The 115,343-nt window shown below is 57.7% G+C and carries 91 protein-coding genes and 3 pseudogenes (2 of these 94 cut by a window edge); 36 read left to right on the plus strand and 58 right to left on the minus strand.

The window, feature by feature from the left end:
- From JL015_RS21070 to JL015_RS21085, 4 genes are all read right to left on the minus strand, one after another.
- A protein-coding gene (locus JL015_RS21070; RefSeq protein WP_201019800.1) for a DHA2 family efflux MFS transporter permease subunit crosses the window boundary here: on the minus strand, positions 1 to 276 show its 5' end (the start). Its footprint begins 1,254 nt before the window's first position; only the first 276 of its 1,530 coding nucleotides appear in the window; it begins with the start codon at positions 274 to 276; its stop codon lies beyond the left edge, outside the window.
- 63 nt (positions 277 to 339) lie between these two features.
- The gene (locus tag JL015_RS21075) at positions 340 to 1,545 is read right to left on the minus strand and encodes an HlyD family secretion protein (protein ID WP_201019801.1); all 1,206 of its coding nucleotides are present in this window, start codon (positions 1,543 to 1,545) and stop codon (positions 340 to 342) included.
- A gap of 61 nt (positions 1,546 to 1,606) precedes the next feature.
- A complete protein-coding gene (locus tag JL015_RS21080; protein ID WP_374063454.1) occupies positions 1,607 to 2,056 on the minus strand; it encodes a MarR family winged helix-turn-helix transcriptional regulator in 450 nt (149 codons plus the stop codon).
- A 188-nt stretch (positions 2,057 to 2,244) separates the two neighbouring features.
- Positions 2,245 to 2,856, minus strand: a complete 612-nt coding sequence (locus JL015_RS21085; protein WP_122320629.1) for a tRNA-(ms[2]io[6]A)-hydroxylase — start codon at positions 2,854 to 2,856, stop codon at positions 2,245 to 2,247.
- 150 nt (positions 2,857 to 3,006) lie between these two features.
- Here JL015_RS21085 and JL015_RS21090 point away from each other — a divergent pair, with 150 nt between their 5' ends.
- Entirely contained in the window at positions 3,007 to 3,867 is an 861-nt protein-coding gene (locus JL015_RS21090) for a universal stress protein (protein ID WP_201019803.1), read from the plus strand.
- Between the two features lie 200 nt (positions 3,868 to 4,067).
- On the opposite strand, the gene JL015_RS21095 is transcribed toward JL015_RS21090, so the two are convergent.
- Positions 4,068 to 4,538 carry a DUF1289 domain-containing protein gene (locus tag JL015_RS21095; RefSeq protein ID WP_201004362.1) on the minus strand — a complete coding sequence of 157 codons (471 nt, stop codon included), beginning with the start codon at positions 4,536 to 4,538 and terminating at the stop codon, positions 4,068 to 4,070.
- A 399-nt stretch (positions 4,539 to 4,937) separates the two neighbouring features.
- Here JL015_RS21095 and acnB point away from each other — a divergent pair, with 399 nt between their 5' ends.
- From acnB to JL015_RS21110, 3 genes are all read left to right on the plus strand, one after another.
- Positions 4,938 to 7,538, plus strand: coding sequence for a bifunctional aconitate hydratase 2/2-methylisocitrate dehydratase (gene acnB, locus JL015_RS21100; protein ID WP_201004364.1), 2,601 nt, complete (start codon positions 4,938 to 4,940; stop codon positions 7,536 to 7,538).
- A gap of 151 nt (positions 7,539 to 7,689) precedes the next feature.
- On the plus strand, positions 7,690 to 8,568 hold the full coding sequence (locus JL015_RS21105) for an alpha/beta hydrolase family protein (RefSeq protein WP_201019804.1): 879 nt from the start codon (positions 7,690 to 7,692) through the stop codon (positions 8,566 to 8,568).
- Positions 8,558 to 8,980 carry a MarR family winged helix-turn-helix transcriptional regulator gene (locus tag JL015_RS21110; RefSeq protein ID WP_201019805.1) on the plus strand — a complete coding sequence of 141 codons (423 nt, stop codon included), beginning with the start codon at positions 8,558 to 8,560 and terminating at the stop codon, positions 8,978 to 8,980. Before JL015_RS21105 ends, JL015_RS21110 begins: the two co-directional genes overlap by 11 nt.
- 9 nt (positions 8,981 to 8,989) lie before the next feature.
- Here JL015_RS21110 and JL015_RS21115 read toward each other — a convergent pair whose 3' ends face one another.
- Positions 8,990 to 9,916: a LysR family transcriptional regulator gene (locus tag JL015_RS21115; RefSeq protein WP_201019806.1), complete on the minus strand. Its 927-nt coding sequence runs from the start codon at positions 9,914 to 9,916 to the stop codon at positions 8,990 to 8,992.
- A 144-nt stretch (positions 9,917 to 10,060) separates the two neighbouring features.
- Here JL015_RS21115 and JL015_RS21120 point away from each other — a divergent pair, with 144 nt between their 5' ends.
- Positions 10,061 to 10,465 carry a RidA family protein gene (locus JL015_RS21120; protein WP_201019807.1) on the plus strand — a complete coding sequence of 135 codons (405 nt, stop codon included), beginning with the start codon at positions 10,061 to 10,063 and terminating at the stop codon, positions 10,463 to 10,465.
- A 48-nt stretch (positions 10,466 to 10,513) separates the two neighbouring features.
- Here JL015_RS21120 and JL015_RS21125 read toward each other — a convergent pair whose 3' ends face one another.
- The 3 genes from JL015_RS21125 to JL015_RS21135 all read right to left on the minus strand — a co-directional run bounded on the left by JL015_RS21125 (position 10,514) and on the right by JL015_RS21135 (position 11,777).
- Positions 10,514 to 10,954: a YqaA family protein gene (locus tag JL015_RS21125; RefSeq protein WP_201019808.1), complete on the minus strand. Its 441-nt coding sequence runs from the start codon at positions 10,952 to 10,954 to the stop codon at positions 10,514 to 10,516.
- Positions 10,955 to 11,047: 93 nt separating this feature from the next.
- Positions 11,048 to 11,386, minus strand: coding sequence for a low molecular weight protein tyrosine phosphatase family protein (locus tag JL015_RS21130; protein WP_201019886.1), 339 nt, complete (start codon positions 11,384 to 11,386; stop codon positions 11,048 to 11,050).
- Between the two features lie 49 nt (positions 11,387 to 11,435).
- The gene (locus tag JL015_RS21135; protein ID WP_201019809.1) at positions 11,436 to 11,777 is read right to left on the minus strand and encodes a hypothetical protein; all 342 of its coding nucleotides are present in this window, start codon (positions 11,775 to 11,777) and stop codon (positions 11,436 to 11,438) included.
- Positions 11,778 to 11,993: 216 nt separating this feature from the next.
- On the opposite strand from JL015_RS21135, the gene JL015_RS21140 reads away from it, so the two are divergent.
- Positions 11,994 to 12,158, plus strand: coding sequence for a hypothetical protein (locus JL015_RS21140; protein WP_201019890.1), 165 nt, complete (start codon positions 11,994 to 11,996; stop codon positions 12,156 to 12,158).
- A gap of 6 nt (positions 12,159 to 12,164) precedes the next feature.
- Here the strand turns inward: JL015_RS21140 and JL015_RS21145 are convergent, their stop codons facing one another.
- Genes JL015_RS21145 through JL015_RS21160 form a run of 4 tightly spaced genes read right to left on the minus strand, consistent with a single transcriptional unit; the run spans position 12,165 to position 17,407 of the window.
- Positions 12,165 to 13,919 carry an ABC transporter ATP-binding protein gene (locus JL015_RS21145; RefSeq protein ID WP_201019810.1) on the minus strand — a complete coding sequence of 585 codons (1,755 nt, stop codon included), beginning with the start codon at positions 13,917 to 13,919 and terminating at the stop codon, positions 12,165 to 12,167.
- Entirely contained in the window at positions 13,916 to 15,064 is a 1,149-nt protein-coding gene (locus JL015_RS21150; protein ID WP_201019811.1) for a beta-galactosidase, read from the minus strand. The genes JL015_RS21145 and JL015_RS21150 overlap by 4 nt, the downstream gene beginning before the upstream one ends.
- Positions 15,051 to 16,250: a UDP-galactopyranose mutase gene (glf, locus tag JL015_RS21155; protein WP_201019812.1), complete on the minus strand. Its 1,200-nt coding sequence runs from the start codon at positions 16,248 to 16,250 to the stop codon at positions 15,051 to 15,053. Before glf ends, JL015_RS21150 begins: the two co-directional genes overlap by 14 nt.
- Positions 16,238 to 17,407 (minus strand): glycosyltransferase family 1 protein, encoded by a 1,170-nt coding sequence (locus JL015_RS21160; protein ID WP_201019813.1) that lies wholly within the window; start codon positions 17,405 to 17,407, stop codon positions 16,238 to 16,240. The genes glf and JL015_RS21160 overlap by 13 nt, the downstream gene beginning before the upstream one ends.
- A gap of 257 nt (positions 17,408 to 17,664) precedes the next feature.
- Between JL015_RS21160 and galE the strand changes: the two genes are divergently transcribed.
- Positions 17,665 to 18,768 (plus strand): UDP-glucose 4-epimerase GalE, encoded by a 1,104-nt coding sequence (gene galE, locus JL015_RS21165; protein WP_201019814.1) that lies wholly within the window; start codon positions 17,665 to 17,667, stop codon positions 18,766 to 18,768.
- A gap of 144 nt (positions 18,769 to 18,912) precedes the next feature.
- Here the strand turns inward: galE and JL015_RS21170 are convergent, their stop codons facing one another.
- A complete protein-coding gene (locus JL015_RS21170) occupies positions 18,913 to 23,769 on the minus strand; it encodes an NAD-glutamate dehydrogenase (RefSeq protein ID WP_201019815.1) in 4,857 nt (1,618 codons plus the stop codon).
- A 454-nt stretch (positions 23,770 to 24,223) separates the two neighbouring features.
- Between JL015_RS21170 and JL015_RS21175 the strand changes: the two genes are divergently transcribed.
- Positions 24,224 to 24,580 carry a hypothetical protein gene (locus tag JL015_RS21175; RefSeq protein ID WP_201019816.1) on the plus strand — a complete coding sequence of 119 codons (357 nt, stop codon included), beginning with the start codon at positions 24,224 to 24,226 and terminating at the stop codon, positions 24,578 to 24,580.
- On the opposite strand, the gene JL015_RS21180 is transcribed toward JL015_RS21175, so the two are convergent.
- Both JL015_RS21180 and JL015_RS21185 read right to left on the minus strand, forming a co-directional pair.
- Positions 24,573 to 29,141 (minus strand): Tc toxin subunit A-related protein, encoded by a 4,569-nt coding sequence (locus JL015_RS21180; protein ID WP_201019817.1) that lies wholly within the window; start codon positions 29,139 to 29,141, stop codon positions 24,573 to 24,575. The two genes, JL015_RS21175 and JL015_RS21180, sit on opposite strands and share 8 nt — an antisense overlap.
- A gap of 20 nt (positions 29,142 to 29,161) precedes the next feature.
- Complete coding sequence (locus JL015_RS21185) at positions 29,162 to 34,267, minus strand: Tc toxin subunit A (RefSeq protein WP_201019818.1); 5,106 nt, start codon at positions 34,265 to 34,267, stop codon at positions 29,162 to 29,164.
- 58 nt (positions 34,268 to 34,325) lie between these two features.
- Between JL015_RS21185 and JL015_RS21190 the strand changes: the two genes are divergently transcribed.
- From JL015_RS21190 to JL015_RS21230, 9 genes are all read left to right on the plus strand, one after another.
- Positions 34,326 to 35,072: an amidohydrolase family protein gene (locus tag JL015_RS21190; protein ID WP_201019819.1), complete on the plus strand. Its 747-nt coding sequence runs from the start codon at positions 34,326 to 34,328 to the stop codon at positions 35,070 to 35,072.
- 349 nt (positions 35,073 to 35,421) lie between these two features.
- On the plus strand, positions 35,422 to 36,381 hold the full coding sequence (locus JL015_RS21195; RefSeq protein ID WP_025259182.1) for an AAA family ATPase: 960 nt from the start codon (positions 35,422 to 35,424) through the stop codon (positions 36,379 to 36,381).
- A 4-nt stretch (positions 36,382 to 36,385) separates the two neighbouring features.
- Positions 36,386 to 37,330 carry a DUF58 domain-containing protein gene (locus JL015_RS21200; protein WP_201004397.1) on the plus strand — a complete coding sequence of 315 codons (945 nt, stop codon included), beginning with the start codon at positions 36,386 to 36,388 and terminating at the stop codon, positions 37,328 to 37,330.
- Entirely contained in the window at positions 37,327 to 37,821 is a 495-nt protein-coding gene (locus JL015_RS21205) for a DUF4381 domain-containing protein (protein ID WP_201004399.1), read from the plus strand. The genes JL015_RS21200 and JL015_RS21205 overlap by 4 nt, the downstream gene beginning before the upstream one ends.
- Positions 37,814 to 38,872, plus strand: a complete 1,059-nt coding sequence (locus tag JL015_RS21210; protein WP_201019820.1) for a vWA domain-containing protein — start codon at positions 37,814 to 37,816, stop codon at positions 38,870 to 38,872. Before JL015_RS21205 ends, JL015_RS21210 begins: the two co-directional genes overlap by 8 nt.
- On the plus strand, positions 38,869 to 40,584 hold the full coding sequence (locus JL015_RS21215; protein WP_201019821.1) for a VWA domain-containing protein: 1,716 nt from the start codon (positions 38,869 to 38,871) through the stop codon (positions 40,582 to 40,584). The genes JL015_RS21210 and JL015_RS21215 overlap by 4 nt, the downstream gene beginning before the upstream one ends.
- The gene (locus JL015_RS21220; RefSeq protein WP_201019822.1) at positions 40,581 to 42,230 is read left to right on the plus strand and encodes a BatD family protein; all 1,650 of its coding nucleotides are present in this window, start codon (positions 40,581 to 40,583) and stop codon (positions 42,228 to 42,230) included. The genes JL015_RS21215 and JL015_RS21220 overlap by 4 nt, the downstream gene beginning before the upstream one ends.
- Positions 42,231 to 42,296: 66 nt before the next feature.
- Positions 42,297 to 43,541, plus strand: coding sequence for an exonuclease SbcCD subunit D C-terminal domain-containing protein (locus JL015_RS21225; RefSeq protein WP_201019823.1), 1,245 nt, complete (start codon positions 42,297 to 42,299; stop codon positions 43,539 to 43,541).
- Positions 43,538 to 47,182, plus strand: a complete 3,645-nt coding sequence (locus JL015_RS21230; protein ID WP_201019824.1) for an AAA family ATPase — start codon at positions 43,538 to 43,540, stop codon at positions 47,180 to 47,182. The genes JL015_RS21225 and JL015_RS21230 overlap by 4 nt, the downstream gene beginning before the upstream one ends.
- Before the next feature lie 90 nt (positions 47,183 to 47,272).
- On the opposite strand, the gene JL015_RS27970 is transcribed toward JL015_RS21230, so the two are convergent.
- The 9 genes and pseudogenes from JL015_RS27970 to JL015_RS28170 form a co-directional block, all read right to left on the minus strand.
- Entirely contained in the window at positions 47,273 to 56,524 is a 9,252-nt protein-coding gene (locus tag JL015_RS27970; RefSeq protein WP_307726271.1) for a calcium-binding protein, read from the minus strand.
- Positions 56,521 to 57,246 (minus strand): hypothetical protein, encoded by a 726-nt coding sequence (locus JL015_RS21280; RefSeq protein WP_201019825.1) that lies wholly within the window; start codon positions 57,244 to 57,246, stop codon positions 56,521 to 56,523. The genes JL015_RS27970 and JL015_RS21280 overlap by 4 nt, the downstream gene beginning before the upstream one ends.
- A 128-nt stretch (positions 57,247 to 57,374) precedes the next feature.
- Entirely contained in the window at positions 57,375 to 57,692 is a 318-nt protein-coding gene (locus JL015_RS21285) for a hypothetical protein (protein ID WP_201019826.1), read from the minus strand.
- 140 nt (positions 57,693 to 57,832) lie between these two features.
- Positions 57,833 to 58,015: a hypothetical protein gene (locus JL015_RS21290; protein WP_201019827.1), complete on the minus strand. Its 183-nt coding sequence runs from the start codon at positions 58,013 to 58,015 to the stop codon at positions 57,833 to 57,835.
- A 184-nt stretch (positions 58,016 to 58,199) separates the two neighbouring features.
- A complete protein-coding gene (locus tag JL015_RS21295) occupies positions 58,200 to 59,372 on the minus strand; it encodes a lactonase family protein (RefSeq protein WP_201019828.1) in 1,173 nt (390 codons plus the stop codon).
- A gap of 93 nt (positions 59,373 to 59,465) precedes the next feature.
- Positions 59,466 to 59,750, minus strand: coding sequence for a DUF5629 family protein (locus JL015_RS21300; protein WP_201019829.1), 285 nt, complete (start codon positions 59,748 to 59,750; stop codon positions 59,466 to 59,468).
- 140 nt (positions 59,751 to 59,890) lie between these two features.
- A complete protein-coding gene (locus JL015_RS21305; protein ID WP_201019830.1) occupies positions 59,891 to 60,256 on the minus strand; it encodes a hypothetical protein in 366 nt (121 codons plus the stop codon).
- A 313-nt stretch (positions 60,257 to 60,569) separates the two neighbouring features.
- On the minus strand, positions 60,570 to 61,433 hold the full coding sequence (locus JL015_RS28165) for a methyl-accepting chemotaxis protein (protein ID WP_374063456.1): 864 nt from the start codon (positions 61,431 to 61,433) through the stop codon (positions 60,570 to 60,572).
- Positions 61,428 to 62,246, minus strand: a pseudogene (locus tag JL015_RS28170) (HAMP domain-containing protein); the annotation flags it as partial. The gene JL015_RS28165 and the pseudogene JL015_RS28170, both read right to left, overlap by 6 nt.
- A gap of 215 nt (positions 62,247 to 62,461) precedes the next feature.
- Between JL015_RS28170 and JL015_RS21315 the strand changes: the two are divergent.
- The gene (locus JL015_RS21315; protein ID WP_201004423.1) at positions 62,462 to 62,830 is read left to right on the plus strand and encodes a PH domain-containing protein; all 369 of its coding nucleotides are present in this window, start codon (positions 62,462 to 62,464) and stop codon (positions 62,828 to 62,830) included.
- Between the two features lie 72 nt (positions 62,831 to 62,902).
- Here the strand turns inward: JL015_RS21315 and JL015_RS21320 are convergent, their stop codons facing one another.
- Entirely contained in the window at positions 62,903 to 63,361 is a 459-nt protein-coding gene (locus JL015_RS21320; protein WP_201019832.1) for an SRPBCC family protein, read from the minus strand.
- Positions 63,362 to 63,388: 27 nt separating this feature from the next.
- On the minus strand, positions 63,389 to 63,958 hold the full coding sequence (locus JL015_RS21325; RefSeq protein WP_201019833.1) for a TetR/AcrR family transcriptional regulator: 570 nt from the start codon (positions 63,956 to 63,958) through the stop codon (positions 63,389 to 63,391).
- Positions 63,959 to 64,026: 68 nt separating this feature from the next.
- On the opposite strand from JL015_RS21325, the gene JL015_RS21330 reads away from it, so the two are divergent.
- From JL015_RS21330 to JL015_RS21340, 3 genes are all read left to right on the plus strand, one after another.
- Positions 64,027 to 64,905 (plus strand): MBL fold metallo-hydrolase, encoded by an 879-nt coding sequence (locus JL015_RS21330; RefSeq protein ID WP_201019834.1) that lies wholly within the window; start codon positions 64,027 to 64,029, stop codon positions 64,903 to 64,905.
- Between the two features lie 33 nt (positions 64,906 to 64,938).
- Positions 64,939 to 65,940, plus strand: coding sequence for an alpha/beta hydrolase (locus JL015_RS21335; protein ID WP_201019835.1), 1,002 nt, complete (start codon positions 64,939 to 64,941; stop codon positions 65,938 to 65,940).
- A 191-nt stretch (positions 65,941 to 66,131) separates the two neighbouring features.
- The gene (locus tag JL015_RS21340) at positions 66,132 to 66,725 is read left to right on the plus strand and encodes a hypothetical protein (protein WP_201019836.1); all 594 of its coding nucleotides are present in this window, start codon (positions 66,132 to 66,134) and stop codon (positions 66,723 to 66,725) included.
- A 326-nt stretch (positions 66,726 to 67,051) separates the two neighbouring features.
- Here the strand turns inward: JL015_RS21340 and JL015_RS21345 are convergent, their stop codons facing one another.
- The 3 genes from JL015_RS21345 to JL015_RS21355 form a co-directional block, all read right to left on the minus strand.
- Positions 67,052 to 67,585 (minus strand): BRO-N domain-containing protein, encoded by a 534-nt coding sequence (locus JL015_RS21345; RefSeq protein WP_201019837.1) that lies wholly within the window; start codon positions 67,583 to 67,585, stop codon positions 67,052 to 67,054.
- 540 nt (positions 67,586 to 68,125) lie between these two features.
- Entirely contained in the window at positions 68,126 to 70,321 is a 2,196-nt protein-coding gene (locus JL015_RS21350; protein WP_201019838.1) for an OsmC domain/YcaO domain-containing protein, read from the minus strand.
- A 155-nt stretch (positions 70,322 to 70,476) separates the two neighbouring features.
- Positions 70,477 to 71,415, minus strand: a complete 939-nt coding sequence (locus JL015_RS21355; RefSeq protein WP_201019839.1) for an AraC family transcriptional regulator — start codon at positions 71,413 to 71,415, stop codon at positions 70,477 to 70,479.
- Between the two features lie 144 nt (positions 71,416 to 71,559).
- On the opposite strand from JL015_RS21355, the gene JL015_RS21360 reads away from it, so the two are divergent.
- On the plus strand, positions 71,560 to 72,645 hold the full coding sequence (locus JL015_RS21360) for an aldo/keto reductase (protein WP_201019840.1): 1,086 nt from the start codon (positions 71,560 to 71,562) through the stop codon (positions 72,643 to 72,645).
- 79 nt (positions 72,646 to 72,724) lie between these two features.
- Positions 72,725 to 73,240, plus strand: coding sequence for a nuclear transport factor 2 family protein (locus JL015_RS21365; RefSeq protein WP_201019841.1), 516 nt, complete (start codon positions 72,725 to 72,727; stop codon positions 73,238 to 73,240).
- On the opposite strand, the gene JL015_RS21370 is transcribed toward JL015_RS21365, so the two are convergent.
- Positions 73,220 to 74,590 (minus strand): GntT/GntP/DsdX family permease, encoded by a 1,371-nt coding sequence (locus tag JL015_RS21370; RefSeq protein WP_201019842.1) that lies wholly within the window; start codon positions 74,588 to 74,590, stop codon positions 73,220 to 73,222. The two genes, JL015_RS21365 and JL015_RS21370, sit on opposite strands and share 21 nt — an antisense overlap.
- A gap of 425 nt (positions 74,591 to 75,015) precedes the next feature.
- On the opposite strand from JL015_RS21370, the gene JL015_RS21375 reads away from it, so the two are divergent.
- Positions 75,016 to 75,303, plus strand: coding sequence for a hypothetical protein (locus JL015_RS21375; protein WP_201019843.1), 288 nt, complete (start codon positions 75,016 to 75,018; stop codon positions 75,301 to 75,303).
- A 24-nt stretch (positions 75,304 to 75,327) separates the two neighbouring features.
- Entirely contained in the window at positions 75,328 to 75,915 is a 588-nt protein-coding gene (locus JL015_RS21380; RefSeq protein ID WP_201019844.1) for a hypothetical protein, read from the plus strand.
- 592 nt (positions 75,916 to 76,507) lie between these two features.
- Here the strand turns inward: JL015_RS21380 and JL015_RS27775 are convergent.
- The 3 genes and pseudogenes from JL015_RS27775 to JL015_RS21395 form a co-directional block, all read right to left on the minus strand.
- Positions 76,508 to 76,831 (minus strand): annotated as a pseudogene (locus tag JL015_RS27775) (addiction module antidote protein); the annotation flags it as partial.
- A 2-nt stretch (positions 76,832 to 76,833) separates the two neighbouring features.
- Complete coding sequence (locus JL015_RS21390; RefSeq protein ID WP_236250248.1) at positions 76,834 to 77,154, minus strand: type II toxin-antitoxin system RelE/ParE family toxin; 321 nt, start codon at positions 77,152 to 77,154, stop codon at positions 76,834 to 76,836.
- 186 nt (positions 77,155 to 77,340) lie between these two features.
- Positions 77,341 to 77,787: pseudogene (locus JL015_RS21395) on the minus strand (transposase); the annotation flags it as partial.
- Positions 77,788 to 78,017: 230 nt separating this feature from the next.
- Here JL015_RS21395 and JL015_RS21400 point away from each other — a divergent pair.
- Positions 78,018 to 78,659, plus strand: a complete 642-nt coding sequence (locus JL015_RS21400) for a hypothetical protein (RefSeq protein ID WP_236250249.1) — start codon at positions 78,018 to 78,020, stop codon at positions 78,657 to 78,659.
- The gene (locus JL015_RS21405) at positions 78,656 to 79,135 is read left to right on the plus strand and encodes a surface-adhesin E family protein (RefSeq protein ID WP_201019847.1); all 480 of its coding nucleotides are present in this window, start codon (positions 78,656 to 78,658) and stop codon (positions 79,133 to 79,135) included. The genes JL015_RS21400 and JL015_RS21405 overlap by 4 nt, the downstream gene beginning before the upstream one ends.
- A gap of 493 nt (positions 79,136 to 79,628) precedes the next feature.
- Here JL015_RS21405 and JL015_RS21410 read toward each other — a convergent pair whose 3' ends face one another.
- The 3 genes from JL015_RS21410 to JL015_RS21420 form a co-directional block, all read right to left on the minus strand.
- Positions 79,629 to 80,042 (minus strand): hypothetical protein, encoded by a 414-nt coding sequence (locus JL015_RS21410; protein WP_201019848.1) that lies wholly within the window; start codon positions 80,040 to 80,042, stop codon positions 79,629 to 79,631.
- Between the two features lie 182 nt (positions 80,043 to 80,224).
- Positions 80,225 to 80,719, minus strand: coding sequence for a demethoxyubiquinone hydroxylase family protein (locus JL015_RS21415; RefSeq protein WP_201004578.1), 495 nt, complete (start codon positions 80,717 to 80,719; stop codon positions 80,225 to 80,227).
- A 335-nt stretch (positions 80,720 to 81,054) separates the two neighbouring features.
- Positions 81,055 to 82,299, minus strand: coding sequence for a Bcr/CflA family multidrug efflux MFS transporter (locus JL015_RS21420; protein WP_201019849.1), 1,245 nt, complete (start codon positions 82,297 to 82,299; stop codon positions 81,055 to 81,057).
- Positions 82,300 to 82,577: 278 nt separating this feature from the next.
- Here JL015_RS21420 and JL015_RS21425 point away from each other — a divergent pair, with 278 nt between their 5' ends.
- The 5 genes from JL015_RS21425 to JL015_RS21445 are packed head-to-tail and all read left to right on the plus strand — an operon-like array spanning position 82,578 to position 87,314.
- A complete protein-coding gene (locus JL015_RS21425) occupies positions 82,578 to 83,567 on the plus strand; it encodes an aldo/keto reductase (RefSeq protein WP_201019850.1) in 990 nt (329 codons plus the stop codon).
- An 11-nt stretch (positions 83,568 to 83,578) separates the two neighbouring features.
- Entirely contained in the window at positions 83,579 to 84,163 is a 585-nt protein-coding gene (locus JL015_RS21430) for a flavodoxin (protein ID WP_201019851.1), read from the plus strand.
- A 31-nt stretch (positions 84,164 to 84,194) separates the two neighbouring features.
- Positions 84,195 to 85,277 (plus strand): alpha/beta hydrolase, encoded by a 1,083-nt coding sequence (locus tag JL015_RS21435; RefSeq protein ID WP_201019852.1) that lies wholly within the window; start codon positions 84,195 to 84,197, stop codon positions 85,275 to 85,277.
- 33 nt (positions 85,278 to 85,310) lie between these two features.
- A complete protein-coding gene (locus JL015_RS21440; RefSeq protein WP_201019853.1) occupies positions 85,311 to 86,366 on the plus strand; it encodes an alpha/beta hydrolase in 1,056 nt (351 codons plus the stop codon).
- Between the two features lie 54 nt (positions 86,367 to 86,420).
- Positions 86,421 to 87,314, plus strand: coding sequence for a LysR family transcriptional regulator (locus tag JL015_RS21445; protein ID WP_201019854.1), 894 nt, complete (start codon positions 86,421 to 86,423; stop codon positions 87,312 to 87,314).
- On the opposite strand, the gene JL015_RS21450 is transcribed toward JL015_RS21445, so the two are convergent.
- Both JL015_RS21450 and JL015_RS21455 read right to left on the minus strand, forming a co-directional pair.
- Complete coding sequence (locus tag JL015_RS21450; RefSeq protein ID WP_236250250.1) at positions 87,305 to 88,009, minus strand: tRNA (adenine(22)-N(1))-methyltransferase; 705 nt, start codon at positions 88,007 to 88,009, stop codon at positions 87,305 to 87,307. The two genes, JL015_RS21445 and JL015_RS21450, sit on opposite strands and share 10 nt — an antisense overlap.
- Before the next feature lie 291 nt (positions 88,010 to 88,300).
- Positions 88,301 to 89,050, minus strand: coding sequence for an SDR family oxidoreductase (locus JL015_RS21455; RefSeq protein ID WP_201019855.1), 750 nt, complete (start codon positions 89,048 to 89,050; stop codon positions 88,301 to 88,303).
- A gap of 109 nt (positions 89,051 to 89,159) precedes the next feature.
- Here JL015_RS21455 and JL015_RS21460 point away from each other — a divergent pair, with 109 nt between their 5' ends.
- On the plus strand, positions 89,160 to 89,531 hold the full coding sequence (locus tag JL015_RS21460; protein WP_201004475.1) for a winged helix-turn-helix transcriptional regulator: 372 nt from the start codon (positions 89,160 to 89,162) through the stop codon (positions 89,529 to 89,531).
- A gap of 64 nt (positions 89,532 to 89,595) precedes the next feature.
- Here JL015_RS21460 and JL015_RS21465 read toward each other — a convergent pair whose 3' ends face one another.
- The 4 genes from JL015_RS21465 to xylA form a co-directional block, all read right to left on the minus strand.
- Entirely contained in the window at positions 89,596 to 90,732 is a 1,137-nt protein-coding gene (locus JL015_RS21465) for a sugar ABC transporter permease (RefSeq protein ID WP_025259129.1), read from the minus strand.
- Positions 90,733 to 92,289, minus strand: a complete 1,557-nt coding sequence (gene xylG / locus JL015_RS21470) for a D-xylose ABC transporter ATP-binding protein (protein ID WP_201019856.1) — start codon at positions 92,287 to 92,289, stop codon at positions 90,733 to 90,735. It abuts the gene before it with no gap.
- A 65-nt stretch (positions 92,290 to 92,354) separates the two neighbouring features.
- Positions 92,355 to 93,356, minus strand: coding sequence for a D-xylose ABC transporter substrate-binding protein (gene xylF, locus JL015_RS21475; RefSeq protein WP_201004481.1), 1,002 nt, complete (start codon positions 93,354 to 93,356; stop codon positions 92,355 to 92,357).
- A 127-nt stretch (positions 93,357 to 93,483) separates the two neighbouring features.
- Positions 93,484 to 94,800, minus strand: coding sequence for a xylose isomerase (gene xylA, locus JL015_RS21480; protein WP_201019857.1), 1,317 nt, complete (start codon positions 94,798 to 94,800; stop codon positions 93,484 to 93,486).
- Between the two features lie 170 nt (positions 94,801 to 94,970).
- Between xylA and JL015_RS21485 the strand changes: the two genes are divergently transcribed.
- Entirely contained in the window at positions 94,971 to 96,149 is a 1,179-nt protein-coding gene (locus tag JL015_RS21485) for a XylR family transcriptional regulator (protein WP_201019858.1), read from the plus strand.
- A gap of 578 nt (positions 96,150 to 96,727) precedes the next feature.
- On the opposite strand, the gene JL015_RS21490 is transcribed toward JL015_RS21485, so the two are convergent.
- The 12 genes from JL015_RS21490 to JL015_RS21545 form a co-directional block, all read right to left on the minus strand.
- Positions 96,728 to 97,942 (minus strand): PIN-like domain-containing protein, encoded by a 1,215-nt coding sequence (locus JL015_RS21490; protein WP_201019859.1) that lies wholly within the window; start codon positions 97,940 to 97,942, stop codon positions 96,728 to 96,730.
- Positions 97,943 to 98,409: 467 nt separating this feature from the next.
- Entirely contained in the window at positions 98,410 to 99,060 is a 651-nt protein-coding gene (locus JL015_RS21495; RefSeq protein ID WP_201019860.1) for a hypothetical protein, read from the minus strand.
- Entirely contained in the window at positions 99,057 to 99,983 is a 927-nt protein-coding gene (locus JL015_RS21500; RefSeq protein ID WP_201019861.1) for a hypothetical protein, read from the minus strand. Before JL015_RS21500 ends, JL015_RS21495 begins: the two co-directional genes overlap by 4 nt.
- A 76-nt stretch (positions 99,984 to 100,059) precedes the next feature.
- Entirely contained in the window at positions 100,060 to 100,578 is a 519-nt protein-coding gene (locus JL015_RS21505; protein ID WP_201019862.1) for a hypothetical protein, read from the minus strand.
- A gap of 141 nt (positions 100,579 to 100,719) precedes the next feature.
- Complete coding sequence (locus JL015_RS21510; protein ID WP_201019863.1) at positions 100,720 to 100,935, minus strand: DUF6124 family protein; 216 nt, start codon at positions 100,933 to 100,935, stop codon at positions 100,720 to 100,722.
- A gap of 455 nt (positions 100,936 to 101,390) precedes the next feature.
- Positions 101,391 to 103,625, minus strand: a complete 2,235-nt coding sequence (locus JL015_RS21515) for an ATP-binding protein (RefSeq protein ID WP_201019864.1) — start codon at positions 103,623 to 103,625, stop codon at positions 101,391 to 101,393.
- Positions 103,622 to 104,236, minus strand: a complete 615-nt coding sequence (locus JL015_RS21520; protein ID WP_200994267.1) for a biliverdin-producing heme oxygenase — start codon at positions 104,234 to 104,236, stop codon at positions 103,622 to 103,624. The genes JL015_RS21515 and JL015_RS21520 overlap by 4 nt, the downstream gene beginning before the upstream one ends.
- 390 nt (positions 104,237 to 104,626) lie before the next feature.
- Entirely contained in the window at positions 104,627 to 106,660 is a 2,034-nt protein-coding gene (locus JL015_RS21525; protein WP_201019865.1) for an LTA synthase family protein, read from the minus strand.
- Between the two features lie 127 nt (positions 106,661 to 106,787).
- Positions 106,788 to 107,378 (minus strand): hypothetical protein, encoded by a 591-nt coding sequence (locus JL015_RS21530; protein WP_201019866.1) that lies wholly within the window; start codon positions 107,376 to 107,378, stop codon positions 106,788 to 106,790.
- Positions 107,375 to 108,676, minus strand: coding sequence for a sialidase family protein (locus JL015_RS21535; RefSeq protein ID WP_201019867.1), 1,302 nt, complete (start codon positions 108,674 to 108,676; stop codon positions 107,375 to 107,377). Before JL015_RS21535 ends, JL015_RS21530 begins: the two co-directional genes overlap by 4 nt.
- Before the next feature lie 39 nt (positions 108,677 to 108,715).
- The gene (locus tag JL015_RS21540; protein ID WP_201019868.1) at positions 108,716 to 109,261 is read right to left on the minus strand and encodes a cytochrome b/b6 domain-containing protein; all 546 of its coding nucleotides are present in this window, start codon (positions 109,259 to 109,261) and stop codon (positions 108,716 to 108,718) included.
- Positions 109,261 to 109,527, minus strand: a complete 267-nt coding sequence (locus tag JL015_RS21545; protein WP_025259114.1) for a PepSY domain-containing protein — start codon at positions 109,525 to 109,527, stop codon at positions 109,261 to 109,263. The genes JL015_RS21540 and JL015_RS21545 overlap by 1 nt, the downstream gene beginning before the upstream one ends.
- A 169-nt stretch (positions 109,528 to 109,696) precedes the next feature.
- Here JL015_RS21545 and JL015_RS21550 point away from each other — a divergent pair, with 169 nt between their 5' ends.
- Both JL015_RS21550 and JL015_RS21555 read left to right on the plus strand, forming a co-directional pair.
- Complete coding sequence (locus JL015_RS21550; protein WP_201019869.1) at positions 109,697 to 110,359, plus strand: response regulator; 663 nt, start codon at positions 109,697 to 109,699, stop codon at positions 110,357 to 110,359.
- Positions 110,356 to 111,732 (plus strand): ATP-binding protein, encoded by a 1,377-nt coding sequence (locus JL015_RS21555; RefSeq protein WP_201019870.1) that lies wholly within the window; start codon positions 110,356 to 110,358, stop codon positions 111,730 to 111,732. Before JL015_RS21550 ends, JL015_RS21555 begins: the two co-directional genes overlap by 4 nt.
- A gap of 75 nt (positions 111,733 to 111,807) precedes the next feature.
- Here the strand turns inward: JL015_RS21555 and JL015_RS21560 are convergent, their stop codons facing one another.
- From JL015_RS21560 to amaB, 3 genes are all read right to left on the minus strand, one after another.
- Positions 111,808 to 113,202, minus strand: coding sequence for an amino acid permease (locus JL015_RS21560; RefSeq protein WP_201019871.1), 1,395 nt, complete (start codon positions 113,200 to 113,202; stop codon positions 111,808 to 111,810).
- Positions 113,203 to 113,480: 278 nt separating this feature from the next.
- Positions 113,481 to 114,767 carry an L-pipecolate oxidase gene (amaA, locus tag JL015_RS21565; protein WP_201019872.1) on the minus strand — a complete coding sequence of 429 codons (1,287 nt, stop codon included), beginning with the start codon at positions 114,765 to 114,767 and terminating at the stop codon, positions 113,481 to 113,483.
- Positions 114,768 to 114,826: 59 nt separating this feature from the next.
- On the minus strand, positions 114,827 to 115,343 hold the 3' portion of the coding sequence (gene amaB / locus JL015_RS21570) for an L-piperidine-6-carboxylate dehydrogenase (RefSeq protein ID WP_307726272.1). The gene runs 974 nt beyond the window's last position; only the last 517 of its 1,491 coding nucleotides appear in the window; the start codon falls outside the window, past its right edge — the gene reads right to left on this strand; the stop codon is at positions 114,827 to 114,829.

The raw sequence follows: 115,343 nt of genomic DNA on the forward strand, positions 1-115,343 counted from the left end.
CACGAACAGCAGGGTTGCCCACAGGAACAGCTTGACCTCACCGAAACGGCGGCTGAGCCAGCCAGTCAGTGGCAAGGCAATCGCGTTGCTCACCGCAAACGAAGTGATGACCCAGGTCCCCTGCTCCGAACTCACGCCCAGATTTCCGGAAATGGTCGGCAAGGCGACGTTGGCAATAGTGGTATCGAGGACCTGCATGAAGGTCGCCAGCGACAGGCCGATGGTACACATCAGCAGGCTGGGCGGCGTAAATGAGGCCGGGGCGTTGTTGCTCATCGCAAATCCTTGGAAACTGAGACGGAGCCCCGACCCGAAGGACGGGGCTTGCGGATTGGCGGATCAGCGCTGGGCAGTCGCTTTGCTACTGGCTGCACTGTTGTCATGGATCAGACGCGCAATCATCGCGTCGGCATCAGCCAGTTGTTCGGCGTAGATATTGGTGCTGAAGCTCGCCTTCTTCGGCGGCTGCTGGGCCAGTACCGGGCCACTCTGGTCATGCAGATTGACATCGACCGTGGTCGACAGGCCGATCCGCAGCGGGTTGTTCGCCAGCTCATCGGGGTTGATGTGAATCCGCACCGGCACGCGCTGAACGATCTTGATCCAGTTACCGGTCGCGTTCTGAGCCGGCAACAGAGCGAAGGCACTCCCGGTCCCGGCACCCAGGCTGTCGATGGTGCCGCTGTATTTCACATGGCTGCCGTACAGGTCCGAGGTGATCTCCACCGGCTGGCCAATGCGCATATTGCCCAGTTGCGTCTCTTTGAAATTCGCGTCGATCCACAGCTGATCCAGCGGAATCACCGCCATGGTTGCAGTGCCCGGCTGAATCCGCTGGCCCAGTTGCACGGTACGTTTGGCCACATAACCGGTCACCGGCGACACAACCGTAGTACGGGCATCGGCCAGATACGCCTGACGCAATTGCGCAGCGGCAGCTTTTACGTCCGGGTGAGAAGAAACCACCGTGTCGTCCACCAGCGCAACGCTACTGGCCAGTTGTTGCTGGATATTGTTCAAGGAGCTCTGCGCGCTGGTCAGGTCATCCTTGGCGTGGGACAGCTCTTCCTGGGAAATCGCCCCGCTTACGGCCAGGCTACGGCGACGGTTGTAGTTGTCCTGAGCCTTCTGCACTTCGGCACGTTGCGCGGCCAGTTGCGCCTTCATGCCATCGACATTGCTGTAGAGCCCGCGCACCTGGCGCACGGCCTTGGCCAGATTGGCTTCAGCACTTTGCAGGCTGACTTCGGCATCGCTGGGGTCGAATTTGATCAGGACCTGGCCTTCGCGAACCAGATCACCGTCATCGGCGCCGATGCTGATGACCGTACCGGTGGTCAGCGGCGTGATTTCGACGACGTTGCCATTCACATAGGCGTCATCGGTACTTTCGCTCCAGCGGCCATAAAACTCATGCCAGGCCCAGACAGCCGCACCGCCAAGGATGACGATCAGGGCGAGCACCAGCAGCATGAATTTGCGCTTGCCCGGATTCGTGTCTTGCGGCGAGCTGGCAGATGGTTTTTCAGTAGCGGCAGTAGCCATGACGATTACCTGTAGTCGGTGAAGCAGTAATTGCGGGATATCGAGGTTTTACCGGGGCCGTTCATTTCGCCCCTGTGGACTTGAAGCTCAGGCGCGTGAGGGTGATGTGGTCGTCGGCGGCCACCAGCACCTTGGTCAGAATTCTTTGCAGGGTTTCGACTTCTTCCTTGTCCAGAACGGCAAATGTGTCGTTCATCGCGTCAGCACCGATCTGCGGCAGCAGGTCCGAAAGTTTCTGCCCCTGCTCGGTCAAGGCCACATGCACCTGGCGTCGGTCGGCTGCCGAACGGGTGCGCACGATCAACTCCTTTTGCTCCAGACGATCAAGCATGCGCGTCATGGAACCGCTGTCGAGGGACAGGTGCCGACACAATTCGACAGGGGTATCGAGGGCGAACTGGGAAATGATGATCAGCACCTTGAACTGCGAAAAGGTGACGTCATAAGGCAGCAAATACTTGTCCAGCATGCGGTCCTTGAGAGCATTGGTGCGACCGACCAACAGACCCATCAGGCTGGAATCAAAATTCTCGGACGTGAAATATTTCAAGGATTCACCATAAAAGCTGCTTAGGCAGCAATGTGGCGATATTACTGCCTAGACAGCTAATGTCAAAACATTTGTTAGCTGGCTAACAATATCTTCATAAAAAAACGACCGCTGGCAAGGCGGTCGTTTTTTATGAAGCCAGTGATAACTCAGGCCGCGGCAGGCACACCGCTATGGAAGCGGAATTCCTCATCGGGACTTTCGATCAATTCACGCTCGGCATGGCGAATCTCTTCGATCTTGGCGTCAACATCGGCTTTATCGCCATAGGTATAGGCCAGCTTCAAGTAGTCCTGAAAATGCCGGGCCTCGGACTTCAACAGACCGCCGTAGAACTTGGCAAGCTCTTCGTCCAGATGCGGCACCAGCGCAGCGAAACGCTCGCAGGAGCGGGCTTCGACGATGGCCCCCACAATCAGGGCGTCGGTCAGCCGGTAGGGATTATGGTTGCGCACCAGCTTGCGCAATGCCCCCGCATAACGCGCCGAACTGACGTTGGCCATCGGGATTTCGCGCTTGCGGATAATGCTCAGCACCTGCTCGAAATGCCGCAGCTCTTCACGGGCCAGCCGCGACATCTTGCTCAGCAGGTCGAACTTGTCGTTGTACTGGAACATGAACTGAAACGCCGCCCCGGCCGCCTTTTTCTCGTTGTTCGCATGATCGATCAACAGAATGTCCAGATTGCGCAAAGCGGCCTGAACCCAACTGTCGGGCGTGCGGCAAAGCAGGAAGGCTTCGATTTCAGGGATCGGGTACATAAGCTCACAGATAGCGGGTTTGCAAGGCCGCGCATTATACGAGGGGCGTGCGTCTGCGGCGATAGAAATGCAGTGATCCAGATCAAGCGACGACCCGATGCGCTGCAACTATAGTTGTGGAACACAATTTGCCTTGTGGAGGTTAACCCCATGCAGTCTATTCGCAGCATCCTGGTGGTCATCGATCCCAACCACGCCGATAGCCTGGCCCTAAAGCGCGCGAAACTGATTGCCGGGGTCACTCAGGCTCATCTGCACCTGCTGATCTGTGACAAGGATCATCCCCATACGCAACAACTCAACGAGCTGAAAAGAAACCTTCAGGAAGAAGGCTTCACCGCCAGCGCGGAACAGCACTGGGAAGAGTCCACCCACAAGACCATCTGCAAGGTGCAGCAAACCGAGGGCTGCGGCCTGGTCATAAAGCAGCACCTGCCGGACAACCCGCTGAAAAAGGCCCTGCTCACTCCCGACGACTGGAAACTGCTGCGCTACTGCCCAAGCCCGGTGTTGATGGTCAAGACGTCACGGCCCTGGACAGGCGGCGTGATTCTCGCGGCTGTGGATGTCGGCAATGCGGATGGAGAACACAAGACGCTGCATTACAGCATCGTCGATCACGGCTATGACATTGCAGCACTGGCCAAGGGGCACTTGCACGTCATAACCGCCCATCCGTCGCCCATGCTGTCGGCTGCCGACCCGATCTACCAGCTCAAGGAAAGCATCGAAACCCGCTATCGAGAGCAATGCCAGGCGTTCCAGACGGAATTCGATATCGACGACACCCACCTGCATATCGCAGAAGGTCCGGCTGATGTGCTGATTCCCTTTACGGCCAACCAGCTCGACGCAGTGGTCACCATCATCGGCACCGTGGCGCGTACCGGTCTTTCAGGCGCACTGATCGGCAACACCGCCGAAGTGGTACTCGACTCGCTGGAAAGTGATGTGCTGGTTCTCAAGACCGAGGAAATCATCCGGCATCTGGAGGAGATGTTTGATGCGTAGCGAATGAACGCCTACAAACTGATGCCGATCAGTCAAGGCATACATGTCACCTGTGGGAGGGGCCTTGGCCGCGACGACCTGCTGACAGGCAACACATTTTCAGCGCCTGAAACCGGGCTGTCGCGGTCAAGGCCCCTCTCACGGATTTTGATTTCAGCCACCCGACTTTTGAAATCAGCCTCTCAAGGTCGGCATTACTCCTACAAACCGAGCGCATCCTTAAGGAAACCCGGCGCGATATATCGCTGGTAATGGGCTTCGGACAGCAGGAAAAACTCACGGTCGATGGCATCACGCAACTCAGGCAGCGCCCAGTCGCGGAACTCCGGCAGCAGCACGAAGCCATAGGCCTCGACCTGATTGATGACCCGCGCACCGCGAGCGATCAATTGATAGGCCCAGCAATATTCGGACTGATGCGCCACAAAGCGGATCTTGCGCTGGACGAGCTGCATGCGCAGCTTCTCGACATCGAAAATTTCGAGCTTGGCCGCCATCACCTGAACCAGCAATTGCTCCAGGCGCAGCCAGACCGCTCTTTTCTCGTCTTCGTTATAGCCGTTCCAGTGGACCACTTCATGATGGAAACGCTTGCAGCCACGGCACACCAGGTCCCCGTAAACAGTGGAGCAAAGGCCGACACAAGGCGTTTTGATGATTTGATCAGGCATGGCTGGCAGGACAAGGGCAGGCGAAACGAGAAGGCATGTTAGCCCTTTGTCTAACAAGGGTCACCCCCGAAGATGTAGGGTCTAACTTACCTTTAACGAAGTTTTGCCGTAGAATCATCGGGCCTTAGATGGCGCCAATGTCCGTTAGAAGCTGTTTTCAAAGCGTCACGAGCACAGTCAAGTTAATCCCGCAGTCCGGTGTCGGCAGGCCGTTCCCTCATCACGAATGGCCATGTCGACCTACACTCCCCCCGTCCTGCAGGCGTAAAACTTTGAAAACAGCTTCGTAAGGAATTGCCGATACCCTGCCAACAAGGCTCGAAAGCCTTGCGTGGGTGCGGACAATTTCTGGATGAGCGTCCCGGACACCCATTTGGGACCACTGATGAGGGTAATACTGTGCTTGAAGCCTACCGCAAACACATCGAAGAGCGTGCCGCCCAGGGTATCGTGCCCCAGCCGCTTAACGCCGAACAAACCGCAGCCCTTATTGAGTTGCTGAAGAATCCCCCCGCTGGCGAAGAAGACTTTCTTGTCGATCTGATCACCAATCGCATTCCACCGGGCGTGGACGAAGCGGCCTACGTCAAGGCCGGCTTCCTGTCTGCTCTGGCCAAGGGCGAAGCCACTTCCCCGCTGATCGACAAAAAACGCGCTACCGAACTGTTGGGCACCATGCAAGGTGGCTACAACATCGTTACTCTGGTTGCCCTGCTCGACGATGCAGAGCTGGCACCGGTCGCTGCCGAACAGCTCAAGCACACGCTGCTGATGTTCGACGCCTTCCACGACGTTGCTGAAAAAGCCAAGAGCGGCAATGCGCACGCTCAGGCAGTCCTGCAATCCTGGGCTGACGGCGAGTGGTTCAAGAAGCGCCCTGTACTGGCTGACAAGATCAGCCTGCGCGTCTTCAAGGTCACCGGCGAAACCAACACCGACGACCTGTCCCCGGCACCTGATGCCTGGTCCCGTCCGGATATCCCGCTGCACGCCCTGGCCATGCTGAAAATGGCCCGTGAAGGCATCGTTCCTGACGTGCAAGGCTCCATCGGTCCGATGAAGCAGATCGAAGAAATGCGCGGCCAGGGTTTCCCTATCGCCTACGTCGGTGACGTGGTCGGTACCGGTTCCTCGCGTAAATCGGCAACCAACTCGGTTCTGTGGTTCTTCGGCGACGACGTTCCTTATGTCCCGAACAAGCGTGCCGGTGGTTTCTGCTTCGGCAGCAAGATCGCCCCGATCTTCTACAACACCATGGAAGATGCTGGCGCACTGCCAATCGAATTCGACGTTTCCAACATGCACATGGGCGACGTGATCGACCTGTACCCGCATGAAGGCAAAGTCACCAAGCACAACAGCGACGAAGTCCTGACCACCTTCGAGATGAAGACTCCGGTCCTGCTCGACGAAGTGCGTGCCGGTGGCCGTATTCCCCTGATCATCGGTCGTGGTCTGACCGGCAAGGCACGCGCCGAGCTGGGTCTGCCACCATCGGATCTGTTCAAGACTCCGGATCAGCCGGCTGCCAGCACCAAGGGTTTCACCCTGGCGCAGAAAATGGTCGGCAAGGCATGCGGCGTGGAAGGTATCCGTCCGGGCACCTACTGCGAACCGAAGATGACTACCGTCGGTTCCCAGGACACCACTGGCCCGATGACCCGCGACGAGCTGAAAGACCTGGCTTGCCTGGGCTTCTCCACCGATCTGGTCATGCAGTCCTTCTGCCACACCGCAGCTTATCCAAAGCCGATCGACGTCAAGACTCACCACACGCTGCCTGATTTCATCATGACCCGTGGCGGTGTTTCCCTGCGTCCAGGCGACGGCATCATCCATAGCTGGCTGAACCGCATGCTGCTGCCGGACACCGTCGGCACCGGTGGCGACTCCCACACCCGCTTCCCGATCGGTATCTCCTTCCCGGCCGGTTCCGGTCTGGTTGCCTTCGCCGCAGCCACCGGCGTCATGCCGCTGGACATGCCTGAGTCGATCCTGGTCCGCTTCAAGGGCAAGCTGCAACCTGGCATCACCCTGCGCGACCTGGTTCACGCCATTCCTTACTACGCGATCCAGGCTGGCCTGCTGACCGTAGAGAAGAAAGGCAAGAAGAACGCCTTCTCTGGCCGTATCCTGGAAATCGAAGGTCTGGAAAACCTCAGCATCGAACAGGCTTTCGAGCTGTCCGACGCTTCGGCCGAACGTTCGGCTGCCGGTTGCACCATCAAGCTGGCAAAAGAGCCGATCATCGAGTACCTGAACTCCAACATCACCCTGCTGCGCTGGATGATCGAGCAAGGCTACGGTGATCCACGCACTCTGGAACGCCGCGCCAAGGCGATGGAAGCCTGGATTGCCGACCCGCAACTGCTGGAAGCCGACAAGGACGCCGAATACGCCGAAATCATCGAAATCGACCTGGCCGACGTCAAGGAGCCTGTGCTCTGCGCGCCGAACGACCCGGACGACGCACGCCTGCTGTCTTCGGTACAGGGCGAGAAGATCGACGAAGTGTTCATCGGTTCCTGCATGACCAACATCGGCCACTTCCGCGCTGCGGGCAAGTTGCTGGATCAGGTCAAAGGCCAGTTGCCGACTCGCCTGTGGCTGTCGCCTCCGACCAAGATGGACGCTCACCAGTTGACCGAAGAAGGCTACTACGGCATCTACGGCAAGGCTGGCGCGCGCATGGAAATGCCAGGCTGCTCGCTGTGCATGGGTAACCAGGCTCGCGTTGAACCGAACTCCACCGTGGTTTCGACTTCGACCCGTAACTTCCCGAACCGTCTGGGTGACGGCGCAAACGTCTACCTGGCTTCGGCCGAGCTGGCGTCAGTCGCTTCGATCCTGGGTCGCCTGCCGACCGTCGAGGAGTACATGAGCTACGCGAACCAGATCGACACCATGGCAGCGGACGTATACCGCTACCTGAGCTTCGATCAGATCGCCGAGTTCCGCGAAGCCGCTGCGAACGCCAATATCCCGGTCGTTCAAGCGTAAGCACGAAACACAGCGTTAAAAGAACCCCATCCTTGTGATGGGGTTTTTTATTGGCTGTGCGTTTTTCCAAACTCTCCAATCGTCGTGGAAAATGCTTGCCGCTATTTATTTCGTATGTTAAATAATTTACTTCACATGCGAAATAACTCCCATGCGAACGACAACCCATTCGATCACCTGCACCAATGGTCACAGCGTCGAGGTCACGACCCATACCGGCGCAGGACCTGTGAAAGCAGTGGTTCAGATAAACCCGGCGACGGGCGTCACCGAGCGCATGTACTTGCCGTTCGCCCAGTATCTGGTCGCCAATGGCTTTACCGTCATCACCTACAACTATCGGGGTGTCAGCAGGAAAGGTCCTCATCCGAAAACCGTTCAGGCGGGTTTTGTTTCGTGGGCTGACAACGATGTCGAAGCCGTCACCCACTGGGTGTCCGGGCAGTACAAGGGGGTTGCTCACCTTGCGATAGGCCATAGCTTCGGCGGGCATGCCATCGGGTTATGCGAGAGCAGCAACAAGCTCAGCGCGGCAGTGACTCTATGCGCCCATGCGGGCTGTCTGCGATTCATAAGTCCCTGGCAGGAACGCTTGAAAGTGGCGATTCTGCTCAAAGTCCTTGGCCCGCTCAGCGCCAAATTCCTGGGCTATTTTCCGGGGCGCAGGCTGGGAATTGGTGAAGACCTGCCAGCCGATGTCATGCGCGAGTGGTCACGCTGGACAAGCCTTCGCCAGTACTTTTTTGACGACCCAACAGTCAATGCCACTGCCCGTTTTGCCAGGCCCACACTGCCGGTGCTGGCCATAGGCGTCGATGACGATCCATGGGCACCCGCCGAAGCCATCGACCTGATGACAGAGCATCTGACCGGCTGTGCTGTAGAGCGACGTCAGTTTGCTCCGGCGGACAGTCACGGTTCGACCATCGGGCACCTGGGCTTTTTCCGCCAACAACATGCCGACACCCTATGGCCCGTAGTGGCAAGATGGCTGGAAGCTCAGTTACCGGGTAATCCAAATGGCGCATGACCGTCGCTACGTCTATTTATTGAATGCTGCTCAAAAAAGCCTGTCCCGATACATCGAGCGGCATATCTCGAATCGCGCCGGCATCAGCGCCACTCAGGCTGGCGCACTCTTTGTACTCAATGGGCAGGATGGCGCCCTCAGCGGCGAAGTCGCGCTGGCGCTGGATATCGCGCCTTCCGCCATGACCGGGCTGGCCGACCGGATGGTCAGGTCAGGGCTGATCGAGCGCCGCGTCGATGAACATGACAAGCGCAGCTTTCGTTTGTGGCTGACGGATGCAGGCCGGACAGCGACCTTGCAGGCCACATCGGAACTGGCACCGCTGAATGAAAAACTGACCCAGGCATTCAGCGATGAGGAAATGGAGGTTGTTTCCAGATGGCTCGCAGCCGTCAGGGATCGCAGCCAGTGACGGCCTGATTCAGACTCCGCGCCGGTCAATGACCGGCGCATGTTGCGTCATCAGTTCAGCAACCCAATCGATAAATACCCGAAGCTTGAGGCTGATATGCCGGTTGGGCGGAAATGCCACGTACATCGGCATCGAATCCATGCGCCAATCCTTGAACAGCGGCACCAGATCACCCCGCTCCAGATGGTTTTTGGCCATGTAATCCGGCACCCACAGAACACCCATACCAGCCAGGCCTGCGGCGAGGTAGGCATTGCCATCGTCCACCGCCAGCACGTAACGCCCGTGGACGTGAAGGCTTTCACCCTCGCGGTGCATGGCATAAGGCAAGGCCTTGCCGGTACGCGCCCACAGGAAACCGACGATGCGGTGGTGGGAATCTTCCAGCTCTCGCGGATGCGCAGGTGTGCCGACCCTTTCCAGGTAACTCGGTGCCGCATACACCCCAAGCCTGAGATCACCCACACGCCGGGCCATCAGGGACTGGTCAGTCAACTCGCCACCGCGAACCACGCAATCCACATTCTCGCCGATCACATCCACGATACGGTCGCTGACGCCCATATCGATCTGGATATCCGGGTATCGCGCATGAAACTCAGGCAGGGCTGGCATCAGAATCGTGCTGGCAAACGGGCTGGGCACATCCACCCGCAGCCGCCCTCTGGGCAAGGCCGAAGCGCTGGACAGGCTGGTCTCGGCATCGTCCAGGTCAGCCAGCAGCCTGACAACGCGCTCGTAATAAGCCGCGCCATCAGCCGTGACATTGACCTTGCGCGTCGTTCGGTTGAGCAACTTGATCCGCAAGCGGGCCTCCAGTTGCTGCACCAGTTGCGTCACAGTGGTCTTGCTCATGTGCAGGGTTTCGGCTGCTTTGGTAAAACTCCCCGCCTCTACCACCCGCGCAAAAGCCTGCATCGCATCGAAACGGTCCATTTCTACTCCGGATAACGGCTGGATTGTTTGGATTTTACAAACAGTGCTGGCTACAGTTGCTCGTTTATCGCCCGGATACAAGCTCTTAGAGTTCTCCCATCGTTAATGACGGGTCGCCTTGACCTGCCTCGATGGAGATCAACCATGACAAAGCGTGATGCAGTTTTCCCCGCCGGACGCCTCGAACTTTACGAGCGCAATCGCTATTCGCCCGCGATCCGTTCCAATGGCTTTCTGTTCGTTTCCGGTCAGGTCGGCAGCAAGGAGGATGGCTCGCCAGAGCAGGATCTGGTGATACAGGTCAGGACAGCCTTCAGCAATCTGAATGCCATCCTTAAGGAGGCGGGTTGCACCTTCGATGACGTAGTCGATGTCACCGTCTTCATGGTCGACCCCGAATCGAAGTTCGAGAAAATCTGGACGGTGTTCCCTGAGTTCTGGGGCCAGGCACCGTACCCGACACTGACGGCAGTGGGCGTCACCTGGCTTTATGGCTTTGATTTCGAGATCAAGGTGATTGCCAGGATTCCAGATGCTGTTGAGGGTTGAGCCGCCATGATGATCTGGCTCGCCATGCAGATCATCAGTTCTGGCCCTTTAGGCCATCCACCCGAGAGTAATCGCTGTCAGCACCAGATAACGCAGCCCTTTGGCAAGCGTGACGATAAGCAGAAAACTCCAGAACGGCTCGCGCATGACGCCCGCGATCATGGTGATGGGGTCGCCGATGATCGGCACCCAACTGAACAACAGCGCCCAGCGTCCGTAGCGCTTGTAAGTGTGCTGGGCCTTGTCCAGATGGCGCTCGCTGACCGGAAACCAGCGCCGATGCCGAAAGCGCTCGATAGAGCGGCCCAGATACCAGTTCACGGCTGAGCCCAGAACATTGCCTGACGTGGCAACCAGCAAGAGCAGAATCGTCGTATAGCGCTCCGAAAGCAGCATGCCGACCAGCACGGCTTCGGATTGCAGCGGTAACAGCGTGGCAGCGCCAAACGCCACGGCAAAAAGCCCCAGATAACTTGTCAGCTCGAACATCGAGTCATACCTTCATGCCGCCGCTCTCATCAAAAAACGCAACATCATGAATTAAATGGGGTTTATGTGGAATGCTGGCGCTTCTTATCTCGGCTAACCTGGATTAACGGCAGGTAGATATGGCTCGACACGTGTCCGCAGTATCGTGATCAGATCCGGGCTCATGTATTCAAAATCGTCAGGAATATCCAGGCATACGATGCGTTTGTCAGCCAATACCTTGCGGAATCGGGCTGCCAGTTTTCTGCGGTGCGCAGGCTCCATGACAAACACTACATCAGCCCATTCCAGAGACTCGGTATCCATTGGGATATCAGCATCCCTGCCAACACCCGCCGACGCGGTTTCCACGCCCGGCCACTGTGCAAATACATGCTCGGCGGTCGGGCTGCGCAGTCGGTTTTTACCGCAGATAAAAAGCACATTCAAAATGATCGGCTCCAACGAGCAACTGGAAATCGCTCAATATACTACCGGCTACTTACAAACACTCCTGCGCCGCCCGCTCGAATCGGGAGGTGACGAGCGTCGATGCCAATAGTTGGCGCTCATACAAAAACACTTTTCCGCCTGCCGGAGCCTTGTAGGCCTCAATAACGTTGTCAGCCGCGACCGGGCTGGAGACGACAATCCTGTAGTGCCGCTGAGATTGCGACAACACCGGGTTCAATGAATGTTCTTGCAGTTTGGGCATTACACACTGCACGTATTCATCGGGAGCCTTACTGGTTTGCAAGACAAGCGTCGGTTGATTCGGTGCAGAAGCGCAGCCATTCAACAACGCAAAAACGACGGCAATGGCCGGAACAGTCAAAAGGCGCATGTGAAGATCCTGAAATAAAAAAACGGCTCATCGAGCCGTATGTCCAATGCGCGCATTTTCCATATTTATTACAGGGAATAAAATCTCTGGTTTCTGATAGTCACTATCAGCGACACCGATGAAGTCGGCCCCGTCCGTCCGCCCCGCTTCAATCCTACTGAACATTCCTCCCGGCACCTTCCTCAACTCAGGTAGAACCCAACCCGAGGTGAACCGATGAACACGTCCCTGCCCAACACCCCAAGCACGCCAGATCAATCCGGAACCGAAGGCGATCTGGACAACGACCCCACTCAGAACGAGCCAGAGGAGCCGAGCGAGGAGAAGATCGATCATGCCATCGAGGAAACCTTCCCAGCCAGCGATCCGATTTCACCTTGAGCCCCATCAATCCTGGCGGCCCATTTCCTGAGCCTGCCAGAATGTCTGGAACAGTCCGCCCGCGCTACGCAGCCGCCCGGGCGGGCCGTCTTCGACGATGCAGCCTTGTTGCATCACCAGCACCCTGTCAAACGCACTGAGGGTGGTGAGCCGATGGGCGATGGCCAGTACCGTTCGACCGCGCATCAGGCTGCCGAGCGCCGACTGGATGATGGCTTCGGAGCTTGAATCCAGAGCAGCAGTGGCTTCGTCGAGCAACAGGATCGGAGCGTTCTTGAGGAAGGCCCGTGCAATGCCCAGGCGCTGGCGCTGACCACCGGAAAGCATCACGCCCCGCTCGCCCACCAGGGTTTCATAGCCTTGGAGCAACTGGTCGATGAACTCGTGACAATAAGCACTGCGAGCGGCGGCGATCACTTCCTCGCGGGAGGCCTCGGGTCGGCCGTAGGCAATGTTTTCGTAGATGCTGCGGTTGAACAGGGTTGGCTCCTGAGGCACTACGGCTATCTGTCGGCGCAGGCTGTCCTGGCTGATCTGCCGAAGGTCGCGGCCATCGATGCGAATGCTCCCCGTACTGACGTCATCCAGGCGTTGCAACAGCCCCAGCAGAGTGGTCTTGCCTGCGCCGGACGGGCCGACGATGCCAACCCGCTGCCCGGGCTCGATGCGCAGGCTCAATCCACACAGCACCTTGCGAGCACCGGGATAGGCGTACCCGACATCCTGCAACTCGATGGTGCCGGATGGCACAGCCCAGTCCAGCTCGGAGTCGCTGAGGTCATAGGGTTTGGCGATCACTGCCAATGTGTCGCCGACAGCGCCCAGATGCTGGCTGGTCTCGACCAGGGCCAGCGCCAGATCGCGTGAGCCATGCAGGATACGAAACGTCAGAGCACTGACCATCACCACATCGCCAATGCTCACTGCACCGCGAGTCCAGAGCAGAATGGACCAGGCGAGCATGGTTCCCGCCATGCTCGCCAGACACAGGTCATGCAGTACCCGGGCCTTTTCCACGTACATCCAGCTGCGACTCTGAGCCCGCGCCTCCGTGCGGATTTTCGCATCCAGACGCAGGCGCTCCCGCTCCCGCGCCGTGAAGGCCTTGATCGTCCAGACATTGTTGACCAGATCCACAAGCTCACCGCCCACACTGGCAGCCTGCGCCGCATAAAGCTGATGACGACTGCGCCCGCGAATACCGAAGAAGGTAATGATCGCCGCCACCAGCACCACGAAAGCCACCAGTGCCAGAGCCATCTGGATACGCACCATGGCCAGCAGCACCACAGCCCCTAGAAAGTCGACGCAGGGCGGAATGATTTTCCACAACAGCGCACTGTAGATCTGCCCCGCCGCCGCGCCGGTAGCCGAAATGCGGCTGCCCAGGGCTCCGGCGTAGTGCTCGGCAAAGTAGCGCATCGGGTGTCCGGTCAGATGGCTGAACAGGTCCACCCGCATGTCCGCGCAACTGGCAACCACCGTGCGACAGCCCAGCCAGCCGCCCAGACGCCAGAACAGATTTTCGATAGCAATCAGAAAAATGAACAACCCGAAGGCGAACCAGACCCCGGAACGATTTCCCTCTTCTCCCATACTGTCGACCAGCAGCTTCATGCCGTACTGCACGACCACCGCACAACTGGCGGCGGCAATCACCAGCGTGACCATACCGCCATAAGCCCATGGCCGACGCCTGGCGTAGCCCCACAGAAAGCGTCCGGGATTGGGGTTGGGCGGCACACTTTGCGCGATGTTCATGCTGGCGGCCTCTTGGCAATACGCACTTGGGCCTCGGCCAGCCGCAACGCAAACCGGGCCAGAGCAGCACGGGTCGGAGGGTCTTCGGGACGAAATCCACTGGCATCGGCATAGCCAAGCAGACCGCTGTCGCAGTGACGGTCGTCATCCCAGCCGGGATAGTCGAGAACCGGGTACAGGCACAGGCCGCGCAAGTCGACACCTTTGCTCAGCGCAAGAATTGCCTGCTCGCCGACGTAATCCAGCCACGATTCACGCCCGATACCTTCGGTCCCGGTTTCACTGATCACCAGCGGGCGACCATAGCGGACATGGACTTCCATCAGCATGCCAGCCAATGGCCGAAAGTGCGGATCACCAGGACGGATCGTCGGTCCATCGAGGTACCACTGGTTATGTGGATAGAAGTTCACACCGAGGATATCCAGAAAATCCTCCTGACCGCCCAGGCCCGGCCAGCTTCGGCCGCTGATCAGGTCCCAGCTTTCGTACTGAGCCATGCGGTAGACCTCGGCCGCTTCGATATCAGCCGACCGCTGACGCATGGCGCGCACATGAATCAGCGGGTCGGCATGGATGAAACGCGCCCGTGAATCGACCTCGCGAATGGCTGTCATGGCTGCAATGCTGGCGCGCACCAACTGGTGTTTGAGTTCGGTGCCGCGCCGATGCCCCAGCGGATAGAAATAGCCCACCTCGCCACCGCCCCATGCCCAGAAAGACGGCTCGTTGATCGGACAATAAAACGGCACGGCATCGCTGGACTCGCTCACCCGCCTGGCGACTGCCTGGGCCATCCGGGCAAAACGTTCGACGAAGACCGGTCGCCAGATATCCAGATCGTCTGGATATCCGTAGTGCCCCAGATCCCAGATCACCTGGGTGCCAGCCCTCGTGGCGGCCAGCAACAGCGGATCCAGACTGCTGAAGTCATAATGGCCGGGGCGCGGCTCGATCAGGTGCCAACGCACCCCGTCGCGCACAGTGCGCATTCCGTGCCCGGCAAGGCTGCTGTAATCCTGCTCGGCCCAGCGGTCATGCCCGGTTGAGGCGATCAGGTCCAGACGTCGCCCGTCGCCTCTACGGCTGCTGGTGCATTCAAAACCTCCCATGAGAAAACTGGCGAATGGCTCAAGCCCACTCATGGGACGCGCCCTCGGCAGTTGCGCCGCGGGTCTGGGCAATACGTTGGTAAAGCGCCAACGCCTGCCCCACCACTTGATCCATGTTGTAGTACTTGTAAGTCCCTAAGCGCCCGAGGAAGGTCACGCCTTCGGTGGACTCGGCCAGCACCTTGTAGCGCTGATACAACTCGGCATTCTCTGGAGCCGGGACCGGGTAATAGGGATCACCTTCAGCACAGGGGTATTCGTAGGTCACACTGGTTTGCGCATGCTCCTGACCGGTCAGGTGCTTGTACTCGGTGATGCGGGTATGGGGCACGTTCTCGTCGGGATAGTTGACCACGGCCACGTCTTGAAAGTGTTCCTGCGCCAGGGTCCGGTGCTCGAAACGCAGGGAACGATAAGGCAGACGCCCAAGCGAATAGCTGAAGTACTCGTCCACCGGCCCGCAATAAACCAGATGGCCACGGGGCAGTAGCCGGTCGACCTCGGCGAAATCCACATCCAGCAGAATGTCGATACCCGGATGATCCAGCATTCGCTCGAACATGGCGGTGTAACCCTGCTGAGGCATCATCTGAAAGCTGTCAGTGAAATAACGGTCATCGGTGTTGGTCCGCGCTGGCACACGGGCCGTGACCGAACGATCGAGCTGCGCCGGATCGAGCCCCCACTGCTTGCGGGTATAACCACGAAAGAACAGCTCATACAGCTCGCGCCCGACCTGACCGACCACCACGTCCTCGGCGCTACGTATCGGCTCGACAGCTTCGGCGCGCTCGGCAAGAAACGCCTCGGCACCTGCCTCGTCCAGCTCCAGATCATAGAGCCGATTGAGCGTGGTCAGGTTTATCGGTATCGGCACCTGTTGCCCACGCACCTGAGCCAACACCCGATGCTCATAAGACCGCCATTCGGTGAAGCGCGACAGGTAGTCGACGATCCGCTGGGCATTGGTATGGAAGATATGCGGCCCATAGCGATGCACCAGAATCCCGGCCTCGTCCAGATGATCGTAGGCATTACCGCCGATGTGCCCGCGACGGTCGATCAACAAGACCTTCAGGCGCAACCCGCAAGCCAGACGCTCGGCCAGCACGCTACCCGCAAAACCGGCGCCGACGATGAGATAGTCGTAGAAGGGTGCGCCGCCCTCCTGTAATTGCCCGGCACGCTCCCGGGCCTGTTCGAGTGTCAGGCCAGGCATGCAATGTGCTCCATCATGGCGTTCCAGGTTGTGTCCCAGCTCATGCCGTTCAGGGCCTGATCCGCCAGACGAAACAATGCCTCACGGTCCTGGCGCTGGATCAGTGCAGCTTCGACGGCAGCGACGAAACCGGGCACATCCTCGGCAATATGCACCACCGGGCAAGCGCCATAGGTGCGCACTACATCGCGGATCGGCGTACTGACTACAGGGCAACCACCCGCGAGATACTCAGGCGTCTTGGTCGGGCTGATGAAGCGTGTGGCTTCATTGCGGGCAAAGGGCATCAGGGCCACATCCCATCCGCTCAGGTAAGCGGGCAATTCACTGTAAGCCTTGCCGCCCAGGTAATGGATGTTGGGCAGCCTCGGCAGGCTGGCCTCGTCGATCTTGACGACAGGCCCCAGAATCACCAGTTGCCAGTCGGGGCGCTGCCTGGCCAGACCTTCGAGCAACGCAAGATCAAGACGCTCGTCGACCACACCAAAAAAACCCAGTCGCGGATGGGCAATAACCGCCTGATCGACTGGCTCGGGCAAAGCCTGCCGGGCGCTGGCGAAATGTTCGATATCAACACTGCTGGGCATCGCATGGACATTACCATGCTGGGCACGCTTGGCTTCCCACAGGCTGACACCGCCCGTGAAAACCACATCCGCCAAGGCCAACAGACGCCGCTCGCGCTCAAGCAACTGCGGCGGCGCGCCCTTGAATGCCGAGAGTTCATCCATGCAGTCATAAACAGTCCCTCGGGCCGGCAGGTGCTCGCTGAACCCCAGGCTCATGGGCGTGAAATACCAGCGCAACAGCACCTCGCGAGGATTGCGCAGCAGGTAGTCATCCAGCAACTCGCGAAGTTTCTGTTCGGTCTGTGCGGCATCCAGCCCGACCGGCAGGTGCGGCGTTGCCACCGTGACCCCGCTGCTCTGAAGGGACAGTTGCAGATAAGCCTGCTCACCTTCGGCCGCCAGCGGCTCCTCGAAGAAAAGCACATCGTAGCGCCGAGCCATGCGCGTCATCAGGTGTTGCGGGCGCTGATAGACGAACCCCCAACGCAAATGTGAAAGGCAAACAAGCAAGGGACGTATGCTGGCAACTGCTTCATGGCCTTCGGCCAAATGCTCTGCGATGGGGTATGCAGCCGGGGTTGCAATCATGAGGTTCTCTCCAGAGCAAGTGATGTCGTGGCGATGAGCAAGACACCTGACACAGAGTTATGGACGAGTGCCCTGCGACGAGCGTTCAGTCGAGACACCTTGATGGCCGACCAGTGACATGACCGTCCGGCCAATTCCCGGAACCGGGGATCGGAACTGCCTTTCGTTATGAAGTAAGCGATCCATTTCATCCGCGCAGACCTTCGCCATAGCGCAACAGCGGTCGCACCCCACTTATTTCATGCGAAGGTGACTCTATGATCCTTGTGACCGGTGGAGCTGGTTACATCGGAGCCCACGCGGTACTCGCCCTTCTGGAGGTAGGCGAAGATGTGCTGGTTCTGGACAATTTCTGCAACAGCAGCCCACATGCTCTGACACGAATAGAACAGATCTGTGGCCGTCGTCCTGTGTTGGTGCAAGGCGATGTGCGCAACCGCGAAGTGCTCGCCAAACTGTTTGCACGCTACCCGATCCGGGCAGTGCTGCACTTCGCTGGCCTCAAGGCGGTGAGCGAAAGCGTGCGCAAGCCGCTGCACTACTACGACACCAATGTCAGCGGCAGTATCAACCTGTGCCAGGCGATGGCAGCCGCCGGTGTTTTCACTCTGGTGTTCAGTTCGTCGGCTACCGTTTATGGCAGTTGCCGCAAGATGCCTATCGACGAACAGGCACGCCGAGGCCGGCCAACCAATCCCTACGGCCAATCGAAGCTGATGGCCGAACAGGTGCTCGGCAGTCTGGCGCGTGCCGATCAACGCTGGCGCATCGCGCTGCTGCGCTATTTCAATCCGGTTGGCGCTCACCCGTCGGGGCTGATCGGCGAATCGCCCACCGCGATCCCGAACAACCTGTTGCCCTACCTGCTGCGCGTCGCTGACGGGCAGTTGCCGGTGCTACCGGTCTATGGCGGGGATTACCCGACGGTGGACGGCAGCGGCGTGCGGGACTACATACACGTTCAAGACCTGGTCGCCGGACATCTCGATGCGTTGCGCTACCTGCGCAACAACAGCGGAATCCGCGCCTGGAACCTGGGAACAGGCATCGACTATTCGGTGCTGCAAGTGGTGAGTACCTTCGAGCGGGTCACCGGGATGAAGGTGCCTGTACAAATGCGCGAGCGGCGTCCCGGCGATGTCGCGCAATGCTGGGCCGATCCGTCACGGGCGTTGCGTGAACTGGGCTGGGTAGCCCGGCATGGCCTGGAAACCATGTTGCGCGATGCCTGGCACTGGCAATGCACGAGCCCCGAAGGTTACGAAGACGGACTGCTCGCCGTGCAAGAGCCGATACCCGGCGTGCCGCTCGCGACAGACGATGGCTTGCGTGCGCTTTCCATGTCTCGCACGCGGCAGTGATTCTGTGAGCTTTCGCGAATGAATTCGCTCCTACGGTAGCGAATTCATTCGCGAAAACATGTTGCCTTCAAATCCTGCGCCCTGAAAACAAAAAGCCCCGCATCGCGACGATGCAGAGCTTTTCGTTACAACCGGGCTAGACCATCAGACCGCGACGGCTTGCCCACTCATTGCCAGGTCCAGCAACTCGCGGTTGGCAACTGCATACATGGCGTAGTCAGTGCCGCTGGCCGCACGCAGCTCGACCAGCATGGCACGCCAGCGCTCGACCATCGGTGCGTGTTGCTCCAGCCACAAGGCCAGACGCTCTTCCAGATCGGCAGGGCCTTCCGGAATTTGTAGCACGGAGATGGTGATCGCACGTTGTTGCCAGTCGATATCGTCACGGAACGCTTCACGGGCCAGCGCCTGCCAGTTGTTTTCCACCGGCAGATTGCTGATCTGTTGCAGATACCAGGTCACGTCCAGCGCGCTACCCACAGCGAAATACACCTTGGCCACATCGGCAGCGTTATGCCCGGTGACGTCGGAAGCCTCGATGATCGGCAGCAGGGTGTACAGGTGGCTGGTGCCTGCAACCATGCGGGCCAGCAACTCGGGCACGCCGGCTTCGACATAAGCTTCGTAGCGAGCCTGCCAGACCTCACGGGTCGGTCCTTCCAGCAACTCATCGAGCTTGAGGCCCAATGCCGCCAGATGCGGACCGAAGTGAGCAACGTCACGACCGGCGTCCAGTTCGTTGCGACGGCTGCGCAGGAACCAGCGTGTGGCACGACGGCCCAGACGCATCAGCTCATCCATCAGCGACAACTGGATTTCAGCAGGAACCTTGTAATCCAGCGCCTCGATCTGACGGAACCAGTGCGGCAGGTGGAAGATGTCACGTACGGTCACGTAGGCAGCCGCCACGTTGGCCGCGCTCATGCCAGTGGACTCCTTGAGCCGCTGCACAAAGGTGATGCCCATGTGGTTGACCAGATCATTGGCGATCTGGGTGCTGACGATTTCGCGCTTGAGGCGGTGAGCACGCATGGCGGTCGAGAACTTGGCGCTCAGCGACGGCGGGAACGCCGTCTCCATGTCGCGGGTCAGGTAATCGTCATCCGGAACACGGGACTCCAGCAAGGCTTCCTTGAGGTCGATCTTGCTGTAGGAGATCAATACCGACAGCTCGGCACGGCTCAAGCCCTGACCGGCGGCAACGCGCTCGGCGATCTGGTCTTCGGCCGGCAGGAACTCGATGGCGCGATCCAGCTTGCCGCGAACTTCGAGGTCATTCATCAAGCGCTTGTATTCAGCGATACGGTCGTAGGCGCGACGTGCCGCCAGCGACAGAGCCTGGGTCTGCTTGTAGTTGTTGCCAAGCACCAGGTTGCCGACTTCGTCGGTCATGCTTTCGAGCAACTGGTTACGTTGCTTCTCGGTCATGTCACCGGCCTGCACCACTTCGTTGAGCAGGATCTTGATGTTCACTTCGTGGTCGGAGCAGTCCACACCACCGGCGTTATCGATGAAGTCGGTGTTGGTCGCGCCGCCATTGAGGCCGAACTCGACACGGCCCAGTTGGGTCATGCCCAGGTTGCCGCCCTCGCCCACGACCTTGCAGCGCAACTCGTTGCCATCGACGCGCAGTGCATCGTTGGCCTTGTCGCCCACATCGGCATGGGATTCTTCGCTGGACTTGACGTAAGTACCGATACCGCCGTTCCACAACAGATCCACCGGAGCCTTGAGCAGCGCGTGCAGCAGCTCGGTCGGGGTCAGCTTGTCGGCCTTGATGTCGAAGCGCGCTTTCATCTGCTCGGTGATCGCGATGCTCTTCGCGCTGCGCGGGAAGATACCGCCGCCAGCGGACATGATGCTGGTGTCGTAGTCGGTCCAGGCCGAACGCGGCAGGTTGAACAGGCGCTGACGCTCAACGAAGCTGGTGGCAGGATCCGGGTTTGGATCGATGAAGATATGCAGGTGGTTGAAGGCTGCGACCAGTTGCAGCTTGTCGGACATCAGCAAGCCATTGCCGAACACGTCACCGGCCATGTCGCCGATACCGATCACGCTGATGCTGTCCTGCTGGACATTGATGTCGCGCTCACGGAAGTGACGCTGCACACCCACCCACGCGCCCTTGGCGGTGATGCCCATCTTCTTGTGGTCATAACCGGCCGAACCACCGGAAGCAAAGGCATCGCCCAGCCAGAAGCCGTAGTCGATGGCAATGCCGTTGGCGATATCGGAGAAAGTCGCAGTGCCTTTGTCGGCTGCCACGACCAGGTACGGGTCGTCGTCATCGTGACGAACCACGTTGGCAGGCGGCACCAGCACGCCTTCCTTGAGGTTGTCGGTGATATCCAGCAGACCCGAGATGAAGATGCGGTAGCACGCGATGCCTTCAGCCTGGATGTCATCGCGGCTGCCACCCAGCGGCAGGCGACGAGGCAGGAAACCGCCTTTGGCACCGACCGGCACGATGACCGAGTTCTTCACCTGCTGGGCTTTTACCAGCCCCAGCACTTCGGTACGGAAGTCTTCTTCGCGATCCGACCAGCGCAGGCCGCCACGGGCCACATTGCCGAAACGCAAGTGAACGCCCTCGACGCGCGGCGAGTAGACGAAGATCTCGAACTTCGGCACCGGCTTGGGCAGCTCAGGGATCAGGCGCGGGTTGAACTTGAAGCTGAAGTAGCTCTTGTTCTGGCCGTTGGCGTCGGTCTGGTAGAAGTTGGTCCGCAGAGTCGCTTTGATCAGGTCAAGGTAGCGACGCAGGATGCGGTCTTCGTTGAGCACCTGAACGTTGTCCAGCGCCGTGAGAATCGCCTGCTCCAGACGCAGTTGCTTGTCGTCAAGATCGTCGGAACCCAGCTTGCGTGCCAGATAGAAACGGGTCTTGAACAGGCGCGTCAGTTCACGGGCAATGTCGGTGTGGTTGTTCAGGGTACTGGCGATATAACCCAGATCGAAGCCCAGGCGAATCTGCTTCAGGTAACGGGCATAAGCACGCAGCAGCGCCACGTCGCGCCATGGCAGGCCGGCGGTCAGCACCAGACGGTTGAAGGCATCGTTTTCGGCATCGCCGCTCACGATATGGACGAAAGCATCCTGCAACGTATCGTTGAGCTGCTGGATGTCGAGGTTCAGGCCTTCACCATAGGTAAAGGCAAAGTCGTGAATCCAGAACTCACGGCCATTGGCGTGTTGCAGGCGGTACGGGAACTCGCCCAGCACGCGCAGGCCGAGGTTTTCCAGAATCGGCAGCACATCCGAGAGCGCCAGCGGCGTGTCGGCGTGGTACAGCTTGCAATGCAGTTGCTGACGACCACCGGCCAGCGGCTGATAGAAGCTCATGACCAACGGGTTGGTTTCGCTCAGGCTCAGGACATGCTGCATGTCCACGACAGCAGAGTGCGCAGCGAAACGCTCGCGGTAGCCTGCCGGGAAGCCTTTGGGGAAGTCGGCCAGCACATTGGTGCCATGGGCTTCGCCGAAGCTCTCGACCACCAGGCTCGAATAATCGTCTTTCCACGAACGGCAGGCCTGGATGACTTCGTTTTCCAGTTGTACCGGGTCGATATCCAGATTGACCTTCGGGTCCACGCGCAGGATCAACTGCACACGGGCCAGGACCGATTCGGAGAAGAAGGTCCAGAACTCGCAGTCGCTGGCCTTCAGGCGCTCCATCAAGACCTGCTGGATCTTCTGGCGCACTTCGGTGGAATACACGTCGCGTGGCACGTAGGCCAGGCAGTAGCAGAAACGGCCATACGGGTCTTTGCGCAGGAACACGCGAATCTTGTTGCGCTCCTGGATCTGCACGATGGACATCACGGTGCTGAACAGTTCGTCCACCGGCGTCTGGAACAGATCGTCGCGTGGCAGCACTTCAACGACCTGCGCCAGTTCCTTGCCCAGGTGAGCCTTGGCATCGAAGCCGGAACGACGCTCGATTTCAGCGACCTTGCGACGGATGTACGGGATCTGACGCACGCTCTCGCCATACACCGACGAGGTGTACAGGCCCATGAAGCGGCATTCCTTGATGACCTTGCCCGATGCATCGATCTGACGGATCGAAACGTAATCAGGGTAAGCCGGACGGTGTACACGGCTTGGGTGCGCGGCCTTGGCGAACGACAGCAGTGTCGGCTCGCGCAGGTAATTCACCGCATAACCTTCGATATGCAGGTCTTCGCTGGAAAGCCCCGGGCGCAGCAGCTTGGCCAGACCCAGCAGAGACGACTCGTCGTAGATCAGTTGACCGCCATCGCCTTCACCGCGAACTTCAAATTCTTCATAACCCAGGAAGGTGAAGTGGTTATCCACCAACCATTGCAGGAAGACCTTGATCTCGGCCTTCTCTTGCTCATCAACGTTGTATTCGTTGGTGTCGATGCTTGCCAGCAACTCGTGCAGGCGCGCTTTCATCGGCTCGAAATCTTCTACCGCAGCACGGACTTCACCCAGCACCTGCTCCAGCTCACGCGCCAGCACACTCAGTTCGTTGGCATTGGCGCAGCGGTCGATCTCCAGATACATCAGCGACTCTTGCAGCACACCCTCGCCTGTCGTGCCCTTGGGCAGCAACTCAAGCAACTCGCCCGCAGCACCGCGACGCACGCTCAAGACGGTGGTTTGCAGGGTATGGATGCTGTAACCGCGACGGTTCAGTTCGGTACGAACCGAGTCGACCAGAAACGGCAGGTCATGATGCAGCACTTCAACGGCGCTGTGAGTCGACTGCCAGCCATGACGCTCGTAATCAGGGTTATAGACCCGCACCTGAGGCTTGCCATGCTCGAAACGCTCCAGCAGGCGCCAGGCGGACAAGGTGCAGCCTGCCAGGTCGGAAAGGCGACGCTGGGTCAGTTCATCCAGGGAAATGATGCCGAAGAATTGCTCAGCGAACAGCGCTACTTGTGGCAATGCCTGTTCGTTGATGTGCTGAGCCAGTGCCGATTTCAGTTGGTGCTGGAAATCGGACTTGCTGGCTGCGGTGAAGAACGCCATCTGTGGTACTCCGCTTTGCTTTTATAAGGAGGAAGCTTGATGGAAGTGTCTCGTACCAGACTGCACCGGGATGTAACGGGCAGAGGCACAGCATGGCAGAGTGTAAAGCTAAAGAAATAACGCTTGCCGCGAACGAGTCGTCACATTCCATTTCACAAATGAGATCGACACGGAACGGAGTGGCTCTTTGACCACTCATCTGATCGCAGCTTAACGAGAGCAGGCTGGCGGATACTTACAGGGCTGCGACATATTCGGACATCCGCGAACAGGTGCCGTCACATAAACCCTGCATGGCAAATCTGTGGGACCGAATTCATTCGGGAAGGCATTATTTCTTCAGATAAAGATGCGGCGGGTGTACAGGTCCTGCCCGGTAATGCCCGGGTGAATTACCCAGCAAATTTTTTCCGGGGCTGGCACACTCGTCCGCTAGCCCAGCCAGGACCTCGACATGCAAATCAAGACCGCCCTTTTACTCGCCAATCCTTGCGACGACGAGAACGACGACATGGCGCTGCTTTGCTGCCATGACGAAAAGAACGAGCTGTTTTCCCTGGCGCGTTTTCCGGATGAAGACGAAGTCGAAATCACCGTCTGCGATGACACGGTGTACGTCACCGCCCTGAAGGTTTCCTTGAATGCCACGCATCTGGTGGTAGAGATTTCAGCCGAGGATGCAGAAGCCCTGGGTGGCGATACCCGATACGAGATTCTGCATGACACTTCGGCTGATGATTTGGGCGAGGTGCGTGAAACCCTGCAGATACTTCTCAAGGATGTCGGCACGCTCGAAAGCAGTTTCAACTGACACGTCTGGGAGATTCGCCCTCTTCCACAGCCTTTACCAACGCTTCCACTGCCGCGTTGAATACCTTGCCACCGTCCACCGCAAGGTATTTCACGTGGAGGATGATATCGGTCAGCGAACCCAGAATTGCCTTTTGCCGCTCAGACTCATGACGTGGAAAAGTCAGGGTCCAGCGGGAAACCGCCCCCGTCCCCTCGAACGGAAAGTAACGCTCGTCACCAAAATCCAGCATGAACATGCCATGGTCATCCACGCCGGTGGAAATACCGATCTGCTGATTGGCTCTGGGGTTGAATACGATATGCGTCGGATCGACCTCATCATCCGAATCCGGCGGCAACTCGCCCGCCTCTTTGTAGAGATAATTCACGCCGCGAATATCAGGAGTCAACAACACGCTGCTCGTCTGCTGAGTCAATAGCACGCGAATATCTTCATAAGGCCCGAGCACGGCGGGGATGGATACAGACAGGCGCACGATCTGACGCAAATAATGGCCTGGATAATCCTTGTCGAATAACGAGGAGTCAAAATCGAAAGCAATTTCTCCTGTGGTTTCCAGTTGGGCAATGACTGCTTCCCAGCCCGTTGCACGAGGTTCAGGCTCACGAGTATTTGCGCCGGGGTCGTAGTTCTTGAGCAGGGCTTTCAGGGAGATCGTCTTGGTGAGTTCAAGCCGCCGCTCGTGCCGGGAGAGGAACGCCGACTCCATCTGTAACAACCCCAGTTTCAGCATCTCGCCTGCTGTCAGCCCGTAACGGTTATCGGCCCAGGCGTTGACAGGAATGAATCGTGTATCGCGATCACCGATTTCGTACTGCCAACAGGCCTCGGTCCCCAGGCACATCGACAGCACCACATCGTAAGCCTGGAAATACAGAGTCGCCATCTGGCCGATCAGCCATTGATACAACGCTGGCCCCGTGGCACGATTTTTCAGGAAGGTGTAGTAGGTCTGAGCCTGCTCCTGAGCCTTGGTCGCTTGTGCAAGGCTGGTCTTGGCGGCCTCGACGGCAATGTCCTGAACCTCGATCTGCAGGTCAATCGCCTCCAGATCCTGTTCGGCCTGACGGGCCAGGAACTGCCACTCGATGCGACGGCGGCGGTATTGTTCGCTGATCAGCGCCTGTTCGGCATCTCTGGATTTTCCCAACGCCTCACTCTGTAGATACGTTGCAACAGAAAAGCCAAATCCGGCCGGGCGCATACCACCGTTCGAGGTGCCAAAGATGGATGGAACCAAAGCATCAATTACATGGGAGATAGCCGTATCGATCAAGGCACTTTCATCTTTGTCTTTGGCATCACCCTGCAAACTCATTGCACGTTTCTCGGCCTGGCTGACATCCTCCTGCTCCAGTTGCTGGTAATAGACTTTACGCGATTCAATGGCAGCACGACTCCCCGTCAACGCATCTCGGGATTTGACTGCATGCTCGATCATCTGCGTCTGCAGAGTCTCGGTGAAGGCCGACAGCTCCAGCACATGAGATTGTTGCAACTCCTCCTGATCGGCACGATCACGCAACTCCATATAGTTACGCAATTGATCTCCATAGCGGATCAGCGTTTCGACTGCATTCTGTACCCTCGGCAACATGGCCCGGAAACGGTATGGAGGAATGATCGCCAGCGAACCCAGACGTCGCTGGCCACTGCCGCCGCCCGCGGCCTGTGCTCGCAGCAGATCGGTCGGATTTGCCGCTGGTGCGTAGAGCGACAAAGAAAGGGGCTTGCCATCCAGGCTCAGGTTATGACGCAGGTTATAAAGCCTCAAGGCCAGGCGGTCCCAGAGATCAAGCAGTCTGGTGTTGACCGGCAGACGAAACCACGGCGCATCCAGCAAGTGCAACCAGAGCTGTCCCTCAGAATGGCTCGGGATATCACTTTCCAGCCCCTCAAGCCCCGAAGCTTCAAAGTCCGCGAACAATGACTTATCACTGGCGGCAGCATCCTTAAGCATCATGGGAGTCCAGCGGCTGATGCTGCGGCCTTTGGAGAGAGGCCCAAGCAATGAAGCCGCCCGAACATACAGAAGCTGCGCCTGATTGAGCGTATCGCGAGTCAACTGCCGGTACAGCATGTCGCCATGGGCAATCAGATTATTCAGATAAAAGACGAAAATGGTCTTGCGGTAATGGGATGGCGCGCCATAGGCGATTGCATCGGGATCGCCCAGCCCGCCCCACTCGTAGGCCGGGTCATTTTCAAAGGTCAGCGGCCGGCTGGTCCAATATGGGTGTTCTGCAACAGGTGGCGGATACAGGGGCGCAATGCGTTCCAAGGGATTGAACAGGTAATGCAGCCAGCTTTCCGTCCCCAGATAATCGAACTCGGTATGTAACCGGTGGGCAACCAGATGCGGGACATGAAAGAACAGTTCCCAGAAATAACGGCCATTGGCACCTTTGAAATCCAGTGGCACTGAGGTGCTACCAGGAGCCGGTGGCTCCTGGGTATGCTGAACTTCCCAACTCAATACACTTTTCAGAGAGAGCTCAGCTTTTTTTACTAGCTCTCTGGCGAAGGTGGTATTCATTCGTACATAACGCAAAGAGGTTAACTTGAGCGCCTCCAGATCAAGGAATTGTCCTCCCGCAGGCGTAGTGACAATAAGAGGTACCGGCGTCGGCTTTACGGTTCTTGTAATATGAAACTCGTTATAACCATAACCGGAACCTTTGGGCAGCGCTCCGAAATGAAGGACTTTTACCGTTTCAATACCGGGCCAGGAAATGGATTCTACTGGTGTCTTGGCTGCACCATTAAGCACAAGCTGACTCGAAACGGCCGGAGAGGTATCCCAGATATCAAAACCTTGAGTCACCGTAACCATCGTTTCACCATAATGATTGGAGTTACTGTCCAGAAGCCCCGGCTCCCCCTGGAAATCCAGCGCGAATCCGGCTCCCGCTTTAACCTCTTCAGTTGTCGGTGTTGGGAAATCTTCAGGATTAATGGATAAATCAAAATTGGCCCGATAAACAGAAACCCAAGGATCATCAGTAGATATCAATTCAAAATCTTCAGTACCAAAGCTCTTGATGACTTCCTCATTCCAATTCAAGTCGCCGCGTACAGTTGGTAAAAAAAAGCTGGGAATGGAAATTGTAATTTCAAGCTGAAATCCTTTATGAGTACCCTCTACAACAAACCTACACTCAGATAGATCTACTCGCCTTGCTCCATAAACACAAATATAGAACTCGCTACGCCGATAGCGCTTTGCAGAGCAGATACCCTGCGTCTCCAACACACATCCGTCTCCCGAACTGCGAAGTTCCGCCTTAAGTTCAAGCGATTGATTGATACCTCCTGGTGGCATGTCATTATCTCCACTCGTACTCCAGATAACGCCATCCAACATCCACTCACTATTACCGTCAGCGTATTTCCCGCTCAAGGGATATTGCGCACGCGCCGGGTTCCCGCCCAGCAGGGTGACAGCAATTCCATACAGCTGTATCTCTTCAGCCTGACTCAATACAATCCTGTTAAAAAGCTTATCGAACACCCGCACAAAACGCTCAGGATCAGCCGTCACTTCTGCCGTACTGGCATCCGTTCTATATTGAAAGCAAATAATCAAACGAGGCTCACCTGCAAAACGAACATCCATGGCAGCCACAAGAGTAAAACGCCCTGCCAAGGGACTCCCGTCATGACGACTATCCAGACTCTGCTTTTCGGTCAACCCTTCGTAAATCACCGTTGCGGACGACCACTTGTCAGAGATGTGCTTATAGGACATCTTGGCCCGATAATAATATTTACCGGTTTTTGCACCCAGGTCATCGGTTTCTGCCTGTCCAAGCTCCACCCAGATAAAATGTAACCGGCCATCCACTACGACCGGGCGTACATGCTGCACCTTCGCATCGCACGCTATATCAATCCTTTTCCACTCTGTCCACGCCGATGGCAATATCTGAGTGCTGTTTTCCTGTAAATCAATTTTTGCCATACGCCAGTAATAAGCAAAGGGTTCAACATTCTGACGCCCGACAAAATAATAGTCGGCCCGTCGAAAATCTTCACCGTCTACATAACAGGCAACAACCTGTAGATTACTGATGAGCTCAAAGCTGTCCAGATAGTTTTTCAGAGCCGAACTTACATTATCTTCATTGATGCGGCTTTGCCCCAGCTCCGACTCAAACACCTCGAACTGACTGGTCTTGTTCAGGCGAAGTGTCGGATCAATATAGTTTTCCGGGTAGTCCTCAATCATCTGGTAACCTGCCCAGACGCTGTATTCACTCATGCCTTCACGCCAGAGCCGTAAACGCTCGTCATCAAAACCACGCGCATACCCTGGCTCCATGCCGTTGTAGATGGCATTGATATATTGCTGAATGCTGGCAATACCTTGCGCAACCCGGCTGGTTTCAACCTCACCACTGACCTGGTTATCGATCAACAGGTATTCGTATAAATCATCAGGCGTGGTCAACCCCAAGGGAGCGGAGGTTGCATCCGAAGGAACAAGCTGACCGAGGTAATAACCAACCAAAGCGTCACGGCGTTGTTCTTCGAGTTCGGGAATTATATGGCTGATCATAATAATGACCCTAGTAAAGTTTAGCCGAGGAGGCGGACTACAACCTCCCCCGAAACAACAGAGATATAACCATTCAAGCCAGTGGAATAACTGGATACCAACACATCACCTACGGCCACCCCCTCAACATCAGGAGGTCTTATATACGCCATGATAATGTTCCCCATATCTACAACAGGCACAGAAGCCCTCCAATCTTTACCCTTAATAGAAAAATCAATCATGATACTCACATCAAGTGGCGAGGTCATTATTCCTGCATCACGACCAGCCAAGTTGCTATTACTCCCCCAATCCGCGTAATATATATCGCAGTCTTCTTTAAAGCTAAATACATTCGCAGCCTCCATCCTCCAGAGCCATCCAATCTTGTAAGACTTTACAAACGTCTTTGGCAAGCGCCCACTCAGAGTCACTGCAATCTCCCCGTAGGTAGCACTGTGCGAACAATGAACCGGAAATCTGATTCCCTCCAACGAGGACACCTTGGTTTCTTCAAGCCCCACAATAGTATAGTTAAACGGTTGATAGACATGGCTCATCCTAAACTCAACACCTTCAAGAGCATTCCCGCTTTGATCAACAACTTTCACAAGCAGACTATGTGAATATCCTTTCGCCAGAAGATCAGGATTTTTCGGATCATGCGTCCCGTCCACTACCACCTCAAACTCACACGGAGGCAATGCAGAAACTGGAAACTCAACTGACTCATCAGTGCCGCCGACAACCGCTTTTACCACATGTTTTCCCGTTGTAAATTTTGAACTAAAATTTGCAACACCATTACTATCAGTGTAAGTGGTAGCAATCAACCCTTCATCAATAAACCACTCGACAGGAAAACGCCGAACAACCTGCCCGCCCGCTTTCAGCCATACAGAAAATACAAGAGGGTCCGCACTCCCGACAAGAAACTCGACATCACTTGCTTCGTATTTATCAATGACGGCCGCTGGATAAATTACCGTTTGCTCACTGTGCTTGTCTTTGGTTGGGGCACCCACACTAGAAGTCACCACAACCTTACCCTCTTTATCAGTAATGAATCGTGCAATAGCAATACCGTTATCATCGGTTTTACTGGTTGCATCTAACACCCCACCCACATCATCACTCCAAGTCACTTCCGCACCCATAACGGGCGTACCATCCAGTTCTACAAGACTGCAACGTACCTCAGCTTCAACACCGACCACTACCGTATTGCTGAAGCGCACATATTGAAAATAAGGAATACTCACAAACTCGACAGGAACAAATTCCCACTCACGGCCATTTTTATAGTGTGCAATCGCTATGGACTCACCCGCAGGCCGGCTCCGCAACTCAGCTCTGGCAATACCTTGATCATCGGTATAGGTTTGAAAGCGTTTAAACTCCCCGAGGGTCGCGCCCCATTCAACAGCACGATCAATTCCCTTATTTTCATAGTCATCGACCATCGTGACAGAGAAATAAATACCCTCAATTTTATTGGCCAGAGCCGTCGAAGGCTCGTATTCCCCCTCTATGAAGTGTAAGGAATCTTCATCGCAGCCAATGACCACAACCGGGGCCATCAACTGCTCGCCAAGTCCGTAATGGGCGACAACATGCACCATCCCCATCACGTTACCGCTACGCAGAGTGTTCGAGGCTTGTCCATATTCGTCCGTGATACTGCTTACCTGATCAAGACTGCCCAGATCCGTCGTCCAACTGACCGTCACATTGTCCAAAGGCTCATCCATGAAATCACGCAAGGTGATGGTGTAGGTTGCGAGTTCTCCCCCACGCTGGGCCACCAGGTAATCTGGAGTCACGGTAATCACACTGGAATGGCTTTGCCCCACTTCACCAACAGCACTTGCGGGCACGGCCTCGGTCAAGCAGCTCAGTGCCAGCTCCGCCGCCTTGCGATAGAGTTCGGTCGAGGTTGTCGGAGTCAGTTCATGCAGAGCCAACAAGGCATTTGCGTCCAGTCCCGTATGCCGACTGAGCAAGGACTCGCGCGCCAATACATCAAACTCACGGAGGGTAAAAATGACGCCTGTATCGGGGTTCAACTGGTGGGCAACTGCAAGGACATCACGTACCCCCCAACGCAGAAAGCCGGCCAGTTTGCTGGCAGCGCTGTCACGTATCAGACGCTTGTCGCCCTCCGTTGCGCCTTCCCAAAGGGTGTTGATCAACCGAAAATAGTCGAGCAACGTGTCTTCGTCCTGCTCACTGAGGCGTAGTGCGTTGGCGTACTGGGTAAGGAAGTAAACGGATTGCAGAGACAGTTCGGTATCCGGTAGACCAAACCATTCGGGATGCTCGACATATTGAATGATCAGCGCCGGGCTCAGCGTCAGATGCCCACAGAGCACAGCACGTTTTGACAGAGCATCCAGAACCAGTAAAACCTCGTCCCCAATGGCAACATTTGCTGTCGTGCTGAAACCGTAGACACGCAGCACTTCAGCCAGCAATTGATAGCGGTTGCCCTCACTCCAGAACAACAGGGCCTTGGCCTGGTCTGCGGATGCACCCAAATAACCCGCGAGGCCTTCCATCAGCAAGGCTTCCTGTGCGCCCCTGGCGCGCATGATCATATTGGTAATTTTTGGATGTAACTCCTCGACTGGCAGACCTAGCGTCTCCAGAACATGTTTCACATCACTGCTGAGAGCGTGCTCGAATACCTCTTCGCTCTCTCCCTTCAAATACTTCACCAACCCTTTGGCAGCCGGGTTCGTCGTCCCGGCATCGACAAAACCGCTCAACTCTGCAAACCAGTCGATCGGTTCGCTGAGATAAGCCTGTATGCCATTGTCATCGACTTGCAGGATCAGTGACGAGTCAGGCGCTCCGACCTGGGCAAAACTGCTTTCGGTGATAAGCGCAGACGTCAGCCGTGAGTGGATTTGTTGCAGCAGATTGTGCTCGGCATCGGTTGCTACGGGCTGTGTTACGGCAGGCAATACCAGACGGCACAATTGCGCGACGGTCCATTTGTTTGCCTGTAGCCACGCTGCACAGTCCACCAGAGCATGGATGACACTCAAAGTGTCGGTATTGGCCGAAGCGTAATAAGTGGCAATCTGTGTAATACCGGCCAGTTTCGAGGTCAACTGACTGCCGCCATCGTCCAGTAGTTCAAGGAGCGCCAGCGTTTCAATCGTAGTGAGCCCAAGATAGCGTGGCAGCCTGACCAGCCGATAAAAGGCAGATACCACCTCCCGCGTCCAGTGCAAAGACTCACCCGCCCAGGACTGCTCGACAACCTTGGCAACGAACCGGTACATCTCATAGGTCAACCCCAGTGCCGCACACAAGTGGTCGACTTTCTGCCGTTCGGTTTCGCTCTTCGGCGTTATCGTGAAGGGCGAACCGTCCAGAACAAGCGGTATGGAAAACATGGCCTGACGATTGAATATCCGGTCGAACTGCGACGGCGTCTTGCCACGAGCGTGTACCGCCATACCGTAAAGCAGCGCTGCAAAATCTTCTGCCGGGACGTCATATAGAGTGCGCACTACCTGGAACAAGCCAAGCGCACGCAGCGTGTCCTGCGTAATGAGATTTGGGGAAGATGCCGTACGTCGCCGAACCACATTGGCTGCACGCTGCTCCGCTTGCTGGGAAGCTGTGAGCAGTTGATCCACATCCTCGAACGGCAATTGCAGCCAGCGCGCCAGACGAATCATGCGATTCATCCGATCAAAGCGCTCGACCGGGCAATTGATCAAGCGATGGACGGGTACTCCCTGCTCCTCAGTCGACTTGATGGCGATTCCAGGGCTTTGCCCGGCGTTTATATAAACCGAGCCGTAAGCTGAACCGTCAACCGTTGCGCCTGGATCAGTGACGTTGGCTGATAGCGAGGGTGCGTAAGGTCCCACCGACAGTAATGAATCGAGCTGGTCAGTGCTCAGCCCGGTTCTCAGGCAGAACGTCTGAGTATCAGTTAATGCCAGTATGTCATCGGTGCCGAAGTGGTCCTTGAAAAAATCTGATATTGCCGGAAGCGCGCTTTCAAGCTTTCCATTTCTGGGGTTGATACGTCGCTGGTTGATCTCCCTGCCTTGATCATCAGGCGCAAGCGCGACCATATGCGGCGCTTCAACCAATATCCCCTGCTGCACAGGCCCCAGACCGCTGTCCTGTATCAGCGCGATATCGGACAGCAGCGAATGTACACCCGGCTCCTTGAAGTACGGATAAGCCGGATCCGCGGCCCGAATCGGATCGCCGGGCAGACGCTCCCTGCGATTGAGCACGTAGTTGATTTGCTGCTGGTAACGTTCGTATGGCAATGCAAACGGATAACGTGTTTCCAACATGACATCATCCACCGACTTGTCTTGCAGGCTGATGCCATCGAGATAACTGCGAATCGACTTTTCAAGAATTTCATTGGCCAATACCAGAGTCGGCTCAATGCGATTGAGTGCGTTATGATCCAGCATCAACGAAGCCAGATCAGGTCGTCGAGTTGCCAGGGTAATGATTCGTTCCTGATCGCCTGTCTTTTCGATGGTCTCCACTTCCCGGTACAGATCTGCCAGATAGGCAATTGGCGAAGTAGTAGCTTCGATTGCGTCAGGAGGACAATGGCTGGCCCAGTCAGGGTTGAACATGTCGGTATAAGTAGGTGTGTCTACCAGACTGGAGATCCCGTTTTCGTAACGTAACGCTCGCCGCACCGAAGCCGTCAGTCGCCTTTCCCGAAACTGCCGGGCAACCATTGCAGTCATGGAAACAGATGCGGCATGCAAACTACGCGCAGTCGATATATGCAGCAAAGGGTCAGATTCGAGCAGTTGCGCAGTGGTGCCTTTGGCAATGCTGAACACCGAGGGGAATCGATCACTGATAGCCGCTTGTGGCGTTTGAGGCTGAGCAAATCTTTTCAACAGAATCGCCAGAGCAGAATCTGCCTGGGCGACTTTTCCAGCTTCCTTCTTCATGATGGCAACACACCGAGTCATTTCGTCCATGAAATGGCCACTGCTAAAGACCGCTAATGAAAAAGTGAAGCAGACCCTGCCCTCCTCGACGCCCTCTAATAGACAGGCGGCAAAGGTATTCAACAATGGGAGATAAACGGGCGGCAGAGCTGAACTGCAGATAACTTTTGAAAATGTCGGTACATACATCAGCGAATTCGAGCAACGCAAAGGAGTAAGGTGAGGGCTTCGCTATCTGGAGCCTGTCATGCAGCCTATCTTCGATGCCCACTGCCATATCATCGATCCGCACTTCCCGCTCAAGGCCAACAACGGCTACTTGCCCGACCCTTTCGGCGTCGCCGACTACCGGGCAGCCACGTCTGCGCTGGGTGTCGCGGGCGGGGCAGTGGTTTCCGGGTCGTTTCAGGCTTTCGACCAGGGCTATCTGCTTGAGGCCCTGCGTCGGCTCGGGCCAGACTTCGTCGGCGTAACCCAATTGCCCGCCAGCGTCACCGATGCCGAGCTTGAAACCCTCAATGGCTTCGGCGTGCGAGCTCTGCGCTTCAACCTCAAGCGCGGTGGCTCGGAGCAACTGGATCAACTCGAATCACTGGCCAGACGTGTGCATCGGCAACTGGGCTGGCATTCGGAGCTTTATATCGACTCCCGGGAACTGGCCGAAATCGAAACCCGTCTGCTGCAATTACCCGCCATCAGCATCGATCATCTGGGCCTGAGCCGGGAAGGTCTGCCCACCGTGTTGCGTCTTGCAGAGCGGGGTATACGGGTAAAGGCGTGTGGCTTCGGGCGTGTGGACTTTCCGGTGGAGCAAGCGCTCAAGGACATTTACTCGGCCAACCCCCATGCCTTGATGTTCGGCACCGACCTGCCCTCGACCCGCGCACCACGCCCTTTCCAGGCGAGCGATATCGAACTGGTCATGGAGTCACTGGGCGAAAAGGCTGCACACAAGGTTCTATGGGAGAACGCCGCAGACTTCTATCGGCTATAAAACGTCGCCCGAACGACACAGGGTAGATAGCGTCTTCTGACACTCATATTGCGATTGAGTGAGCAGGCAATCCGTGGGAGGGGCCTTGGCCGCGACAGCATGTTGAAGGCTCTGAAAATGCGGTGACTGGAAGCTGGTCGTCGCGGCCAAGGACCCTCCCAGTTCACACACCTACACGCATCTTTGACAAAACATGTGGGACGATTCCCAAATAAACGCCACCTACTTCCTGAAAGTGTATAAAAAACCCTGTAGCGGTTAGTCGATCCCTATCGGGATGGATTAAAGTATCGCCCCCAGCTTCGGTGTCGTGTGACACCGCTGATTACCTTGCCAGGAACACTCATCGATGGAACATCGTGAAGCGCTGATTGCGCTGCGAACATTTCTTTCAACGCAGATCCTCGGCCAGGAAAAGCTGATCGAACGCTTGCTGATCGCCTTGCTTGCCGACGGCCACATGCTGGTCGAAGGCGCTCCGGGTCTGGCCAAGACCAAGGCCATCAAGGAGCTGGCCGAAGGCGTCGAAGCGCAGTTCCACCGAATTCAGTTCACTCCGGACCTCCTGCCGGCCGATATCACCGGCACCGAGATCTACCGTCCGGAAACCGGCAGCTTCGTCTTCCAGCAAGGGCCGATCTTCCACAATCTGGTACTGGCCGACGAAATCAACCGTGCTCCGGCCAAGGTGCAATCGGCCCTGCTCGAAGCCATGGCCGAACGTCAGGTCAGCGTCGGGCGCAGTACCTATGACCTGTCACCGCTGTTTCTGGTCATGGCCACGCAGAACCCCATCGAACAGGAAGGCACCTATCCGCTGCCCGAAGCGCAGCTGGACCGCTTCCTGATGCACGTCAAGATCGGTTTCCCGGACGCGGCCGTAGAGCGCAAGATCCTGCAACAGGCCCGCGGTGAAGCACTCAACGGTGAAACCAAGCCCGAGCGCCGGATCAGCCAGCAGGCAATCTTTGCTGCCCGCAAGGAAATTCTCGGCCTGTACATGGCCGACGCAGTAGAGGAATACCTGGTGCAACTGGTCATGGCCACCCGCACTCCGGCCAAGTTCGATCAGGAACTGGCCGAATGGATCGGCTATGGTGCCAGCCCCCGTGGCTCCATTTCCCTGGACCGCTGCGCCCGTGCGCACGCATGGCTGGCCGGACGCGACTTCGTCAGCCCCGAAGACATTCAGGCAGTGCTGTTCGACGTGCTGCGCCATCGCATCATTCTGTCGTTTGAAGCCGAGGCTGCCGGTATTGATCAGGACCGCGTAATCCAGCGGATCCTCGACGTCGTCGCCGTTGCCTGAAGCCATGCAACCCTACCTGATCTCACAGCCGGGCATTCGTGTCAGCCTCAGCGAGCTGATCGAGATGCGCCATCGCGTGCGGGAAGTGCAACTGTTCTCAACGCCAAGCAGGCGCAGCCCCCTGATCGGCCTGCACCACTCCAAATTGCGCGGGCGTGGCGTGGACTTCGATCAGGTGCGGGTCTATCAGGCCGGCGACGATGTGCGCAGCATCGACTGGCGGGTCACGGCCCGGACCCAGGAGCCGCATACCAAACTGTTTCATGAAGAACGCGAACGCCCGATCTTCATCATGGTGGAACAAAGCCGTCGTCTGTTCTTTGGTTCAGGGCTGATGTTCAAGTCGGTGCTGGCGGCTCAGGCTGCCGCACTGATCGGCTGGGCCGCACTGGAACATAACGACCGGATCGGCGGGCTGGTGTTCGGCGACAACGAGCATTACGAAATCAAGCCCCGGCGCAGCAAGCAATGCCTGTTGCAGCTCTTGAATCGACTGGTGCGGGTCAATCAGTCGCTGCATACCGAAATTGCCGCCGACCGCGACGCATTCGGCATTGCCCTGCGTCGGGCACGCGAAGTGCTGCGCCCTGGCAGTCTGGTCATTGTGCTGTGTGACGAGCGCGCCCTGTCGGAGGCGGCAGAACAGCAGTTGAGCCTGCTATCACGGCATTGCGACCTGCTGTTGCTGCCCATTTCCGATCCTCTGGACCGGGCACTGCCTGCTGCCGGCCTGCTGCGTTTTGCCGAACGCGGTGCCCAGCTGGAACTCGACACTCTGGACCCCGAACTGCGCAAGGCCTATCGCGCGCAAGGCCAGGCTCGCTCCGACCGTTGGGAACTGCTGGCGAAAAAGCTGCGGGTATTGCTCATGCCCCTGAGCACCCAAACCGCCATGGTCGAGCAATTGCGTGACTATCTGGATGCCCGGCGTCCGGTAAAAAACAAATGAATCCTCTGGATCAGCTACAACCACTGATCACCCCTGCTCCCGTGGGCTTCTGGCCGCCGGCACCGGGCTGGTGGTTGCTGATGCTGCTGATACCTGCCGTGGCCTGGGGTTTCTGGCGGCTGCGCGTGCTGCTGCCGGTCAAATCCAGCAACCGTCGCAGCGAGCAACCTCTGGACCCGGTCCGCCTTGCGGCGCTGGCCGAGCTGGCCAGCCTGCCCAAGCCCTACGACGGCGCACCGGCCGGTGCCTGGCTGCAACAGATCAATGGCCTGCTCAAGCGCGTGTGCCGCAATCACTATCCGCACAGCCAGAGCCATACCCTCAACGGTCGAAAATGGCTGGCTTTCCTCGATAACCGCTGCCCCGCCGCGGGCCTGACCCGCTGGATGATTCTGGTCGAAGGCGCTTATAAACCCGAATGCAAACTCGACGACAAGGCCATTACCGGCCTGACACAGTCGGTCGAAACCTGGATTCGCAAACATGTTTGAATTCGCCTGGCCCTGGGTCTTCGCCCTGCTGCCATTGCCCTGGCTGATGCGGTTTTTGCTGCCAATTGCAGACAGCGGTGAAGCGGCGCTCAAAGTCAGCTTTCTCAACGAACTTGAAGAGTTGAGCGGACGCCGGGCCAAGGCCAATCTGCCTGCATGGCGGCAACGCTTGCCACTGCTGCTGATCTGGCTTCTGCTGCTGATCGCTGCGGCGCGCCCGCAATGGCTGGGCGAACCGCTGCCGATTGCCGCCAGCGGCCGGGATCTGCTGGTGGCCGTGGATGTGTCCGGCTCCATGGACTACCCCGACATGCAGTGGAAAGGCGAAGACGTCAGCCGGCTGGTTCTGGTCCAGCACCTGCTGGGCGACTTTCTTGAAAGCCGCCAGGGTGATCGCGTCGGCCTGATCCTGTTTGGCAGTCAGGCATTTCTGCAAGCGCCCCTCACCTTCGACCGCCGCACCGTCCGCATCTGGCTCGATGAGGCCCGGATCGGCATCGCCGGAAAGAACACAGCCATCGGTGACGCCATCGGCCTGGCGCTCAAACGCTTGCGCCTGCGTCCGGCCAACAGCCGGGTGCTGGTGCTGGTGACCGACGGCGCCAACAACGGCGGGCAGATCGATCCGGTGACCGCTGCACGGCTGGCCGCTGAGGAAGGAGTGAAAATCTACCCCATCGGCATCGGCTCCGACCCCGACAGCAGCGGTGTGCAAAGCATGCTCGGCCTCAATCCCAGCCTGGATCTGGATGAGCCCACCCTCAAGGAAATCGCAACCCTCAGCGGCGGCCAGTACTTCCGCGCACGTGACGGCGATGAGCTGAGAAAGATCCGCCTCACCCTCGATTCACTGGAGCCCGTTGCCCAGCAGCCCACCCAGGCTCGTCCGGCCATGGCGCTGTATCAATGGCCGCTGGCGGCGGCACTGGTGGCGAGTGTGTTGCTGGTTCTGCTCGATCTGTGGGCCAACAACGCCCTGCAACGCCTGCTCAACCAGCAACGTCTGGTGCGCCTGCGTAAACGTCTGGAACGTATCCGGAGGCCACGATGATCGCGCTCTGGCCTCACTGGCTGCGACCCTGGTGGCTGCTGATCCTGCCACTGCTGGGCTTGTTGATCTGGCACCTCTGGCACCGGCAGAAACGCGCCGGACGCTGGCAGATGATCATGCCCGTGGCGTTCCATTCCGTGCTGCTCAGCGGCGGACGCGGCCGTAACAACAAATTGCCGTGGGTCATTCTGGGACTCTGCTGGGCCCTGGCCGTACTGGCCTTGCTCGGTCCCGGCTGGCAGCGTGTCGAACAGATCAGCCAGAAACCGGTCGATCCGCTGGTGGTGTTGCTGGAGCTGACACCACAAATGCTCGCCACCGACAGCCCACCGACACGTCTGGAACAGGCCAAACGCAAACTGCTCGACCTGTTGCAGGCGCGCAGCGACTCACAGACCGCAATCATCGTTTATGCCGGCAGCGCCCACACGCTGGTGCCGCTGTCCGACGATCAGGTGACCAGTCATAACCTGCTGGATGCCATCAAGCCATCGATCATGCCCCAGGCCGGTCAACGCGCCGATCTGGCCGTCAAGAAAGCACTCGACCTGCTCAAGCAAGGCGCACTGGGTCAGGGCCGGATTCTGTTGCTCGGCTCCTCGCTGAACGAACAGGAACGCCAGGGCATCGAGCAGCTTCTCAAAGGACAATCACCGCCCTTGCTGATCCTGGGCATCGGCACCGCCGAAGGTGCTCCGGTAACACTGGAAAACGGCAGCCTGCTCAAGGACGCCCAGGGCGCGATTCTGGTACCGCGTCTGGACAGCGCCAGCCTCAACGATTTCGCCAACAACCTTGGCGGCAGCTATCGTCAAGCCAGAATGGACGACGAAGACCTGCGCAGCCTGGGCCTGTTTGCCGGTCCGCAGAACCTGCGCAGCGACGGGCAGGTCCTGCGCCTGGATACCTGGGCCGATCAGGGTTACTGGTTCCTGTTGCCACTGCTGTTGCTGGCAGCCTGTGCCGGGCGACGGGGCTGGCTGTTCTGTCTGCCGCTGCTGTTCATGCTGCCGCAGAACAGTCAGGCATTCGAGTTTCAGGACCTTTGGCTGCGCCCGGATCAACAGGGCCAGCGTTTGCTGGAGCAACGCCGCCCGGCCGAAGCCGCGCAGCACTTTGAAAACCCGCAATGGAAAGGCATGGCCTTCTATGAAGCAGGCGATTACGCCACGGCGGCACAACGCTTCGCCGAGGGCAACACGGCTGCCGATCATTACAATCGCGGCAATGCCCTGGCCCATAGCGGGGAACTGGAAGCCGCACTGGACGCTTACGAACAGGCTCTGGAGCGTCAACCGGACTTCCCGGCAGCACAATTCAACAAGGCCTTGATCCAGCGCCTGCTGGATCAGGCCAACAGTCCAACCCCGTCAGAAACAGGGCAGGACAAGAGCGAGCAAGGCGAAGACGGCCAAGAGGCTCCACATCAACAGACAAGCAGCACACCTGAAGCGGACCAGAACACCCCTCAATCCGAGGAGGAAAACAGTACCGACAATCAGCCGCCTGAATCGGCAGGAAACGACAAGTCAGGCTCGACGCTGGACGACGAACAAACCACTCGTCCACCGATCCAGCCGGCCGAGAGCCAGATCACTGTCGAACGACGCCAGGCACTGGATCAATGGCTGAGGCAGATCCCGGACGATCCCGGCGAGCTGCTGCGGCGCAAATTTCGCTACGAACAGCAACATCAGGAAAAGACCCGATGAGTCGTGTTTACACCCTTTTGACCGGCCTGATTCTGGGGCTGGTCGTCTTGTCGTCACAGGCAGCGGAACTGATCGCCAAGGTCGATCGCACGCGCCTCAATTCCGGCGAGACCGTGGAGCTGACTCTGGAAACCACCGATGTCACGCTGTTCGGCAAGCCCGACCTGAGCCCTCTGGATGACAGTTTCGATGTGCGCGGCACCCGCCAGATCAACCGGCTGACCACACTGGATGGCGGCAACCAGGCCACGACACGCTGGATCATTACCCTGTTGCCCAGACAGTCCGGCATTGTGGTAATCCCTTCGCTGCAACTGGGTGAAATGAAAAGCCAGCCGGTCAGCCTGCAAGTCATGCAGAGCGACACCCGGGAGCAAGGCAGCAAACTGGCGCCGATCTTCATTGAGGCAAGTCTGGATCAGGACAGCGTCTACGTTCAGGCCCAGGCGGTACTGACGCTGCGCATCTATCACTCGGTATCGCTGTTCGACGACAGCAGCCTGAGCGCCTTGCAGATCGCCGAGGCGCGGGTCGACAAGCTCGGCGACTCGCGCACCTATGAAAAACTGATCAATGGCGTACGCCATGGCGTGATCGAAACGCGCTATGCGATCTATCCCCAACAGAGCGGCACGCTTCAGGTTCCGGCGCTGGTCTTCAGTGCAACGCTGGTACAGACCGGCCTCCAGAACCAGGAAGCCAGCCCGTTCGGTCCGCAGCCGGGCAAGCTGATGCGGGTCAGCTCTGCCAGGATTCCCCTGAACGTCAAACCCAAGCCTGCCGACTACCCGGCCGATGTGCCCTGGCTGCCAGCCCGCAGTGTGACCCTCGAAGAAAACTGGAACCCCGAACCGGGCAACAGTCAGGTCGGCGACTCCCTGACCCGCACCATCATTCTCAAGGCCGAAGGCCTGTCCGGCTCGCAACTGCCGCCGCTGCCTGCCACGCAAGTCGCGGGCCTGAGGCATTACCCGGATCAACCGCAACTGGGTAATCTGGTCAGTGAACGCGGCCTGATCGGCACTCGCGAAGAACGTGAAGCCCTGGTGCCCAATCGTCCCGGCGCCATCGACCTGCCTACCGTGGACGTGACCTGGTGGAACACCCGCGAAGATCACCTGGAGCACAGCAGCCTCCCTGCACGCACCCTGCAGATCAACAACAATCCGGGGCTGGCGGTGGACACTCCGGTCAATAACGAACAAGGTGGCCTGACGGTCCTCGGGCCGCCGGTCTGGCCGTGGCAACTGAGTACCGTGCTGTTCGCCCTGACCACCCTGCTGAGCCTGATTCTCTGGTGGCGGGCACGTGGCCAGCCAGCGGTGACCCGTTCGGTGCAGACCGGCCCAAGTCCGCGCACCGTACTGGACGATCTCAAGCGTGCATGTGCCGCCAACGATCCCCATGCAACCCGTCAGGCACTGGATGCCTGGGCACGCCAGCAGCCTGAAACCCTGGCCGACATGGCCGCCCGCTTCGTACCGTTGTCCGATGCGCTGGATGGCTTGAACGGCGCGCTGTACAGCGAAACCGGCAAGTTCTGGATGGGCGAAGACCTGTGGCGCGCCATCCGCACCCTGCCCGCAGCCGAGCGGATACAGGACCCCACAGGCGATGCAGGGTTGCCGCCGCTTTATCCGAAATGAGATCTTCGCGAATGAATTCGCTCCTACACCGCTTGTAGGAGTCCGCCCCAAAATACAGGTCAATCAATGCGTTTGTTTCACACCTCCGACTGGCATCTGGGTCAGAACCTCCATGGTCAGGAGCGGGACTTTGAACACGCCAGCTTTCTGAGCTGGCTGCTGGCCCGTCTGGCAGAGCGTCAGCCTGATGTGCTGCTGATCGCAGGCGATATCTTCGACACGGTCAACCCGCCGGTCAAAGCCCAGGAGCGCCTGTACGACTTTATCGTCAACGCCCATGAGCAACAGCCGCTGCTGACCATCGTCATGATTGCCGGTAACCACGACTCTGGCTCACGCATCGAATTGCCTGCCCCACTGATGCGCCGCTTGCGCACTCACGCGCTGGGTCGGGTGCTGTGGCTGGATGATGGTTCGCTGGATGTCGACCGCCTGTTGCTGCCGTTGCCTGATGCAAAAGGTGAGGTTCGGGCATGGTGTCTGGCCTTGCCGTTTCTGCGCCCGGCCGAAGTCACGGGCGCAACCCTGGGCGACGATTACCTGCGTGGCATTGCCAAAGTCCATGAATTGCTGATCGAAGCCGCCAACGTAAAACGTCAGCCGGGTCAGGCCCTGATCGCGGTCAGCCATGCGCACATGGCCGGAGGTTCGGTGTCCGAAGACTCCGAACGCAGCCTGATCATCGGCAATGCCGAAGCGCTGCCCGCCAGCCTGTTCGGCCCGAGCATCACCTACGTCGCCCTCGGCCATCTGCACAAGCCGCAGCGGGTCAACGGTGAAGATCGTATCCGCTACAGCGGCTCGCCCATTCCGCTGTCATTCTCGGAAATCGACTACAAGCACCAGATTCTGGAAATCAACTGCGACGGCGAGCAACTGGTCAGCGTAGAACCTCGCCTGATCCCCCGCGCCGTCAACCTGCAACGCCTCGGCCCTGCCCCGCTGGCCGAACTGTTGCTGCAACTCAAGGGCCTGCCGGACATCGACCTGCTGGCCGACATTGACCGCCAGCCCTGGCTGGAAGTGCGCGTACGCCTGGACGAGCCGCAACCGGACCTGCGCAACCAGATAGAAACCGCCCTGCAAGGCAAGGCCGTGCGTCTGGTACGCATCGGTGCCGAATATGCCGGCAAGGGCAGCCTTGATGGCGGTGATGAGCAATCGACCCTGATCGAACTGGGCCAGCTCAGCCCACAGGAGCTGTTCAGCCGTGCCTGGGAGGAAAACTTCGGCAGCGCGGTGGATGAACAGACCCTTACCGATTTCGCCACGCTGCTGCGTGAAGTTCAGCAGGAGAGCGAACAGCCATGAAGATTCTCGCCATTCGCCTGAAAAACCTCGCCTCGCTGGCCGGGCCGTTCGAGCTGGATTTCACCGCCGAACCACTGGCCAGTGCCGGCCTGTTCGCGATCACCGGCCCTACCGGCGCGGGCAAGAGCACGTTGCTTGACGCCCTGTGCCTGGCGCTGTTCGGGGCGATTCCGCGCCTGAGCAATATCGGCCAGTCCAAGGTCCCGGATGTGGAAGGCGAAATCACCACCAGCGACCCGCGCACCCTGCTGCGCCGCGGCACTGGCAGCGGTTACGCCGAAGTGGATTTTGTCGGCATCGATCAACGTCGCTACCGCGCCCGCTGGGAAACCAACCGGGCACGGGACAACGCTGCGAAAAAGCTGCAAGCCAGCCGCCAGACCCTTACCGACCTGGACAGCGAACAGATCCTCAGCAACCAGAGCAAACGCGAGTTCGAGCAACTGATCGAACAGCGCCTGGGGCTCAACTTCGAGCAGTTCACCCGTGCCGTGATGCTGGCCCAGAGCGAGTTCAGTGCCTTCCTCAAGGCCGATGACAAGGAACGCAGCGAGCTGCTGGAAAAACTGACCAACACGGCCATCTACAGCCAGCTCGGACGCCGCGCCTACAGCAAGAGCAAGGAAGCCGAAGAAGCGCTCAAGACCCTTACCGCCCAGGCAGGTAACATCACCCCGCTTGAGCCCGAGCAACGCGCCGAACTCGAACAGAACCTGAGCGAAGCTCAGCAACAGCACAAGGCCCATCAGGCACAACTGCGCCAGCTGGAACTCAAGCAACAATGGCTCACTGAGCTGCATCGCCTGCGCGATGAACAGCTCAGCGCCAACGAAAGCCTGAACAGCGCGCAACAGGATTGGGACAACCAGCAAGGCCAGCGCCAGACACTCGGCCAACTGGAGCGTCTGGGGCCGCAACGCCATCGCTTTGCCCGCCGCATCGCCCTCAATGCCCAGCTAAACCCACTGGCTGAGCGTATTGGTCAGCATCAAGCTCAAGAAGCCGCACTACAGACGCAACAGCAGCAACTGGAAAGCGCCCGCAGCAACGCGCACGCGAAACTGCTTGAAGCCCAGCAGCAACAGAACGATGCCAAGCCACTGCTGCAACAGGCCTTTGCAAGCCAGAACACCCTGAACCACCTGACTCAAGAACTGGCCAGGATCGTCGCGCTCCAGCAACAGGCTGAGCAGAGCAGCACACAAGGCCAGAGCCAGTTGCAAGGTTTGCTCGACCAACAGCAACAGGTCGCAGAGCGCCTGGAGCGCATCGCGCAACAACTGGAGCAAAGCACTGAACTCACACCGCTGGCACACGCCTGGAACGCCTGGCGCGACCGACTCAAATCCCTGACGCTGACCGCCAATCGCCTGAAGCACGGGCAAGGCGAGTTGCCTGCCCTGCAACAAAGCGCCGCCGATGCCGATGAGCAGTTGATCCAGCAGCGCAGCGACCTGGAAGTGCTGTACCGCGAGGCCGATTGCGAAGCAGAAGCTGTCACCGAACAGACCCAGATTCTGGGCAGCCTGTTGCAGGACAACCGCAAGCAGCAGCGCGCCTTTGAAGAGCTGGCTCGCTTGTGGGCCAGCCAGCAGGAAATCGATAAACAACAGCAAACCCTCGGCCAACAGCAGCAGGAAGCCCAGCAGGAACGTGAAAAGCTCAATGCCGAAGGCATCCAGACCCGGGACGATCTGAAAGTTGCCGAGCAGACCCTGAGCGTCACTCAGCAATTGCTGGAACGTCAGCGTCTGGCCCGCAGCGCCAGCGTCGAAGAACTGCGCGAACAGTTGCAGGATGACCAGCCATGCCCGGTGTGCGGCAGTGTTGAACATCCCTGGCATCAACCCGAAGCACTGCTGCAAAGCCTGACTCGACACGATGAAACCGAACAGGCCGGCGCACAGAAAGCGGTGGATGAGCTAAAGGAAAAGTACACAAGGCTGCGCGAACAGGTCGGCGGTGTCATTGCCCGGCAGAAAGAACTCATCCGTCAGCAGGAAAAACTGACGCTCCAGCAGCAGGAACTCGCTCCTGATCTGCAAGCCCACACCCTCGGTGCGCAACTGCTGGACCGTGATGCCACGCAACGTGACGGCTGGCTGAAGCAGCAGCTCAGCCAGTTGAGCGAAGTCATCAGCCGCGACGAGCAGCGCCAGGATGCATTGCTCAAGCTGCAAAAAGACGCTGCACGCCTGCAACAGCAGGTACAGGCCGCCCATGAAGCCAGCCAGACCGCCGCACGGCATGTCACGGACCAGATCAAGCAACTTGAAGCGGATCGCGAGCGTCTGGAGGAAGAACTGACGGCACTGGCCACGCTGGTATCGCCGCAGCTTCTGGACAACCTGCGCAACGACGCTTCGGCCACCGTCATGCAGCTTGAGCAACAAGTGACCCAGCGTCTGGACCAGCTCGAACAGCAAAGCGAAGAACAGCAGGAACAGCGCGAACGCCAGCAGCGGATCGAGAAGGAACAGGTCGAGCAACAGAACCGTGTCCAGCGTCAGGCTGAACTGCTTGAACAGGTTCAGGCCCTGAGCCAGCAGCAACACGCCAGCCAACAGATATTGGCCGAACTGCTGGGCTCCCATGCCGATGCCCAACAGTGGCAAAACGCGCTGGAACAAGCCGTCGAACAGGCCCGACACGCTGAAACCTCGGCAGGCCAGACCTTGCAGGATGTTCACCACCAACTGATTCAGCTCAATGCCGAACTCAAGGCCGATCAACAACAGTTGCAGGCTCTGGAACAGGAGTCCCGCGAACTCGACGGCCAGATCAGAGAGTGGCGCAGCAGCCATCACGAACTGGATGACGCAGCACTTGAAAACCTGCTGACTTACGACGACGCCCGCATCGATCAACTGCGCCAGCAACTGAGCCGCAGTGAAAAGGCCCTGGAGCAAGCCAAAGTGTTGCTGCATGAGCGCGAACAGCGCCTGCAACAGCATCAGGCGCAACACAGCGACATTACCGATAACGAGCAACTGGCCGCTGCCCTGCTTCAGGTTCAGACCGAATGTGAAATCAGCGAACAGCACTGCGCCGACCTGCGCGCCAGGCTGAGCGAAGATGAACAGCGACGTAACGCCAACAGCGAGCTGCAAGCGCGCATCGCGCTGGCCACAAGCGAGTATCAACGCTGGGCGCGTCTGGCGGCGTTGATCGGTTCGGCGGAAGGCGACAAGTTCCGCAAGATCGCTCAGGCCTACAACCTCGACCTGCTGGTCCATCACGCCAACGCCCAGCTCAGGCAACTGGTACGCCGTTATCGCCTCAAGCGCGGCGGCAGCATGCTTGGCCTGCTGGTGCTGGATACGGAAATGGGCGATGAACTGCGCTCGGTGCATTCGCTGTCGGGCGGGGAAACCTTCCTCGTCTCGCTGGCCCTGGCATTGGGGCTGGCCTCGATGGCGTCGAGCACCTTGCGTATCGAATCGCTGTTCATCGACGAAGGCTTCGGCAGCCTGGACCCCGAATCCCTGCAACTGGCCATGGACGCCCTGGACGGCCTACAGGCCCAGGGACGCAAGGTTGGCGTGATCTCTCACGTACAGGAAATGCATGAGCGGATTCCGGTACAGATCAAGGTACGTCGACAGGGGAACGGGTTGAGTACGATAGAGGTTGGGGATTGAGGGCGAGGTTGTTCGCTCTTGCATGAGCTGGAGAACCTGCTTGAACGAACAGCCCGCCATCAAGGCGGGCTGTTCGTTTACTCCTGAAGACTACTGCCAGTTTGCTGCGATCACGGCATTGAGCTGATCATGCTGCGCCTGACTCAGGTTGACTTCCCCTCCCTCTGGCGCACCAAAAGCCGCCATGGCACTGACGAGGTTCTCGACCTGATTGGCATACAAGGTCGAACCGCCCGCCTGAATGGCATCCAGGCGCTGGGACGAACCGACATACCAATCCTGTACGGTAACGCTGTCTTGCGCTCCCCGAAGATCAATCACCAGGCTATTCCCCTGACGCGATAACCAGAGGTTGTCACGGCTGACACCTTCAATGCTCAGCACATCGTTATCAGCCTCAGGTGTGTTCGACAGGTTGTTTAGCACGTCCTGACCATCACCGCTGGCAAACGCATAGGTGTCACTCCCGCCGCCACCGATCAGGTAATCGTTACCAGCATTACCACGCAGGAAGTCGTTACCCGCACCGCCGTCGATCAGGTCAGCATCGGATGAACCCAGGATGATCTGGTTGCCCGCCTGACCAGCGAAAACCGTGCCGAAAGCACGCTCGTCGGGCAGGTTCAGGTAAGCCGGTGAACCGGCTGGATCGGGATTGCTCAGGCCAAAGGCATCGAACAACTGACTGGCCGTGATCTGCCCGCCCGAGGCGAATGTGATGCTGTCCACCACGTAGTCTCCACCCAGGAACCAGTTCCTGATCGTCACCTTGTCACTGCCGCCACTGACATTGAGCACCAGGTCATTGCCACTTTTCATCAGGCCGCTGGCAACCTGATTGAAGCTGACGCCCTCAAAATGCAGCGTGTCGGTACCGCCGCCGCTGTTGTCGATCGTCTCCTGACCGCCTCCGGCGGAAAAGACATAGGTGTCGTCACCACGACCACCGATCAGCGTATCGTTGCCTGCACCGCCGTCCAGGGTGTCGCTGCCGTTGCCACCCTCCAGACGATCGTTCCCGGCGTCGCCGAACAAGGCGTCATTGCCATTGAACCCCTGCAACAGGTCGCTCTGCGCAGTGCCGTCGAGCACATCATCGCCGGTCGATCCCTGGGCCGTATTGTCGAAGCCTGCCGCTGGAGCCGGCATGGACAGTCCGAAGGCACCGTAGATCTGCGCTGCCGTGAGCTGGCCGCCGGTTTCAAAGGTAAAATTCTCCACCAGACGGTCGCCGCCCAGGAAGAATTCCTTGAGCGTTATCTGGTTGGCCGAACTGCCGTTGACCCGAAGAATCAGGTCATTGCCCGACTTCATCAAACCACTGGCCACCTGATTGAAAGTGATGCCATTGGCGAACAGCAGCGTATCTGCGCCACCGATTTCCTCGATGACATCCTGGCCCGCGGTATAGACATAAGTGTCATCGCCAATGCCGCCAATCAGGGTGTCGTTGCCCGCAACACCATTGAGCGTATCGTTGCCGGCCCCGCCCAGAAGGATGTCGTTGCCAGTCGTGCCGGTCAGTACATCGGAACCGCCCACACCCGCCACCGGCGGCTCTCCCGTCCCGCCTGGATTGCCGGGTTCGGTCGGCTCCTCCGGTTCGCCCGGCTCAACCGGCTCTTCGCCACCGCTCCCGTCGGGCAGCGCCGTGAGCCGCCCGGCGATCTGGGCGGTGGTCAGGTAACTGCCGCCATCGGGTTGCACATAATCGATGGCGTAATCGCTGCCGAGAAAATGATTGGTGACACGGACCTGCTGACCAAGATCGCCATCGACCAGGATGATCAGATCATCACCATCACGGTGGTAACTCAGGCGGGACAAAGCCACGTCCAGGAAGAACACTCCGTCGAAGCCGCCCCCACTGTTGTCGATGACATCCACGCCGTCGCCTGCGCGGTAATAGTAGGCATCGTCGCCCGTTCCACCGGCCAAGGCATCGTCGCCATCCTCACCGATCAATACGTCGTTGCCAGCGCCACCGATGAGCCAGTCGTTACCTGAGCCATTGTGCTGGCCATTGCCGCCTGACAAGTAGTCGTTACCGTCGCCACCCTCGACCTGATCGTCGCCGCCCATGCCGAACACGGTGTCGTTACCTGCCAGGCCACGCAGAAGGTCTCGACCGTCGTAACCAGCCAGTTGCTCACCGCTTACCGTGCCTTCGATCAGGGCGTCAAAGCCGCCAGCCACGCCCTGCGCAGCGACGATATGGCCTATGCGCTCGGCGCTCAGCAGATAACCACCGGAGGGTTGCACGTAGCTGATAGCCTTGTCGCCCCCGAGGAAGTGACCGAGCACCCGCACCGACTGCGCGCTATCGCCATCGATCAGAATCAGCAGGTCGTCGCCAACACGACTGAAGCTCAGGCGGTCCTGACCGATATCATCCGTGAAAAACACCCCTGAATAGCCGCCACTATTGTCAATGATGTCGGCCCCGCCTCCCGGGTTATAAACATACTTGTCGTCACCCGTTCCGGCTGCCAGGAAGTCGTCTCCGGCACCTCCGTTGAGCTGGTCATTGCCGCTGCCTCCGTAGAGGCTGTCGTTGCCGGCCTCGCCTTCGAGGTAGTCGTTGCCGTCTTCGCCATGAATCACATCGTCGCCAGCACGGCCCCATGCCTGATCATCACCGTCACCCAGGCGGATGTGATCGTCGAGTTCACGGTAGCCAATGAAGCTGTCGCCACTGGAAGTACCCTGCCAGACCACACGGTTCTCCACATCGGCCTGGCTCAGCGAGCTGCCGTCGGCGAACAGGAAGTGCTCCAGCTTGAAGTGGTCGGTCGGCTCCTGGAACCAGTTCTGTACCGTGATCGAATCGCTGCCGTTAGCATGCTCGATGATCAGGTCGTCGCCACGGCGCACGAAACTCAAATCGGAAGCTGCGATACCGGCACCGAAGCTCAGGGTGTCGGTACTCGGCTCGATGTTGCTGTAAGACTCACCCGGCCGCCGCTCGATCAACAGGTCTTGGCCATCGCCCAGACTGAAGAGGTAAGTGTCATCGCCGAACGAACCGTAAAGCGTATCGCTGCCGGCTCCGCCCTCAAGTGTATTGTTGCCCTGATTCCAGGGGTTGCTGTAAGCCTCCAGCACGTCGTCACCCGCACCGCCTCGCAAGGTATCGAAGCCCTGACCGCGCAGAATATCGTTACCCGCGCCGCCGTACAGATCGCCGCTGCCTTCAAGCAGATCGTCACCGTCACCGCCGTCAAGCACGCCATTCCCCTGGAGAGTGTCGTCGCCTGTCTCGCCATACAGGGCGTCGAAGCCACCGCCACCGATCAGAACGTCGCTCCCGTCACCGCCGTGCAGAGTATCGTTGCCACTGCCGCCGTCGAGCAGGTCGTCGCCGATATCGCCGCTCAGCAGATCATCACCGTTGCCGCCATAAAGGGTGTCGATACCATCGCCACCGCTGATCTGGTCATTGCCATCCTGACCGTAAACGAGGTCGCTGCCTGTCGCCGCACTGACCACATCGTCGTCGGCATGGCCGAAGATAATGTCATCCAGAGCGGTTCCTTCCAGAGCCTTGCGCTTGATCGCTTCGTAGTCCCAGGTGGTGCCGTCGAACACGAACTGCTCGATCGCAGTCGCTCCCGCAACGCCCGCCTGGTAAGAGAACTGGCCGAGGATACGTAACCGGTCATTGGTGACCTGATTGAGCACCACCAGATCGGTGCCATCACGGCGTAACAGCAGGTCGGCTGGCGCCACACCCTGAAACTGCACGCTATCGGTGCCGGCACTGTCGATGATGAGATCGTTGCCCCATCCAGCAGTGAACTGGTACCGATCGCTTCCCGCACCACCCTCCAGGTGGTCGTCTCCAGTACCGCCTTCGAGCAGGTCATCGCCATTGCCAGCCTGCAGGGTGTCGTTGTCGGCACCGCCATGCAAACTGTCGTCGCCAATGCCACCATCGAGCAAGTCGACTCCGGCACCACCGGACAGCAGATCGTTTCCAATACCGCCATAGAGTGTGTCGGTCCCTTCGCCACCAAGCACGGTATCGTTGCCATCTCCAGCCTGGACGTAGTCGTTGCCAGCACCGGCGTCGATCGTGTCATCGTCGGCATGGTCGTAGATAGTATCGTCCTGTGCCGTTCCTTCCAGCGCCTTGAGTTTGATGGCCTCATAGCCCCAGGTAACGCCGCCGTCGAACACGAACTGTTCGATGGCCGTCACCCCGGCCACACCAGCCAGATAGGAGAACTGGCCACTGATACGCAACTGATCTCCGGTGACCTGGTTGAGCACCACCAGATCCGAACCTTCACGGCGCAGCAGCAGGTCAGCAGGCTCTACGCCGGTGAACTGAACGCTGTCGCTGCCAGCGCTGTCGATGATGAGGTCCTGCCCCCAACCGGCAGCGAACCGGTATTGGTCGTTGCCCGCTCCGCCTTCAAGGTGATCGTTACCGGTATCGCCCTGCAGAATGTCATTGCCATGACCTGCATAGACATAATCAGCGCCAGCGCCTGCGATGATCAGGTCATCACCATTGCCGGCGTCCAGAAGGTCATTGCCATCGCCACCGTAGAGGCTGTCGTTGCCATCTCCGGCACTCACCACATCATCGCCCCCAAGGGCCTCGATCAGATCATCGCTGGAATAGGCGTTGATCAGGTCGGCAGCCTCAGTGCCTTCAAGGGTGAGCAGGCGCAATTGCTCCGGGTCAATCACAGTCTCCAGCCCGTCTCCGTAGCGCAGGCGCATCCCGCCAAGCGGGATCTCGCCACTAAAGAAGGAGGACAGCGATAGCTGGTCGCCGACGCTGTCGGGGAAGACAATATCCAGGCTGGTGCCGTTGCGACGGAATACCAGACTTTCCAGCGGCAGGTCGGAGAGGTAGATCGTCACGACATTTTCGTAAGTATCCACGACCACGTCCCGGCCATCTCCACGAGCGAACAGGTAGCTGTTTGTGCCCGAACCACCATAAAGCTGGTCGTAGCCCTTACCGCCAGCCAGCAGATCATCACCGGCTCCGCCAGACAGCACATCGTCGCCGTCGCCTCCCTGCAAGGTGTCACGACCCGCGCCCCCCTGGAGGTCGTCATTGCCTGCACCGCCGCTCAGGATGTCGTCGCCAGCACCACCAATGAGCAGGTCGTTGCCGTCGCCGCCGTCCAGTGAGTCGTCACCTTCACCACCGAGCAACAAGTCGTTCCCGGCATCCCCGAACAGAGTGTCCTTGCCGGCACCAGCGTCAAGTGTGTCGTTCCCTTCCCCGCCGAGCAGAGTGTCGTTGCCGCCGTTGCCATACAGAAAGTCGTGGCCTGCCAGGCCCGACAGCACGTCGTCGGAAGCATACCCTTCGATCAGGTCATCACCATCGCTGGCTTGCAGCACCATCCCCATGACATCTGCGATGGTCCAGATGGTACCGTCGTGAAAGACAATCTCGTCAACGGCCATGCTGTTGGCAGCTTCGCTGGAAAAGTAGTTGTTCAGGCGAATGCTGTCGCTGGCAGAAGTACGAATGAACAGGTGGCTGTTGCTGCGCTCGATGCTGACCGCATCCGGGTCAATGCCTTGGCCGAACACCACGCGATCCACCCTGGCGCCCGTCACTTGTGCGGCGTTGTCTATGACATCGTTGCCATACCCGACCTCGAACAGATAGGTGTCACTGCCACGGCCGCCGATCAACGAATCGTTGCCTGTGCCGCCGATCAGTGTGTCATCGCCGTCATCGCCCATCAGTACATCATCACCGGCACCGCCGGATAGCTGGTCGTCACCCGCCAGGCCATGGATGTTGTCGTTGCCTGCCAGAGCATCGATGGTATCCCCCACCGTGCTGCCGAATATCAGGTCGTTGCCCTCGGTGATCGAGGACGCGGTCAGGATATCCAGGATCTGCTCGATGTTCAGACTGCTGCCGTCGGCAAAGGCCAGCCGCTCTATCGCACCGAAATCAAGCGTGCCGTCGAAGTCGAAGAAGTTGTCGATACGCAACGAACCGGAATCACTGCCATCGGGGTTCTTGACGCTGATAGTGACCGTAGTGGCGTTACGCGAGAACACAAGATCATCCTGGCCAATGCCCTCGCCGAACACCACCTGATCCAGACCGCCGCGATCAAGGATGGTGTCGTTGCCATGGCCCCAGGAGAAGTGGTAACTGTCATTGCCCGTCTGACCGTAGAGCCTGTCGTCGCCACCCAGGCCATAGAATATGGAGTCAGCTTCTATCCCGGACAACGTATCGCTGACCGTCGTGCCGATCCTGGTCGAGAAGTCGAAGAACGAGGCCAGATCGGTGTTAGCGGCAGCAATGGCCTGAAAGGCAGCATCGCGCTTGTCGCGGTAGCCAGGCGAATAAGTCCCAAGGTCGGTCAGGATCGCAATGACACTGGCGATCCGGTCGACCCGGTCATTGGCGTAAAGGTTTTCCAATGTACCTTGCAGGCTGCCCCAGTCCACTGTGATGCCGTTGGCGTCAGAGCCGAATGCGGACTGGATGATGCTCATCTCCTGCGCATACTCGGTCTGCGCCAGAATCTGGGCAGCGGTAAAACGTTTGAATTCCAGATACTCGGCCACCAGAATCGGCGCGGCCTGGCCATGGGGGTTCGGATCGTACTCACCCCAGCACCAGATCCCCATGTAGGAACGCCCCACAAGGTTCTCCAGCGTCACCAACTGGCGCGCGTCCATCACATGGCCATAAACCTTCATCGGGTCCCGGCTGTACGGGTCCACACCATCGGCACCCGCCCAGCGGTAGATCAGATCGTCGAGCAGCGCGTCGCGGCTGGCGGCATCGCTGGACGACACATACTGTTCAAGCAGGGACTTCAGTTCGGGGTCCATTGCCATGGCCTGGTGCAGGTCATGCACCTTGCCGAACCCCTTGGCATTGGCGAGGGACAGGATGTCCGGGGCAAGCTCGATGTCGCCACTGTTCACCCGGCGTGTGGTGTCTACCTTGAACCACACGTCCGCAGCGGTGGAGGCGGTGCCATTGCTCAGCATGATGGTGCCGACCTGACGATGCTCGTGACCGTGAGTGTCCACATGGCTGGAGTCGGTGTAGCCCGTACTGATCGACACCACACCGGCATCGGCCAGGCTCTGCAACTCGCTCACATCGCTGATGCCGTTGCCATTGAGATCGCGCCAGACTTGCAGCTCAGCGTAAGAGCTGTCTTGCGCATCAATCACGCCATCGCCGTTGTCGTCATACTCGGCCAAGGCCTGAAAACCGTTCTCGGCAGTCTGGCCATTACTCAGGATGCTGTGGTTGCCGAACAGTTCGGTGCCGTTGCTGATACGGCCATCACCGTTGCGGTCGTGTACCAGCAGCCCGTCGTCCGGGCTGACCCAGCCGGACATTTCACTCAGGCCATCACCATCCAGGTCAAAGTAGCTGGCACCGACTTCCAGCGTTTCGATACCGTCTCCATCCAGGTCAAGGACGATGGGGGATGTGCGACTCTCGGCATCATCGGTCTCAGGCGTTTCGTCTTCTTCCTCTTCTTCCTCACTGAGGACAATCTGCAAGTCGCTGCTGTCCTTGTTGTAGTCATTGATGACGAGAGAGCCATTGACGACCAGAGTGGTGCCATCCAGGAAATAGGTATTACCGCCGCCGTAGTACGTGTTCTCGGGGTCGGTTTCCTTGCGGGAGCCACCGGTGAGTTGCTGATTGCCCAGGTAAACTTTCCCTTTGCCGTCAGTATCGGAAATGATGTCCTGGCTATCGGCCTTGTAGATGTCGAATCCATCGTCGCCCTTGAGGTTATCCTGGCCGTCGCCCCCTTCAAGGTAGTCGTCCCCGAGACCACCCTCGAGACTGTCATCTCCCTGGCCGCCATACAGGGTGTCCTTGCCTTCCCCACCCAGCAGGGTGTCGTTGCCCTGCCCGCCATAGAGAGTATCGACCCCCTCTCCTGCGTCGATATTGTCATCGCCAGCGCCGCCTTCGATGTAATCGTCGTCCTCCCCGCCATTGAGCGTATCGGCGCCATCCATGCCGAAAAGGTAATCCTTGCCCTCTCCACCCTGAATGTTATCGCTGCCGCTGCCGCCGAAAACGATGTAGCGCTTGTCCATGACGCCAAGATCAACGCCATCGATCGTCAGCTTGTACTCTGAGCCACTGCTGTAATCCCGGAACTCGATGTCACCGGGAATGGGAACAGGGAGGCCGAATGGCATTTCATAGGAGCCATCCGTGTCACCGGACTCTCGATAGAATTTCTCGAAGATGAGGAACGATGCACGCTTGTCGATCCACTCATCGGACAGAGCACCTTTTCCGGTTTTCACGTCCGCCAGGCTCAAATCGCTGGAGTAGCCTGGAAGCTCGATGGCGATCGGAGACAAGGCGTACAGCGCATTCCTGACCGAAATATTGCTCTTGGCCAACGAAACAAGTGCCCCCTTCTCGCCGGGCAGAAGGATCGTATTCGCGTTGAGCGCAATCGATGAATCAAGGCCGGAGAAAAAGCTTTGTGCCGCACCTGCAAAATTCTCGGGAGTGGTCGCCGAGTCTGAGCGTTTGCCTAGATAGGTCGCCCGAAGCCAGTCCAGGACCACATGCGTACCGGCTTCGGAAATGAGTTCTCCGAGTTTTCGTGCTTCGCCAGACAAGAGGGACGTGATGTTATTGGTTGCGAGTGCCCGCAACTCACCAAAGCCGGCAGTATCAAAAGTCTCCCATCCGACGCCCAGGTCATCCAGAAGGGTCTTGTCCAGAGTAAGAAGATCAGTCAGTCCAGCACTTCTGGTTTTTTCAAAGGCATAGGCATAAGCGTCATAGGCAAAGAGCAGGTTCTTGACGTCATCTACGCGATTGAGATCGTCCCCGCCCTGTCTTGTGAACCGATTGGTTTCATTCTGCCCGAGCGCCGAGAAAAGAATGGTCCCCGACCAAGCGGCATTTATTTCTCCACCGGCGCTGTCGTTCCCCAAAGAGGCAAATAAAACCTGCCCTACGCCAGTCGCATCATTATTTGCAATATCTGAAATAGTGGGGACCAGCCATTGTCCAGTGCTGGATCGGCGACTCGGATCGAGAATGTCATTCAGGGCATTGATTGCCACCTGATTTGAAGCCTTCTGCATGAGGGCGTCTGAATAGGCGACACCACGCAGTTCCATCTGCCGCTGACTGTAAGACCTGATAATTTCCGCAAAGACCCCTTGCCCCGCGTTGGCAAGTGCCGCCCCCTGCAACCATAACTTTACAGCGCCATCCGGAAGCATGCTGGCAATGGCGTTGTACACATCGGCATAGTTGCCATCAGCATTCGGAGCGCGGCCTTGAAGGTCGCGAATGATTGATATCTGTTCGTCCGTCAGGTAGCTATTGCTCATCGTGAACCTCCATGGCTTTGATTGTTATTTACTTCATATACATCAATCTTGTTACGCACTTCTTTCGTGATGGACTTCCAATCCTTCAGGAGGTCATAGGAGAAAAAAGATTGAATGAGCAGCCCTGAGTGACTGTAGAAAGACGTCCTGCACGTGCCGTTTTTTCTGGAAGGGTCGTTTAACCAGACAACCCAGCAGAAGAACTCTGTCGGGGGCGTGGTGTTGTCTGATTCCCGGGATTGGTAAATATAATTGCGGGAGAAGTCTGTAGAAGACGGGGCGTTTACAGGGTATTCGATCAAGTCCAGGTCTGTGCGCTCGACTGGCGTGTCTGTCTTTTCAAAAGACAACATGCTTTCCATCCGGGTGGGGTCTCCCCGCGTGGAGATCTCTGTCCTGATCATGTGCTTTTCCCCTTTGCCTGCAGGCCCCGTTCTGGGTGGGGTAAAGAGGAAGCCCATGTTGAGGTGCAAGGTCAGCATGTCAGCCTTTGCGGCTTGAATGGTGCCAGCCGTATACACATCGAACACAACATCCGCAGGCACGCGGAAAGTCGAGCTTGCGACCTGGATCGTGTTCGGTTCACCCTTGGTAATACCGTGGGCAGCAAGGTACTCGGGGGTATTGATCTTGGGAGCTTCCTTGTTGCAGGCGGCAAGAAAGAAGAACAAAGGCAAGAGAACGAGGCAGCGGCAGAGCCTTGCATAGGCGTCGTGAGTCACAGGAATCCCTTCGGCGTGATAGCTAAGTGATTCTGTCTTGAAAGCAGGCTAATGTGCAAAATTCTTCGCGAATGAATTCTCTCCTACCCAAACCGTGTGCGAGCGAATTTATTCGCGAACAACCCGAATCACGAAGCGCGTTCCTGTGAGTCCGCAGCCACGACCACAGAAGGCGCAGCCGATTCGTAGGTGCGGGTTTTAAGCTGGGGGTTCATGCTGGTGATGGTCACTACAGCAATGAAAACCACATAAAGCGAAATTGCGATATACGCGCCTTGTTTGATTGAACCCAGAATGGCAGTGGCCATGTTTACTGCTCCATAATGTTTTGCATGGCCAACAGGATCGTCGATATCCACAACATTGAAAAACCATAGGTATGCATAGCCACTATCAGTTTTCTTGATGAGTGGAAAATAAAAGCTCAACCCAGGATAAACACCCACGCATAAAAATCCCCCGTCACTCATGAAGTAACGGGGGATTCGGTGTAAGCCCAGTCCACAGTAGATGCATGGTCTGCCACGCAATGGGCAGTGGTCGCAAAAACCTGTGTGAGCCAGTGAAAACCGTGATCGTTCAGTGCTTACTGCGCGGTCTTGTGGTCCAGCGCGGCATAGAAGTTGGCACTTTTTTGCAGGTATTTTGGAGTGTAAGTCTGGGTGGCGTGGGCTTTCTTGTCGCTGACTTCAACGCTGGCGCTGGCAGGGAGAACAACAGATGCCGAAATAGCCGATGCTGCAATGATGGAAAAGATATTGAAGTTCATGTCGTTAACCCTCGGTGGTCTTTTATATATGCACGCTTGGATTCAAGTGGTGGCCGTTCTGGCCGTGACTCAAACTTACGCCCGAGGCTGCTCATTCAAAAATCTTTTATGCCACTAACTCATATCATCTGGATTAATAGTTGCTCAAGCCCACGTAAACCACGGGCTTGAGCCTTGGAGGCAGTCAATCGCGAGACAGGAAATGCAAATCCGAAGGCGAGTCGAAATCGATTTTCTGCACCGTATCACCCAGCATTCCGCTTTGCGGGTCGCGGCGAACCGTCACGATCTGGTTGCTCTTCTGGTTGGCGATCAGCATGAATTTGCCACTGGGGTCGAAGCTGAATTCCCGTGGCTCCGTACCTTCCACCGAGCGACGCTGTAGCTCTTCAAGCTTGCCCGTGGTCGGATCGATCCGGAAAACCAGCAATTGATTGGCTTCACCCCGATTGGCGACATACAGAAAACGGCCATCGGGCGATGCATGCAAACCACCGGCACCATTGCGTTGTTGCACGCCCTGATTTTTCAGATCGACCAGTTGGGTCTGCTTGAACTCGCCATCCAGATAATCAAACACCGCGACCTGAGCCGACATTTCCAGAACCAGCCAGGCATGCTTGCCTTCACGACTGAACAGGATATGCCGCGGTCCGCTACCGCCCGGCAACTGCACCGAAGCAGTACTGGCCGGCTGCAAAGGCCTGGCCTGACTGGCGTCATAGCGGTACACGAACAGTTTGTCGGCGCCAAGATCGGCAGCAACCACATACTTGCCATCGGGCGTAGGAACCGCCGCATGCACATGGGAAGACATCTGCCGCTCCGGGTTGACCTGGCTGGCAGCATTCGGCCCGGCAGACTGCACAACGTCCTGAAGCTTGCCATCCTTGCCGATCGGCAATACAGCCAAAGACCCGCCAGGATCGGGCTGTACCGCATAGTTGGAGACAAACAGATAACGCCCATCAGGGCTCAGGCTCGAATGCGTAGGCTCGTCGCCCTTGCTCTTGACCTGATTGAGAGGCGTCACCTGATGGGTCTTGGGTGCGATGGCAAAACTGCTGACCTTGCCTTCCACATCACTCTGCCCTGGCCCGTTCTCGTTGACCGCGTACAAGTAACGCCCGTCCTTGGAGAGGGTCAGCCAGGAGGGATTTTCGGCACGGATCACCTGACGCGGTGCGGGATCGATCTTGCCCGTCTGGCTATCGAAGCCGAAACGGTAGATGCCTTCGCTCTTGCCCTGGGTGTAGGAACCCACCAGCAAATCGGTATCGGACATGGTTTGGGCCTGTACGGGGAAAACACTGATTGCACTGGCAAGCGCCAGCCACGGCAGAAACGCAGGAGTCATGGGGGCATTCCTTTTCTTGTTCAAATTATGGGTGCCGGCTTAGCGACAGTCAGGGCTATGACAGGCTATCGCTCATGTAGTTTTGCGGGAGAATCAATCCAGCTCGCTTTCATCCTCATCATTGGGGGTGAACGCATCGAGGCAGATGATGCGGTGATCGGCATTGCCATCGTTGATGACCCAGCTTTGCAGGCTTTCATCGAAGGTCGCCGCCTGAATCTGCGCCAGGCTGAAACGCCATACCTTGCGCTCACGGCCATCCATGCACTCGATATTCAGACCATCGCCCAGAGAGAATTCCCAGGCGTGAAGCCCGTCGATTTCCAGCATCGTGGAAGCTTGCAGCGCGGCGAGCAGGGTGGTGGGTGTGGTTGTCATGAGGGATCATCGGCCTTTGTAAAAGGGCGAATGATAGGGCAAAAAGGGGTGGGGGGGTGACAAGACAAGGCGACACTCATATTTCCTGCGTGTGTGCTGCCTTTAAACAGCACACACGGACAGCGACTCGATAGCAAACGTCACGCACGAGAGTTACAAATGTAATTCACCAAGTCCTGAAAGCTTTTGAGATTTCCTGCCGCCCTCTTGCTGATACTCACACCAAACTGACTATTGATCTTGCTCAGCACAGCATCATAATCCTTATCGCCCCCTGCACTTCGAATCTTGGATTTCACACCATCAACGACATCCATAATCGTGACCCAGCCCGTTCCCTCCTCATCGGAAAAATTGATATGAAACGTACTCTCAAGATCCATAACAACTTCAACCCTATCCAGATCATCAGCAAAACTGGCCAGTTGAGCTCCATCTGTTAATAAGTCGGCACGGACCTCCAAATTATCTGACAACACTTTTTTAACTGTTTCCTTTATATCCATTGCAAATACCTCCCTGTTATTTTTTACTCTAGCAGGGTCGGCAAGAGAGAAAACATGAAAAAAATCCTACCCGCTATTTTGGCTATTCATTGAGCGAGCGTCAGCACAGGGGCTTCTAAAAAACACTCAAAGCAGGCTGTCACATGTTCAAAAACAACTGGGCATCCCTGTTTTGATCCAAAATAGTCTATTGGAGCGGCAGTCATGAATAGAAGCCTCCCGCACAAACATCCTGGTGGTCTGGTACCAGGTTCGCCATCCATAACAAACCCGACGACCTTATTGATATCTGCGCGGTACCGCCCCCTCCACGTCAAAGCCGAAACCGATCCACCGACTGCGATAACTGCCCCGCCAGCGCCGATAAGTCATCGGTCGTCCCCGCCGTCTGGCCAATGACTCTGCTATTGCCTTCGGACATGTTGGCGATCATTTCCACCTGATGAGCGATTTCGTTGCTGGCCAGGCTTTGTTCGCTGATGGTGCGGCTGATGTCGTTGACCAGTTGGGTCGTGCTCAGCGTGGCTTCGAGGATTTCGCGGATGGCGCGTTCGACTTCGGCGGTGACGGCCATGCCCTTGTCGACCTGGGCAACGCCCGCTTCCATGCTGGTGACGGCTTCGCGAGTGTTTTGCTGGATACGCGAAACCATGCTGGCAATTTCCTGGGTGGAGGCGCTGGTGCGCCCGGCCAGGCTTCTGACTTCGTCGGCAACCACCGCAAAGCCACGTCCCTGCTCTCCGGCGCGTGCTGCTTCGATGGCGGCATTGAGGGCGAGCAGGTTGGTCTGGTCGGCGATGCCCTTGATCACCTGGATGATATTGAAAATGCCCTCGGACTCTTCATCCAGATTGCGGATCACCTGGGCCGATTGCTGCGAAGAACGGGCAATGCCTTCCATATCGCTGACCACCTGATGAATCACTCGACCACCATTTCTGGCCAGAGCTTCGGCCTGGTTGGCCATGTTCAGAGCACGCTCGGCATGCCGGGTGATTTCTTCGATGCTGGCCGTCATTTCACTGGCCGCTGCAGACATGGTGCTGGCTGCGGTGCTTTGCTGCTGGCTGCTACCCGCCACTTCATGGCAGCCGCTGCTCAGTTGCTGGCTCATGTCGGTGACGCCGTGGGCATTGCGGCGCACCACTTCGATCATGCCTCGCAAGTCGCGCTGCATGGTTGCCAGGCTGCGAATCAGCATGCCCGCTTCGTCTTGTTGCCGGGGCTCGGCGATGGATTCGCTCAGGTTGCCATGGGCGATGCTTTCAGCGATCCGGCTGGCGGACTGCAACGGCCCCATGATGCTGCGGATAACCCAGAGCCCCTGAACGACCAGCAATATCAGGCTGGCGACGAGTACAACACCAAGGGTGAGGTTGGCATTGCTGCTGGCTTGTTGAGTTTCTTCGCTGGTCTGTTGCGTGCTGCTTTCGATGACCTCGCTCAGGCTGGCCATTTCGTCTTCAAGCTCGCCGAACGCCTTGTTGAAGACGCCCAGTTCCTTTTGTGCGCTCTCAGGGTTGTCGAGGGCCAGCCCGACAATTCTTTCGCCAGCGGCAATGTAGGTTTCGAGGCTGGGTTTGACCTTGTTCAGGCCTGCCTTGATAGTTTCATCGACCGGCAGCTTGAGGTTTTCGTCGAGCACTTTACGAAAGAGTGCGGCATGTTCGGCAATGGAGCTTCGCACCTCGTCTTTGGTGCTGTCGCTCTTGCCCAGGCCAACCAGCATGGCCGAGAGCACATCGGCGCGCAAAGCGTCATGCATCATGTCGGCTTCAAGATGGTTGCGCAGCGCGGTCATGCTGACCTCGTTGTCCTCCATCGCATGGGCCATCCGGACATTGCCCACATAACTGACCAGACTCATGATCAGGATGGCTAGCACACCGGTCCCGATAAGCAGAAGCAAACGTAGTTTTATAGACACCCTGCCGTCCTCTTGTGGTCCTTCAGATAGATACAAACGTAGCTCTAGATGGGTTGTCGGCACGCTCGCCGGGTTAGTTAAGACTATTTGCAGGTTTTCGCTGATTGGCTACCGATACTGGCTGCATCCGGGCGTCCGCAACCGCTCTGCCACACTCATTGAAGACACATCCAGCCAGAAAACAGGCATAGTGCTATCCTCGGCGCGACATCCACAGTCAGCCTGCTGGCAGATGCCCGAAGGCCTGAAAACACACATTTGAAGACAGGGATAAAGGGATGATTGACTTCAGTAACAAAGGTTTCTTCAAGCTGAAGCAGAACAGCGAATACGCCGAGCGCGTTACCGAACTTCTGCTGGAAGGCGAACAGGTCATCGACTCCTATAAATCGATGCGCGACGGCGTGGTTTTCACCAGCAAGCGAATCATTGCGGTCAACGTGCAGGGCATCACCGGCAGCAAGAAGGACTTCACGTCCCTGCCCTACAAGAACATCGTCGCCTATTCCGTGGAAACCTCCGGGACCTTCGATCTGGACTCCGAACTTGAGGTCTACTTTTCGGCGCTGGGTAAAGTGAAATTCGAATTCACCGGCAAGACCGAGATTGTCGAGATTTCAAAAATCATTTCCAGGCACATCTTCTAAACTCGCGACCTGCTCAGCGCTAGTTGATCGTTCCATCTCCATTAGACAGGCACGATCAACATCCAGCGGTTTTCAATCTCTGCTCCGCAAATACTCCGCCATCGCAGCAAAGCGCCGCCGGGTTTCGTGCTCGAACAGTCGGTTGACCAGAGGATCGAGGACTCGGCCCAACCATCGTGGGCGCATCTGGATTCGGAAGGTGTAAATCAGCTCCGAGCGTTCGTCATCAAGGTCGCGGTGCTGCATCGATGCAGCCCAGCCCTCGAACCAGCCCGCAGGCTCAACCAGCACGGCAGCCGCTACCTTGCCCGGCTGATAATTCACAAATCGAGTGCGCATGGCGAAAAAGCGTTTCCAGCCGCGCCCCTGATTGAAGGTGATCGCGCCCACATAGGGATGGCTCCCGCCGCCTTCCACTTCAGCCCGCGATAGCAAGCTGTCCCAGCGCATTCGTACATCATGGTCGTGGAAGGCCTCAAAAGCGTCGGCGGCGCTGGCTGGCATGATCATCCTGATTCGGTTTTGCCGCATTTTCTGCCTCTGATGATTACGCTTTGCTTACCCGACCAGACGCTGGACGATGCTCACCAGTCGCTCACCAACCTTCTGAGCATCGCCCCGGCTTTGCGCCGCCAACTGCGCGCCGTCGAGCACAAACAGGATTTCGCTGGCGGTGCCTTCCGGGTCCGTCAGACCTGCCTCGTTACACAGCGCAATCAGACGCTCGCTGAGGTCGCGTGAGTGAGCTTCAATCACAGCTCGCGCAGGATGCTCCTTGTCCGGCAGCTCGGCGACCGAGTTGGCGAAACAGCAGCCTCTATCGGCATCGGCGGCCAAACGACTGGCAATGAACCGAGCCCAGCCCAGCAACTGGGCCTTGGGATCATCGGGGTGTTGCACCTTGAGTTGGTCCAGCACATCGGCATAGGCCAGGGACTCCAGTCGCAACCATTCGGCAACCAGCGCGTCCTTGTTCGCAAAGTGCCGGTAGATCCCCATTTTGGTGGTGCCTGCATGGGCGGCGATAGCCTCCACGCCGACGCCACGAATCCCGTCTCGATAAAAAAGCTCATCGGCGGCGAGCAGGATTCTCTCCCGAGGCGGCAATTTCTGACTGTCTCTTTTCATGAGTCACCCTTGACTATGATACCGACCGGTATCAACATGATACTGATCGGTATCAGCGAGATATTAACATGAACGCCAAGCACTACACATTTGGCTCGACCCACATCACCCGCGTCAGCGAAAAACTGTTCGACGCCTTTGCGCCCAATGCGCTGTTGCCGGACTGGGACAACAGCGCCATTGACCCGCAGCGCTCATGGCTGGTGCCCGATAGCCTCACCGCCACAGGCCAGAAGGTGATCATCAGCGTGCATACCTGGGTCATCAAGACGCCGCAGTATACGGTGCTGGTCGATACCGGCGTCGGCAATGGCAAACATCGTCCTGCACTGCCCATCTTTCACCAGTTGAACGAGCCCTGGCTGGAACGCCTGGCGGCTGCCGGGGTAACCCCCGAAGAGGTCGACTACGTGCTGCTCACCCATTTGCACACCGACCATATCGGCTGGAACACTCATCTGGTGGATGGCCAGTGGGTGCCGACCTTTCCCAATGCCAGGTATGTGTTTCCAGAGGTTGAGTATGAGTATTTCGTCAATGGCCCCGGACGTCAGGCCATGGGTTATCAGGCCTTTGTCGACAGCGTGCTGCCGGTGATCGAATCCGGTCAGGCACTGATGATCGGAGCCGAGGGCGGGCCGTTTCTGGAGGACTTCCACTTCCATCCGACCCAAGGCCATAGCGTGGGCCACATGTCCATCAGTTATCAGCACGATGGCAAGACGGCCATGTTTGGCGGCGACGTCATGCATCACCCCATACAGGTTTCGCAACCGCTCTGGGCTTCCTGCTTCTGCGGCCTGCCAGAGGCCGCCAATCGCTCACGGCAATGGTTGCTGGCGTTTCTGGTTGAGCACGACGCCCTGTATTTCAGCTCCCATTTCGCTGGCACCTCGGCCGGGCGTGTCAAACGCCAGGGCGACGGTTACAGCTGGCACTTTGAATAATCCGCCCTTCACTCATCGCACAAGGACACTGCCATGACTGCACCTCACCTCGCGCCCACCCTGAACGTCAGGACGTTGGACCCCGGCGCCGCGCGCGTGGTTGCCCTGATGCGTCAGGCCTCTGCTGCCACGGGCGAACCGACTCCCGAACAAGCCCGGGCAGCCTTTCGCAGCAGCCGCCAGGCCCTTGCGGCAGCGCCTGTGGAAATCGTTGCCGTTGAAAACCTGAGCACACCAGGCCCGGGCGGCGAGATACCTTTGCGTCTCTATCGCGGGGTCGAAACCAGCGAGGGCGAAAATCTGCCTGCCCTGATGTTCTTTCACTCGGGTGGCTGGGTCGTCGGTGATCTGGATACCCATGACGGCGTTTGTCGGCAACTGGCCCTGCTGGCTCGCTGCATCGTGATCGCAGTGGATTACCGCCTGGCGCCAGAGCACAAATTCCCTGCGGCAATAGAAGATGCCTTCGCTGCTCTGGATTACGTCCAGGCACAGGCCGCGCAACTGGGCGTCGATGCCGAACGTCTTGCCGTCGGCGGCGACAGCGCCGGTGGCAACATCGCCGCTGTCCTCGCCTTGATGGCGCGGGATGCAGGCTACCCGCCGTTGGTATTGCAGGCACTGATCTACCCGGTAACCGACTTCCATGGCGTTCATCGCTCCCAACAACAATTGGCCATGGAACCGCCGCTGACAGCCGCCACACTGAACTGGACCAAGGCTCAATACCTGCGCAACGATGCCGACCGCCTGGACTGGCGAGCGTCCCCGTTATTGGCCGAAGACCTCAGCGGCCTGGCTCCCGCCTTTATAGTGACCTGTGGCTGCGACCCTCTCGAAGACGAAGGCCGCGCCTACGGCAAACGCCTGCATGAAGCGGGTGTCACAGTGACCGACAGCCACTTTGCGGGGCAGATCCACGGGTTTATCACCATGGGCCGCCTGATCCCGCAAACCACCGAACTGCTGGCACAGATCGCCGGGGCGCTGGATGCCGCGTTTCATAGAGGGGCCGAGCAGAGCTTTGGACAGTAGGAGATCACCCGCCGCCTTGGCGCCGCGCTGTCGCGCAGCAAACAGAGGACGGTGGAGCGCGCTTGCTCTGAACAGGCAAAAAAACCCTATTTCCATCACAAGAATGAATCCCGCAAATCCTGAATCCTGTTTGGCACCAAGGCTGCTAGGCTAACCAGTCAAGTGCCGTTTCCCCAACATGGATGACCGGGATGTCGTACCAACGCTTGTTTTATCATCCTGTCTGCTTGTGGCTGATGGTGCTGGCAGCACTTTTTCCCGCCAGCATCGTGACGTGGGGATTGTTCTGGCAGCGACTTGGCCTTGGTAACGGCATGACGCTGACAGCGGCAGCGTTGCTAATGATGCAGGGGATTATCTGGGCATCCGCGTTTGGCATTCGGTCTTATCGGATAAATTCCGGCAATCGCAAAGTCTGGCTCAGAGCACTCACGATACCGGCCATCGCTCACGGCGCACTGTTGATGATTGGCGTATTAGCGTCCTCAGCACCTATGACCTACAACACGTTTCTGTTGGGTGGACCGATCCTGGCTTGCGGCTATATATGGATGCTGGTGCGTCAATCGCAAACATGGCAACCGCCCCGCCCAGTGCCCTCGCCCCGACGTAAATGGCAGTGGCGATCAATGCCAGCACGCGCCCTGGCAGTGGTGACTCTCGCAAAACTGCCCTTGCCTCAACCCAATGACCGGCAGACGGTATTTACTCTGGTGTATACCTCAGCCATTGGTTGGTCGCTACCGCAGTTGTTATTCACGGGATCGCAACCAATGACCTGGTGATCGTGAGCAAGCGAGGCTCATTCCATGTCAGCGGGACCGAAATCATACCGTATGCCATCATTTATATTTGCCTTGCGTTGATCTGCATATCGGTCGTGGCCGGTCACCGTGATGAACGGCCCAATGCTCATTTTTACAGGCGGTTTCGCAGCACTCTGTCGTGGATAACAGGAATCCTGCTGGCCTATACGGTTTTATCAAACCTCGTACGCCTCATCGCGGCGATTGTTGAGGGAGCAAACCGCTAACCAGCTCAGGACATCACGATCAGCCAATGCCGATTGATCGCCCCCACCTCTCCAGCCAGGAACGATCAACTCATTACATCAAGCAAAAAACGACCAACGCCGACCCAGCAACCGCCGCCACCAGGACCCGGTCACAGCCTCGGGCTGCACCTGAACCAGCTCCGGCAAATCCCGCAACTTCACCCACAGCTCCCCATGCCATTGCAGCGAACTCAGGGCATTGCCCTGCCAGCGCATCTGGTAAAGCAGAGGTTGATCGGTTGTATCTGCAGCATCCAGAGCAGGCAAGACTTCCTGCGCCAGCCAGCGGCGCAGTGCGCGGTTCTCCGGGACGTAGTGATGCACGAGCATCGCAAAGACGCCTGACTCGCTGATCATCAGGCATTTTTCCCAATTGCCGTGGGTCAGCAGCCAGACCGTGCGGCGTTGGTCGATATCGAGTTTGAGGGTGGCGCGTTCGTCCAGTTGCTTGCCCATCAGCCGGGCCAGATCCTGCAAGGGAAACCAGACCTGGGCATCGAGCATCACGGCACGCAGCATGCGGTGATGGCGGATGAAGATGGTGGGCTCGAAGTGGTCGGTGCAGGATGGTGAGGGGTATGGAAGGTCCATGGGGGTAAAACTCCTTTGGGGAATTAACCACCCGATACGTCGCTAAACGCATTTGGGTGGCGACTGTACGACGGTTAGCGAACCGGCCCCAAAGGCACACCGGCAGACCCTAAGGTCTCCGACGCACAGCCGCCATAACGCATGCCTCAAGCATAAAGCTCGCTTGAAGCAGGTTGTGTAGCACTGCTGTGCCTTTGATTCGGATCGCTAAACCCGGCCGCTGATTTTGCAGCGACGCCGCACCTTAAATCCCCGAATCGACACATACAAGCGGTCAGGATTTTCTAGGAAATTTCACTCAAGGGAAAGGGAAGAAACCATGCGACTGAGCTAATAAGGCGCACATATCACTTTGTAGGAGGCAGCTTGCTGGCGAAGACTGATGTGAAGACGCCGCCTATATGCGCACTTCACTGCTGCTATCGCCAGCAAGCTGTTCTGGTCAGGTTTTGCCAGACACAAGATTTGTGAAATCAGCCTCTTGACTGACGGGCATCAGGCCAAGGACTCTCCCGCGGGATTGTGACGTTAACGATGCACTCAGCGATTCACCTTCGCCCGCGCCGCATGCAGTTTCTTGTAGCTGTCGATCAAACGCTGGTGTCTGTCGAGGCCTTCCAGCTTCATGCTGGTCGGCGTCAGGCCGTAGAAGCGGACGCTGCCGTCCATGGAGCCCAGCACCGCGTCCATTCGCTCGTTGCCGAACATGCGACGGAAGTTGACTTCGTAGTCTTCCAGCGCCAGCTCTTCGTCCAGTTCCACTTCCAGTACCACGTTCAGGGCTTGATAGAACAAGCCGCGTTCGACGGTGTTGTCGTTGAATTGCAGGAAGGCTTCTACCAGTTCTTTCGCCTCTTCAAACTTCTGCAAGGCGAGGTAGATCAGCAGTTTCAATTCCAGAATCGTCAACTGGCCCCAGGCTGTGTTGTCATCGAACTCGATGCCGATCAAGGTAGTGATGTCGGTGTAATCGTCCAGTTCGCTGTCTTCCAGGCGCTTGACCAGCTTTTTCAGGCTGGCAGCGTTCAGGCTGTGCAGGTTCAGGATGTCGGCACGGAACAGCAGCGCCTTGTTGGTGTTATCCCAGATCAGGTCCTCTATCGGATAGATCTCGGAGTAACCCGGCACCAGAATCCGGCAGGCCGATGCACCGAGGTGCTCGTACACCGCCATGTACACTTCTTTGCCCATGTCTTCGAGAATGCCGAACAGTGTCGCGGCTTCCTCGGCATTGGAGTTTTCGCCCTGGCCGGAGAAATCCCACTCGACAAATTCGAAGTCGGATTTCGCACTGAAGAAGCGCCACGACACCACACCGCTGGAGTCGATAAAGTGTTCGACGAAGTTATTGGGCTCGGTCACCGCATGGCTTTCAAAGGTCGGCTGCGGCAGATCGTTCAAGCCTTCGAAGCTGCGGCCCTGCAACAATTCCGTCAGGCTGCGCTCCAGTGCCACTTCAAAGCTTGGGTGCGCGCCAAACGAGGCAAACACGCCACCGGTACGCGGGTTCATCAGAGTGACGCACATTACCGGGAATTCGCCGCCCAGCGAGGCGTCCTTCACCAGAACGGGGAAGCCCTGCTCTTCCAGGCCCTGAATACCGGCCAGAATGCCAGGGTATTTCGCCAACACGTCCTGCGGCACATCCGGCAGGGCGATTTCACCCTCCAGAATTTCGCGTTTTACTGCCCGCTCGAAGATTTCCGACAGGCATTGAACCTGCGCTTCGACCAGCGTGTTACCGGCACTCATGCCATTGCTGAGGAACAGGTTTTCGATCAGGTTGGAGGGGAAGTACACAACTTCGCCATCCGACTGGCGCACATACGGCAGCGAACAGATGCCGCGCTCGACGTTGCCGGAGTTGGTGTCGTAGAGATGCGAGCCGCGCAGTTCGCCGTCAGGGTTGTAGATTTCCAGGCAGTACTCGTCGAGGATTTCCTCCGGCAGCGCATCTTTACGGCCTGGCTTGAACCAGCGCTCGTCCGGGTAATGCACGAACTCGGCATTGGCGATGTCTTCGCCCCAGAACTGATCGTTGTAGAAGAAGTTGCAGTTGAGTCGTTCGATGAACTCACCCAGCGCCGACGCCAGCGCACCTTCCTTGGTCGCACCCTTGCCATTGGTAAAACACATCGGCGATTGCGCGTCGCGGATATGCAGCGACCAGACATTGGGCACGATATTGCGCCACGAGGCGATTTCGATCTTCATGCCAAGGCCCGCCAGGATGCCCGACATATTGGCGATGGTCTGTTCCAGCGGCAGGTCCTTGCCCGCAATGCAGGTGCCCGCTCCCGAAGCCAGGCTCGGCATCAGCAAAGCCTGAGCATCGGCGTCCAGATTCTCCACTTCTTCGATCACGAACTCAGGCCCGGCCTGCACCACTTTTTTGACCGTGCAACGGTCGATGGAACGCAGGATGCCCTGGCGGTCCTTGGCGGATATATCGGCAGGCAGCTCGACCTGGATCTTGAAGATCTGGTTGTAGCGGTTTTCCGGATCGACAATGTTGTTCTGCGACAGGCGAATATTGTCGGTGGGGATGTTGCGGGTTTCGCAGTACAACTTCACAAAGTAAGCCGCGCACAAGGCCGATGAAGCCAGGAAATAGTCGAACGGACCCGGTGCCGAACCATCGCCCTTGTAGCGGATAGGTTGATCGGCAACCACCGTGAAGTCGTCGAACTTGGCTTCAAGTCGGAGGTTGTCGAGAAAGTTGACCTTGATTTCCATGCGGGATTACCAGAATAGCGAGCAAACGATTGGCGGCCATTATCCGGTTTTTCAGCGGGAAGTCTTGCGCTTTGGCGGGCTGTGGTCGGGTTGCTTTGGGAGAGCGCAGGCAATATGGCCATGCAAGACACGTCAGACCATCAGACTCGCGCCACTCAACGCCAGGAAACGTCACCCACAGGAATAAGATGCAAGGCAGCAGATTCCCTCTGGACTGCACTGCGCAACCGACTGGCATCCCTGGCCGGTGACAAACCGAACATGCGGGCATAGTCCCTACTGAACTGCGAAGGGCTTTCATAGCCCACCCGGTAACCGGCACCTGCCGCATCCAGCGCTTCGGCCACCATCAAGCGACGGGCCTCCTGGAGCCGCAACTGGCTGCGAAACTCCAGCGGGCTCATGGAGGTGACGGCCTTGAAGTGCGCGTGGAAGGTAGAACGGCTCATGCCTGCGATATCGGCGATGTCATCAATGCGGCAGGTTTCGCTGTAATGGCTGCGCAGCCAGGCAATTGCCTTGGCAATCTGGCTCAGACGGCTGTCGGCTTTGGCCAGTTGCCGAACCACACCATTGCCGCTGCTGGTCAGCAACCGGTAAAGAATCTCGCGAATCGTCAGCGGAGCCAGTGCTTCGATATCGTCCGGGGTATCCAGCAAAGCGGCCAGCCTTGCGGCGGCGTCCAGCAGTTCGGGGGTTGTGTCGTTGAGTTCGATGCCTGCGGCAGGCAGGCCGCTCGTTCCGTCGGGAGCCGGGTATCGCAGGACGAGGTCGCTCAGCACGGTCATGTCCAGGTCGAGAACAAGGCACAGATAAGGCGCCGTCTCGCTTGCATCGATCACCGAGCCCGTCACGGGAATGTCCACGGAGGCAACGAGGTATTTGGCCGCATCGTAGACATACGAAGTGGTTCCAACCACCACTTGCTTGCGGCCCTGGGCGATCAGGCAGAGCGTCGGCTCATAGACCACAGGCATCGGAATGGTCGGCGCGCCCGAGCGGACCAGGCTGACGCCGGCAATCGGCGTTGAATGTATGCCGTCAGTCGGGGAGTGACGACTGATGAGATCGACCAGCTTTTCCAGAGAGCCCATGCTTGCTCCTTTGAAAGTCAGGATTATTGCGTACACGGATAATCATGCAAGGACTCAGGACAATCCGGCTACAGGCAGGCGCGCCACTGAATGCAGACTCATTCCCTACAGGTTTCAGGTTCCACTTTCTGTGAGGAGTTCAGTATGTCCACTATTTCAGCACTCGACCATTACCGCCTGCTCGGACGATCAGGCATGCGGGTCTCACCGCTCGCCCTCGGCACCATGACCTTTGGCTCTGACTGGGGCTGGGGCGCGGATGAAGCCCAGGCGCGGCAGATTTTCGATACGTACGTCGATAACGGCGGCAACTTCATCGATACCGCTGTCAATTACACCAACGGCGCTTCGGAACGCATCTTGGGGCAGTTTCTCAAGGGCAAGCGTGATCGCCTCGTAGTTGCGACCAAGTACACCATGGCCCGCGACCCTGGCGACCCCAATTCGGGCGGCAACCATCGCATGAATCTGGTGCGCTCGGTGGAAACCAGCCTCAAGCAGCTCGACACGGATCGTATCGAACTGCTTTACCTACACGCCTGGGATTTCACCACCTCTGCCGACGAAGTGATGCGGGCACTGGACGATCTGGTGCGCAGTGGCAAGGTGCTCTACCTCGGGATCTGCAACACCCCGGCGTGGAAAGTCGCGGAACTGCAAACGCTGGCCGACCTGCGTGGCTGGTCACCCCTTGTGGCCTTGCAGATCGAGTACAGCCTCGTCGAACGCAGCGTCGAGCATGAGTTGATCCCGATGGCGCAGGCGATGGGCCTTGGCGTGCTGCCATGGTCGCCGCTGGGTGGCGGCATCCTGACAGGCAAATACAGCCGCGATGATCTGAGTCAGGCCAGCGAAGCGAATGTTTCGCCGACTCGCAAAGGCGTAATCAGCTCATCCGGGCATATGAATGAGCGCGCCTTGCAAATCGCTGCCGTCGTGGGCGATATCGCCAGAGAAATCGGTACGACGCCTTCCCGGGTGGCGCTGGCCTGGACGTTGCGCAATCCTGCCGTAGTTGCGCCGGTCATGGGGGCCAGAACCCTGGCTCAGGCGCTGGACAACCTGGCCGCGCTCAGCCTTCAACTGGATGACGAGCATGTGGCGCGCCTGGATCAGGCCAGTGCGCCCGAACCGATCTTTCCGGCCCGTTTCGTCTCCCGGCCGATGGTTCAGCAACTGATCTTTGGCGGGGCTCGCAGGCCGGATTTTGGCCCGTGGCAAGGGCGGTAAAAATCATCTGCCTGTAAACAGTCGCCGGCAAGCCGCCTCCCACAGGGAAAGCGGCGTTCCAGAAAAAGGAGTCTTTAACATGGGCATAGCAAGCTTCAGAAACACCCTGGCGTTCGTCGTGCTGATCATGTCGGGCATGGCCGATGCCGCTTCAGAGCGCGATGTAGCAGCACGTAACAAGCAAATCGTCAGCGAAGCATTTGATCGCTGGGCCGCAGGCGGGAACAGCTTCTTCAGTGAAATGCTGACGCCGGACATCATCTGGACGATCAAGGGCTCGGGACCGAGTGCCGGGGTGTACCGAGGTATCGACCCGTTCATCGAGCAGGCCATCCGCCCATTCGTATCGCGGCTGTCCAGGCCGGTTAGGCCCGTCAGCAGGCAGATATGGGCGGATGGCGATCACGTCATCATTCAATGGGACGGTGCCGGTGTGGCGCGTGACGGGCAGGCCTATAACAACAGCTATGCCTGGATCTTTCACATGCGCAACGGCAAGGCCGTCGAGGTCACTGCCTTTCTCGACCTTGCGCCTTATGACGATGTATTGCGGCGTATTCCCGAGGCTGCGGCGTCACGTCAACCAGTGCCATAACAGCAGCGTGCCGATCAGCCCGACAACCGAAACGATGGTCTGCAACACTGACCAGACCCAAATCGTCTGCTTCAGTTGAAGCCCGAAATATTCGCGGACCATCCAGAAACCGGCATCGTTGACGTGGCAGAAAAACACCGAGCCTGCACCGATCACCAAAGCCACCAGCGATGCTTCGACCGGTGCAAGGCTGGCCATCATCGGCGCCAGAATGCCCGCCGTCGTGGTCGTCGCCACGGTGGCCGAACCGGTGGCCTGCCGCAACGCCACGGCAATCAGCCAGGCCAGCAGCAGATACGGCATGTGTGCGCCCTCCGCGACTTTGCTGATGGTCTGGCTGACACCGGCATCCAGCAAAGTCTGTTTCAAGCCGCCACCGGCACCGATGGTCAGCAACAGCACGGCTATCGGTGCCAGGCTTTTGCGCAAGGTCCCGCCCACATGCTCACGGGAAAGACCGTTGGCCCAACCCAGGCAAACCGTTGCGGCCAGCACCGCAATGCCCAAGGCAACCAGCGGCTCGCCAAGAAACTTCAAGGCCAGCGCGAGGCTGCTTTCAGGTGCCATGAGCACCTTGGCCAAGGTGCTGCCGAGCATGAGAATCACCGGCAAGAGAATGATCAGCAACGAAATGCCAAAACTCGGCTGGCGGCTGACATCGGGCTTGGCACTGAACAACTCGCCCAGTTCGGCAGGCTCTTCGATGTGCATGCGTTTCGACAGCCAGTTGCCGTAAAGAGGCCCCGCAAGAATCACCGCCGGAACAGCAATGCAGAGCCCCAGCAACATGGTCAGCCCCAGATCGGCGTGCAAGGCACTGACCGCGATCAGCGGCCCGGGATGTGGAGGCATCAAGGCATGCAGCGTGGTCATGCCCGCCAGTGCCGGAATGGCAATTTTCAGCAACGGCTGATTGGACTGACGCGCCATGACAAAGATGATCGGCACCATCATCACCAGCCCGACCTCAAAAAACAGTGGCAGGCCGATGACCATTGCCACCAGCGCCATGACCCAAGGCAGGGTCTTGCCCTTGCCCAGCCCGAGCAAGGTGGAAGCAATCCGGTCCGCCGCGCCCGACTCGGCCATCAACGCACCGAGCATCGCGCCCAGGGCAATGATAATCCCCGCCTCCCCCAGAATACCGCCCGCGCCCTTGCTGAAAGCTTTTGCAACGGCTTCAGGCGGCAACCCTGCGCCTATCCCTGCGATGAAAGTCCCCACCAGAATCGACAGAAACGGAGGAAGTTTGGTAGCGCTGATCAGCACGATGATCGTGGCAATCGCAATCAGGCAGCAGATGATCAGACGGGTGTCATGCAACACCCAGGCAGCAGACGACAGATCCAACGTAAACCCCTTCTTGGTACGGTTTTCTCACGAAACAACTGAAACAATTTGTCTCAATTTTTCCAAACCATACCGGAATGCGGCATTGCGTCGCAGTTAAATTTTCACAAAAGGTCACATTCCGCGCTGTCGTGCAGCAAACAGGGGCTGGTGATTGCTGAGAGGAAGCGGATGAATCTTCTCCCTCTGTGAGGTGATGTGGGAGCGAATTTATTCGCGAAAGGTCGCTACACCCGACAAATACCGGTCGTCTGGAATAGCGTCTCGCTGCTTGTGCACTGGCGAAGTTTGTCGGCAGTTCATGACCACACTCAAAGGTTTGTGCAACGGAACTTAAAGTCTCAACGCAGACCAAAGGTGCCAAACCCGACACCTGGGGCACGCGACGGTCAATGGCCGTTCTGGAAAAGTGATGGCGGTGAAATATGGCAAATAAGGCGCAGTTGATCGAGCAGGCAAAACAGGCATCCGAGACTCTGTTTGCCTGGGCCAGTTTTGTCGCACACACCGAGTTTCTTTGGCAGGACAGCACATTAGTGACGGATGCCGAAGCCTGGCAAAGCCTGTGGTTTGAGCTGGAGATCCTGAACGGCCTGGCGCTGGCCGAGTGGGAAGAACAAGGGCGGCCTGCCGACTGGTCAGCAACCTGGCGTGAAACCTATCAACAGGACGCACGCGAGCTGGCGGCTGAACTGCTGACGTTGACTGCCTGATCGTCGCCTCACGGAGAAGAGTGCATGTACCGCAAAACCGCCGTCGCCCTGCTTCTGATGTTATCCAGCGGCTGTAGCCAGTTTCCCCACAACAGGTTTTTCACCCCGCCCGCCGCTGGCCCGGATACGGCGTGGGTGCGTATTGTGGGCGGCACCGAACGGGCCTCTATCGAGCAGGAGTTGAATGGCCAACGCACTGGCGGCCTGGTACGCAGCAGTGAATTCATACTCACACGAAACCAGGATCTCGGGATGCCTGTGGACAGCGAACAGGACAAATCGACTTGGAGCGATTATTACGAAACACCTGTGATTGCAGGCCGAAAAACAAGCATCGGCCTCTCCTATCACGGCCCTGATAACCTGTGCAGCAGCACCATGACCTTTGTGCCGCAGAAGGGCCACTATTACCAGTTCGGCCTGCAGGTCGACGTGCGCCTGCGCCAGTGTCGCGGCCTGCCGTATGAACTGATCAAAAATGAGCAAGGGCAATGGAGGCTACAGCGTCAGAAGGATGTGATCTGGGGCGGGAAATATGGCCATGAAGATGAGAACTGGCAGAAGATGCCAGACTCGCTGATGCCTCCTGCTGTTCCGTATGAGATTCGGTGAGAGTGTCGCGATGTATCTCTGCCACTCCGCTCTACCGACACACCACGCGACCAAGGCTGGCAAATTGGTGTATGAAGGACTGGGCTGGGCGGCTACCTCTGAGATGGCGAAAACTGTTTCGTGATTTGACTGCCTGGCTCAGGAGCCTGGCCGCCGCTTCCAACCGTTGATAACAGATTGTTTCGGGGCGATTCGGTCAATCGCGAAAAGCAGAAGTCGACTCGAAGCGGACGCTCTCTCTTACCGTGGTGTTCGGATGGAAGCAGAGCCGCGCCAGATCGAGAGCATGGCCGGGCTAGATCTGGCGTGATTAGGCGCTGGCGCGAACGTCCGAGGGTTTCGCTGCTGGTTTCGCTGGCGCTTTCGCTGCGGGCCTAGTAGCTGACTTTGCAGCCGGTTTTACGGCAGGTTTCGCACGCGCTTTCGCTGCTGGTTTTGCAGCGGGCTTAGCAGCAGCTTTCGCGGCTGCAGGGCGCAAGCCTGATCGTAGTTTCACCAGCCCTTTCCCTGTGAGCAGATTTGCGCTGCGGCTGAGGTGTTCGTAGGCCTCTGCATCAACAACTACAAGGTCATCCGGTCGAGGCGCTTGTGATGGCTTCACAGTCAGTTCGACTCCAACAGCGAGCATGAGGCGCATCACTGTGTCGTAGCGAACGTGGGTTCCGCCCTTCAGTGCTTTGTAAAGGCTCTCACGGTTCACCCCGGCGTTCTGCGCCAGCCTGTTCACGCCTTGGGCTTTGGCCACTTCGGCGATCGCCTGCATCATGACTTCGGGGTCGTGCTCTTTCATCGCTTCGGCGAGGAACGCACTGATGGTTTCGGGCGTGTCCAGGAAGCGGGAAGCCTCGAAGCGGCTTGTATTGCCCAGATTCAGATTGAGAATGGGCATGTCTTCGGGTTTGTTTTGGTTACTCATAATCATGCACCTCGCAGTGCGTCTAGAATTTCTTTAGCGCGTTTGATGCCCCGTTTTTGATCGGTCTTATCGCTACCGTAAAGCATCAGGTAGCTGGTCTGGCCTGATCGGACGTAATACACCCGGTAGCCAGGCCCCACGAAAACGCGCATTTCACTCAGACCGTCGCCGACGGGCTCTGTATCACCAAAGTTTCCGTTTTGTGCCCGCAACATCCTGACGGTTACGGCTGCTTTTCCCTGGACGTCCTTGATCCCGCCCAGCCAACCAGTGAATTCTGGCGTGGTATCGATTGCGTACATGGGTTTATTGTTTTCGGTCATGCGTTAAGAGTAGCCTAGCGGCTACAGCTGTGTCGATGCGCGCCTGTTCAGTGGCGTAGAACACGATCGTTGCGAGCAAAGGTATTTCATTGCATGAGGAGCAGCTCTCGCGCAGCACATACCGTCTGATTCGCTTCTCACTTATTGTGGCATGACGAAAGAAGAGATCATTAGTGTGTCACTGAAGCGAAGGGCGCTGGCGTCCACAGCAAAACCTTCGCCCTTGACCAGACCCGCGTCCATGCCGCGACGCAGCACATCGTTGAACAGCCAGCGAAAAAGCGAGCTGTCATGAAAACGACCGTGGCGGTTCTTGGAAAACGTAGAGTGATTGGGGGACTTCGTCTTCAAGGCTCAAACGGTAGTACCAGCGATACGCCAGGTTCAAATGAGCCTCTTCGCACAACCGATGTTCGGAGCGAATGCCGTAGCAATAGCCCACCACCAACAGGCGAATCATCAGTCAATCGATGGACGCCCGATTGGGCTATAAAAATCGGCTAGATAATGGCGCAGATCGCTTAGATCGAGACATCGATCAATGTTGCGCAGGAGGTGATTGGCTGGGATGTGATCTTCAATGTTGAACGAGTAAAAAAGTCTTTCTTGTCCACTCGATAATTGTCCCATCATGCTGCGAATCCTCCCGCTGGCTGATGACCCAGTTTTGCCGCAGGCCAGGCAGGATATCTACTTTTTCAACAGAATCGACCCGAAACAGCCTTTCACCTCCAAGCTTACCTCGGACTGGCGAACTCCCTTTACCACCGGCCTCCTTTTCCGGTCCTTTCAATTTGTAACAACGTCCTGACGCTATTAAGATCGCGTCTTTTCACCCCATCAGGAATATCCAGGCAATGGACATGCGTCGCCTTTTATCCTTCTCCTGCAGCAAAGCGGTATTAACCCTTTTCCTCGGACTGTGTTCCGGTAATGCACTGGCCAGCGGCCTCAGCGAAAGCCTGGTCTCGTGTGAGCCGTCATTCTTCAAACACCTCTATTCCCAGCGCGCCGACCTGGGGAAGACCGTCAAGCTGGCCCGCAACGATGAGCACGGCCTGGCATGGCTGCCGGTGCCGGACCGCAGCAACTTCGACACCGCGTTCCAGCACTTCACACCCGTTGTCGTCGACCAGGGCCTGCGCCTGACCAGTTACTACGACCGGGTCATGGATCTGGGCGAGCAAGGCACTTACTACTTCTGGGGTTTCGAAATCGATGCCAGCCGCGAGCAAGTCATGGCCAAGTTGCCGAATGCGCAATGGCAGGAGGCCGGTGAGTACTTCATTTCCAGACCACGGATCAAGGCGAACGCCAATTCCGCCTGGCAGGACAACCTTGCGGCGGCCTCAGGCATCGCTCCGGCGGCGGGTTCCGCGGAAAAGCTCCTGATGCTCAGCGTCGAAGACGGGAAGACCCGCCTGCTCTGTACGTTGCAGGGCAGCGTCGATGAGCGTCTGTTGCAGCAGGAACGCCCGGACATGGCGCAAGGAACCACACGATGAAGCGCCTGCCATGCCTGGCCGCGATATTGCTGCTGGGCGGCTGCGCCCACGGCATTGTGCCGCAGAAAGCCGTGGCCGAAGCGCCGGCCAAGCCCCCTACTGGCATGTTCAAACTGCTGGAGGACGCCAAACTGGCAACCTACTTCGACGCCCATTCCGTTGCCCTGTACCAGGGCAATCCACATTTGCGCCAGTTCTACCTAATCAACAATTACCTCGGACCCGCCGCCCCCAGCGATAAACCTCCAGAGATCCGCAGTTCGCGGGCGATCCAAGTGATCAACTGCGAACGGGACGAAATGGCGCAGTTCGGCCGGGTGTATTTTTCCCAGCCCTTTGTCCTGGGGCATGAAGTGGCACGCAAGAGCGATATCCCACAATGGGAACCGTTGGAGCGGCAGTCGCTGATCGGGATGTTGCGCGATTTAGTGTGCAAGATCGATGCGACTCATCTTCGGACGGGTAATCCGGAGTAGCTGGATCTGTGCATGAGCAGGCTGTCACGGCGCGCCTGCTTGTAGGTAGCAGGGTGGTGCCTTTCTTTGAAACGACGGAACTGCCGATGAACATCCTGAGTACCGAGCAAAAAAACGTCCTCAAAAAATCACTCAGGCTGGTGGCGAGTGATCTCCTACGCCCCTCCATCAAACCGTCCCCTAGCCGCCCTCCCCCCTCCGCAGTCTCCAGCGACCAAGTCCACAGCGCAACATAATTGAGAGCATGTTCGAGTGTTTAAAAGACAATCATCGTGTCATGATGTGTTTCGACAAACTCGCGAAAAGTTTGCCGCCATAGTTTTCCTAGCCTGTATCATGCGAGGTTTTCGACAATATTCTTTGCGTGCAGAATCTGGCAAACCCCGCTTCGGCAGCGATAAAAACGACCTGAAATCCCGTTAGTTAAAATCGAGTGTAACCCGTTGAAACTCAGAGGCACGCTTACGAATACCCTATGCATACATATTAATTTTTAATCTTGGGAAAAGTTACCGCCTCCTACCATTCGGCTTGCACGCTCATGCTGAGTACTTTGGGCATACAATATAGCAGCATCAATTTCAGCTACAGCGGTCGCCCAAGAAACACCATTGTTTTCTATCCATTCACGAGGCTGGGAACCAGACTCAATTCTATTCAACACGCACGTTATGGCATTGCCATTATGTCCACCTTCACGTGGAAATAGACCAAGAGCGGGGCGTGGATGAACAATTTGACCTGGAGCACCAGGATAATCAATATCTCTTCTCCTGATAAAGGTTTCTGCGTGACGGCCATTTGTGTTCCCCGAACAGCGAATAACCCAGTGCGCCGTAACGTAATACAAACTTGCCCCGTAACCCGCTCCTCGCCACGTAATAAACTGACAGGCATGATTTGGCATAAAAACCTCCATAAATAACTTTATCTGACAATAGCATATTACCTAAGCAACCAGAGCATTCCGCATAGCGCATGCAATTACTGAGCAGATCGGTCGGCCAGTGGATTGAAAAACATTTACCTTGAGTAGTTAGCGCCATAAAGGGCAGCTCCACTTGCGACCTGCCCTTTACCTGACCGGACTCAAGACCGCATCCCCATCCAGATCACCGCCTCAGTCCACGCAGTCACAACCGGTGTCAGTGCCCTGAACCAGGGATCGCGAACATCGATCTGCGCGGCTGAGTGGTCATGATGGTGCTGCTCTTCTTCCACGATCGAGGTAATGGCCGTTACTGCATGAGGATCGATATCGCGCAGCTCATGCAGTTGATGGGCAAGGTGCTTGAGCACCACACTTTCAACCGCGACGGTCGTTGCGACAATGGCCTTGCGACCTAAGAGGCCGGTGATCAAACCCAGCGCCAGGCCACCGAGGCCGCACAGCCAGTAACTGCGGCAACGGGGATAGTTGCGGCGTTGCAGCTCAGCCTGAAAGACCGTCCGATGGCGGCGTTCGTGGGAGAGAAATTCCTTGAGTTCATCCACCATGCCCGGCGCGAAAAGCCGGGCCATGAACAGCTGGCCGCTGTAGATACAGATCGCACCGTGCTCGCCTGCATGGTCAACCTTCATCATGCGGTTACCAAGGTCACTTCCATTAGCCATATAGTCTTGGGGGTTCACGCTGAGAGGCCTTGTTCGATGGGGGCAGGACATCGGGTCTGTTCTGATGCCAGTCAGTCAGGAGGCTGATTTCAAGAATCTGGTGCCGGGCTCACAATCCGTGGGAGGGGCCTTGGCCGCGACAGCTTCATGAAGACGCTGAAAATGTGTTGCCTGTAAGCAAGTCGTCGCGGCCAAGGCCCTTCCCACAAGTGATATGTACACCTTGACGGATCGGCATTAGAGCATGTCCTTGCTCTTCAGCATGCATCGTGCTGTCACCTCGGACAGATAAACAAGTGCAGCGTTCACATTCCCGCCTCTCGCCCTCGCCCCACAGAAACCAAAGCCGTCCCCAGGCTGCCTACCCCGGCCACGCCCATCACCAACGCCATGCCCCTCGGTGTCCCGTCGGACAACCAGCTGACAAGTGCCGCACTGAAGATGCCGCTGCCGTAGTGCATTGCGCCCACCAATGAGGAGGCAGAGCCTGCCCGCTGGGGGAAGAAAGCGAGTGCGCCGGCCACGGAGTTGGCGACGATGAATCCGTTCATGGACATGTAGAAGAACACCGGCACCACCAGCCCCCAGAGTCCGCCCCAGCCGAACCATGCGCACAGGCTGAGGATCATGCCGAAGAAGGCCAGTGCCCAGGTGCCGAGGTGGAAAAGTCGTTCGCTGCCCATGCGGTTCAGTAATCGGCCGTTGGCAAAGTTGGCGATCATCATGCCAAGGATGTTGACCCCGAAGAGCCAGCCATAGGCCTGCGCTGATACGTGGTAATAGTCGATGTAGGCGAAGGGTGTTCCCACGATAAAGGCGTAGGCGCCTGCGTAGAAGAAGCCGCCCGACAGTGCATACCTGATCAGCCGTGGATCACGCATGAGTTGCAGGTAGGTAACGAACGTATGCACAAGCGGCTCGGTTGTTCTCTGATCGGTAGGCAGGCTTTCCGGCAATTTGCGAAACGAAAAAAGCGTCACCAGCCCGACAAGAGCCAGCGACCAGAAGATGCCTTGCCATGACCACCAATCAAGAATCTGGCCTCCGATCAGTGGCCCGGCCAAGGGCGCTACCCCCATGATCAGAATCAGGGTCGACAGCATTTTTGCCGACTGTTCTCGCCCATACAGGTCACGGACCATGGCGCGGGACAGCACAGGGCCTACACAGGCGCCCAGTGCCTGAATCACCCGCCACACCATCATTTGAGTGACATCGGTCGAGAGCGCGCATCCGACCGAGCCGATGATGAACAGGATCATTCCGATCGCAATCGGCAACTTGCGTCCGTAACGATCGCTGACCGCTCCCCATATCAACTGCCCGAGGCTGAAGCCCAGCAGGAATGCAGAAAAGGTCAGCTCGATGCTGGCTGTGTCGGTATGCAGCGCCCGGCTGATGGTTGGCAGCGCAGGCAGATACATGTCGGTGGAGATGGATGCGAATGACATCAGCGCACTGAGATTAAGCAGCAATCGCAGGTCGGCCGTTTTGCGCGGCGGTTCGGCGCTGGTGGCAGAGAGTGCTGCTGGGCGTTGGAGTAAAGACATGGGAATGGAGTCTGCCAGTGGCGAAACCCGCATCGTAGTGACTGTCGGCCTATCAATGAATGCCATGCTTTCGCAAGGTGAAATGAGCTGAGCTCATGAATCTATGGGCCCTGCCTCCAACGCCATGCATGCCTGACCTCACACGCTAGAAACCGACTCATGAACTTTCTTCATAAGTCCTTCCCGACTCAGGCGTCTAGTCCCCCCTCGCCTGCTCGCTTAGTGTTTTCACAACGGCATTGCCTCCTTTACCGAACGCTCAAGCTGGGAGATTTGACATGCAAAAGCGCAAACTCGGAAACAGTTCTCTTGAAGTCTCGGCCCTCGGGTTGGGCTGCATGGGGCTCAGCCACGGCTATGGCCCGGCCACGGATACAGATCAGGCCGTCACCTTGATCCGTAAGGCAGTTGACCAAGGCATCACCTTTTTCGACACCGCCGAAGTCTACGGCCCTTATCTGAACGAGCAGGTGGTGGGCCAAGCGCTGGCACCGGTCAGGGATCAAGTGGTGATAGCCACCAAGTTCGGTTTCACCTTCGGGTCCGACAACAAACAGCAGGTCCTCAACAGCCGTCCCGAGCACATCCGGGTTGCCGTCGAGGGTTCGCTGCGCAGGCTGAAGACCGACTACATCGACTTGCTTTACCAGCATCGGGTCGACCCGGACGTCCCCATCGAAGATGTCGCGGGAGCTGTGAAAGAACTCATATGGGAAGGCAAGGTCAAGCACTTCGGCCTGTCAGAAGCCGGCGCACAGACCATTCGACGTGCTCATGCCGTGCAGCCTGTCACTGCGCTGCAAAGTGAGTATTCCCTGTGGTGGCGCGAGCCTGAGCAGGAAATTATCCCGACCCTCGCGGAACTGGGGATCGGCTTCGTTCCCTTCAGCCCTTTGGGCAAGGGCTTCCTCACCGGCGCGGTATCGGCAGACACCTCATTTGGCAGCGACGACTTCCGCAGTATCGTGCCCCGTTTCAGTCAGGAAGCGCTTCAGGCCAATCAGGCACTGGTGGTTCTGGTCCGCAAGATTGCGGAGCAAAAGGATGCAACACCGGCCCAGATCGCGCTGGCCTGGCTGCTCGCACAGGCGCCCTGGATCGTGCCGATTCCCGGTACGACCAAGCTGCACCGGCTGGAAGAGAATATTGGCGGTGCGACCATCACGCTCGATGAGGTCGAACTCAAGGCCATTGATGCGGCGCTCGCGCAGATCAGCATCCAGGGTGACCGTTACCCCGAATCTCTCAAGGCTCGGGTCGGGCGCTGAGGGTAATAGCCATGAGCAATGATCACGATCCGCTACGCCGCACGGTAGTCGCCGCACTCGCCAGTGCGCCACTGCTGGCACTGGCCGGCACGCCAGCCAATAGCGAGCAGCCTCGCTCAGGGTCTCGCACTCTGGTGGCGTATTTTTCCCGATCCGGAAATACCCGCGTCGTCGCCGGGCTCATCCAGCGCAGCCTGCATGCAGACCTTTTCGAGATTCGCCCGGCCAGGCCCTACCCCGAGGATTATCTTGAGACGGTGGAACAGGCACGCCAGGAACGCGATAGCGGTTTCGAGCCAGCGCTGGAAAGCAAGGTTCAGGACATTGCCGATTACGACACGCTGTTCCTCGGTTTTCCGATCTGGGGTGAAACCACGCCTCCCGTTGTGCGCTCGTTTCTGTCGGCCCACGACCTGGCCGGTAAAACCCTTGTCCCCTTCACCACCCATGGCGGCTACGGGCTCGGCAACAGCCGTTCCGTTCTCGAAAGCCATGCGCCCAAAGCCAGGATAGTCGATGGCTTCGTGATGGAGGGCGAGCAGGAACGCAAGACCATGGAGCGCGTGAACGAGTGGTTGAGTGAATCAGGTCGTTAATACAGGCAATTGCTGTTTCGAGAGATGACATATGAATGCTGGAAAAAACCTGTTGGGCATCGCCCTGCTGAGCGTGCTTGCCGCCTGTGCAACTCATCCCGATGACTCAAGCAGCGTTACTGCTCCCTTGCTGATTCAGGAACAAGGCAGCTTCGCCGCTGGCGGAACCATGGCCACGGCACCCGGCACGTTCAACCCGCACAAGCCCATGGCACCCGATGGCCAGACCTATCACGGCGACCATGCGTACGCCTTCTATCAGATTCCGGTCAATGCCCGAAAACTGCCCATCGTCATGTGGCACGGCGCGGGTCAGTTTTCCAAGACCTGGGAAACCACCGCTGATGGCCGTGAAGGTTTTCAGAATATCTTTCTGCGGCGCCAGTTCGGCGTGTATCTGATCGACCAGCCGCGTCGGGGTGATGCCGGGCGCAGCATGGTGGAGGCGACGATCAAGCCTGTGCCGGACGAACAGCTCTGGTTCAACCAGTTCCGTATCGGCCTGTGGCCTGACTATTTCAAAGGCGTGCAGGTTGCCCGGGATGCGCAGACGCGCGACCAGTTTTTCCGTGCGATGACACCCAATACCGGGCCGTTCGACATGAACGTGGTTTCCGATGGCGTGTCGGCAGTGTTCAACAGGGTTGGCCCCGGCATCCTGTTCACCCACTCGCAGGGTGGCGGGCCAGGCTGGCTGACGGCGATCAAGAACAACAAGGTCAAGGCAATTGTGGCCTTCGAGCCTGGCAGCAGTTTTGTCTTCCCGGAAGGTGAAGTGCCAGCGCCGATCCCCAGCGCGTTCGACACCGTGCAAGGCGCAGCGGTGCCGATGGAACAGTTCATGGCACTCACGCGCATTCCGATCCTTGTGCTGTACGGCGACAACATCCCGGAACAGGCCGTCGACCTTCCCGCTCAGGACAGTTGGCGTGCCCGACTCGCGATGGCTCGCGCATGGCGTGACGCCGTCAACAGGCATGGCGGTGATGTGAGGCTGATCCATCTGCCGCAGATAGGTATCAAGGGAAATACCCACTTCCCCATGTCGGACTTGAACAACGTCGAGATCGCGGACCTGGTGTCCGGATTTCTCACCGAAAAACACCTGGACTGATACCCACTCTTTTTAATCCTCAGGAGATTTCATATGCGAAACACCCTTTTGAAAGCGTCGCTCATGGCGGCAATGGTCGGAATCTCTGCCGGTGAAGTCGGGGCCGCGGACTACAAAAAGAATCCCTTCACTCTGGTCTACGACGGGGCGATTGCGAAGAATGAACCTGGCAAGGTGAATATCCACGCGGTCACCTACAAGCTCAATGACCTGGACATCGCTGCCAACGTTTATACCCCAGCCAATTACGACCCGAAGAAAACCTACCCCACGGTGGTCGTGGCGCACCCGAACGGCGGAGTGAAAGAGCAAGTGGCAGGCCTTTATGCCCAACGCCTGGCAGAACAGGGCTACATCACGATTACTGCCGATGCGGCGTATCAAGGCGCCAGCGCAGGACAACCGCGCAGTGTCGACAAGCCCGCCAATCGCATCGAAGACATCCATGGCATGGCCGACTTCATCACTCAATATGCCGGGGTCGACGGGAAACGCCTGGGCCTGCTCGGCATCTGTGGCGGTGGCGGGTATTCCCTGGCGGCGGCTGAAACGGACAAGCGCTTCAAATCGGTGGCGACGGTCAGCATGTTCAACTCCGGGCGGGTTCGCCGCAATGGTTACGCCGACTCGCAACTGAGCACCATCCAGCCTCGTCTGCAACAAGCTTCGGCTGCCCGTGCTCAGGAAGCCGCTGGTGGGGCAGTGCTTTATTCAGGGGATGCCAACCTGACGGACGAGCAGATCGCCAAATTGCCATTCGACCTGTATCGCCAGGGCTACGAGTACTACTGGAAGACCCACGCGCATCCCAACTCGACCTTCAAGTACACCACCAGCAGCTTGCTCGACCTGATGCGTTTCGACGCCACCCACCAGATCGAGCTGATCGAACAGCCGCTGCTGATGATCGCGGGCAGCAAGGCCGATAGCCTGTACATGACCGAAGATGCCTTTGCCAAAGCCACCGGCACCCAAGAAAAGGAGCTGTTCAAGATCGAGGGGGCGACCCATATCGAAACCTACTGGGTGCCCAAATATGTCGAGGCAGCCGTCGGCAAGCTGACCGGGTTTTATGCAAGAACGCTGTAATTGGCAGATTTTGCTACCGTCAAATAATCCTGTGCCCTCATGAGCCTCTCATCAATGTCCCGAGCCAGCCTCAACGACCTCCAGGCCTTCGTGGTCATTGCCCGCGAGGGCAGCTTTACCCGCGCCGCCGCACAACTGGGCGTTTCGCAGTCCGCTCTGAGCCACACCATGCGCGCCCTTGAGGCGCGCCTCGGCGTTCGATTGTTGACCCGGACCACACGCAGCGTGTCACCCACCGAGGCAGGTCAGCGGCTGTATCTCACCATGGCGCCGCGGTTCGAGGAAATTGAACTGGAGCTGGCAGCCGTCAGTGAGTTTCGGGACACTCCGGCGGGCAACGTGCGGATTTCAGCCTCGGAACATGCAGCGAACAACATCCTGTGGCCCAAGCTGTTGAAGGTGCTTCCCGATTATCCGGACATCAAGGTCGAGATCACCGTCGACTACGCCCTCTCCGACATTGTCGCCCAGCGCTTCGACGCGGGAGTACGCCTGGGCAATCAAGTCGCCAAAGACATGATTGCCGTTCCGATAGGCCCTCCGTTACGCATGGCGGTAGTGGGCTCCCCGGACTACTTCAAGCAGCGTTCACTGCCGAAAGTGCCCGGCGACCTCGCTGCCCATAACTGCATCAATCTGCGCCTGCCGACTTATGGAAGCCTGCTGCAATGGGACTTTGAAAAGGATGGCCAAGAGCTGAAAGCCCGTGTCGAGGGACAATGGACGTTCAACAGCAGCATGCCGATCCTGCGCGCGGCCCTTGCGGGTTGCGGGCTGGGCTTTCTGCCTGAAGATATGGTCTTGCAGGCGATTGCCGAGCAAAACCTTGTACGGGTACTGGAAGACTGGTGCCAGCCCTTTGCCGGTTATCACCTCTACTACGCCAACCGCCGCGAGCACTCGTCGGCTTTTGGCGTAGTGGTTGATGCGCTGCGTTATCAGCGCTGAGAACCCAGCATCTCGGTGATCCAGCGAATCTGCCGAGTGAGTTCCTGCAGCTTTTCCTCGGGCACGGCCTGCCGTGCCTGGGCAAAGCTGGTCAGGGTCTTTTGCCTCTTGTGCAGCAAGCGCTGCCACTTGAGCATGAAGGCCGGGCTGCGTGTCTGCATCTGCAACGGGCCGAAAAACAGTTCTTCAGCGCTGTACATCACCGGCCCGGAACGCTCGGCGACGATGATTTCGTAGTCGAAGCGGTTTTCTCGCAACACTTCTTCGCTGAGGATGCGGTAGCCATTTTCCATCAGCCATTGGCGCAGCGGTTGCTCGCCGCCGTTGGGTTGCAGGATCAGGCGTTCCTGGCCGCTCAGATTCGTCTTGCCGCTGTCGAGGATGTCGCGAATCGTCTCGCCCCCCATGCCGCACAAGCTGATCGCCGTGATCCCGTCTCCCGGCTCGATTGCCGCCAGCCCATTGGCCTGACGCACGGTAATCAAGTGCTCCAGATCGTTCTCGCGCACAGTACGTTGCGCCGCATGAAACGGTGTCAACGCCACCTCGCCAGCCACTGCCGCAACAATGGCACCACGGTGCATCAAGGCCACTGGCAGGTAAGCGTGATCCGAACCGATATCGGCCAGACGCGCACCTGCTGGTACATGCGCAGCTACACGCTCCAGGCGCATGGACAATGTCTGTTCGTTCAACTGCCGCCCCTTTCGCCACAAACGTTCGGCACCCTTGGCCGATCGGGGCGGGATTCTGTCGAGTAATGGCGGGTATTTCAATCCCGGAAAATCGATATAAGCCAAAGAGCGTGAAAGATGATTCAGTTCCTGAAAGAACAACGCACTAAAGAAGAGCTGAAAAACAAATAAGCGGGCACAACTGATCGTCGAGACATGAATCGGAAAAACCGAATACATATCACTATTCCCACCAACTGTAGAACAGCTCTTCGATAGACGTTAAGCGCGGGTGTTACTTTCTAGTTCACATCAAGCCTGGCTGATCGGCATGATGAGCAATTCAGCAATATTGACGTGCGCAGGTGCCGAGATGGCATATAACACGGTATCAGCAATATCCGAAGGGGACAGAAACTTAACATGAGCAGAGAAGCCTGCCATCATTTGCGAATATTCTTCGCTGGTCGTGTGCTGCGAAAGTTCTGTTGTCGTCGCACCCGGTTGAATACTCGTTACCCGAATGTTGTGCTTCTGGCCAACTTCCATGCGCAGCCCATCAGTAAAGGCGTTGACCGCGAACTTGGTGGCCGAATAGACTGAAAAGCCCGGGCCAAGCACTTTTCTGCCGGCCACTGACGATGTATTGATGATATGCCCCGAGTTCTGCTTGATCATCTGCGGAAGAACAGCCGCAGACAAATTCAATACGCCTTTGACGTTGACATCGACCATGCGCTCCCACTCATCGGTTTTGAATTCGTCAACACTCGACAGCGGCATCAACCCTGCGTTGTTAAATGAAACATCCAGGCTGCCATAAGTATCGATGAGTTTTTTAACTCCGGCTTCTACGGAAGCCTTGTCGACAACATCCATCTCCAGAACAAGCGCCTGCCCGCCAAGTTGCTCGATCTCGGCCTTCAAAACTTCCAGTCGATCCGTACGACGAGCTGCAATACCCACTTTCAATCCAGCGAGAGCGAGCTTTTTAGCTGTGGCTTCGCCAATACCGCTTGATGCTCCGGTGATCAGAGCGACTTGTTCATTTAACGGCTTCATGATGCATCCTTCTTGCTCATCCTGAAGATTGAGGATGAGATTATGGGTTGAGCGATCATGATATACATTGGATACTAGGTTTCAATTACGCACTTGAAAGGTACTAGATATGCTCGACGATACTGGAACGGAGTGCTGCTCCCCCGAAAGGCTGGAGCAGACCCGCGCTGTGCTGGATCAGATCGCCAATAAGTGGTCGATCATGATTCTGACCCGACTGGGTGACGGCCCGGTCCGGTTCAATGAATTACAACGACTGCTGGGGACCGTTACTCAGAAGTCACTCACCGAAGCACTCCGGCGACTTGAACGCTACAGGTTGATCAGCAGACAAGTGATTTCCTCGTCTCCGGTTGCTGTTCAATATGAAGTCACCGACCTTGGACGAACGCTTGAAGTCCCTGTTTCGGCTTTGGTGCGCTGGGCAGAGCAGCATGCAGCGGAGATGATGCAGGATCAGATTGAAAACAAATCAACCTGAAAGGCCCCCTGGCACCGAGCGATGGCTTTTTTACCGAAACGCCCAGTTGCTCAGGCTGCGCCGATCAGCGTCGCCCGCTCCGGGTGCTCACATCGACCCACACAGCCAGCACCAGAATGCTGCCCTTGACGATCATCTGCCAGTAGCTGTCCACGTCGAGCATGGACATGCCGTTGTCCAGGCTGGTGATGACCAGTGCTCCGAGCAAAGCGCCATAAACCGTGCCGGAGCCGCCGCGCATGGAGGTGCCGCCGATGAAGCAGGCGGCAATGGCGTCGAGTTCGCCCATGCTGCCGGCCGAGGGCGAGCCTGCGGCCAGGCGTGCGGTGTTGACCATACCGGCGAGCGCACACATCACGCCCATGATGCCGAAGATCCACAGCTTTACGGCCTGCACATTGATACCCGACAGCCGCGTGGCCTCCATATTGCTGCCCACTGAATAGACACGGCGTCCGAAGACAGTCTGGCTGGTCACGTAGCTGAACACACCTAGCAGAATCAGCAACAACAGCACCGGCACGGGGATACCGTCGTAGCTGTTGAGGGTATGGACAAAACCGGCCAGCACCGCGCCGATCAACACCACGCGCAGGATGTCGCGCACCAGCGAATGCGCCGCCAGCCCATGGAGAGCGCGATTGCGACGCTGCTTCCAGGTCAGGAACAGCGTCAGCGCAAACAGCACAACGCCCAGGCCTGTACCGACCGAATGCGGCAGATAGCCCTGTCCCACGTAAACAAGCTCAGACGATACCGGGGCGATGGTGGTGCCGCCGGTAATCCCCAGCAAGATACCGCGAAACGCCAGCATGCCGCCCAGCCCGACAATGAATGACGGGATGCGCAGGTAAGCGGTCATGTAACCGTTGGCGATGCCGATCATCAGCCCGCACAGGACGACAATGCTCAGGTTCGCCAGCAGCGGTACGTGATAGATCACATCGAGAATCGCCGCCAGGCCCCCGAGCAGGCCCAGCAATGAACCAACCGACAGATCGATCTCGCCACTGATGATGACCAACACCATGCCGCAGGCCAGAATCCCGGTGATGGACATCTGGCGCAACAGGTTGGAGAGGTTGCGCGGGGTCAGGAAGCCGCCCTCGGTCTGCCAACTGAAGAACAGCCAGATAATCGCCACGGCGATGACCAGTGCGAGCATTTTGTAGCGGGTGAAAAGCTGTTTGACCTGGTTCATCTAGGCGGACTTCCGATCATTATTGTTATGGCCAGCAGCCTGGCTGAGCGCGGCGGCAAGCACTTGCTCCTGAGTGAGTTCGTGATTGATGAAGTCACCGCGCAACTGACCTTCGCCGATCACCAGCACCCGGTCCGAGACGCCGAGCACTTCGGCCAGCTCCGAGGACACCATGATGATCGACACGCCTTCGGCCGCCAGTGCGCCCATCAACTTGTAGATTTCATACTTGGCGCCAACGTCCACGCCACGGGTAGGCTCATCAAGAATCAGGACCCGGGGTTTGGTCAGCAGCATCTTTGCCAGCACGGCTTTTTGCTGGTTGCCGCCAGAGAGGCTGGTGATCGGCAGGAACGGGCTCGCGGTCTTGAGGTGCATGCGCGCGATTTCCTGATCGATGCCATGCAGCTCGGCTTCAGCATCGATACGGGTCAGCCTGGAGTAGTTCTCCAGTACCGCCAGGGTGATGTTCTGGCCGACACCCAGATCCGGAATGATGCCTTGGCGCTTGCGATCTTCGGGGACCATGCACAAACCGGCACGAATGGACTTGAGCGGCGTGCCGGTGTCGACTCGCTGGCCTTCCAGCCAGACTTCGCCTTCATGACGACCGGGATACGCGCCGAACAGCGCCGAAACCAGCTCCGTGCGACCGGCACCAACCAGCCCGGCGATACCAAGAATTTCACCGCGTTTGAGGACGAATGAAATGTCGTCGACCCGCTTGCGTTTGGGGGTATCGACGTCGTAACAAGTGATGTGGCGCGCCTCGAAAATCACTTCACCAATGCCATGGGGTTCGGTGGGATACAAGTTGCTCATTTCCCGCCCGACCATCTGGGTGATGATCCTGGGGATGTCCATGTCCGCCATGTCGGTCGTGGCAATATGTTTGCCGTCCCGGATCACCGAAATGGTGTCGCACACGGCGGCCACTTCATCGAGTTTGTGGGAGATGTAGACACACGCAACGCCCTTGGCCTTGAGGTCGCGGATGATGTCCAGCAGCACCTCGATTTCCGAACGGGTCAGGGCCGAAGACGGCTCATCGAGGATCAGCAGGCGCGCCTGCTTGTTCAACGCCTTGGCGATTTCCACCAGTTGCTGGTAGCCACCGCCGTACTGGGAAACCGGTAGCGAGACGTTCATGTCCGGCACTTTCAGCTCACGCATCAGGGCTTCGGCGCGGCGGGTCATGGCCGGGTAATTCATGCGCCCGCCAAACAACGTCAGCTCATGGCCCATGAAAATATTTTCGGTCACCGACAGGTCGGGAACCAGGGTCAGTTCCTGATGAATGATGACGATGCCGGCGGCTTCGGTTTCGCTGATCGACTGCGCCTTGAGCGGCTGGCCGTCCCAGAGAATTTCACCGTCCCAGGTGCCATGGGGATAGACCGCCGACAGCACTTTCATCAGCGTGGATTTACCGGCACCGTTCTCGCCGCACAATCCGACGCACTCCCCCGGCCTGATCTTGATGTCGATGCCATTGAGGGCTTTGACACCGCCAAAGGTTTTGACGATGCCGTTCATTTGCAGCAGGTAGTCGGACATGGCGAGGGCTCACACAAAGGGTCCACTCCCCGGCAGGGCCGGGGGTTGTACTCAGGTCAGTCAGATCACTGCCCGGCAATCTGTGCCTTGGTGTAGAAGCCGTCCTTCTCCAGCAGGTCGATGTTGTCCTTGGTCAACGGGGTTGGCGTGAGCAGGATGGTGTCGACCTTCTTGCTGCCATTGTCGTACTGAGAGCTGTAGGTGGGTTTCTCGTTGCGCGCCAGTTGCACCGAAAGTTTGGCGGCCTCGGAAGCGATCAGCTTCAGCGGTTTATAGACCGTCATGGTCTGAGTGCCATTGATCACTCGCTTGACCGCTGCCAGGTCTGCATCCTGCCCCGAAATCGGCACCTTGCCGGCCAGTTTCTGCGCAGCCAGAGCCTGAATCGCACCGCCAGCGGTGGCGTCGTTGGAAGCGACGATGCCATCGATCTTGTTGTCGTTACGAGTCAGGGCATTTTCGACAATGCTCAGTGCTTCGGTGGGGTTCCATTCCTTTACCCACTGTTGGCCGACGATCTTGATATCGCCCTTGTCGATGGCCGGTTGCAGCACTTTCATCTGACCTTCACGCAGGATCTTGGCGTTATTGTCGGTAGGCGCGCCCCCCAGCAGAAAGTAATTGCCCTTGGGCGCGGCTTGCAGCACACCGCTGGCCTGCATCTCGCCGACCTTTTCGTTATCGAAGGAAATGTAGGCATCGATATCGGCGTTGAGAATCAGGCGGTCATAGGACACCACCTTGATCCCGGCCTTCTTGGCCTCGGCCACGGCGTTGGTCAGCACGGTGGCGTTGAACGGCACGATGACGATCACATCGACGCCACGGGAGATCAGGTTTTCGATCTGGGAAATCTGCTTCTGCTCGTTGGCATCAGCCGACTGGACAAAGACCTTGGCGTTGAGCTTTTCTGCCGCCGCCACAAAGTAATCCCGATCCCGTGACCAACGTTCCAGGCGCAGGTCATCGATGGAGAAACCGATTTTCGGGTTGGCAGAATCGGCCATGGCCGGGATGGACAGCAGGGCCAGAGCACTGGCCAGTAACGTGCGTTTGACTTTATTCATGGTGGTGCGTCCTTTTATTGTTGTTTGAAAGACACTGCCTGACGATGAGTATCGTGCTGGTACAACTGTAGAGCGTCGTGGAGCCGGGCCAGTACAGATTTGTCGTGGGAATGTAACAGCCTGCCTGTCAGCTATAGATGAACCGGTTGACGACGTTTTCGAGCATTTCCTGCCTGCCGCTCACGGCCTGCGGGTTCAGTTCCTGGGCGAAGGCATGTTCGGCCAGTGATTCCAGGCTGAAGCCACCCGCCAGCACCTTCTGCCCCAACGGCTGCTGCCAGCCTGCATAGCGTTGATCCTTGAATTGCTGAAGCCGGTCGTTCTGCAGCATGACCGCTGCACGCTCCAGTGACAGGGCAAGAACATCCATCGCGGCGACATGACCGTGAAACAGGTCCACTTCATCAAGGCTCTGGCGGCGCACCTTTGAGTCGAAGTTGAACCCGCCATTCTTGAACCCGCCGGCCTTGAGAATCTCGTAAGTGGCCAGGGTCATCTCTTCTACGCTGTTGGGGAACTGGTCGGTGTCCCAGCCGTTTTGCGGATCACCGCGGTTGGCATCGATGCTGCCAAAGATCCCCAACGACGCGGCCGTCGCAATCTCGTGATGGAAGCTATGCCCCGCCAGCGTCGCGTGGTTGGCCTCGATATTGACCTTGATCTCGTTTTCCAGACCAAACTGCTGCAAGAAGCCGAAGACCGTGGCGCTGTCGTAATCGTACTGGTGCTTGGTGGGCTCCTGCGGCTTGGGCTCGATCAGCAGGTCGCCCTGGAAACCGATCTTGTGCTTGTGTTCGACCACCATCTGCATGAAGCGGCCCATCTGTTCGCGTTCGCGCTTCAAGTCGGTATTGAGCAGGGTTTCATAACCTTCGCGCCCACCCCACAACACGTAGTTGGAGCCTTTGAGCCGCTGGGTGGCGTTCATGGCGCTGAACACCTGAGCGGCGGCGCAGGCGAACACTTCCGGGTCCGGGTTGCTGGCGGCACCTGCGGCAAAGCGCGGGTTGCTGAAACAGTTGGCGGTGCCCCACAACAGCTTGATACCACTCTGCTCCTGATGCCGCTCCAGATGATCGACCATCTGCGCAAAGTGGTTGCGATACTCCTTCAGTGAACTGCCTTCCGGCGCCACATCCGTATCGTGGAAGCAGTAATAGTCGATCCCGAGTTTGGTGAAGAACTCGAAAGCCGCCTCCGCCTTGCCAATGGCCACCTCCATCGGATCACCCGCATGCTGCCACGGACGCTTGAAGGTCCCCGCCCCGAACACATCTGAACCCGGCCAGACGAAGGTGTGCCAGTAGCAGACAGCCATGCGCAAGTGCTCGCGCATGGGTTTGCCGAGGATGACTTTATTGGCGTCGTAGTGGCGGAAGGCTAGAGGAGAATCGCTGGCCGGGCCTTCGTAGCGAATCCTGTCGATGTCGGGGAAGAACGGCATGGGTCGTGTCCTTTTGTTGTTCTTGTCGGTGTATCGATACTAGCAACGGCCCTGTGTCTGAAAATTATGAAAGTCACCAACGCAGGGTGCGATTTTGAGTATTGAGATTCACCCTCGACGCGCCTAGGCTGTGACGACCACCTTGGTGTTGGCAGACCGGGACAATAACAATGAAAACCGTACCGCCCGTTCACCGCGTTGCACTGTTGTTCAACGGCAGCAAGATCTACGACCGCGGCATCATCAGCGGCATCGGCAATTACCTGAGCAGCACCCGCGCCTCCTGGGACCTGTTTCTTGAGGAAGATTTCCTGTGCCGGTTGAAAGGCATCGAGCGCTGGCAGGGTGACGGGATCATTGCCGACTTCGACGACCCGCTGATCGGCGAAGCCCTGGCCGGGATCAAGTTGCCAGTGGTGGCTGTGGGCGGTTCGTATCAGGATGAACGCGCCTACCCCCAAGACATCCCCTACGTCGCCACCGACAACAAGGCCATGATGACCCTGGCCTACGAGCACCTGATCGAAGCCGGGCTGACGCGCTTTGCCTGCTTCAGCCTGCCCGAAGCCCAGACCAATCGATGGGCGCAGGAGCGGGAAAAAGCCTTTCGCTGGCTGATGCAACGCGATGGCCTGCACGCCGAGATCTACCGAGGCATGGGCACCAGCGCGCCCTTGTGGGACAGCGCCGTCGAACAACAGATCGCCTGGCTGCAAAGCCTGCCCAAACCCATCGGCATCATCGCCGTCAGCGACGCCCGCGCCCGCCAGTTGCTGCAAGCCTGCCTGACCGCAGGGATCGCCGTACCTGAACAAGTGGCCCTGATCGGCATCGACAACGACCCGCTGACCCGCAGCCTGACCCGAGTACCACTGAGTTCGGTCGTCCAGGGCACCGAAACCATGGGCCGCACCGCCGCACGCCTGCTCCACCAGATGCTGCACGGCATGCCGGCCAAAGGCACCCAGATCCTGATCCCGCCGGAGTCGATCAACGTGCAGGTATCCAGCCTGCATCAACCATTGGGCGACCCTTACGTCATGCAGGCCCTGCTGTTCATCCGCCAATATGCCTGCCAGGGCATCAAGACCGCCCAGGTGGCGGCTTATGTCGGCGTGTCGCGCTCATCGCTGGAATCGCACTTCCGCAAAGTACGCGGCTGTAGCGTCCACGACGAAATCCTGCGTTTCAAACTGGCGGCGGCAGCCAAGGGGTTGAAGAACACGGATTCAACGATTGCAGACACGGCGCGTAATTGCGGATTCAAGTCTGCGCAGTATCTGCATACGGTGTTCAAACGGGAGTTTGGGTGTACGCCGCGCAGGTATCAGTTGGATGGGGCCGTGTAGATATCGTTACCCTCCCACAATTCGTGGGAGGGAGCTTGCTCGCGACGGCGGTGTTTTGAACGGCACATATATATCGGATGTAACTGCCCTTCGCTCCTGCAATCAGGTTCTACGCACCTCAACATGTGCCAGTGAACGATCAAGTTCGGTCTTGGCCATGCCGATTAGATGTACGACCGAAAAAGGGTGGCGACTTTGACGCGGGTTAGCAGAACGGTGGGAACAAGCGCAATTAACCGGCGCACCCGAAGGTGCCCCACGCAAAGCCGCCATAAGCGACACTTGCGACACTTGCGACACTTGTAATCCTCACCGCTGATGCTCAGCGACCGACGCAGCCTGGTGCCGGGATTTCACAGGCGCAAGGGCTTGGGATTTTCCAGGACAGTTCGCACAGAAGAAAGGGCAAAGCCTGCAGGAAATGGCCTGCGCGGGTGGAGTTTTCGTTAGGGGAAGTAACGAATGCACATCAGCCGCGTAGGAGCGAATTTATTCGCGAAGATGGTGTTGACGACCTGCAGTCTCTCGCTCGACCGATAGAGTTCCAATTTACTGTCGGCCAAGACTAGGGAAATTTATTATTTTGTTGAGGACATAAGCAACTCTAACTCTCTTATTTTTCGAGTTAGTTCCTTCATGCGAGCCTCTGCAGAGCGTTCCCGACCATGATATATGGCAGCCTTCGCTTTAGACTCCACAGAAACCTGCTTCCCAAGACCTATTCTACGCAACTTAGCAAGCGACCTATCAGTAATAGCACCTTTAAGAGCTAGCTTTAGCTCACCCATTTGCTGCGTTAGCAAAAGATTATCCGGAAGTGATTTATCATTCCAAGGAAGGTCAATTTCATTGAAAGGTAACACCAGAGAGTTGTCATGCCCGTCAGCGTATGAGTCTTGACTCTCTAAGGACAGCGCATCGGTAATCGCGGCCTCTCGAACTTCCTCAATAACCTCAGAAGAAGTATTCTGCTTTAGGTGCTTGTTTGCCAAGTCAAGAAATTGGTGATGGCTGTATAGGTAGAAATCCTGACCGACTTCTTCCACAAACTCTTCGATCAACTTAGGTAAGGGGCCAATCGTTTTCCCTCCGTGCCGATCCCACCAGTCATCTTTTTGTTCGCCGGTCACCATGATAACCGGCTTATTTAGAACTTTAGCTTTTTCGATAACTTGCTTCCAAATTATCAAATCACCATATCGTTTGCAAATATCACCAAAAACTTGAGACCCCTTGTGCTTATTGACATCTTCAAATCCAGGAGGAATTTTGTTGGCATATCTTATCTCGCCCTCCTTCACTATAGCCTTAAGTTGCTCTTCAGAGTACCGCGCTCCAACCTTATTATTTAACATATCAGCAAAAGCGGACTTGACATCGTCATTTGTTAAGCGCGAATCATGAAAATCTCTTTTTACCTCAAGTTCATAAATAACTCTTTCAGAAACAGAAACAAACTCTTTGTGCAATTCACCAGGCAAAAAAGGATGGCGATTAGCACTATCAAAACCATCCAAAACTGATTTTAAATTCTCTATAGCATCAGCATAAAACCCGGATTGGGTATGAGCTATGCTCGCTCTGTTTTCTAATAATTCAAATGCAACCTGATACGGAATCCAAAGACGCTCTCCTAAAGACTCTATAATCTTGTACAGTGCGTCGCGTGCGTCGTCCGATCGTTTATATACGGATGTTAAGACGTTAGTGTCAAAAACGAAGAAGCAATCTTGCCACAGCCTATCTCGTCGGCCTTCATCTGCGGCGAAGTAACTGGCAAATACATTCTTCATATCTTCTCCATTCCTCACTTGAAAGTTTTCCATTAATAGCACGCAGTGCCGAGCAATACTATCAATCGCCCCTAGTATCGTAGACGCCCTGATCGACTTTATGGAATGGAAGCAGTTCCTTATGAATTTCCGTTTTAGGCAGATACCAGAGCAGAGCCTGGCGAACCTCCGCTTTGGCAGCTTTTCGACGGTCGCGAATGGCAGCTATTGGCCTATTCTGTTGAAAACAGTCGGTTTGTCCAAAACGTTTGGATGCTGCTAGGTAAAAACACCTATTTTGCGTGCTGCTACATAAAACCCGAGTCGTGAACCTTCTGCCCAAAACACAGATTTCAATCTCGGGCGCGAACTTTTCTGCCGTGGAAACCGAAGCCGACTTTTTCAACAGAATCGGTCGATTTCTTCCGGTCACGTCAGGCCATGAATAGCTCGCTTCCGCCCCTTCGGAAGGGCTAAAAAGAACCCGATCAACTAGGCAAAATCCGGTATTGCCCGGCTTTGTCTTCCACTCGTGCATACCTCACCGCTGCTGTGGTGGCGAGCGCTTGAGCTGCATCGTGTTTTAACAGCAAAGCTTTTATGGGATTTATGATGTGATTCTGAACGTCCTTTGGGCTGTTGATATCGGTTAGACGTAGGCTATAGCACCATTCGCTTTCGTACTGCGTATGCGCCCAGCGAAAAAGGCGTTCCTCTTCAAGAACCAGATCGTAACCATTGGTGAGATCAAGGGGAAAACCCATCTGTATTTCTTCAAAGTCAATGGGGTTGCCCCATTTGCCTATGTGCAGCAGTGGTTGGTGGTTGTCCTCCGCATTAACGCCCTCACCTGTAAGGCTAATCTGGACCACAAGATAACTGCTCGTCGATCGTTTCGGTTTGGAAATGATGGGTAGAGAAATACCTAGTTCGGTGTATACCCACTCGTGTTCATCAGTCGTACAGCTGTCGATCCATTTACCCCCTGCTTTGTAATGCTTGGCGACCTCCGTGGTAAGCAACGCACGACTCAATTCTTCTCTGATCAGATCAGTCAGACGTTCGCATTCAGCACCAAGTCGTGAAACGAATCGAATAGCTTCTGTAATCGACTTACCAATGTCGTTCGGGGCCGTCACCGTTCTGAACTCCAAATGAAGGATGGAAATGAGGTCTTAAGCATAGGGACGAAAGGGGGAGCAAGCTGTTTGAAGCCATTAATTGGGCTCCAGAACAACGGAGATTTTGGGAGCGTGGAAGGGATCGTGAGATATCTGAAACCTTGGAAACGCTTAATATGCAAGCGCTCCAGTAGGGTTGCCACCTGAGAGCTCCACTTCTTCAGTCCGGCATCGGCTGAGCAATCCATATGTTTCAATAAGTCGAGAATACTGATCCATGACCGCAGGATCAGGCGACCATTCCAGATGTTGTCTTGCCCAATAGCGTTCAAGCCAGCACTGATCTCAGGCGCGATGAAAAGGTGGTGTGCAACTTCGCGCTCGGCGTCAGTCAGATACTCGCGCCATTGTCGGTGCAACTGATCATTGCCGCTTAGCGGGGCATTCCATTTGAATTCTACCAACACTATGCGGCGCTCTCCTGTTGGCCACTGCAACTCGACGAGGAGATCTGGCTCAATAGTTCGGCGTGGCCAGAAATCCATCTGAACGCGGCTGACGGTGCCCGACGGAAAGGCTAGCTCCTCTCTTACGTCGCGCTTGATTAGCGCTCTCCAAAATGAGCCACTGGCTTCAGGGGGAAGATAGTCCAATGGCCCCATGATTAAAGAGGTTATCTCATCCTCCTCGCATACTCGTTTTTCACCTACATCGCGATGTCCGAGGTAGCGTCTATAGAAGTGACTTTTTCCCTGACAAAAGGAGTGGAGCATTCCGTTGGCATCTCTTGCAGAAGTAAATCGCGATAATCTCGTACCTCGCCTCCCTTGACTAGCGGTATGACCGTCTGCTTTAAGTCGATTCTGTTGATAAAGTCGGATTTCTCCGAATACCGTCTGTTGGGTCAGAGAAAGCGCCCCTTCAGCACAGTGCTCGGTCATTGGTATCGTTGCCTGAGAAAGGCGCTATCCCACCGATATGATTCAACCAACTCGCAACGAATACCGTGCAATGCCTCTATTTAACAAACCTCAGGCATGCGAACCCAGTCTTGATTTTCAACTGTTGAATGGGTTCGATGCTCTCCTGATCGCCGACTTTCTTGATGGCGCCTACGCCGCAGAAATGTTCCTCGCGGTTGAAGATCGGAAGAATGCCTGCCTTGGGCTCACTCCAGGAACCCTGGATTAAGGTATAGGTGGCGCCGCTCTGTGGCGTGAAGGAGAACGGTATCTGGCAAACGCTGCTTCCTGCGGTCTGCCAATAGGTCAGGATCAGTTCCTTATTCACGGCGACCCGAGATTCGATGTAGTCACCGTTAGAGGGCAGGACGGTGTAACCCGCATAGCATCCATTGTCGCTGAACGTCATGGCATCCAGTCTCGCCCCACTTCCAGCCTTGAGGCGAATGGTTGCAGAGGGTTCATCGGGGCTAGGAACGACATACTGCTTACCCTGTAAAAACGAAGTGCAACCGTTGATTACCAACACGCCGGCCAGCAAGATACAGCGGCTGGATTTTTGATTGAGGTACATCCATCTCTCCGTGATTCTGTTGCTTGTGACTGCCGAATAGCGGGCTGATGATAATGGTTTCGGTGATGTATCAACCAGTACTCAGGGCATAGGTCTATGCTCTTTGTTCCATGCCCTTCGCGAATGAATTCGCTCCTACGATCAGGCTCGCACCTCGACACGCGCCAGCGAACGATCCAGCTCGGCCTTGGCCATGCCTATCAAGTGCACGACCGAAAAGGCCAGATCACGTTTGGGGCCATTGAGGGTATCGCCGGTTTCATAGGCTGTTGCAGCGGCGCAATGTAGCAGGTCACTGACATGCAGCAGGGACTCTTCCAGTGATGGGAAGGGTGGTGACGATGTTGAATCGATCATTGGGAAAACTCCGATAGAGCCACCGGATGTTTGCTGCTAAACGAACAAGGGTGGCAGCTTTGACGCGGGTTAGCAGACCGGCAGTTTTCCCAATTCCGGCGCACTCGAAAGTGCCCCACGCAAAGCCGCCATAGCGGAACTTGCGTCGGAAAAAACTGATTCAGGCTGCTAAACCCGATCGCTGATTTTCAGCGACCGACGCAGCCTGGTATCGGGATTTCACAGGCGCAAGGGCTTGAGATTTTCTAGGAAAGTTCGCACAGAAGAAAGGGCAAAGCCTGCAGGAATTGTCCTGCGCGGGTGGGATTTTCGTTAGATGAAGTAACGAATTCACATCAAGCGCGTAGGAGCGAATTCATTCGCGAAGGTCCGGTCCATCCGACAGAGATATATCGTTTGAAATGACGTCTCGCGAATGAATTCGCTCCTACGCAGTAGTCGGCACAGGACCTCAATCAGCCGGCAACCGGCACCGTAAACCTGAACTCGCTGCCCTGCCCCACCGTGCTGTCTGCAGTCAGCACACCGCCGTGGGCCTTGATGATGCCTTGGGAGATGTAGAGCCCAAGGCCGGTGCCGGTCGGGTTGCCTTCCTTGATGGTCCAGTAGCGCTCGAAGATGTGCGGCAGTTGTTCGGGCTGGATGCCTTCGCCGGAGTCGCGCACGGTGAAGACGATCTCGTTGCCGTCCGGCACTGCGGCCACGTCGATCCGGCCTTGCTTGGGCGTGAACTTGATGGCGTTGCCGATCAGGTTCGACAGCACTTGGAACAGGCGCTCCGGGTCGGCGCTGACTCTCAGGTCCGGTTCGCTATGGAAGGAGATATCGATGGATTTATCCATGGCCAGCGGCGCCAGCAATGAATAGGCTTCCTCGAAAATATGACTCACTTCCAGCGGCTGAGGCGAAATGATGTAGCGGCCTGCTTCGATTTTCGAGGTGTCCAGCAAGTCTTCCAGCAGGACGTTCATGCGGCTGGCAGCCTGTTGCATGGTGTCGATTGCGGAAGAAATGCGACGCGAGGTGTGCGGACCATCGGAGCTGAAGGCTTTTTGCATCATGCCGCAGAGCATGGAGATGACGGTCATGGGGTTACGCAGGTCATGGGACACAACCGCGACCAGTTCATCCCTGGCACGCACTGCCAACTGCTCACGGCGTACCTGACGAGCCAGGTCGTCTTCCAGCGCCGAGCGGCGCAGGTCGTTGGCGGCGAAGACATCGCCGTGGGTCCATTTGGTGGAAATGCCCGCCATCTCGACTTTCCAGATCTCGAACGACGTGCGCGGCCTCAGGCGCAGGCCCGCGCCGGAGCCTTCCATATCCAGCGGCTTGTTCGGGTTGCCGCTCCACTGAATGCTTTCCTTGACCTCGGGACGAAACCACAACACGCCGTTGTCGACCGGTTTGGGCAGGCTCATGGCCAGAACACCACTGGCATGCTGCTGATAAGCCTCGGCCGCAGGATAGACGCTCGACAGATGATGGCTGGAAAAGACCTGTTGCCCTCTTGCCATCAGCCATTTATGCAGCGCCTTGATTTCAGCAGGCTCAGGACAGATACCAAAGACATGCAATTGCTTGTCTTCAATGATCGCCACACCCGAAGCGCCCACCAGGTCCATCAATACTTGCGGTTGTTGCCCAAGGCCGTCAAAGACGTTTTCCGACGCCGCGACCATGGAGTCGTTCAGGCTCTTGAGCATTTGCAGCTTGGCCTCGCGCTGACGGCTGACTTCCAGAGCCTCCATTGCGCGGATCTGCAACGACAGGACCTGACCGATGGCCTGGCAGGCGCCGCGCAGTTCGTGAGACACGTACAGTGGCGTGCGGTGCCCGCAACTGATCAGGCCCCAGAGTTTGTCGTCCTTGAGCAGGGAAACGCTCATGGAAGACAGCACGCCCATGTTCTTCATGTATTCGCAGTGGATCGGAGAAACGCTGCGCAGCGTCGAGAAGCTCAGGTCCAGCGGCTGCTGGGTATCGGGGCGTAACTGTGGAATCAGCGGAACCGGCGTGTAATCGGCATCGGGAATGATGCGCAACCAGTTGCGACGATAGAGTTCGCGAGCCTGATCTGGAATGTCCGAGGCCGGGAAGAACAAGCCGTTGAACAGTTCCATGTCCGGCGAAGAGGCTTCGGCGATGACCTGACCGTGGCCTTCCTCCTCGAAACGGTATATCAACACACGGTCATAGCCGGTCAGTTTCTGGATTTCGCGAACACTGATTTCATACAACGCCTGCAGTGTCTTGGCGGCCTGCAATTGGCGCAGCATGCGCCCCAGATTGGAGATCCGCTCACTGTTGGCGACCTGCGAATCCTTGTCCTGAACTTCAAGCTCCAGCACCAGTACGCCTTGGTGCCGATGCAACATCGCCTCAAACTCACGGCCATTGAGAGTAATCAGAAGTTGCGGAATGTCGTTGAATGACTCCTGAAGGCTGGCGCTCTTGAGCACGGCAGCCCACCCCTCCCCCACAACCGACTCAAGCGGCTGCCCAAGGATGTGATCGGGGTTCTTGTCGAGCAGTTCCTGCACATTGGCACTGACCTGCAATATGACAAAGTCCGGCTCGGTGACGGTAAACAACACTCCGTGAGGCTGAATGGCACCCGGATACTGGATAGGCTCGTTTGCACAATTGGCCAACAGGGCTTCAAAAGTATCTTTATCGAGTTGGCTCATAACAGTACCTCTTGACCATCGAGCCAGTGCTCGAAACATGCAAATGTGGATTGAGCCGCCAGCACGGTAGCCTCTGTGGTTGCAGCGTCGGCATGCACACTGTCCATATAGGCCAGAAACGCTTTCCAGCGCATGCCGGTGGCAGTGCCATAAACATTCAGAAAGGCCGAGCCACTGTGCTCGTCCAGCCCTAGTCGCTTGTGGATTTCACGGCGCAGGATCTGCCCGCCGAGAGTGGCCCCCTCCAGAACATACAACACTCCAAGGCAGGCTCCGGGCGAATCGATCACCGGCAGTTGCCTGCACTGGGCAAGTGAGTTTATGGCCTGTTCTGTCATGCCCAGGGTATGCAGATCCTGAAATAGCACAGGGGTTTTGACTCGCTCGGCTGGCGTCAGTTCTGCCGGTATCAAGCCACTGGCCTGCAAGGCAGCCTCCAGCGGGCGGTAGAAACCGTAGTAAGCCTGGAGCAGACGAAGGTAGTAAGCGCTGTTTAAAACAGAAGAGAAAAACGGCAGGCGCTTTTCCAGACCGACATGCAGTTGATTCGTTTCAGCACGCAGAGCATCAAGCAGTCTGGCCGGGGAAGCCTGGGTACACGTTGCCAACATCCACAATGCTCTCAAAGGTGGGAACGACAAAAAACCGCATCCAGGCGAAATAGAGCCCCCAACATACAGACTGCCGACGATATCCGACAGAGCTTTACAAGAATTACCGATGAATTACAGAAGGTTAAGCATCGGAAAAGTCTGTTGTTGACCTGCGAAATTTCACCTGTTGGACAGTTTTCAGCGTAGCAGAGCACTCCGCACTGTCTGCTATTCCATTGCCAGGTGCGAAAACTCATTTACGTCGCGCAAGCGCTTCTGGATCACAGAGGCGGAAACATTTATTTCAGACAGGCCGCGACGGGCCTGGATGATGAGGGATTGCGGGTAAAGCATGCCCCTTCATTGCGACTGAATGTCGTGAATGAAGGGGCGTGTGAAAGGCGCTGATCAGCGTACGTTGCGATACAGCATCAAGCGCGAACTCTCATGCAGACCGCGCGTCAGGTCGCGTAGCCGCTCAAACTCCTCAGGGTTCTGCTCGGCAACGTTGTCCAGCGGGGTGCGCGAGGCCAGGTCATGCAGCGTGGGTGAACTACCGTCGTGTTCCATTTGCAGCAGGTAATGCCGGGTGACAGCACCGATCAGCGGGAAGGTGCCTTCACGCAAGACCAGCGGCACCACTCGCTCGCCTTCCGGTGCCGGTTGCTGGATATCGCGCCCCATGGCGCCATTGCTGAATTCGACGCCCGCCATGCCGGCGACCGTGGGCAGCAGGTCCGCCAGCCCGACCGCTTCTTCGATGACCCGCGAGCCCAGCAGTGCCGGCGCGTGAATCAGCAGCGGAACGTTGTTGCTCTCCAGCCCCAGTTGCTCGAAGGCCGGCGCCATATGAGGAATCTGGCTGATGCGGGTGTTGTGGTCGCCAAACATCACGAAGATGGTGTTCTCGTAGTAGCCGCCCGCCTTGGCCAGCTCCATCAGGCGACCGATATTGAAGTCCAGCAACCGCACCGCGTTGTACTGCTCGACACTGCGCGAACCCGCCGCCTGCACCTGTTCCAGCGTCAGGTTGCTGACCTCGAAGCCATCGTTTTCCTTGGGAATGGTAAAAGGCCGGTGATTGCCTGCGGTCTGCACATACGCAAAGAACGGCCGGTCCTTGGGCAACTCGCGCAGGATCCTGTCGCTTTCCTTGAACAGGTCCAGATCGGAAATGCCCCACACGTCCACCTGAGGCGACTTCCAGTCGCGCTCGTCATAAAGACGCACGTCATCGATGCTGCGCCGAATCAGCGCGTTCATGTTGGCCCAGCCCGAGTTGCCGCCAATCATGTAGAGCTTCTGGTAATCCTTGAAGTCATTGATGATCGTGTTCTGGCGGGTAATCAGCGGATGGCGTGTGGCGGTTTCCTGACGGGTGACGTCCGGTACGCCAGTGATGCTGGCCCAGACCGTTTTGGCCGTGCCAGTCACCGGAACATAGAAATGCCTGAAGAACCAGCTTTCAGTCGCCAGACGATCCAGGTTCGGCGTGGGATTGAGCGGGTTGCCATAAGCCCCTACGGCGCTGGTGCCCAGGGATTCGAGCATTACGAAAATCACGTTCGGCGCACGCTCGCCGTCGATCCGGTAAGGCTGCACGGGCTGCTGACGCTTGAAGTTCAGGGCCTGGGCATCGGGCTGCTGGACACTCAGGTAATTGGCGACCACGTCATAGTGCTGACGTACCTGATCTTCGTCATAGCGCGACTGGGAAACCTTGAGGGTGTCATACAGAAACAGCGCAGGGTTGAGCCCCAATGCCGCCACCTGGTTATTGCCGGAGAAAAACGCATCGCTCCAGCGCAACGGCACCGGGTTTTCCAGGTTGAGGTTGTCCACACGGCCCAGCAGCCCAAGGAAAGTCGCGCAGACAATAACTGCCGTGCCCCAGGCCGCCGACCAGCGTTTGACCGGGCGCGGCGCTCGCTCAAGCGTAATGCGTTCCAGCCAGATCAGGACGCGGCCCAGCACCAGCAAGCTCAGCAACCAGCCGAGACTGATCCACACCACCGGATAGGTTTGCCACAGCATGTCGCGAGATATCTGGGCATCGTCCAGATAGCGCAGGACGCTGGCGTTGAGCCTCACTCCGAGGTAGGCGTAATGGCCGAAGTCGATGACATGAATCATCGTCAGTGCCACCAATGCCAGCAGCAGATATGAACGGGCTATCCAGCGCAGGGCTCGAACGCCGAGCATGTTCCAGCGAGGCAGCCATAGCAGGAACGCCACTGGCAGGGACACCAGCAACGCCAGACGCAGGTCGAAGCGAAAACCGATGCCCAGGGTTTGCAGCACGGTCGGGTCGCTGAACAGCTTCTCGTGCTCGACCCCGGAAAAGCTCCAGAAGAACACGCCCCTCAACAGTGCCGACAACAGGAAAAACAGCACGATTGTGCCTGCCCAATACTGCAGGCGTCGTGATTGCAGCCAACTCATTTTCGTTCCTCGACTAATGCCCCATTCGCGAATGAATTCGCTCCTACGGGTGATAGGCCTGTAGGAGCGGATTCATCCGCGAAGAGCAGGTACATCCGACAGAGATGTATCGTTTGAAACACCGCACCTACAGGCTCTGTGAACGGCCGCGATAAAACTGCCGTGCCACGAACATCAACAACGCAATGCAGCCGTACAACGCCAGGAACGGATCGATCAGGTAATCCCAGTAGTTTTCCGAAGGTTTGATCCGGAAGGTGAAGGCCAGCGTGGCCAGCGCCAGCATCAAGGCACCCAGATGGCTGCGCAGGTAAACCAGCCCAAGGGTGAGAGCCGCAATGGCGATGATCATTGGCCGTGGGTTGAAGCCCCAGCGGTAAGGGTCGAAATACGTAATGCCCAGCGTGGCCGGGTAGAGAACCAGTGCCAGCGCCGCGAGCACCGACAACACCAGCAAACGCTGGCGACTCTCCAGTGGCTGGATGAGCCCCAGGCGCTGGGCGGTCAGCCAGACCAGGCCTATCAGAGTTGTGATAGCCAGATCATCGCTCAGGCTGCGCACGTAGGACGCCAGGGACAGGCCGTCGATGGAAACCACACTCGCCAACGAGGCACCGGCCAGTATCGCCAGCCGCCAGCGCGGCGAGGATGTCCAGGAAGACAGGATCAGAAACAGTACCAGCGCAAACGCCAGATGAGTCAGCCATTGCGCGATCATAACAAGTGCTCCGCCAGCCAGGCCTCGTTGAAGCTGACATGTTTGATGAAGGTGTTATTCCAGGAGTAGACCAGGTGGTACATGCCGTCCGGGCTGCGGATGAAATACGGGTATTCATATTCAAAATCGCACCCTTGCGGCGAGCAGACTCGCTGGTCCAGGTTGCTCAGGAACTCCGCTTCCAGAGGCTGACGCCGCGCACCACTGGAGGCCCGGAAACCTTCACCGAGGATTTCCCGATAGGCTTCCAGCGAGAACGGATTACCCAGCGGATCGGGAGACTTATCCAGATCGATCACCGGCCGCCACTGGTTCATCTGCTCGTCGGTGCCATACAGGCTCAGTTTGAAACGACCGTCACGCAGGTCGTTCAAGGCCACCAGCAAACCACGCCCCGGCACACCGACCGCCGCCAGCGACGAGTTGGGGTTGCTCGGCTCCAGCGGGTGCGGTTCGCTCCAGGTCTGGCCGCCATCTTCAGTGCGGCTGGCCAGTACGCGGTGATAGGTATTTCCTGCATAACGCAACAAGGCCACGGCCCGCTGCCCGTCCAGCGGTACGACCGTGGGTTGCAGGGAGTTGGTGCCGCGACTGATGCGGAACTTGTCGATCACATCACCATTGGGGCTCAGGTAAAGGTACTCGGCAAACTTGCCCAGAAACTCGTGATAGACCGGCAGGCCAATCGAGCCGTCGGCATGAAACACCGGCGCTGCACGAACCAGGGTGCTGATGTTCAGGAAAGGCGAGGTAATCAACTGGCGCGGCGTCGACCAGGTGACGCCCATGTCCTGAGACACCATGGCATTCACCGAACTGCCTGCCCAGCCACCGACCGATACCGACACATAGAACAGCCAGAGACGCTGGTCCGGAGCCAGTGCGACCACCGGATTACCCAGCTTGCGAATGTATTTGCCCGTGCCGGTCTGGGTGGACTCTCGGGTCGCGAGCACCTGTTCATTGCCCCACTCACCGGCGCTGGCATCGAATCGGGAAGCACGAATTTCCACATCCCCCGCACCCTCTCGGGAACCGGCGAACCATACCGACATCAGGTCGCCGCCGGGCAAGGCGGTAACGGCAGATGAGTGGACGAAATCGTCGAGATCGGAAGATGCGAAACGCGAGCTGTAGGTCGCGGCCGTGGCGACAGCGCCCTCGACACTGACCGGCGTTTCGCTGACTGCGAAAGGAGACAGCTTGTGCAGCGGATGGCTGAGCCACGCGCTGAGAAAAATCAAGACAACAGCAAGGCCTGCGCTCCATGCAGCCAGGTTTCGGGAAATAACAGGCATGAAAATCCAGCACCTTAGCGAAGGGAGTTACGGGTCGTTTCAGTTGTCGCTCTGGTCAGGCAGAGAACGCCGCTTGCCGGTCAGCATCGACAGCGGCAGGTTGTCACGCACCTGAAAACTCTCGAATACAGCGGCTGCCATATGCAGCACCACCAGCGCGCAAAGCACGTCGGCCAGGGTTTCGTGGATCTGCAACGGCCAGTCGGCCCCCCACAGGGCATCCACTTCTTCCATCATCCAGCCGGTCAGCCCGATGGAGAAAATCAGCGCCATCATCAGGACCATGACCAGCGCCCCCAGAGGCGAATGACCGAGCCGGTGAACAGGTCGCCGGTCGATCAGCGACTGCACATGAGCACGCAAACGACTCGGGCTCGGCCAGAAGTCACTCCAGCGGGCACTGCGTGGCCCGATGAATCCCCACACCACTCGCACGCACAGCCAGGCAACTGCGTAATAGCCCAACCAGACATGCCAGTCGCCACCGGCTTCGTTAAGGAAGTAGTTGGCAATGAAGACGCCCGCGACAGAAAGATGAAACAGTCTGACCAAAGGGTCCCACAGGCGCAGGGAAGCGCGGCTCATCAGCCCTTGATCTCGGTCTTCACGGCCTTGCCGGACACAGGGTCATGGTAGATTTCGACCTTGCGCTTGTCCTTGTCGAAACCGTAGATCTCGTAGCAGTTGCCGTCGGTGACCTTGAACTTGCTGATCTGGTAACCCTGGGCCTTGAGTTGCTCCTGGAACTTGGCCTGATCCTGCCACTGGGATTTGTCGGCGGTGGTGCATTGCGGGCCGGCAAGTGCCAGAGGGCTGGCCATCAGCAAGGAAATCAGCAGGACTTTACGCATGTTGGATACTCGCAGCAGTTAAGGAGCCGCTACTGTGCGAAAGCAATCTTAGGAAAAGCTTAAGGTGCAACAGATCGTTACATCTTCTCGACATATGGCTCTACGCGAGCCTCGGCCATAACGGCATGATGGCGCCCGCCCTCCCCCAACCCATTGCCCGGAACCTCTTATGCGTCTGCTCCTGGTGGAAGATGATCGCGCCATCGGCCAAGGCATCAAAGTCGCCTTGAACACTGAGGGCTATACGCTTGACTGGATCGAGGACGGGCTCAGCGCCCTGCATGCCCTGCGCAGCGAGCGCTTTGATCTGTTGCTGCTGGACCTCGGCTTGCCACGTCTGGACGGCTTCGACCTGCTGCGCCAGTTGCGCGCCGAAGAGCAATCGCTGCCGGTGCTGATCCTGACCGCTCGTGACGGTACGCAAGACCGCATCGCCGGGCTGGATGCAGGAGCGGATGATTATCTGATCAAGCCTTTCGACGTCAACGAACTGAAAGCCAGGGTGCGCGCCCTGTTGCGCCGCAGCCAGGGTCGGGCACAACCGCTGCTGGAACACGCGGGTATCAGCCTGGACCCGGCGTCGCAACAGGTCAGCTATCAGGGCAGTGAAGTCCCCATGACGCCCATGGAGTATCAGTTGCTGCATCAACTGATGATCCGTCCCGGCAAGGTCGTCACTCGCGAGCGTCTGTCTACCACGCTCTATGGCTGGCAGGAAAAAGTCGAAAGCAACACGCTGGAAGTGCTGATCCACAACCTGCGCAAGAAACTGTCCACTGACCTGATCCGCACCGTTCGCGGCGTCGGTTACCTGCTGGAGCTCAAGGCATGACCTCGGTACGCGCACGAATCCTTGCCCCGGTATTGCTGTTGTTGCTGCTGGGCGATCTGATCATCGGCCTGCTGGTGCTGCGCGACAGTCACCATGAAATCGAAGAGGTCTACGACGCCCAGTTGGCGCAAAGCGCCCGTTTGCTGCAAGGCGTGCTGCGTCAGCGGGCGGAAGGTGAAAAGGACCTGAGCAAGCTGTATGAAGCCTTCGATGAAGCCATGAGCCGGGTCGGCACCAGCGGCGTGGCCCATCCTTACGAAACCCGGCTGACCTTCCAGGTCTGGCGCACTTCGGGCGAACTGCTGGTCCGTTCAGCCGAAGCCCCGGTACTCAGCGAACCGCCCAAGGAGGAAGGCTCCCACGACCTCGTGGAAAATGGCCGTGAATGGTGTGGCTTCCTGCTGGCAGATCCACAGCAAGGCTTCCTGATCTGGGTCGGCGAGCGCGACGATGTGCGTCAGGGCCTGATCCAGATCATTGTGAGTCACACCGTCTGGCCGACCGTGATTGGCGTTCCGTTATTGATCGTGTCGATCTGGCTGGTCATCGGCTGGGGCCTGCGCCCGCTGCAATCCATGGCTCAGGTGATCCGCAAGCGCGATGCAGAGAGCCTGGAGCCTCTGGCGCTGTCGCCATTGCCAAAGGAGCTGGAGCCCATGCAGACCGCGCTCAACCGTCTGCTGACCCAGATCGACAACCTGCTGGAACGCGAACGACGCTTCATTGCCGATGCCGCCCATGAGCTGCGCACGCCCTTGACCGTGCTGCGCATCCACGCACAGAACGCCCGTCAGGCCGAACTTCCCGAACAACGCCTGGAAGCGCTGGATTTCCTGGTACATGGCGTTGACCGGGCGGCACGCATCGCCAGCCAGTTGCTGACCATGGCCCGCCTTGAACCGCGCCTGAGCCCGGATCAGTTGAAGACCTTTGAGCTCAATACGCTGGTCCAGGAAGAAATGGCCGAACTCACGCCACTGGCGCTGGAAAAACGTGTCGAGCTGGTACTGGAGGCCGATGAAGTGTGCGTGATCCACAGCGATCCAGGAGCCATCACCATCGCCTTGCAGAACCTGCTGACCAACGCCCTCAACTTCGCCCCGGCTGCCAGCGAGATTCGGGTTGTGCTGCAACGTCAGGACGATGGCAGCGCCCACCTGTGCGTAGAAGACGCTGGCCCCGGTATCGACGAACAACACAAGGCACGCCTGCTCGAACGCTTCTACAGCAAGGGCAACAGCAATGGCGCAGGATTGGGGCTGGCAATTGTCGACATGATCGTGCGCAAGCTCGAAAGCAGCCTGCATCTGGGCAACTCACCGCAAGGCGGGCTGCGGGCGGAATTGCGGATCAATAGTCAGGCAGTTTCGTAAACACCTCGTCGCGGGCAAGCACTCCCCCTCATGCGTTGCTTTTGTGGGAGGGGGCTTGCCCGCGACGCTTTTGACTCATCTGGATGCCGCAGAACTCACATATCCCCCTGCCGCCTTGCGACGCACCAGGGCAATCAGCAGAATCGTCCCGGTAACCGCCGCGGTCATCAGCGTTTCATAACGGTAGGTGGGCGTGATCAGCATGTATCCCAGCACCAGCGTGATCAGCCCGATCACCAGCCAGGTCAACCATGGGAACAGCCACATCTTGAAGGCCGGCTCCTGGCCTTCCTTCTCCAGCCTTGTCCGCATCCGCAACTGGGAAACGGCAATCACCAGGTACACCAGCAACGCAATGGCACCAGTGGTGGACAGCAGGAAACCGAACACCTTGCCCGGAAAGGCGTAGTTCACGAAGCAGCCGACAAAGCCTGCCAGGGTGGAAAGAATCACCGCGACAGTCGGCACACCGCTGCCGGAAACACGTCTGATCTGCACAGGCGCTTCGCCCCGTGCGCCCAGGGAATACAGCATCCGCGAGGCGGTGTAGAGGCCGGAGTTCATGCAACTGGTGACCGCCACGAACACCACGATATCGACCACCATCTTGGCGCCCGGCACATTGATGATTTCCAGTGCCCGCTGGAACGAACCCACTTGCAGCAGGCGCGGGTCATTCCAGGCCACCAGCGACACGATGAAGAAGATCGAGAAGATGTAGAAAATCGCGATGCGGTACACCACCAGGTTGGTGGCCTTGCGGATCTTCTCTTTGGGGTTGGCCGTTTCATCGGCGGCAATGGTGACGATTTCTGCGCCGAAGAATGAAAAGATCGTGATCAATACGCCGCCCAGCACAGCGCCAAAACCATTGGGCATGAAACCGCCGTTCTGCCAGATCTGAGCGACGCCGGATGTTTCGGCCAGAGGCCAGAAGCCCAGTACGGCCAGGGTGCAGACGCCGATGAACGCCAGGATCGCAATGACCTTCACCAGCGCGAACCAGTACTCGAATTCACCGAAATTCTTCACGCTCACAAGATTGGTACAGGACAGCGTGATCATGATCAGAAAGGCGAACAGCCAGGACGGCACCGAGGGCATCCAGGCGTGCAGGATATCGGCACCGGCAATCGCTTCGACCGGAATGATCAGGACCCAGAACCACCAGTACAACCAGCCGATGGTAAACCCGGCCCATGGCCCGATGGCTTGTCCGGCATAGGTGGAGAACGAACCGCTATCGGGGTTGGCAATCGCCATTTCACCCAGCATGCGCATGACCAGCAAAACCAGCAGGCCGGCAATGCCGTAAGAGATCAGGATCGCTGGCCCCGCCGTGGCGATGGCCTTGGAGGAGCCGATGAACAGGCCGGCACCAATGATGCCCGCAATGGAAATCATCGAAACCTGACGAGATGTCAGCCCGTGTTTCAGGGAGCGGTGCTCGTTCTTTTTATGAGAAACCATGTTCTACCCTCAACGTTGAAGTTGCACAGGGCGGCACGCAAAGAGGCAGCCCGACGACGCAACCTGTTTTTGAATAAGCATTCTTGTTGGCGCAGTGTTCCCACCGCTTTATTGGCTTACTTTCAAACGGAATTCAGATAGACCGGATGCCGAAAGACCGCCACGGCAAAGCCGGGCGAGTATGAAACTTGCCATTTGTATTTCCTTGAATCGATTTCGTACGGCAGCAGAAATTGAATGAAATTTATTGTTGTATGGCGTTTTATTCTTTTAAGAAATCAAAGTACGACGCGCAGGCATTGCCCGGCGTGATACAGCGTAAAACCCGCATCGTAAGCCAGGGTACGCAATGAACTGCCCAGTACCGTCTTGCTCTTCGAGAAGCTGACTGGCAGGGCCTTGGCATCGTTGGTCAGCAGGTAATCGGCAAAGCATTTGCCCACCAATGTTCCGGTGGTGACACCCCGTCCATTGAAACCGGTCGCGGCCAGGAGGCCGGGGGCTGGCTCGAACAGACGCAGCAAATGGTCTGGCGTAAAGCCGATACGGCCCGTCCAGGTGCATTGCCACTCGACCTTGCCCAGTTGCGGAAAGTAATGCTGCTGAATGCGGTCGGCCCACTGACGAATGAACCACAGCGGGTAATTGCCGGCATTACCCAGGCTACCCAGCAACAGGCGTCCGTGTGCATCACGGCGAATGCTGCTCAATACCGTGCGCGTATCCCATGAGCCTTGCCCACCGCGCAGCACGCTTTCCTGCTCGGGGCCACTGAGCGGCAGCGAGGCCACCTGATAGTAGTAACCGGCAAAAATGTGATCCTTCACATCCGTCCATTCGCCCTCGGTGTAGGCATTGGAGGCGATGACGACCTTTTCGGCCCGCACGCTGCCCTTGTCGGTGGAGACTTTCCAGCCATCGTCCGTGCGTTGCAGCCCGGTTACCGGCGAGTCACCAAACAGCAAGCCGCCACGGGCAACCACATTGGTCGCCATGCCCGAGGCATAAGCCATGGGGTTGACGGTCCCGGCCCGATGATCCAGCAGCGCCCCGGAGATCTTGTCGGTGCCGCAGGCGTCTTCGCAGGTCTGGCCGGTCAAAAGCTCGACATTGGCACCACGACGCTGCCACTGCTCGGCACGGCTGCGCAGGTCAGCCAGCCCTTTGGCGTTGTGCGCCATATGCAAGGTGCCAGTGCGGGTTTCCTGACAGTCGATGTTGTACTTGTCGATGGTGGAGAACACCAGGGCCGGCGCAGCACCCAATGCGCCATTGAGGCGATTGGCTTCAGCGCTGCCCAGAACTTTTTCCAGCTCGTCCGGCGCAACCCAGGTCCCGGCGTTGACCAGCCCCACGTTGCGCCCCGAGCCGCCGTGGCCCACTTGATGGGCTTCCACGATACAAACGGACTTGCCACCTTCCAGCAATTGAAGGGCGGCGGACAGACCGGTAAAACCGGCCCCGATCACGCAAACGTCGGCGGATAGCTCACCGGTCAACGGCGGGTAGCTCGGCCGTTGCGGCGTCAGTTGTTCCCACAGGCACCCTTGACGAAATTGCGTCATTGCAGAACTCCAGCCTCATGAAGTTTCAGGCTCGCCGGGCGAGCCTGATGCCCTGTCTGTCAGTCGAAAACAATCCCTTGAGCCAGCGGCAGCTCGCGGGAATAGTTGACGGTATTGGTCTGACGACGCATGTAGGCCTTCCAGGAGTCGGAGCCGGATTCACGCCCGCCACCGGTTTCCTTCTCGCCACCAAATGCGCCGCCGATTTCGGCACCGCTGGTGCCGATGTTGACGTTGGCAATGCCGCAGTCGCTGCCGGCAGCACTCTGGAAAGTCTCGGCCTCACGAATGTCGGTGGTGAAGATGCAGGACGACAGGCCTTGTGGCACTTCGTTGTTCAGGCGCAGCGCTTGCTCGAACTCGTCGTAAGTCAGCACGTAGAGAATCGGCGCAAAGGTTTCGTGACGCACCACATCACTCTGGGCCGGCATCTCGACGATCGCCGGGGTCACGTAGTAGCCATTCGGATATTTGTCCTGCAACTGGCGCTCGCCGCCGAATACCTGGCCGCCCTCATCACGGGCCTTGCTCAGTGCATCCTGCATGGCCGCAAAAGCCTGCTTGTCGATCAACGGA

It is taken from the genome of Pseudomonas cichorii, assembly GCF_015471405.1.
Classification (GTDB): Bacteria; Pseudomonadota; Gammaproteobacteria; order Pseudomonadales; family Pseudomonadaceae; genus Aquipseudomonas; species Aquipseudomonas serbiensis.

Bases quoted from the DNA above. Each gene is read 5' to 3' on its own strand.
- JL015_RS21175 (WP_201019816.1), top strand. From the start codon at position 24,224: ATGCAAATCAAGACCGCCCTTTTACTCGCCAATCCTTGCGACGACGAG.
- xylA (WP_201019857.1), bottom strand. From the start codon at position 94,800: ATGCCGTTCTTCCCCGACATCGACAGGATTCGCTACGAAGGCCCGGCC.
- xylG (WP_201019856.1), bottom strand. From the start codon at position 92,289: ATGTCCGACTACCTGCTGCAAATGAACGGCATCGTCAAAACCTTTGGC.
- JL015_RS21510 (WP_201019863.1), bottom strand. From the start codon at position 100,935: ATGATCGATTCAACATCGTCACCACCCTTCCCATCACTGGAAGAGTCC.
- JL015_RS28165 (WP_374063456.1), bottom strand. From the start codon at position 61,433: ATGCAGCGCGACTTGCGAGGCATGATCGAAGTGGTGCGCCGCAATGCC.
- JL015_RS21160 (WP_201019813.1), bottom strand. From the start codon at position 17,407: ATGATTGCAACCCCGGCTGCATACCCCATCGCAGAGCATTTGGCCGAA.
- JL015_RS21210 (WP_201019820.1), top strand. From the start codon at position 37,814: ATGTTTGAATTCGCCTGGCCCTGGGTCTTCGCCCTGCTGCCATTGCCC.
- JL015_RS21460 (WP_201004475.1), top strand. From the start codon at position 89,160: ATGCTCGACGATACTGGAACGGAGTGCTGCTCCCCCGAAAGGCTGGAG.
- JL015_RS21545 (WP_025259114.1), bottom strand. From the start codon at position 109,527: ATGCGTAAAGTCCTGCTGATTTCCTTGCTGATGGCCAGCCCTCTGGCA.
- JL015_RS21350 (WP_201019838.1), bottom strand. From the start codon at position 70,321: ATGGAAATCAAGGTCAACTTTCTCGACAACCTCCGACTTGAAGCCAAG.
- JL015_RS21400 (WP_236250249.1), top strand. From the start codon at position 78,018: ATGCGTCGCCTTTTATCCTTCTCCTGCAGCAAAGCGGTATTAACCCTT.
- JL015_RS21340 (WP_201019836.1), top strand. From the start codon at position 66,132: ATGTCGTACCAACGCTTGTTTTATCATCCTGTCTGCTTGTGGCTGATG.
- JL015_RS21515 (WP_201019864.1), bottom strand. From the start codon at position 103,625: ATGAGCCAACTCGATAAAGATACTTTTGAAGCCCTGTTGGCCAATTGT.
- JL015_RS21320 (WP_201019832.1), bottom strand. From the start codon at position 63,361: ATGCGGCAAAACCGAATCAGGATGATCATGCCAGCCAGCGCCGCCGAC.
- JL015_RS21425 (WP_201019850.1), top strand. From the start codon at position 82,578: ATGCAAAAGCGCAAACTCGGAAACAGTTCTCTTGAAGTCTCGGCCCTC.
- JL015_RS21410 (WP_201019848.1), bottom strand. From the start codon at position 80,042: ATGCCAAATCATGCCTGTCAGTTTATTACGTGGCGAGGAGCGGGTTAC.
- JL015_RS21420 (WP_201019849.1), bottom strand. From the start codon at position 82,299: ATGTCTTTACTCCAACGCCCAGCAGCACTCTCTGCCACCAGCGCCGAA.
- JL015_RS21490 (WP_201019859.1), bottom strand. From the start codon at position 97,942: ATGAAGAATGTATTTGCCAGTTACTTCGCCGCAGATGAAGGCCGACGA.
- JL015_RS21145 (WP_201019810.1), bottom strand. From the start codon at position 13,919: ATGAACATCGCGCAAAGTGTGCCGCCCAACCCCAATCCCGGACGCTTT.
- JL015_RS21500 (WP_201019861.1), bottom strand. From the start codon at position 99,983: ATGACCGAGCACTGTGCTGAAGGGGCGCTTTCTCTGACCCAACAGACG.
- JL015_RS21335 (WP_201019835.1), top strand. From the start codon at position 64,939: ATGACTGCACCTCACCTCGCGCCCACCCTGAACGTCAGGACGTTGGAC.
- JL015_RS21360 (WP_201019840.1), top strand. From the start codon at position 71,560: ATGTCCACTATTTCAGCACTCGACCATTACCGCCTGCTCGGACGATCA.
- JL015_RS21365 (WP_201019841.1), top strand. From the start codon at position 72,725: ATGGGCATAGCAAGCTTCAGAAACACCCTGGCGTTCGTCGTGCTGATC.
- amaA (WP_201019872.1), bottom strand. From the start codon at position 114,767: ATGACGCAATTTCGTCAAGGGTGCCTGTGGGAACAACTGACGCCGCAA.
- JL015_RS21120 (WP_201019807.1), top strand. From the start codon at position 10,061: ATGACAAAGCGTGATGCAGTTTTCCCCGCCGGACGCCTCGAACTTTAC.
- JL015_RS21135 (WP_201019809.1), bottom strand. From the start codon at position 11,777: ATGCGCCTTTTGACTGTTCCGGCCATTGCCGTCGTTTTTGCGTTGTTG.
- JL015_RS21080 (WP_374063454.1), bottom strand. From the start codon at position 2,056: ATGGGTCTGTTGGTCGGTCGCACCAATGCTCTCAAGGACCGCATGCTG.
- xylF (WP_201004481.1), bottom strand. From the start codon at position 93,356: ATGAATAAAGTCAAACGCACGTTACTGGCCAGTGCTCTGGCCCTGCTG.
- JL015_RS21180 (WP_201019817.1), bottom strand. From the start codon at position 29,141: ATGATCAGCCATATAATTCCCGAACTCGAAGAACAACGCCGTGACGCT.
- JL015_RS21170 (WP_201019815.1), bottom strand. From the start codon at position 23,769: ATGGCGTTCTTCACCGCAGCCAGCAAGTCCGATTTCCAGCACCAACTG.
- JL015_RS21305 (WP_201019830.1), bottom strand. From the start codon at position 60,256: ATGGATATAAAGGAAACAGTTAAAAAAGTGTTGTCAGATAATTTGGAG.
- JL015_RS21290 (WP_201019827.1), bottom strand. From the start codon at position 58,015: ATGAACTTCAATATCTTTTCCATCATTGCAGCATCGGCTATTTCGGCA.
- JL015_RS21075 (WP_201019801.1), bottom strand. From the start codon at position 1,545: ATGGCTACTGCCGCTACTGAAAAACCATCTGCCAGCTCGCCGCAAGAC.
- galE (WP_201019814.1), top strand. From the start codon at position 17,665: ATGATCCTTGTGACCGGTGGAGCTGGTTACATCGGAGCCCACGCGGTA.
- JL015_RS21095 (WP_201004362.1), bottom strand. From the start codon at position 4,538: ATGCCTGATCAAATCATCAAAACGCCTTGTGTCGGCCTTTGCTCCACT.
- JL015_RS21505 (WP_201019862.1), bottom strand. From the start codon at position 100,578: ATGTACCTCAATCAAAAATCCAGCCGCTGTATCTTGCTGGCCGGCGTG.
- JL015_RS21085 (WP_122320629.1), bottom strand. From the start codon at position 2,856: ATGTACCCGATCCCTGAAATCGAAGCCTTCCTGCTTTGCCGCACGCCC.
- JL015_RS21465 (WP_025259129.1), bottom strand. From the start codon at position 90,732: ATGAACCAGGTCAAACAGCTTTTCACCCGCTACAAAATGCTCGCACTG.
- JL015_RS21405 (WP_201019847.1), top strand. From the start codon at position 78,656: ATGAAGCGCCTGCCATGCCTGGCCGCGATATTGCTGCTGGGCGGCTGC.
- JL015_RS21220 (WP_201019822.1), top strand. From the start codon at position 40,581: ATGAGTCGTGTTTACACCCTTTTGACCGGCCTGATTCTGGGGCTGGTC.
- JL015_RS21115 (WP_201019806.1), bottom strand. From the start codon at position 9,916: ATGGACCGTTTCGATGCGATGCAGGCTTTTGCGCGGGTGGTAGAGGCG.
- JL015_RS21380 (WP_201019844.1), top strand. From the start codon at position 75,328: ATGTACCGCAAAACCGCCGTCGCCCTGCTTCTGATGTTATCCAGCGGC.
- JL015_RS21090 (WP_201019803.1), top strand. From the start codon at position 3,007: ATGCAGTCTATTCGCAGCATCCTGGTGGTCATCGATCCCAACCACGCC.
- JL015_RS21525 (WP_201019865.1), bottom strand. From the start codon at position 106,660: ATGAGTTGGCTGCAATCACGACGCCTGCAGTATTGGGCAGGCACAATC.
- JL015_RS21440 (WP_201019853.1), top strand. From the start codon at position 85,311: ATGCGAAACACCCTTTTGAAAGCGTCGCTCATGGCGGCAATGGTCGGA.
- JL015_RS21375 (WP_201019843.1), top strand. From the start codon at position 75,016: ATGGCAAATAAGGCGCAGTTGATCGAGCAGGCAAAACAGGCATCCGAG.
- JL015_RS21185 (WP_201019818.1), bottom strand. From the start codon at position 34,267: ATGTATGTACCGACATTTTCAAAAGTTATCTGCAGTTCAGCTCTGCCG.
- JL015_RS21560 (WP_201019871.1), bottom strand. From the start codon at position 113,202: ATGGTTTCTCATAAAAAGAACGAGCACCGCTCCCTGAAACACGGGCTG.
- JL015_RS21345 (WP_201019837.1), bottom strand. From the start codon at position 67,585: ATGGACCTTCCATACCCCTCACCATCCTGCACCGACCACTTCGAGCCC.
- JL015_RS21445 (WP_201019854.1), top strand. From the start codon at position 86,421: ATGTCCCGAGCCAGCCTCAACGACCTCCAGGCCTTCGTGGTCATTGCC.
- JL015_RS21110 (WP_201019805.1), top strand. From the start codon at position 8,558: ATGGCGCATGACCGTCGCTACGTCTATTTATTGAATGCTGCTCAAAAA.
- JL015_RS21540 (WP_201019868.1), bottom strand. From the start codon at position 109,261: ATGAGCCGCGCTTCCCTGCGCCTGTGGGACCCTTTGGTCAGACTGTTT.
- JL015_RS21355 (WP_201019839.1), bottom strand. From the start codon at position 71,415: ATGGGCTCTCTGGAAAAGCTGGTCGATCTCATCAGTCGTCACTCCCCG.
- JL015_RS21485 (WP_201019858.1), top strand. From the start codon at position 94,971: ATGAAAACCGTACCGCCCGTTCACCGCGTTGCACTGTTGTTCAACGGC.
- JL015_RS21550 (WP_201019869.1), top strand. From the start codon at position 109,697: ATGCGTCTGCTCCTGGTGGAAGATGATCGCGCCATCGGCCAAGGCATC.
- JL015_RS21530 (WP_201019866.1), bottom strand. From the start codon at position 107,378: ATGATCGCGCAATGGCTGACTCATCTGGCGTTTGCGCTGGTACTGTTT.
- JL015_RS21520 (WP_200994267.1), bottom strand. From the start codon at position 104,236: ATGTTGGCAACGTGTACCCAGGCTTCCCCGGCCAGACTGCTTGATGCT.
- glf (WP_201019812.1), bottom strand. From the start codon at position 16,250: ATGCCTGGCCTGACACTCGAACAGGCCCGGGAGCGTGCCGGGCAATTA.
- JL015_RS21415 (WP_201004578.1), bottom strand. From the start codon at position 80,719: ATGATGAAGGTTGACCATGCAGGCGAGCACGGTGCGATCTGTATCTAC.
- JL015_RS21325 (WP_201019833.1), bottom strand. From the start codon at position 63,958: ATGAAAAGAGACAGTCAGAAATTGCCGCCTCGGGAGAGAATCCTGCTC.
- JL015_RS21195 (WP_025259182.1), top strand. From the start codon at position 35,422: ATGGAACATCGTGAAGCGCTGATTGCGCTGCGAACATTTCTTTCAACG.
- JL015_RS21105 (WP_201019804.1), top strand. From the start codon at position 7,690: ATGCGAACGACAACCCATTCGATCACCTGCACCAATGGTCACAGCGTC.
- JL015_RS21390 (WP_236250248.1), bottom strand. From the start codon at position 77,154: ATGACCGAAAACAATAAACCCATGTACGCAATCGATACCACGCCAGAA.
- JL015_RS21300 (WP_201019829.1), bottom strand. From the start codon at position 59,750: ATGACAACCACACCCACCACCCTGCTCGCCGCGCTGCAAGCTTCCACG.
- JL015_RS21150 (WP_201019811.1), bottom strand. From the start codon at position 15,064: ATGAGTGGGCTTGAGCCATTCGCCAGTTTTCTCATGGGAGGTTTTGAA.
- JL015_RS21215 (WP_201019821.1), top strand. From the start codon at position 38,869: ATGATCGCGCTCTGGCCTCACTGGCTGCGACCCTGGTGGCTGCTGATC.
- JL015_RS21535 (WP_201019867.1), bottom strand. From the start codon at position 108,676: ATGCCTGTTATTTCCCGAAACCTGGCTGCATGGAGCGCAGGCCTTGCT.
- JL015_RS21200 (WP_201004397.1), top strand. From the start codon at position 36,386: ATGCAACCCTACCTGATCTCACAGCCGGGCATTCGTGTCAGCCTCAGC.
- JL015_RS21455 (WP_201019855.1), bottom strand. From the start codon at position 89,050: ATGAAGCCGTTAAATGAACAAGTCGCTCTGATCACCGGAGCATCAAGC.
- JL015_RS21140 (WP_201019890.1), top strand. From the start codon at position 11,994: ATGAACACGTCCCTGCCCAACACCCCAAGCACGCCAGATCAATCCGGA.
- JL015_RS21330 (WP_201019834.1), top strand. From the start codon at position 64,027: ATGAACGCCAAGCACTACACATTTGGCTCGACCCACATCACCCGCGTC.
- JL015_RS21555 (WP_201019870.1), top strand. From the start codon at position 110,356: ATGACCTCGGTACGCGCACGAATCCTTGCCCCGGTATTGCTGTTGTTG.
- JL015_RS21230 (WP_201019824.1), top strand. From the start codon at position 43,538: ATGAAGATTCTCGCCATTCGCCTGAAAAACCTCGCCTCGCTGGCCGGG.
- JL015_RS21430 (WP_201019851.1), top strand. From the start codon at position 83,579: ATGAGCAATGATCACGATCCGCTACGCCGCACGGTAGTCGCCGCACTC.
- JL015_RS21205 (WP_201004399.1), top strand. From the start codon at position 37,327: ATGAATCCTCTGGATCAGCTACAACCACTGATCACCCCTGCTCCCGTG.
- JL015_RS21225 (WP_201019823.1), top strand. From the start codon at position 42,297: ATGCGTTTGTTTCACACCTCCGACTGGCATCTGGGTCAGAACCTCCAT.
- JL015_RS21295 (WP_201019828.1), bottom strand. From the start codon at position 59,372: ATGACTCCTGCGTTTCTGCCGTGGCTGGCGCTTGCCAGTGCAATCAGT.
- JL015_RS21190 (WP_201019819.1), top strand. From the start codon at position 34,326: ATGCAGCCTATCTTCGATGCCCACTGCCATATCATCGATCCGCACTTC.
- JL015_RS27970 (WP_307726271.1), bottom strand. From the start codon at position 56,524: ATGAGCAATAGCTACCTGACGGACGAACAGATATCAATCATTCGCGAC.
- JL015_RS21315 (WP_201004423.1), top strand. From the start codon at position 62,462: ATGATTGACTTCAGTAACAAAGGTTTCTTCAAGCTGAAGCAGAACAGC.
- JL015_RS21125 (WP_201019808.1), bottom strand. From the start codon at position 10,954: ATGTTCGAGCTGACAAGTTATCTGGGGCTTTTTGCCGTGGCGTTTGGC.
- JL015_RS21435 (WP_201019852.1), top strand. From the start codon at position 84,195: ATGAATGCTGGAAAAAACCTGTTGGGCATCGCCCTGCTGAGCGTGCTT.